Raw genomic sequence first — 108,147 nt, 5'->3', positions numbered from 1 at the left:
ATAGCGTTGGTGCAGGGGCGCCAGATCGCGGCCAAAGAACATCTCCGAAGACAGGATGCAGTGCGCGCCCTCGTGCGCCGCGACCTCCGACGCCATCGCCTCGGCATCCCCCTCGGGTTGGCCATGCCAGGCCCTGCTCATGGCAACGGCCAGCGCGTTGTGACAGATCAGCCGCCCCGTCCCGCTGCCCCGGTCGCGGCCGGTGGCAAGATAGCGGACACCATGGTCGCGCAGAAAATCAGCATGGGAATGGAGCCAGCCCTGCAAGGCCGTCGTGCCCGTCTTGGGCATCCCGATATGAAGCCACAGCATCGCCCGCCCCCGTTTTCCACAGGTCTAGGCCAAGCGGGGCGTGGCCGCAATCGTTCAGGCGCGATGCGAGATCCGGCTCGAAAGAAGTTCGCCGGTCTCGGTCAGGATCGGGTAGGCCACCATGGTAAAGGCGGTGTTGACCTGCTTGAGCGCGCGCAGCGTCTCCTGATGGATGTTGCTCGTCTCGATGCTTTCGGTCAGCCCCTCGCGCAGTCGCCCCAGATGGGCGCGTTGCAGGCGTTGCTCGATGTCGCGGATCGTGTCCTTTTCGGCGACCAGATCGCGCGCCTCGTCCGGGTGCTGCGTCATCATCACATTGAGCGATTGCTGCGCATTGACCAGCACCCGGTCATGGAAATCACATATTTCCTCCCAGCCGGGGCGCGAGAACTGCACCCCCTCCTGGCTGAGCCGTCGCGCCAGCCCAAGCATGGTGGTCGCGATCGTGTCGCTGGCCGCCTCGAAATTGGCGGCGATCGTCGAAAGATCCATCGCGCGCTGGCTGCGCTCCTCGTCGAGGCCCGCGCGGGTGAGTTGTGCCAGATAGAGCTTGGTATCGAAATGGCGCTTGCGCACGGTCTTGTCACTGTCCAGCAGCTCCTCTGCCGCCACTTCGTCCCACTGCTCATAGAACCTCGGCACCGGGCGCAGCATCGCCTCGACCGTCTCACCGATGCGGATCACCTCGCGCGCAGCGCAGGACAGCGCGCGGTCGGGGTTGGTCAGTGCCGCCGGGTCAAGCGCGGTGATATGCGCCAGCGGCGAGGGCGCGCCCTCTGGCCCCATCAGCCCCTTCACCGCACGGTCCACCAGCCCGACAAGCGGCAGCGCAAGCAGCACGAGGCCAAGGTTGAACAGGATATGCAGGTGGATCGCCTGCGCCGCCGGGCTTGCGCCCAGCCAGCCAAGCGGCGGCTGGAAAGCGGTCAGCGCCGCAAGCGCCAGGCCCGCGCCGCCGCCGCGCAGCAGCAGGTTGGCAAGCACCACGCGCCGCGCCTCGGCGCGGGCGGCAAGGGTGAGGATCAGCGCGATCACCGCCCCGCCCAGATTGGCCCCGAGGATGAGCGCCACGGCCGCCGCGAACGGCATAACCCCCTGGGCCACCAGCGTCACAAAGAGCAGCACAGCGGCCACCGAGGAATGCACCACCCACGCGAACACCGCCCCGATCACGAAAGCGGTAAGCGTGTCGCGCGCGAGATACGCCATCGCCGCCGTCGCGCCGGGACTGTCGATAAGCGGCGCGGTCGCCGCGCGCAGCAGATCGAGCGATATGAAGATAAGCGCCAGTCCGATCAGGATTCGCCCACCCTGCCGGACCCGTCTCTGATGGCCGCGCAGGAACATCACCACACCGATGAGCAATAGTGCCGCCACCAGCCAGGACTGGCGCACCAGCAGGAGCTTGGCCACCAGCGCCGAGCCGAGATCGGCCCCGAGCAGCATGGCCAGCCCCGCCGCCGCCGGGATCGCCCCGGTGGCCACGAAATTCGCCACCATAACCGCCACCGCCGTCGAGCTTTGCAACGCCATGGCGCTGCCGGTGCCGGTCAGCACGGCGAGCATCCGGCTCTGCCCAGAGCGGCGCAGCCAGAGGCGCAACGGCGCCGAGAACGCCCGTTCCACCCCCGTGCGCACCAGCCGCACCGACCAGATCAACAGCGCCGCCGCACCAGCGATCTGAAGAAAGAATACCGTGAGGTTCGGGCTGTCCAATCATTCCTCCGTCGGGGATCATGGGTCGCAAGGGCCGAGCCTCGCGCCGCGCGCCACGCAACGCAAGCGGTCGTCGTCGCATCGCGCTATTTGTAACAGTTATGTGACGAATTTATGACAATTGCCAGCCTCGGCCGCACCATGGCGCGCCACGCGGGCGCGCGCTATGCTGCGGCGAACCGGCCACAGGACAGCCCATGACCCCGCTCAACCTTGCGCATCTGGAGACGTTTCTGGCGGTCGTGCGCACCGGCGGGGTGCGCCGCGCGGCGGCGAGCCTCAACCTGACCCAGCCGGCCGTCACCGCGCGCATCCGCAATCTGGAAGATGTGCTCCGTTGCACGCTTTTCGCGCGCGGCCCGCACGGCATGACGTTGACGCGCGAGGGTGAGCGGCTGCTGCGCCATGCCGAGAGTTTCGCCCATCTGGCCGAGCGGCTGACGCAGGATCTGATCGCGCCCGGCGCGCTTGAGCGGCATCTGCGCATCGGCGTGTCGGAGACCATCGCGCAATGCTGGTTGCCCGATCTGGTCGCGCGGCTTCATGCCACCTATCCGCAGGTCGAGATCGAGCTGACCGTGGATGTCTCGCGCGATCTGCGCGACCGGCTTCTGGCGCGCGAGATCGACCTGGCGATCCTGCTCGGGCCGGTGTCGGACTATACCGTGGACAATCTCGACCTGCCGGGATTTGACCTTGCTTGGTATGTGGCCGCCGACGATAGCGCCGACCCGGAGACCTGCCTGCGCCGCCCGGTTCTGAGCTATGCGCGCACCACCCGGCCCTATCGGGAATTGAAAGCTCTGCTGATGGAACATGTCGGGCCGGAGGCGCGCATCTTTCCTTCCTCCTCGCTTTCTGCGGCGTTCCGGCTGGTTGAGGCGCGGCTTGGCGTGGCGGCGCTGCCGCGCGCGCTCGGGGCGGCGCATGTGGCGGCAGGGCGGCTGAGAGAATTCGATCCGGGCTGGGTGCCGGGGCCCTTGCGCTTTACCGCCTCCTGGCTGGGTGAGCCCGGCAATCACCTGGCCGAACACGCTGCCCGCACCGCCCGCGATGTTGCGAAAAACTGGGATAGAGATAATAATATTTTATAGATAGCGAGAAAAATTTTCGATTTGATTCTATTGCCCGCTGCTGCGAGCGTGACGATTAAAGGAGAGACCGCCCATGAGCGCCAGATTCGACACCCTGCGCACCACGCCCCTGCCCGCGCTGCGTGCCCAGATCCGCGCCGGGCGCTACAGCGGCCATACCGCCGGGCTTGGCACGGGTCATCTTCAGGCCAATATCGTCATCCTGCCCGCCCCGGAGGCGCTGGATTTCATGCGCTTCTGCCAGCGCAACCCGAAGCCTTGCCCGCTGGTGGGCATGTCGGACACAGGTGACGCGATGATGCACACGCTGGGGCGCGACATCGACATCCGCAGCGATGTGCCCGCCTACAACATCTATCGCCACGGGCGGCTGGACGGCTCTGTGACCGACATAACCGATCTCTGGACGCCCGACATGGTCGCCTTCGCGCTTGGCTGCTCGTTCACATTCGAGCACGCGCTGATCCGGGCCGGCATCCCGCTCTGGCATGTGACCCATGACACCACCGTGCCGATGTTCCGCACCGCCATTCCCTGCGTGCCCGCAGGCCCGTTCCGGTCGCACATGGTCGTCAGCATGCGCGCGATCGACCCCGAGCGCGTGCAGGAGGCGGTTGCGCTTTCGCGGTGCTATCCACTGGCGCATGGCGCGCCCGTCCATGTGGGCGACCCGGCGGCCATCGGCATCAAGGATATCACCCGGCCCGACTGGGGCGATCCCGCGCCGGTGACGGGCGATCAGGTGCCGGTATTCTGGGCCTGCGGCGTCACCCCGCAAGTGGCGCTCGAGGCCGCCGCGCCCGCGCTGTGCATCACACACAAGCCGGGCCACATGCTGATAACCGATATTCCCGAAGAAGCGGAAACCCCGGTGCTGGCGCCGGAAACCGCCTGAACCCGTCCCGACAAGGAGAGACTGAATGACCCGTATCACCTCTATCCTCGCCGCAACCACGATGCTTGCCGCGCCCGCCATGGCGCAGGAACTGTCCGTTGTCGGAAGCTGGTCGAGCCTGCCGCTCCACAAGCAATACGAGGCTCCGTTCTGGTCCGAGGCGCTGCCCGAGGCCTCGGGCGGCAAGATCAGCGTGAACCTGACCACCCACAACCAGATGAACCTAGGCGTGGCTGACGTGTTTCGCCTTCTGGGGGACGGGGTCTATGACGTCGGCATGACCGTGGCCGATTACGCCGTGGCCGATGCGCCTGAACTGGAGGGGCTGGACGTGCCGCTTCTGGCCCTGACAGCAGACGAGGCGCGGGCGATGGTCGATGCGGCGCGCCCGATGGTGGCCGATATCTTCAGGAGCCGGTTCAATTCCCATGTCCTCGCCATCGCGCCCTACCCGCCGCAGGTGGTGTTCTGCAACGCGCCGGTCACCGAACTGGCCGACCTCAAAGGGCTCAAGGTCCGCGCCTCGGGGCGCATGACCGCGCAATTCCTCGAAGCCCTCGGCGCAGAGGGTGTGAACGTGAGCTTTGGCGAGGTGCCTGGCGCGCTTCAGAACGGCGTCGTCAACTGCGCCGTGACCGGGGCCGGCTCGGGCTATAGCGCCGGCTGGTGGGAGGTCTCGACGCATCTCTTGCCGATCCCGCTGGGTGGCTGGGACAGCGTGGTGACGGCGATGAACCTGGACCGCTGGAACAGCCTCGACGCCGATACGCAGGCGCTCATCACCTCGGAGGTGCGCGCGAATTTCGAAGACCCCGCCTGGGCCGCCGCGCAGGATTCGCTTGTGAACGATATCGCCTGCCTCACCGGCAATGGCGAATGCCCGGCGGGCGAGGCGCGCGGCATGACCCTGGTCGAGGTCTCGGATGCCGATTTCGAGCAGGCGCGCGAAGTGCTGGTCTCCAAGGTGCTGCCCGACTGGGCCGCGCGCGCGGGCAATGACTGGGCGAAGCGCTGGAACGAAACCGTGGGCGCCACGGTGGGCGTCACCATCGCCGGGGTGAACTGAGCATGACCGGCGCAGTTGCACGGGCCGAGGCGCTTCTCGCCGCGCTGCGCCGGATCAACCGCGTGGTGGCACTCGGGGTGGGGGCGCTGCTTCTGGGCTGCGCCGCGTTGGTTCTGGCCGACGTGGTACTGCGTCGCCTGGCCCATTCCTTTGGCGGCACCGACGAGATCAGCGGCTATGTCATGGCCATCGCCACCGCCTGGGGCATGGGATACGCGCTGATGGAACTGGGTCATGTGCGTATCGACTTTCTGCGCGCGCGTGGCGGCGCGGCGGTTCGCGCCGCCTTTGACCTTTTCGCTCTGCTGACACTTGCCGGGACAGTCAGCGTGATCGGCTGGCGCGCCTGGCCTGTGGTGGAACGTTCGCTTGCCAATGGCTCACGCGCCAACACGCCGCTCGAAACGCCGCTGGCACTGGTGCAGATGCCGTGGTTCGCAGGTTGGGTCTGGTTCGCGCTGATGGCCTGGCTCACCTTTCTCGCGGCGCTGGTGCTGGTGCTCAACCGCGAGTTCGGCGCGGCGGACCGTGCCATCGGCGCACTTGGCGAGGCGGAGGCACAGAAATGATCTCTTATGCAACCTTCGGCCTTCTCGCCCTTCTGAGCCTCTCGATCCCTGTGGGCATCGTGCTGTTCCTGCTGGGCTTCGGGCTTGACATGTTCTTCAGCCCCTTCCCGCTGATCCGGGGGCTTGGCAACCTGGTCTGGTCCACCTCGGATCATGCCACGCTCATCGCCATTCCCTTCTTCGTGCTTCTGGGCGAGGTCCTCGTGCGCTCCGGCATCGCCACGCGGACCTATGCCGCGCTCGACCGCTGGGTCAGCTGGCTGCCGGGCGGCCTTGTCCATGCCAATGTGGCGACCGCGACGATGTTCTCGGCCACCTCCGGCTCTTCGGTGGCCACCGCCGCGACCGTGGCCACCGTCGCCATGCCTCAGGCCGAAAAGCTGGGTTACGACCCGAAGCTGTTTTCGGGCGCGATCGCCGCAGGCGGCACGCTTGGCATCATGATTCCGCCCTCGATCAACCTTATCGTATACGGGTTTCTCACCCAAAGCTCGATCCCAAAGCTGTTTCTCGCGGGTCTCATTCCCGGGTTGGCACTGGCGCTGGCCTTCATGGCGGTGACGGTGCTGATCTGCCTTGTCCGGCCCGACCTGGGCGGCACGCGGCGGGTGTTTCCGTTTGTCCAGATGCTGCGTGCGCTGGTGCAGCTTATCCCGATCATCCTGCTTTTCGCGGTCATCATCGGCTCGATCTACAAAGGCTGGGCGACGCCGACCGAGGCCGCCTCGGTGGGCGTCGCCGGGGCCTTTGTCATCGCGGCACTGTTCGGCAGCATCAACGCCGAGGTGCTGAGCAAGAGCCTTCTGGGCACGGTCAAGATCACGGCGATGATCATGCTGGTGGTGATCGGCGCCTCCTTCCTCAACTTCACGCTCGCCGCCGCCGGTCTCGGACGGGAGTTGCAGGCCATGCTGGGGGGGATGGGCCTGTCGCCGCTTGGCACGATCCTCGTGATCGTCGGCATCTACATCGTGCTCGGCTTCTTCATCGAGACGCTGTCGCTCATGGTGGTGACCATTCCCATCGTGGTGCCGCTTGTCGTGGCGCAGGGCTATGATCCGATCTGGTTCGGCATCCTGATGATCGTGCTGATCGAAATGGCGCTCATCACCCCGCCCGTGGGCCTCAACCTCTATGTGGTGCAGGGCGCGCGGCAGGGTGGGCGCATGTCAGAGGTGATGCTGGGGGCCGCGCCCTATGCGGCGACCATGCTGGCGATGGCGGGCTTGCTCATCGCCTTTCCGCAGATCGCCCTGTTTTTGCCGAACGCGGTGCAGTAGACCATTGAGCGGCAAGGCAAGGACGCAAGCAACGTGACCGACAGGAGTTCCCAAGGTGCTTTCCCCCGGCTCGGGCGGGTGGGGCTTGACGGTCTGCTCGTCTCCTTCGGCGACCGGTTGAGCGAGGCAGGCAACCGCGCGGCTCTCGCCTTTCGCGCGGCCGTCGAGCGCGCGAGTCCTGAGGGCGTCGAGGAGACCTCAACCTCTCTCGTCTCCACCTTCCTGCGCATCGACGCGCTGCGCACCGATCCGGATGCGGTGGCGAGCGCGCTGCAAACGCTGCTCGACAGCCGCGACTGGTATGCCGAACCGCTGCCCGAGGGCCGCCGCCTCTGGCGCATTCCAACCGTCTATGGCACCGATCTTGCCCCGCAGCTGGACGAGGCCGCAAGCGAGGCAGGGCTTTCGCCCGAGGCCGCCGCCTCGGAAATTTCCAGCACCCGCGTGCGTGTGCAGACCATCGGTTTCGCTCCCGGTCAGCCCTATCTGGGCGAGTTGCCCGCGCATTGGGACATCCCCCGCCAGCAGGCGCTGACCGACCGTGTTCCGGTCGGCGCGCTGGTGGTGGCGATCCGGCAACTGGTGCTCTTTTCGGTCTCGACGCCGACCGGATGGCGCCATATCGGCCAGACCCCGTTCCGCCTGTTCCGACCCGAGTCCGAGACGCCCTTTGTGCTGCGCCCCGGTGATGAGGTTGTTTTCGAGGCGGTGGAGCGCGGAGCCTATGAGCGGCTGAGCGAAAGCGGCCCGGACGGCGGCGCAACCTGCGAGGCGATCCGATGAGCCGGGCGCTGATCGTGCATCAGGCGGGGCCGGGCGTCAGCGTGCAGGATCTCGGGCGGCCCGGTTATCTGGCTTTCGGCCTGTCGCGCAGCGGCGCATCGGACCGGTTGGCGCTACACGAGGGCGCGGCGCTGCTAGGGCAGGCACCGGCGCTGGCGGCGTTGGAAATGGCCGGGACGGGCGGCACGTTCGAAACGACCGAGACCACGCGCATCGCCCTCACCGGCGCCCCCATGCGCGCACAACTCGACGGCGCGACGCTGGCGTGGAACGCCTCGCATCTGGTGCCTGCGGGCGCAAAGCTGGTGATCGGTCCGACGCTGGCGGGGGTCTATGGCTATCTCCACCTGGGCGGAGGGATCGCCACGCCCGAACGGCTCGGCGCGCGCTCGGCGCATCTGGCGGCAGGGTTGGGCGAGGTGGTCACCGCGGGCGCCCGGTTGCCCGTGGGCGCGGACCGGCGTGCGGCCGAGACTGGGCTGAAGCTCGATCCCGAAGAACGGTTCACGGGCGGCACGGTGCGGATCGTGGTGGGCTATCAGACTGGGCTTTTCGCCCCCGCCGAGGTGGCACGATTCGAAGAGACGGTGTTCACCCGCGACGCGCGCGGCAACCGGATGGGCGTGCGGCTTATCCCCGATGGCGAGGGATTCGCAAGCAAGGACGGCCTCTCGGTGCTCTCCGAGGCGATCGTTCCCGGCGATATCCAGATCACCGGCGACGGCACGCCATTTGTGCTCATGGCCGAGAGCCAGACAACCGGCGGCTATCCCCGCATCGGCGCGGTGCTGCCCTGCGATCTGGCGCGAGTGGCGCAGGCGGCACCGGGCACCAAGCTGCGCTTGCGCTTTGTGCCCCTCGACGAGGGGCTTGCCGCAGAGCGCCGAGCAGCCGAGGCGTGCGCCACCTTGCGCCGCCGCCTGAGCCGTCTGGTGCGCGATCCGCACGACATCCGCGATCTTCTGTCGTATCAACTCATCAGCGGCGCAATCGCCGGGAACGAGGAGGAGTGAGTCATGCAACGATCTGTCGATCTCAATGCCGATATGGGCGAGAGCTTTGGCCCCTGGAAGATGGGCGATGATGCTGCGCTGCTCGACGTGGTAAGTTCGGCCAACATCGCCTGCGGCTTTCACGCAGGCGACGCGGACGTGATGGCGGCGACGATGGCGCGCGCGGTGGCGCGCGGCGTGGGCATCGGCGCGCATCCCGGCCTCAACGATCTTCAGGGCTTTGGCCGCAACCGCATGGACGTGCCCCATGCCACGCTTGCCAATCAGGTGCGCTATCAGCTTGGCGCGGCGCAAGGGATGGCGCGAGCGGCGGGTGGGGCCGTGCGGCATCTCAAGCTGCACGGCGCGCTGGCCAACATGGCGTCCGAGGATGAGGCGCTCGCGCGCGCGTGCTATGAGGCCGCGCTCTCGGTCGAGCCCGAGATCATCGTCATGGTGCTGGCGGGCACGGCGCAGGAGGCGGCGGCGCGCGGCCTTGGCGCGCGCATGGCCTGCGAGATATTCGCCGACCGCGCCTATAACGCCGACTGCACGCTGGTGGACCGGCGCAAGCCCGGCGCGGTGATCCATGACGCAAGCCACGCGGCGGAGCGTATCCTTGGGATGCTGCGCGCGGGCGCGATCATCGCCGAGGACGGCACGCATATACCGACCCGGATCGACACGATCTGCCTGCATGGCGACACGCCCGAGGCAGTGGACATCGCCCGCTCCTTGCGTGCAGGGCTGGAGGCAGCAGGCGTGAATGTAGCGCAGTTCGACGGCGCGCGGCGTTAGCCGCGCAGGTCCTCAAGCCGCGCACCGGGGAATTGCGCCAGCATCGCACCAAGCGCGGCGCGGTCCGGCATGAGACAGGCAGCGGTCGAGAGCCCGTCGGCCACCGCCGCGCGCGGGGCCGAGATCGAGACCCGTTGCCAGGGCACCGCATCACCGAACGGCGACAGGATATGCCCCTGCCGCCCGCCCGCATCGAGAACCGTGCCGAACAGCCCCGAGGTGGCCAGCGCCCGGTCGCTCAGGCGCAGGCGCGGGCCACCCGAGATACGCACCGGCCAGTCCTGCCCGATGGCGGATATCTCGCCGGTATCGATCAACCCCACCTTCAGCCCCCCGGCGCGCAACAGCGCCGCCACCCGGTCGGCCACATAGCCCTGCGCGACGCCATTCAGCGTCAGCGCCATGCCGGGACGCGCCAGCGTCACGGCCGCGCGGTCAAAACGTACCCCCTCCCAGCCAATGAGCGCGCGCGCCCGCGCGATCCCGTCCGTCACCTCGCCCTGCGCCAACGCCGCCCAGAGCGGCTGCACCGTCGGGTCGAACCGCCCGCCGCTGGCATGATGCACCGCGTGGCACAGGCTCAGCAGGTCGAGCATCTCGGGCGGCGGCGTATCCAGCCGCCCCGAGGCATTGAGCCGCATCAGCGCCGAGTCGGCCTGATAAAGGCTGAAGATACGTTCAAGCCGCGCGATCTCGGCCAGTGCCAGATCGGCAAGCCGGGCACCCTCGGGATGGCGCAGGTGCAGCGTGATGGCGGCCCCCATGGCCTGCCCGCGATAAATACTCGCCGGTTCTGCCCCGGCACGGCCAGAGGCAAGCGCCACCGGCAGGGCAGCGCAGATGGTCAGGAACCGGCGGCGAGTTTGCATCGGGGTCATCCTTCGGTCGGGGACAGGGCCTTGAGGCGGCGACGGAACTCGTCGGTATCGCCGGGGGCATCATGCGCCCCCGCCACCGGGGCCAAAAGCGCAGCGTCGGGAATATCGGCCAGCTCTAGCACGTCGCCCCCGTGGCGCGCGGCAAAGCCTTCGGCCTCAGCGCGGCTGGCAAATGGCACCGCTTCGGGCGCGCCCATGCCCCCTGCGCGGTCCGAACCGATCACATAATGCGCGGCCCCGGCGGCGATCCAGTTCGCCGCGCCCATCTCCTCCCAACTCGGGGCCGCGCCCAGATCGTTGACATAGATCGCCGCGATGATGTGGCTCTGTTCCGGCATCCGCGCATAGGCCAGCGCATCGCGCACCTGGCTGAAGAAAAGCGGAAAGGGCAGCCCGTCAAGATGCACCTGCGCCTTGGGGCCGGGATGCTCGATCAGGTTCATCTGGCAGAAATAGCCGGTCGCCTCGGTGGTCAGTTCCACCGGCGACGGGGCCTCGGCGCGGTCCTCCTTGCAGGCGGCGAGCGCGAGAAGGGCGAGAAGAATGAGACGAATCATGGGGTCACCTTCCGGAACGCGACAAGCGCAAGGCCAAGCGCGGCGAGCGGCCACAGGAGCAGCGAGGCCAGCGCCGCGCCGGGCGGGATCGCGTTGGCGGCCCCGGCAAGACCGGCTGCGACCGCCCCCGCCTCGGAGGCGGCGAGATTGTAGAGACGGAAGGCATCCGCCGGGTTGGCCAGCAGCGCCACGGGAAAGACATCGGTGGTGAACCAGCCGCCATTGTCGGCCACAAGCGCCGCCAGAAGCCCCAGATCCCACAGCACGATCACCCCAAGCCACAGCCCGATCGCCAACCCCGCCGCCCCCGAGGGCCGCCGCGCCAGCGCCGAGAGCGCGTAGCCCGCACCCAGAAACACCGCGCCAAGCACCACCGAGGACCATGTCAGCCGCCAGAGCGCAGGCAGCCCCGCCACCGCGCGCGCATCCCAAACCCAGATCGCCAGCGCGGCAAGGCCATAGCCCGCCCCCACCGCCAGCGCGAGCACCGCCAAATGCGCAATGAGCTTACCCAGAAGCACCTCGGCGCGGCTGAGCGGATAGGTGAGCAGGAGCGGCAGCGTACCGCGCTCGGTCTCGCCCGCGATGGCGTCGAAACTCATCAAAAGCGCCACCAACGGTACCAGATAGACCCCGAGCGAGGTCAGCGAGGCCACCGTCACCGAGAGCCGGTCCACCCCCACGGTGCCCGAAGGGGCAGAACCCGCGGCGGCAAGTACGATGGAAAACACCGCCATCATTGCCACCGACACCGCCACCCAGCGGTTGCGCAGGCTGATGCGAAACTCGGTCTGCGCCATGGAGAGAATTCGGATCATCGCACGGCCCCTTTGCTGAAATGGCTGTAGAGGTCTTCAAGGCTGGGCGGGTGCATCTCGATATCCTCAAGGCTTTCGCTTTGCGCGCTGAGGCGGCGCAAAAGGCCCATCTTCTCGTCCTGCCGACAGCGATAGGTGATGCGGTTGCCGCACAATTCTCCCCCCGGCACGGCATCGAGGATCGAGGCGCGCGCGCCGTTGACGGCCGTTAGCTCCACCGTCACCGGCAGGTCGGCGGCCTGGCGCAGGGCGCTCAGGCTGCCCTCAGCCATGAGCCGCCCATGGGCGAGGATCACCATGCGGTCGGTGCGCGCCTCCACCTCGGTCAGGGCGTGGCTCGAGAGCAGGATCGCCGCGCCCTCGGCGGCCAGATCCTCCAGAATCGTGTAGAAGTCACGCCGCGACACCGGATCAAGCCCCGATGTCGGCTCGTCCAGAACCATCAGGCGCGGACGCCCGATGAGGGCCTGCGCCAGCCCGACGCGCTGCCGCATCCCCTTGGAATAGGTGCCGATGCGCCGGTCGGCGGCGTCCGACAGGCCCACGCGATCCAGCAGCGCACCCGCAAGCGCCGCCGGTTGCCCGCGCAGGCGCAGATAATGGGCGATGGTTTCCCGCCCCGTGAGCGCCGGGTGAAAGGCCGCGCTTTCGGGCAGATAGGCCACGCCCGCGCGCGCCGTGCCCGATCCGGGCCGCGCGCCCAGAACCTCGACCGTGCCGCCGTCATGGGGGATCAGGCCCAGCACGATCTTCATCAGCGTGGACTTGCCCGCGCCGTTATGGCCCAGAAGCGCCACGCGCTCGCCCGGGGCCACGCTGAGCGAGACATCGTCGAGCGCGGTCGCGCCGTCAAAACGCTTAGTGAGATGCGAGAGCGTCAGCATCGTCTCTCCTTCGGTTACGGGCCTGCGCCACGGCGCGGGCCTCCTCGGGCAAGAGCGCCTCGGGGACGGGGATTTCCACGGGGGCCATGAGCGGGTGGCTGTCCACAACACCCCCCGGAAGCACCGCCGGAAACGCCGCCTGCGACCAGCGCAGAAGCTGCACCACCGGCGCGCCCAGAAGCAGCTTGGCGGCGGGTTGCGACCACAGGATATGGTCCATCAGGTCGTTGGGCCGGAACGCGCCATCGGCGAGGCCGTCGCCGTCAAGATCGAAGGCGGGATGATCCGACCAGTAATTGCCGCGCCCGTCAAGGCTCCATTCCACGTCACGGGTGCCGACATACTTGACCTGCGTGCGGTTGCCGACAAAGGCGTTGCCGGTGATGGCGTTGCGCTCTGACCCGGCAGTGAAGTGAATCCCGATCTCGCAGCCCTCGAACCGGTTGCCCGCGATCAGGTTCTTGTGGGCGTTGTAGATGAAGGTGCATTTCTCATGCGTGCCGCCGCGAACCAGATTGCCGGTGACATCGGCGCTATTGGCATAGTTGAGCATAAGTCCATGGGTGCGGTCGCCAAGCGAGAGATTGCCGCGCACCGTGATCCGGTCCGAGAACATCAGCGCATATCCCAGCGTGTTGCCGATGCTGATATTGCCGCTGATCTCGGTGTCGTTGGTATACATGAAATGGATGGCAAAGCGCAGATCGCGGAAGATGTTGTCGCGAAACACGTTACGGCGCGAGGCGTTGGAAAAGATGCCGTCGCGCCCGAGACGGATGTCGTTGCCGATCACCACCGCGCCGGGGGCGTTCCAGACATAAATGCCGTTGCCCCGGTCGTTGACGCGGTGAAAATCACTGCCGATCACGGTGTTGCCGCGCACCACCGCGTCGCGCGCGCCGTGAATGTCGATGCCGTGCAGGTTGCCGGTCAGATGGTTGCCCTCGACCAAAGCCCGCTCTGCCCCCTTGAGCAGGCGGATGCCGGAATCAATCGCCGCGCCGTCCTGCCCGGAGCCGGAAATCGCCAGCCCCCGGAGGATCACATCCGGCGCGGTCACGGTGATCACAGAGCCTTGGCCGTTGCCGACGATCGAAGCACCGCTCTCGCCCTCAAGCGTCACGGGCCGGTCGAGGATCACCGGGCCGTCATGGCGGCCCGGCGCAAGGATCAGATGCGCGCCGGGTTCGGCGCGCTCAAGCATGTCCTGCAACGCCCCCACCGGCACGCGCTCCTGCGCCGCCACCCAGAGAGGCAGCACCGCGAGAAACAGCAGGGTGAGGGCGCGCAGGATCATGCTCAGGCGCCTTTCGGCTCGACGAACATCCGGCCGCGCATCTCCATGTGGAGCGCGTGGCAGAACCACTGGCAATAGTACCAGTAAACGCCCGGTTTCGCCGCCTTGAACGTGATCGAGGCGGTCTGGTTCGGGCTGATCTCCATGGCGACGCCGTGATCGCCCATGGTAAAGCCGTGGGCGAGGTCCTCGATATCGTCAAGGTTGGTGATGATCACCGTCACCTCGTCATCCTGCCGGACGGTGAAGCTCTCCATCGAGAAGTTGGGCGCCTGGCTCGACATGTAGACGCGCACCTTGTCGCCGTCGCGGATCACCTCGGCCATGTAATCGTCGATATCGACGCCATCGGCCTCGGCCTGTGCGCGCGTCGCGGCCCAGGTCGGGTCGTTGCGGTCATAGACGTGCAGCGGATTGACCACCGAGCGGTGCACGATGATCGAATCGTGCGGCTCTGCGAAGGTGGGGCCGTCATGGGCCAGATCCAGCTTGTCGCCATTGATGACGAAAAGCTGCTCGTTCTCGGGCTTGAGCGGGCCGACGTTGAGAAAGCGGTCCTTGGAGAACTTGTTCATCGAGATGAAGAACTTGCCATCCGCCTCCAGCGTCTCGCCCATCGAGGTCGAGTTGTGGCCCGGCTGGTAATGCACGTCCGTCTTGGAGATGATCGGGCTCACGTTCTCGCCATTATAGGCGCGGATCGCGCGCTCTATGTTCCAGAACACGATCTGGCTGTCGAGAAAGAGCGTGGTGTAGCAGTTGCCCTTGCCGTCAAACGCGGTGTGAAGCGGCCCGAGGCCCAGTTCCGGCTCGGCCACCACGGCGCTGCGCGGGTCGATATCGCTCTCGAAGAGCGCATCGAGCTTGCGCACGTCGATCACCGACACCGTGGGCGAAAGCTTGCCGCCGATGCACAGGTGGATCTTGTCAGGTGCCATGTTGCAGCCATGCGGGTTGTTGGGGATCGGGATGTAGCGGGTGTAATTCTTGTTCCGCTCCTTGCGTCCGTCGATCACCTTGACGCCGTTCTTTTCCTCGAAATCGCCGGCGGCGATACCCTTTTCGATCTCGGCGATGTTGAAGATAACGACGTGATCCATATCGGATTCGGTCATCTCGCCAAGGTTCATCCCCATCTCCGAGTTGTAGGAGGTGGAGAAGGCCCATTTGCCCTCGTAATCGGCATCGGTGTTGTCGAGGTTGCCCGACACCATCACCTGCCAGGCCACCTCCATCGTGTCGGCATCGACGGCGGTGAAATAATTCACATACTGCGACGGATCGTCGAGGATCTTGCCGTCATTGACGATGGGCGTCTCATCCTCGCCATTAGCAAAGACATAGTTGGTGCGCGGCCATTTCTGCGGACGCAACCCGTGGATCGCCTTGGCATTGGGAATCTCGGTGATCTTGTCGCATTTCATGATGTCGCAGCGCACACGCGCGACGCGGGTATTGGCCTTGTCGTTCATGAACAGGAAGCGCCCGTCATACTTGCCCTCGGTAAAGGACATGTGGACGTGGTGCAGGTCGCCGTTGTCGTGCACCTGCTTTCCGTTGGCAGCAAGGAACGCCTTGGTCTGGTCGGTCATCCGCTCGCGGTGGATGGCGACGGACTCGTTGGTTGCCCCCCAGCCGGTGGCCGAGCAGCGGTTAAACACCGGGATACGCATGAATTCGCGCATCGAGGGCACGCCGAGGATACGCACCTCGCCGGTCTGGCCCGAGGACCAGAAGCCGTAATATTCGTCAAGCTCGCCGGGGGCGACGGTCGCCGCACCGGCGGCGGCGCGCACGGGGCTTGCCCCACCAAGCAGGGCCGCGCCCCCCATGGTGCCAAGCGCGGCGGTGCCCGCTGTGGCCCCAAGGAGGCCCCGGCGGCTGATGCCGGATTTCAGGGGTGTGTCAGACATGGTCCGTTCCTTTCTTCAGGTTTGGATGGTTCGGGTGATTGGTCAGCACCCGGTCAAGTCCTGCCGCGCCCTCGGAGGCGGCGGCGCGGCGTTTGAGCCGCTTGATGACGACCGGGCATCTGTCTTCGGACTGATACAGCACCTGGCAATGCAGGCAGTTCAGGCATTCGTTGGGGTTGATCTCGCCGGTGGGGTGGATCGCCTGCACGAAACATTCGTTGGCGCAGGTCTGGCACGGGTTGCCGCACTCGCGATAGCGCCGCAGCCAGTCGAACATGCGCATCCGCGCGGGGATCGCCAGCGCGCCACCAAGCGGGCAGAGATAGCGGCAATAGAACCGTTCGACGAAAAGACCCGCGCCAAGCAGCACCAGCGCATAAAGGACGAAGGGCCAGGCGCGGTCGAACTTGAGCACGATGGCGGTCTTGAACGGCTCCACCTCGGCCAGCGTCTCGGCCTGTTCGATTGAGGCGAGCGAGACGCCGAAAAGACCCAGGAAGAGGATGTATTTCACCGCCCAGAGCCGCTCGTGCAGGCCCCAGGGCAGGGTCCATTGCGGCACGCGAAACCGCCGCGCGATCTGGTTGGTCAGTTCCTGCAACGCGCCGAACGGGCACAGCCAGCCGCAATAGGCCCCGCGCCCCCAGAAGATCAGCGAGGCCGCGACCGAGAACCACAGGATGAAGGTCAGCGGATCGAGCAGGAAGGCCGACCAGGTGAACCCTTCCTTGAGCGAAGCGGCCAGCGCCATGATGTTCACGACCGACAGTTGCGCATTGGCATACCAGCCGAGAAACACCAGCGTGAGCCCGAGAAACCCCATGCGGAACCAGGTGAAAGCGCGCTCCGACACGGTGGCATAGGTCTGGAAGAAGAACGCGCCGGTGAGCACCACAAGCATCGCGCCGAGACCGGCGATTTCAACCGTCTTGTCGCGCCAGATGCGTTGCCAGAGCGCGGTCATGGCGGCGCTCTCGTTCTCCTCGATGACCAGGGGCGCGGGCGCCTCGGGTGCCGGCAGGTCGCGCAGAAGGTGCGTGGGCGGCTGCCAGCCGCTCTCAAAGGTGGTATAGACCCGTTCCAATGCGCCCACCTCACGGCCCACCAGCAGTTGCAGCCGCCACGGCTGGGCCGGATCAAAGCCGCTGTCGGCGGGGATGCGGAACATGTCCTGTTCGCGAAAGCGCGGCGCGCCGGGGGCGGTCAGATCGCCCACGCGCCGGTGATCGCGGTCGCGAAAGCGCAGCGCCATATCACCCTGGATAAGCTGGATACGGTCGAAAAGACCGCCACGCACATAGCCCGACCCCTTGAAGGAATAGCGCCCCAGCCCCATCACCATCAGCACATGGTCGCCCTCGCCCGCCCAGTCCCGCATAGTGTCGTATTCGCGGTCCAGCAGCAGCGCGCGCCCGATGGCGGGGATGCTGGGCAGGGTGGTGTAAAGCTCTATGAAATTGTCCGTGTCCGGCCCCTCCTCGGGGGTGCCGAGCGCGCGCGGATCGCCCAGCCCGGCAAAGGCGTCGTTGACCTCGGCCACGCTCAGCGCCATGCGTCGCACAGTGCCGTCGCCCACAAGCGTCTCCCAGTCGCCCGCCACCCCGGCCTCGGGGTCGATCTCGACACGGGGGGCCTCGGGCGCGACCGTCTGCCCCAGCCCGCCCAGATCGAGCGCCCGCGCGACCCGAAGCGACGAGCGCAGGATCGAATCGTCGATCACCATGATGGTGACAGTCACGCCCGAGATGATTTCCAGCGCATGTTCCGTCTCGCCGCGCGCTTCGGCGGCGATGTCGCGGCCCTTGAACTCGGCGGTGAGTTTGGCGATCCGCGCTTCGGGGATGCCGATAAGGACGATCGGCTCGGAATGCTGCACCAGCCGCACGCCCTGAACCACGGCCTGCGGGTCGAGCGCGATCAGGATATGGATGGGCTTGCCGGAATAGCCCGTGGTGCCCACAAAATCGGAATTGACGAAGGCGTAACCTACCGTCTCGCCGCCCCTGAGCACCGGGGCTACGGCCAGATCCGGCAGCGGCACACCATAGCCGTCGGCGCCTTCGAAAAGCTCGGAGGCAGGCACTTCGGCCAGAAAGCGGGTGAGAAGCCGGTGATCGGTCTGCGCCAGCGCGGCACGCGGCAGGGCCAGCCCGATCAGCACAAGAAAGAGGAGGGCAAGTCGGTGCATCGTCAGAGGATCCGTGCCGGGGGGCCGCGCGGGGCCGGAAAAAGGGCGGCGCGTGCCGGCAGAACGGCAGTGCGCGCGGACATGGTTGCGCCGACCGCGCGCAAGGCGGGGCGGGCAAGGGTGATCATGCAGGGCAAGAGCGCCGGGGCGGGGCCGCAGGCGGCACAGCAGAGCGCACAATCCTCTTCAATTTCAATTGGTTGACCATCAAGTCCCACGCGGATCACATGCTCGGTCCCGTCGGCGCAGATCACCATCTCCAACCCCAAAGCCTGACCGGGCAGGGGCAGGATGCCGGTCGCCAGACCGGGCAGAAGGCAGAGCAGCCAGAGGAATCGCAGCAGCGGTTTCATGGGGTCAGTATCGAGGCGCCTCTCTCGCCCAGCCTTGATATTAATCAAACACGATTCATGATTTTGCGGAGGCTCCTTTCGGCCCTGCCGCCGCCTCGTCCAGAAGCCCGCGCACCCAGCGGCCGCAAAGCCAGGCCGCAGGCACGCCCAAAGGCACCGACAGCCACAGTGCCAGCACCGGCGGCAGTGCGACAAACCCCGTCTTGTGCGCGATCAGCCCCGCCAGAAAGAGGTTGATCGCCACGGCGGGGGCCGCGAACGGGTAGAGCAGCAGCGCGAGCCTCCACACCGGCCATCGGCCCGGCTCAGTGTGATGTGCCCTCGGCAAAGGTGATCTTGTTCCAGACATTGTATTTCCCTGAAGGCTTGCGCATCGGCAGCCGTGTCACCTCGGTCAGCGTCTCGGCGTCGTAGACGATCACCGCGCCGTCATCCTCCCAGATCGACACCAGCGCGTGCCGCCCGTCGCGGGTGAATTCGGTATGGGCCACGGTCTGCCCCGGCGCGGGGCGCAGCGTGCGCACGATTTCCAGCGTCTCCTTGTCGATGACGTGCATCGCGTCCTTGTTGGGGCCAAAGAACACATCCGCCCAGACATAGCGGCTGTTCTCATGGGAACGCATGAAAAAGCCCGGCCCCTCGGTCCTGATCCGCTTGACGGTCTGCCATGTGGCCATGTCGATGAAAGAGATCATCCCCTCCTTGAGATGCGGCGTCGCCATGATCCTTGTGCCGCCCCACGCCCATGTGATCCCGGATCCCAGATGCGGCATTCCGGGCAGGTCGATCTCGGCGACCTTGTGACCATAGTCGAGGTCGATCACCAGCGCCTGTTCGGTCGCGCGCGAGGCACCGATCACATGCTCGTAATTCTGGTCGAAGAAGAAATCATCGAGGATCTGCTCGACGCCCATCTTACGCACCGGAAAGCGGCGGGCGATCTCGGGCGGGCCTTCGACGCGGGTATCGTGGACCCAGCCGGTATGGGGCGGATTGTCAGAGGTGGAGATTTCCCAGACCTCCGGAATATCCTTGAGCGCCAGCACGAAGCTGTCGCGCGGGGGGGCCTGATAGACCGCCGAGACGCGGCTTGGTGTGCCGTCGCGGCCCCTGATCTCGATGACCTTTTCGGGCATGAGCGTCTCCGCGTCGAGAATGGTCAGCGTCATCGGCAGGTAATTGGCCACGGCAAGCCATTTGCCATCGGCGCTGATCGCGATGTTGCGGGCGTTGAGACCGGCGCGGATGCGGCCCATCTCGGTCAGGCCCCAGAGGTCGTATTTCTGAACCCAGCCATCGCGCGACACCACATAGACCAGCCGCCCATCGGGGCTGAATTTCGGCCCGCCATGAACGGCAAAGGGGGTCTCGAACCGCGCCAGAACCGCGAACGTGTCGCCGTCGAGCACCGAGATTTGGCTGTCGGCGATCTCGACCGCGAGGGTCACGTTCATCGGATCGGCGGTGAAAACCGGCGTGGTGGCGGGGGCGTGGGCCTCGTCAAAGCTGCGCGTTTCCAGCATCTCGGCCACGCCCCAATGCGGCGTTTCGGTCAGCGGCTGCTTGAGATGGGCGGCGATGGCGGCGATCTCATCGAGACTCAGCACCTCGGCGAAACCCGGCATCTGCGAGGCGGCGCGGCCATGGGCAATCACCGCCTCAAGCTCTGGCCCGCCGATGCGGCCCAACGTCTGCGGGATGAGCGCGGGGCCGGTGCCGCCAAGCCGCGTCTCGGCGTGGCAGGCAGCGCAATGCGCGGCATAGAGCGCGGCCCCGTCCGGGGCGGCACTTGCGGGTGACGCAATGAGAAGGGCGGCGGCGAGCGCCGCGCACTCAGAAGAAACGATGCGCCGGATCATGGCTTTTCCCCCGGAATGGCGTGACGGTCAGGCGGGTGGCGTCGGCACTCAGGCCGATTTCCTCCGCGTCCAGATAACAGGCCGGATCCTCGGCCCAGGGGTCGCCCGAGACCTGAAGCGCGCGGATGCGCGTATTTCCCCCGCAGATATCCTTGTGTGCGCAGGCCCCGCAACGGCCCTTGAGCGGGCGCGGGCGGGTGCGCAGCGCAGCGAGCATCGGGTCATCCCCGGTCCATATCTCGGAAAAGGGGCGCTCCTTGACCGATCCCACGGTGTAATCCGACCAGTAGGTATCGGGATGCACGCGGCCTTGCGTGTCGATATTGGCAACGCCCAGACCGCTGGAATTCCCGCCCCACGCGGTGAGGTGCGCGCGCAGATGCGCCAGTTTGGCGGCATCGAAATGCCGCTCGGCCCAGTGCAGGAAATAAACCGCATCGGCGTCATTGTTGCCGGTCACGATCTCAAGCGGTTGATCCTCGGCCACCGCTACCCATGCCCGGTCAATCAGGTGATCGAGCGCCACGCGGGTATGGCGATGCTGCGCATCCTCGCCGCGATGCTTGTCGCCGCGCCCCGCATAGACGAGATGCGACAGGTAGAACTTGTCCACCCCTTCGGCGTCGCACAGATCGAGCATGTCGGGCAGGGTATGGGCATTGTCGCGCGTGAGCGTAAAGCGCAGCCCCACCTTGACGCCGCGCGCCTTGCATGCCCGCACCCCGGCAAGGGCAGCCTCGAAAGCGCCATCGACACCGCGAAACCAGTCATTCACCCCGCCGATACCATCAAGCGAAATGCCCACATAGTCGAAATCGAGTGTGGTGATGCGGTCAATATTCTCGGCCAGCCGCGTACCATTGGTCGAAAGCGCCAGATACCGGAAATCCAGCGCGCGGGCGCGTTCGGCCAGGTCGAAGAAATCAAAGCGCGACAGCGGCTCGCCCCCCGAGAGGATCAGCGCGGGCACCTTGAAGGCGGCCAGATCGTCAAGAACGTCCATCGCCTCGCCATGACTCAACTCACCGGGAAAGGAGATGTCGGCGGAGGTGGTATAGCAATGCCGGCACCGCAGGTTACAGCGGCGGGTAAGGTTCCAGATCACCACCGGGCGCATCGTGTCCATACGGTCTCGAATGGTCGTCGGGTTCACAAGCTCCCGCATGTATTGGGTCAGACGAAACATGGCTCAGCCCTCCGGCCTGAGGCGCATCCCGGTCTTTTTCAGGATGCGGGTTGAATAGAGAATGTCGTGGCGCGCGCAGGCATCGCCGAGAATGTCCGCCACCTCGGCGCGATGCGCCTCGACGGTGGCGCGGTCCGGCCCGTGCAGCATGGCGAAAAGGTTGTAAGGCCAGAGCGGCAGGGCGCGCGGGCGCAGGTAGCAATGCGACACGAACGAAAGCGCGCCGACCGCTTCGCCAAGCGCCTCGGCGCGGTCGTCCGCCACATCCCAGACGCTCATCCCGTTGGCCTGCATTCCCAAGGCATAGTGATTGGGCGCAAGAGCCACACGCCGCACGATGCCCGCGTCTTGCATGGCCGTCAGCCGCGCGATCACCTCGGCCTCGGACAGGCCAAGCCAGCCCGCCACCTCGGCATAGGGTTCAGCCACCAACGGCAGGCCCGCTTGCGTGGCGGCGATGATCCGGCGGTCGGTGGCGTCGCGTGTCATGCCTCTACCCTGAAGCCGATGAAGAACTCCCGCAGCTTGGGAAACCGCAGGACGCAAAGCCCGGTCTCGCGCTCGATCCGCGCGGCCACCCGCTCAATCCCCTCTGGGGTTTCGCAGGCGAGCACGAACCACATGTTGAGCCGGTGCGCGCGTTCATAATTATGCGCCACCTCCGGATGGGCATTGACCAAAGTCACGACCTCCTCGAAACGCGCCTCCGGCACATCCATCGCGCAAAGGCAGAACGCACCGCCCATGGCCTCGGCGTCGAAGAAGGGGCCAAAGCGGGTGATCGCGCCGATATCGCGCAGATGCGCCAGCCGCGCGGTCAGCGCCTCGCCGCTCAGGCCAAGGGGGGCGGCGGCCTGCGTGAACGGGTCATGGGCGATCGGAAAGCCGTCCTGGAGCGCGTTGAGGATCGCGCGGTCGGTGGCGTCGAGCGCCTCGGGGGGAAGCGCCGCGCGTCTCATGCCGCCTCGGACGGCAGAAGCCGCGCGCCGGTCTGCTTGAAGCAGCGTTGCGAAAACAGCACCTGATGGGCGGCACCGCGCAATTCGGGCAAGGCGCGGGCAACGTCGAGCGTGGCCAGCGCCTCGGCACGGCTGCGCCCGTGGATCATGCAGAACAGGCCATAGGGCCAGACCCCCGGCACGGTGCGGCGCTGGTAACAAAGCGTCACGCCGGGATGCGCGGCAAGCGCGCGGCCCGCCGCCTCCATCCGGTCCTCGGGCAGATCGAAGGTGACCATGGCATTGGCAGCCCAGCCAAGCGAACGGTGGCGCACGATTACGCCCAGCCGGGTAAGGATACCCGCCTTCAGAAGCGCGCCGATGCGGGCGATGACCGCCGCCTCGCTCATCCCCAGATCGCGGGCGGCGGCGGTGTAGGGCACAGGCACCAGCGGCAGGCCCTGCGAGAGCAGGTGCAAAAGCGGGCGGTCGCCGTCGCAGAGCGCCGCGCGGTCCACCGGGGCATCGCGCCGCGGGACGGGACGCACGCCCTGCAACGGAAAGCCGAGGTCGATGTTGAACGCCCGCACAAGCCGCAGGTCCAGCACCTCGCGCCCGGTGCGCGCGGCGATGCGGTCCAGCGTGGCCTGCAACTCGGCCCCGTCCGCCGCCGTCGCCACGAACCACAGGTTCCACGCATGGTCGCGCTGATAGCTGTGATTGACGCCCGGTTCCTGCCCGACGATTTCGGCCACCTCCTCCAGCCGCTGCGCCGCCACGCCCAGCGCCGCGAGCGTCGAGGCCCCGGCGGTGTTGGGCCGAACGGTGGCACCGACACGCGCGATCTTGCCCTCGGCGGAGAGGCGGGCGAGGCGCTCGATCACCTCGGCCTCCGTCAGCCCAAGCGCCCCGGCCATTACCGCAAACGGGCGCGATACCAGCGGCAGATCACGTTGAAAACGGTCGAGAAGGGCGGTGTCGCGGGGATCGAGACGGGCGGGCATGACCTATAGCCCCGTGCGATGCGCGCGCGCGGTGAAGAAGATGCCAGAGGGGCTTTGCGCCTCCAGTTCGGCCTTCACCGTGCGGCTGTGGGTATCATAGACAAAGACCCGGTTGCCATCGCGCGAACTGACCCAAAGCTCATGCCCGCGCGGGCTGAACTCCATATGCAGCACGGCGGCGCCGGGGGTGAGGGTCGCCACCACCTCATGGGTGCGGCTGTCGAGCACCTGAAGCGTGTCGTTATGCGGCAGGGCGAAATTCACCCAGACATAGGGGCTGCCAGGTTGCGCCACGGCAAAGATCGGCTGGCCATGCAGCGCCGTGCGACCGGCCTGCGCAAGGGTCGCGCGCTCCACCCAGAGAAGCGCGTGCTGCCCCACGGCAGGCAGGGCAAACTGCCCCTCGGTCAGCGCCCAGCCTTGCAGGTGGGGCATCTTGTAGACCGGCATTTCCGCGTCCTCGCGTCCGTAATCGCTGAGAAAACGCACCGGCTCGGGCGCGTCCTGCCACATGTCGAACAGCGTCAGGCCCTTTTCGCCGAACAGCCCGACGATGTAATGCCGCCCGTCGCCCGACAGCACCGCATCATAAGGGTTGAGGCCCGCCTGTCCCAGATCGGTGATGACCGGCACTTCCCCCGACAGATCGGCCAGCCAGACCGTTCCCGTCTCCCAGACCGTCCAGGCAAAGCGGCGGTTCGGCAGATCGACAAGGCCCACGGTCTTGCCGCCCGAGGGGATATCGGCCACCATCTCCAGCGTTTCGGCGTCGAACACGCGCACGCCGCCCGGCTCGTAATTCGAGACAGCCACCAGCGCGCCATCGTCCGAGATCGCACCGCCGATGGCGTTGCCGCCCTGAAGGACGCGGGCGGTGATCGCGCCCGTCAGCATGTCAACCTGCGTCAGCCCGCCGTCGCGGCCAAAGACATAGGCCAGCCGCTCGTCTGGCGAGAAGGTCACCGAGGCGTGGCTCAGATCGCCCAGGCCCTCGATGCGCGAGATGACCTCATGCGCGATCCGGTCCACCAGCAGGACCGAGCCGGTGGCGCGCTCGATCACAAGGCCAAGCCCGCCGGTGGCACGGGGGGCGGTCTCGGCCCCGGCCGGGGCTGCAAGAAGGCTGGCTGAAAGGGCGAGGGTGGCGAGAAACCGTCTCATTCACGTGGCTCCATCAGAAGGTGGTGCGCCATCCAGAGCGCCTCGGCCTCGGTCAGAAGCGCGCGCCAGGGCGGCATGGCGGTGCCGGGGATGCCGTCGAGGATGATCGCGGCCAGCCCCTCGGGCGCGGCATGGGCAAGCGCGTCTCGGGTGAGCGGGCTGCCAAGCCCGCCCTTGCGCACCAGCCCGTGACAAGAGCCACAATCCTGCACCAGCATGTGCTCGAGCCGTTCCACCCGCTCGGCGCTGATCTCGGCGGCGGCGGGAACGGGGGCGAACCCGGCCAGGGTCGCGGCAAGGCAGAGGGCAGGCGCGTTACGCATAGACCCTCACCTCGGCATCACGCAGCGGCAGGGCGGCATTGCCCTCATAAAGCCGCACCACATGGCCGATGACAAAAAGCACCGGCGCGGCAAGGTGGGCCTCCGCGATCTCGGGCGCGATGCGGTCCAGCGACGAGACCAGCCGCGCCTCGCGCGGGGTCGTCACGCTTGCCACCGCCATCACCGGCAGGTCGGCGGGCAGGCCGTGGGCCATCAGTTCCGCCGCTATCTGCGCGATATTGGCCACGCCCATATAGACGACAAGCGTGGTCTCCTCGCTCGCCAGCGATGCCCAGTCGAGATCGAGACTGCCGTCCTTCGCCCGATGCCCGGTGACATAGCGCACGCCCGTGGCCAGCCCCCGATGCGTCAGCGGCACGCCGGTCGAGGCGGCCATGCCCTGCGCGGCGGTGATGCCGGGCACATAATCGACGGTAATTCCGGCAGCGCGCAACACCTCGGCCTCTTCGCTGCCGCGTCCGAAAATCAGCGGGTCGCCACCCTTCAGGCGCACCACACGCAGCCCCTGCCGCGCGAGATCGACCAGAAGCGCGTTGATCCCCTCCTGCGGCACGGGATGGCATTTGGGCATCTTGCCCACGTCGATGCGCCGCACGCGGGCAGGCACGAGCGCAAGGATCTCGGGGCTGACCAACCGGTCGAACACCAGAACATCGGCCTCTTGCAGGCATCGAAGCGCCTTGCAGGTCAGAAGGTCGGGATCGCCCGGACCGGAACCAACAAGCGAAACATGGCCTTGGCTAGGGTATGACATGCGACTCTCCGGGCTTGGCTTTGATCCCAGACTGGCCGATTGCCCGCGCGCGAACCTTGACTTTCGTTAAGGCCGCGCCGCTTGCGTCGCCGCTTCGCGTGTCGCCTCGACAAGATACGCAATCACCTTGTCGCGGTCCTCGGTGCGGCGGCGGAAGCCGCCGAAATTCATCTCGGTGCCGGGGACAAGCTCATCGGGTTTGGTCAGCCATGCCGTGAGGGTCTCAACCGTCCAGGTGCCGCCCCAGGCGCGCATCGCCTCGGAATAGGGGAAATCGGGCACCGATGCCGCAGGCCGCCCGATCAACCCGTTGAGCCAGGGCGCCTTGTAGATCACGCCATCAAGCCCGTGGCACTGGCTGCACCGCCGCTCGAAGATCGCCGCGCCCTCGGCCAGGGCCTCGGGGTCGGTAGGCAGGTCGCCCGCAAGCGCGGGCAGGGGCAGGGGCAGGAGCGCAAACAGGCTGGCGAGGGTGCGGATAGGGGGCATGGCTCTCTCTCCTGTGAAAGGGGTTGGGAAACAGCAACCCCGGCCCGTCTCGGGCCGGGGCCGCCCGCGCCCGCCCTCAGTGCGCGATCGCGTTCAGTTCGACCGACGCATCGTCAAGCGCCAGCCGCAGATCGAGCGAGACGTGGTGGAACCGTGCCGCCGCGTGATCGTCATGCAGCGCGAAGCCCACCGTATAGACCTTGCCCGGCTCGATGGCGATCTGCCCTGGCGCGTTTGCCGCCAGCGGACGCACCAGAACGGCGGTCCAGGTATCGCCCTCAAGCACCATGGAGCCTTCGACCGGATGGCCCGCATCCTCGTGCCGCCGCTCCAGCAGATAGCCGCGCCGGGCAGTGCCGGAGGCATCCAGCCGGGTGAAGTCCATGAAGGTGCCATTCTCCAGAAAGGCAGCCAGTTCACCCTCGTCGCGCAAGAGGTCCCAGCCGCCCATCGGGCGCTCACGGCCCTTGAACTCGATCTCGGTGCGGCTGTCGGGGATGTATTTCTGCACATAGCCATGCCCGCCAAGCGCCGCGTCAAGATCGCCAAGGTCATCGGGTGCATTGGGCATGCTCCGGCTGTCCATGTGGCAGCTTGACCAGCAGCCCGCCTGTTCGGCCTTTTCCACACCCTCGCCCACGATCATCATCGCGAGCTTGACAGGGTTCTCGGGGTCCATCCTGCCGCCCTCGACAAAGGGCACGGGGGCGTGGCCACCCTCCTTCCAGCGCAGGCGCAAATAGAGGTTGTCGGCATCATGGGCGGCCTGAATGGCCACGTTGACCGCCCCCCGCTTGCCCGGAATGGGCGTGGGTTCGGCCTTTTCGCCGCTTACAAGCTTGGCGCCCATGGCGTCGGTCTCCTTGGCGTGGCAGACCGAGCATTGGTCGCCGCCCCTGGTAAATGCGCGCGCACCACCATGTTCCTTGCCGTTGAGCACCCATTCCCAGGGTGTCTGGCCGGGATAGAACAGGCCCACGGTCACAGGCGGGATGGCCGACCAGTCGATCGCGGCGCCCGCGCCCGATGGCGCCGCTGCGTCGTCGCTCGCGCTCAGCGCCGTTTCGACAGCTGCGGCAATCCGTGCCTCGACTGCCGCCTCGGCCGCCTGTGCCGCCTCGATAGCGGCGGCGGCCTCTTCGGCCTCGACGCGCGCGATATAGTCCAGCCCGTCAAGGAAGCTTTGCGGCACCGTCTTGATATGCCGGGGATTCGGCGCCTCGAGCGCTTCCAGCAACTCCTCGGGCGCACGGTCACGCACATCGGAATGCGCGATCCCCTTGTGACAGTCGATGCAGGTCTGTCCGGTCTCCATCGCCGTCAGGTGCTGCTGGCGTGCGCGGGGTTTCTGGAAACGGGGGTTCATGCTGACGATGGTGTGACAGTTCCGGCATTCGCGCGAATCGGTCTTCTTCATCGCGGTCCAGACATTGGTGGCCAGCCGCAGGCGTTCCTCCTCGAATTTCTCAGGTGTGCTGATCGAGCCCATGACCTTGCCATACAGTTCGCGCGTGGCCTGCACCTTGCGCACCATCTTGTGCACCCAGGGGTCCGGGACGTGGCAATCCGAACAGGTCGCCTGCACGCCAGAGCGGTTCTCGTGGTGGATGGTGTGTTCGTATTCCTTGAACACGTTCTCGCGCATCTCGTGGCAGGAGACGCAGAATTCCATCGTGTTGGTGGCTTCCATGGCGGTGTTGAACCCGCCCCAGAAGATGATCCCGGCGGCAAAGGCAGCGGCGGCGCCGCCAACAGGCACGCCATACCAGACCCAGCGCCGCCAGAGACGGCCGGTTTTCGGGGTTTCATCTGTCATCTGATCCGCGCTCCGTCAGGTCTGCGGGTGTCTGTGGGCAAAGGCGAAAGCCGGAGGGCATCGCTGCCCCCCGGCGCTGCCACGCTCAGGTCTTGTGGTTCGAGCGGTTGAAGACGTTGAACTTGCCGGTGGGGGCGAACAGGCCCTTGATCCGGGCCTTTTCCTCAAGCGTCTCGGCGTCGAAGACCACGATCTCTCCATTGTCGGTCTTGGAATCCTTGCGGTTCCAGACCGAGGCCCAGACCTCGGTGCCGTCCTGGTTGAACTCGAAGTGGACGGCGACATAGCCCTCGACTTCGGTCAACTGGATGGTCTTGACGATCTCGCCGGTGGCCTTGTCGATCACCTGCACCGATTGCTGGATCTCGGGTTCGGGATGCAGCGTCTGGTCCGCCCAGACATATTTGCTGGTCGGGTGGGTGCGGATGAACAGGCCCGGCCCGTCGGTTTCGACCTCGTAGCAGATCTTCCAGGCGTTATCCGGATGATCTGCGGGATCGTTGCCCCAGACCGTCACATGGCCGGTGCCGAGGTGCGTGGTGCCGCCCACGGGGCCACAATTCGGATCAACCCAGTTGGCACCGGGGCCGGGGTGGGGTTTCGACTTGGTGTCGATGATCGCCTCCAGCTTGCGGGTCTTGGAATCGACCACCACCATCTGATCCGAGGCGTTTGCCGCGATCTGGAAATAGCGGCCCGTCGGGTCGAAGAACCCGTCATGCAGGAACTTGGAATTGTCGATCTTGTCGATACGCAAGTTGTCGATGTCGGTGTAATCAACCTGCCAGATCTGGCCCAGTTCCTTAACTGCCACAAGCCATGTGGGTTCGTGCGGGGTCGTGTAGATCGCCGCCACGCGGCTCTCCTCGACATATTCGCCATCGACGTTGACGCCGCGGGTCGAGACGACCTTTTTCGGCTCCATCGTCAGCGCATCGACAATGGCGAAATGCGGTGGCCAGTAGCCCCCGCCAATGACATACTTGCCGTCGCCGGACACGGCCACGTCGCGGGCGTCATAGGCGATCTTGACCTCAGCCACGAGCATGTTCTCGGGGTTTTGCCACAGGTCGATCTTGGTCATCTTGCCGTCGCGACCCATCGTGTACCAGAACCGGCCCGGATTTTCCGGCTCGTCGATGCTGTGATGTTCCGACGCCTTGAGCACGTGCACCGCATAGCCGGTGGGGATATGCGCGAGCACCTCCTTGGTATCGCCGTCGATCACCGCGACCTTGCCCACGTCGCGTTCGATCACGACAAAGAAGTTCTCCCAGTTGCGGCCATGCAGCGGCTCTGTCGGATAGTCTTCCGGTTCGATATAGACCTTGCGGGTCTGAATCATCTGGGCCAGCGACATTTCCGGCGGCTTGGGCGGGTCGATCTGGATGTAGGTGGCCAGATCGGCGATCTGCTCTGACGTCAGGATGCCGTCAAAGTTGTTCATGCCCCCTTCGGTGCCGAAGGAGATGATCCGCTCCAGCCGGTCCTGGCCAAGCTTGAGCGTGCCTGTCACCGTCTCGGTGCCGTCGGCAGCCTTGGTCTTGAGTTCGGGCAAGAGGTGCTTGCCGGTCGCGCCCTTTCGCAACACGCCATGGCAGCCGGCGCATTGCTCGAAATAGGTCTGCTTGGCGGCTTCAAAGGCCTCCGGGTTCATGGTCGGCTGTTCCTGGGCAAGCGCGGGAAACGCCGCCGTCGAGAGCAGGAAAGACAGACCGGCGCCGAGCACGCGCCCTGGCGTCCTCGGTGTCCTCGCGGCTGGGGTTGTCATGTCAGAATCTCCGTTGCGCTGGTGAGGCATCCCTTTTCTGACCGATCACCGGGGCGTGATCCTTGACTTTCGTTAAGGTGGTCCGGGCCTTTCGGCGCGACCTTCAGCGTCAGGTTTTCCAAGCGCGGGGCACGGATATGTCACAAGACACCACGGGCGCGGTCGCGCGCTTCTTCTCCGAGGGCTGGCGCGTGTTCTTCACCGCCGCCGCCCTTTACGCGATCTTCTCGCTGATCGTCTGGACCGGATGGCTCGGTATTCACGCAGCGGGGGGCATGGTCAGCGCCCTGCCCTTCGCCCCGCCGCCACATCTGTGGCACGCGCATGAGATGGTGTTCGGCTATCCGGCGGCGGCGATGGGGGGGTTCTTCCTGACCGCCGTGCCGAACTGGACCGGCACGCCCGCGGCGCGACGCGGCTTTATCATGCTCGTAGCCGGACTGTGGCTGGCGGCGCGGGTTGGCATCTGGTTCTCGGGCAGCCTGCCAATGGCGTTGGTGGCGACGCTCGACCTGGCCTTCCTGCCGGTTCTGGGGACCAAGATCCTTGGCCATCTCCTCAAGCGGCCCAAGCCGCAGAACATGATGTTCCTGGGCGTGCTCGCGCTCATCTGGGCGGGGAACCTGATGGTGCATCTGGACTGGACCGGGGTGACGGCGACCGGAGCCGCAGGGCTGCAGCTGGGACTTTTTGCCACCTGCGGGCTGATCGTGATGCTGGGCGGGCGGGTGACGCCCGCCTTTACCCGCAACGCGATGACCCGCGCCGGGATCGAGCACCGCCTGCCGCAAAGCCACCTGCCGCTCGACATGGTGGTGCTCGGGCTCACGCTGCTTACCGCGCTGGCGGCGGGGCTGGCATTGCCTGGACCGGTTTTTGCCGCGCTGGCGATTGCGGCAGGCGCGGCGCAACTCTTGCGCGGCGCGCGCTGGAGACCGCTCTGGACATGGAACCAGCCGATCCTCTGGGTGCTGCATCTGGGCATGGCGATGCTCGGGCTGGGGCTGGTTCTGTCAGGGCTGGCGGCGCTCGGGCTGGGCTCGGAAGTGGCCGCGCTGCACCTTCTGGGAATCGGCGCGGTGGGGGTGATGACGCTGGCGGTGATGTCGCGCGCGGCGCTTGGCCATGGCGGGCACGCGCTGATTGCCCCTGGTCCGGTGGCACTGGCCTACGGGCTTCTGGTTCTGTCGGCGCTGACAAGATGGGCAGGATCAAGCCTCGGTATCAGTCACTATTACACCGGCGTTCTCGGCTCGGGGCTTCTCTGGGTGCTGGCCTTCACGCTCGCTGCCGCGGCGCTCTGGCCCGTGCTGACAGGGCCGCGTGCCGGGCACGATTGACTTTCGTTAAGGAAAGCGAGGCCACCGACCGTCAAGGTAACCCCATCGTCAACCGCTCCGAAAAGGAGACTGCGCCATGCGCGAAGTCCTGACCAAGACGATGGCCCGCAACATTTTCTACGGCGGATCATTGTTCTTCATCCTCATCTTCGTGGGCCTGACCGCCCATTCCCACCGATACATCGTGACCAAATCGACCGACCGCGGCGGCCTTACCGAGAGCGTCGCCGCAGGCAAGCACGTCTGGGAGAAACACTCCTGCGTCAACTGTCACTCGATTCTTGGCGAAGGCGCCTATTACGCCCCCGAACTGGGCAATGTGATGGCGCGCTGGGGTGTGCAGGACGACCCCGAGGGCGCGCTGGACATGCTCAAGGGCTGGATGGACGCCATGCCAACCGGCATCCAGGGCCGCCGCCAGATGCCGAATTTCGGCCTGAGCGACGAAGAGTATCGCAACCTTGCGGATTTCCTTCTGTGGACGGGCCGCATCAACACGCAGAACTGGCCACCGAACGACGCCGGTTGAGGAGCGAGAGCCATGAAATATCAAACCCAGAAAATCGCCCTGGCCTATTTCGCCGTGGCCCTTGCGCTCTTTGCGGTGCAGGTGACCATCGGCCTTGTCATGGGCTTTGTCTACGTGGTGCCGACCTTCCTGTCGGAGCTGGTGCCGTTCAACATCCTCCGGATGCTCCATTCCAACAGTCTCATCGTTTGGCTGCTTCTGGGCTTCTTCGGGGCGGCCTATTACCTTTTGCCCGAGGAATCCGAGCGTGAGATCCACTCCGAAAAGCTCGCATGGCTGCAACTGGGCATTCTCGTGCTCGGCACGCTTGGCGTGGTGGTTACCTATCTGTTCAACATCTTCGAGGGCAATTGGCTCTTGGGCAAGGAAGGGCGCGAGTTCCTTGAGCAGCCCAAATGGGTCAAGGTCGGCATTGTCGTCGCCGCGCTGATCTTTCTTTACAACGTGTCGATGACGGTGCTTGCGGGGCGCAAGACGGCGATCACGAACATCCTGCTTCTGGGCCTCTGGGGTCTGGCGCTTCTGTTCCTCTTCGCCTTCTACAACCCCTCGAACCTCGCGCTCGACAAGATGTACTGGTGGTATGTGGTCCATCTCTGGGTGGAAGGCACATGGGAGCTGGTGATGGCCTCGATCCTCGCCTTCCTGATGCTCAAGCTGACGGGCGTTGACCGCGAGGTGGTGGAGAAATGGCTTTATGTCATCGTCGCCGCCGCGCTCTTCTCGGGCATCCTCGGGACCGGGCACCATTATTACTGGATCGGAACGCCGGGATACTGGCAGTGGATCGGCTCGATCTTCTCCTCGCTGGAAGTGATCCCGTTCTTCGCCATGATGGCCTTTGCCTTCGTCATGGTCTGGAAGGGTCGCCGCGACCACCCCAACAAGGCCGCGCTTCTCTGGGCGCTCGGCTGTGCCACGCTCGCCTTCTTCGGCGCGGGAGTCTGGGGCTTCCTGCACACGCTGCATGGCGTCAACTACTACACCCATGGCACGCAGATCACCGCCGCCCATGGCCACCTTGCGTTCTACGGGGCCTATGTAGCGCTGAATCTCGCGATCATCACCTATGCCATGCCGCACCTTCTTGGGCGCGATCCCTATAACCAGGTGCTCAACATGGCATCCTTCTGGCTGATGTCCTCGGGCGTGGTGTTCATGACCTTTGTGCTGACCTTTGCCGGCACGGTGCAGACCCACCTGCAACGGGTCATGGGCGAGGATTACATGAGCGTGCAGGATCAGCTTGCGGTGTTCTACTGGATGCGCTTCGGCGCGGGCATCGCAGTGGTGCTTGGCGCGCTTCTCTTCATCTACGCCGTGTTCGTGCCGCGCCGCGAGGTCATCGAGCCCGGCATCAGCCAGCCGGCGGAGTGATGGAGATGGATGGATCCCACCCCAACCTGAAGGGGGCGGCTGACGCCCCCTTCTACCTGCCGCAGGGCGACGAGATCGCGCTTGTCACGGCGGCGCATGAGAACCGCCTGCCGGTCCTGCTCAAGGGGCCGACGGGCTGCGGCAAGACACGGTTCGTGGCGCATATGGCCGCGCGCCTTGGCCGCCCGCTCTATACGGTGGCCTGCCATGACGATCTGTCTGCGGCGGACCTGATCGGGCGTTACCTGCTCAAGGGCGGCGAGACGGTCTGGGCCGATGGCCCGCTCACCCGGGCCGTACGCGAGGGCGCGATCTGCTATCTCGACGAGGTGGTGGAGGCACGCAAGGATGTGACCGTGGTCCTGCACCCGCTGACCGATGACCGCCGCATCCTGCCCATCGAGCGCACCGGCGAAGAACTGGCGGCGCCCGAGGGTTTCATGCTCGTGGCCTCCTACAACCCCGGCTATCAGAACATCCTCAAGACGCTCAAGCCCTCGACGCGGCAACGCTTTGTCTCGGTCGAGTTCGACTTTCCCCGCCCCGAGCGGGAAATCCCCGTGGTCGCACGCGAATCCGGTCTGTCGGAGGAACGCGTCAAGCCGCTGGTGCGGCTTGCCAACCGGCTGCGCGATCTCAAGGGGCAGGATCTGGAGGAAGGGGTGTCCACCCGCCTCGTGGTCTATGCCGCCATCCTCATCCGTCAGGGCATGCCGGTCGAGCGCGCCATTCTGGCCGCGATGATAGAACCGCTCACGGATGACCGCGACACGAAACGCGGGCTCCTCGATCTTGTCACCGCCGTTTTCGGGTGAGGCCGGTGATGGGCAGGATCGACGTCGACCCATGGGAACCCGAAGAAACCATCGGGAAACTGTGGCACGCCTATGCCAGCCGTCTCGACGCCCCGGGCGTGCATGACGGAGCCCGTGTTGACCTCTCTGAGGTCGCGGGGCGGCTGGCAGTCCTTTTCCGGGGCCTCGGCGGCGATCCGTCCGTCGAGGTCAAGGCCGTGGCGGAGGAGACGAGCCATCACCGCCTCTCCTTTCTGCGCCGCCTTGGCACGCCCGCCGAGGTGCTGCCACGCGCCAGTTTCGACGGCGCGGCGTTGCGCCTGCCCGCGTCGCTGGCGGTCTTTCCCGCGCCCGAGGCCAATGGCGCGCTGTATCTGTGGCTTGCCGCCTGCGCGGCCCATGCGCCGACTGCCCCCGATCACGATGATCCGCTGTCCGCCGATCTGGCCGCGATTGCCGCCGCGCAAGACATGGTCGCCGCCACGCTTCAGGCCGCGCCGGGCTTTCGCGCGCTTTATGCCGATCTGTGTGGCGGGTTGCTGGCGTTGCGCCCCCGCCCCGCGCTTCCCGCCCTGGAATCGGCGGTCGAGGCGCTTATCCGTCACCATCTGGGCGATCCCGCGCCGCTGCCCGCGCGCGCCGAGGTGCTGGCCGGGGCAGACCCGGACAGCTTGCGCGCCCCGCGCGGCTATCGCCCGTTCCGGCCGGTGCCGCTCTGGCCCGATCTGCGCAGACCGAGGCGCAGCCACGCCGATCAGGTCGAGGACCGCGAGACCGAGGGCGCGCCCGAGACGTCCCAAGGCGAGGAGAAGACCCGCCGCGCGCGCCGCCGCAAATCCGACCTCATCGACCGCAAGGACAGCTTTATCCTGCACAAGTTCGAGGCGATCCTTGCCTGGGCCGAGTTCATCAACCTCAACCGCCGCGTCGAGGACGATGACGAGGACAGCGCGAAAAAGGCCGCCGACGATCAGGAGGAAATCGGGCTGGGGCAAATCTCTCAGGCCCCGGCGACGCGGCTCAAGCTGCATCTCGATCTCGCCCCTGAAGACGTGGACCGGGAGGCGCTGTCGGACGTGCTGACCTACCCGGAATGGGATGTGCGCACGGGGCGCTACATGCCCGATCATGTGCGCATCCTTGCCAGCGATCTACGCCCCGAGACGGGCGCGCTTGCCGCGCGAGATCCGCGCGCGACGCGCCGCATCCGGGCGGTGAAACGGCAGTTCGAGGCGCTGAGACCCGGCCGCGTCTCGACCCCCGGCCACCCCGACGGCGATGAGCTTGACACCGAACGCGCGGTGCGCGCGCGGGTGGATTTCATCGCCACCGGCGAGAGCGATGACCGCATCTGGCGGCAGACGCGCCCGCTTGCGCGCGATCTGGCGGTGTCGATCCTGCTTGATGTCTCGCGGTCTACCGAAGGCACGGTGACGGGGCACGACGGCGGGTCGCGTTCGGTCATCGAGATCGAGCGCGAGGCGCTGGCGGCGCTCTCCTGGGGCCTCAACGCCTGTGGTGACAGCTTTGCCATCAACGCCTTTTCCTCGCTCAAGCGGCACCGGGTCTGGCTGCACCGGCTCAAGCGGTTCGACGAACCGATGAGCGCAGCCATCGAGGCGCGCATCGCCGCCCTCAAGCCCGGCCATTACACCCGCCTTGGCGCCGCGATCCGTCACGCGAGTGCGGAGTTGGCGCGCGAGACGCGCAAGCGGCGGCTGCTCCTGGTCATCACCGACGGCAAGCCCAACGATCTCGACCATTACGAAGGCCGCCATGGCATCGAAGACAGCCACATGGCGATCCGCGAGGCACGGCGCGCGGGCCATTCGGTCTTTGGCATCACCGTGGACCGCGATGGCAAGGCGTGGTTTCCGCGCATGTTCGGGCAGGGCGGCTTTGCGCTCATCCCGCATCCCGACCGGCTGACCGCCGCATTGCCGCAGATTTACCGGCAACTGGTCGGGGCATGACCGACCTTATTGACGAATTGCCCGGCGAGCCGATGATGTGGGTTCTGATCGTGTCGGAACTACTGGTGTTCGGCGCGGGGCTGGCGGCGCTGAGTGCCATGCGCCTCACCGACCCGGCAGGTTTTGCAGAGGCGCAGGCGCATCTTGATCGGGCGGGGGCCGCGCTCAATACCGTGGTGCTGGTCACATCAGGTTTTCTCGCCGTGCTGGCCGTGCGCGCCGCCGAGGCGGAGCGGGAGGCGCGCAAGCGCGCATGTCTCGCGGCGGCGATGGCGCTTGGCGTGGTGTTTCTGGTCATCAAGGGGCAGGAATACGCCGCCAAATCCGCGCAGGGAATCGACTGGGAAACCCACGCCTTTTTTACCTTCTACTACCTGCTGACCGGCTTTCACGCCGCGCATGTGGTGGCGGGCATCGTGCTTCTGGGGCTGGTGGCGGTGTTGCGCGATCCGCGCGCGACCGAGACCGGCGCGGCCTTCTGGCACATGGTCGATCTTGTCTGGGTGTTGCTTTTCCCGGTGGTCTACCTGATCCGATGACGCGCGATCCGCTCTTGATGGCCTGGGCCGCCCTCGTGACGCTGAGCCTTGCCGGCGCTGGTCTGAGCCTTGTGCCTGCGGGGTCGGTGGTTTCGCTGCTGGCGCTCTCGCTGGCCTTGCTCAAGGGGCGGATCATCCTGCATCGCTACCTTGGCCTTGCCCACGCCCCGCGCTGGCGGCGCGGTTTTGACATGGTGCTGGCGGGGTTCTGCGCCGGGCTTGCGGGGCTTGCTCTGTTGATTTAGCGATCCCGGCTCCACGCCTCGGCCGGATCGGCCAGTGCATAGTCCTGCAACCGCTCCAGATCGGCGATTTCGGCCATGTTCTGCCGGATGCTGACACCATGGTCGCGCAGCTTGGCGAAGGCGCGGCTGAGGCTCTCGGGCTTCATCCCCAGACGACCGGCAATCAGCGCCTTGTCATAGGGCAGGACCACCTCGCATTTGCCCTGCGCGCAGGTAGCGAGATCAAGCAGGAATTCGGCCACCCTCTGTGCTGCCGTCTGTGCCTTGAGCGCCTCGACCTGCCCCACCAGCGCCTGAAGATGGGCGAAGGTGGAGGCAAGGATCGCGATGGCCACCTCGGGCACATCGCGGATCTCGCGCAGGAGGGCCGCTGCTTCCACCTGAATCAGAGTGCAATCGGTCACTGCCTCAGCGGCGACGGGATAGGCGGCATGGCGCAGCGCCACCGCCTCGCCGAAACTGCGGCCACGGGTAAAGACCCCCACCACCGCCTCGGCACCATTGGGGGCGATGCGGTAGAGCTTCACCCAGCCCTCGGCCACGATATAGATCGAGCGCGCGGGCTCTCCCTGCAAGAAAATCGTTGCTCCGCGGTCAAACCGGCGCACATGCGAGGCGACGATCAGCTTGTCCGCCACCTCCTCGGGGACCGAGGCAAAGAGCAGGGATTGCCGCGCAATTTCGACGAATTCGGCTTTCATTCTGCCCGTCCCCAGTGTCCTGCGCCCACTCGTGCGCGGCCAAGCCATGCCACCATCACGCGCACAAGCCTTGACCTTCGTCAAGTTTCGCTGCCCCGACATGTGTATGCTGGCCCAACATCGAACAGGAGAGACCGCGCGAATGGGCCTGACCTTTCTGGCATTTTTCTGGGTCGCCGGCGTCACCATCGCTGTGGCGCTCGGCATGGGGCTGGGCGGGCGGCGGGGCCCGCTCCTGGGGGTCGCGATCGCCGGGGTGGCGCTGTTGGCGATACTCGTGCTCTTTGCCACTGTCGGTTGGGTTTGCGAGGGTACCGATTGCGGCGGGCTGAGCGCGCTGATGGGGCGGTTGCGGCTGCTGATGGGGGCGCTGACCGCTGCGGGGCTTGGCCTTGGGCTGTGGCTGGGTGCTCGGGTGCGTGTGCACAACGCACCGCAACACGCCGGGCGATAACCTATCCGCCTGCTCAGGCTGGACATGAGGGTGAACCCGCGCCCACCCTTGGAACTGCTCAGCCACCAAACTTGCCTTCGTAGATCGGCTCGAGCGAATCGGCCTCGAACAGCGACGAGACGCTGGTGCCGTTCCAGATGTTGAGGATCGCCTGGGCAAAGATCGGCGCCGTCGGGATGATGCGGATATTGGGCGTGGCCTTGACCGCCTCGGTCGGTTGGATCGTGTCGGAGATGACCATCGATTTCAGCACGGAATTGGTGATCCGTTCCACCGCCGGGCCGGACATGACGCCATGGGTGGTATAGGCGTGGACCTCGCGTGCGCCATTCTCGAGCAGCACCTCGGCGGCCTTGCACATGGTGCCGGCCGTGTCGCACATATCATCGACGATGATGCAGATCTTGTCAGTCACCTCGCCGATCACTGTCATTTCGGCTACTTCGCCCGGTTTCTCGCGGCGCTTGTCCACGATCGAGAGGGGCGCGTTGATCCGCTTGGCAAGCTCGCGCGCGCGCGCCACGCCGCCTACATCGGGCGAGACGATCATCACGTCGCCGATGACCGCGCCGAACTGCGCCTTGATGTCGAGCGCGAAGATCGGCGAGGCATAAAGGTTGTCCACCGGAATATCGAAGAAACCCTGAATCTGCGCGGCGTGCAGGTCCATGGTCAGCACCCGCTCGATCCCCGCCTCGACGATCATGTTGGCGACAAGCTTGGCCGAAATGGGCGTGCGCGCCTTGGTGCGGCGGTCCTGACGGGCATAGCCGAAATAGGGAATCACGGCAGTGATGCGCCGCGCCGAGGAACGGCGCAGCGTGTCGGCCATGATCAGAAGTTCCATCAGGTTGTCATTGGCGGGCTTCGACGTGGGCTGGATGATGAACATGTCCTCGCCGCGCACATTCTCGAATATCTCGACAAAGATCTCCTGATCGTTGAACCGCTCGATACGGGCATCGACAAGCCCCACGCTCACGCCGCGATGCACCGACATGCGCCGGGCGATGGCCTTGGAAAGCGGCATGTTGGCATTGCCCGAAATCAGCTTCGGTTCGTCATTGGCGGCCATGTCAGTATCCCCGGATGTCTCTATGACAGATTCGTGATGTTGCGCCCCGCTTAGCACGGCCCTACGGTCAGGCAAACCTCCAAGGGAGCATGCCGCGATGGCCCATATCGACTATTACTTCTCGACCCTCTCGCCCTTTGCCTATCTCGCCGGGGACGGGCTGGAACGAATCGCCGCGAAACACGGTGCGAGTGTGGCCTACAAGCCCCTCGACATCATTGCGCTTTTCGCCCGCACCGGCGGCACCGCCCCCGCCGAGCGCCACCCCTCGCGCAGCGCCTATCGCGCGCAGGAACTGCCGCGTCAGGCGAAGAAGCGCGGCCTGCCGCTCAATCTCAAACCCACCCATTGGCCGACCAATCCGGCGCCCTCCTCCTATGCCATCATCGCCGCGCAAAAGGCGGGCGGCGGCGATATCGGCGCGCTGGTGCAGAGCATTCTGCGCGCCTGCTGGGCCGAGGAGCGCGACATCGCCGGGGATGACGTGGTGCGCGATTGCCTGACGCGGGCAGGGTTCGATCCGGCGCTTGCCGATAGCGGGCTTCTGTCGGGAGCAGAGACCTATGCCGCCAACCTTGAGGATGCGGTGGCGGCGGGCGTCTTCGGCGCGCCATTTTACGTTGTGGACAGCGGGCAGGCGTTCTGGGGCCAGGACCGGCTTGAGGATCTCGACCTACACCTCGCGGGCATGCTCTGAGGCGATGCCGCGCGGGCTGCGGGGCGGGTTCGAGACCCACTGGCAGGTGATGGGGCAAGGCCCGCGCGCGGCACTGGCCATCCATTGCTCGCTGGCGCATTCCGGGGCCTGGGCGGGGGTGGCGCGGGCGCTTGGACGGCATCTGACGGTGACGGCCTTCGATCTGCCGGGGCACGGAAACAGCAGCGCCTGGGAGGGCAAGGGCGAGATTCAGGCCGTGAGCACCGCTATGGCCGCCAATTTTCTCGACGGCCCCACCGATATCATCGGCCATTCCTTCGGCGCGACCGTGGCGCTGCGACTGGCGGTCGCGCATCCGCACCTCGTGCGTTCGCTCAGCCTGTACGAGCCGGTATTCTTCGCCGTGGCGCTGGCCGACCGGCCCGGAATGCGCGCGGGCCACGAGGCGGAGATGGCTGACTATCGGGCCGGTGTCGCGGCGGGCGACATGGCACGGGCGGCGCGCGGTTTCCTGCGGGTCTGGGGCGATGGCGAGGGCTGGGATGCCCTCCCAGAGGCAACGCGCGCCCGCATCGCCGCGCAGATGCCGCTGATCGAGGCGGCCGCGCCCGCGCTTTATGGTGATGCGGGCGGGATGCTGGCCTCGGGGGCGCTCCACCATATCGCCGCGCCTGTGCTAATGATGCAGGGTGCGCGCTCTCCGGCGATCATCGCTGCGATCAACGCGGGACTGGCCGCGCGCCTGCCCGACGCGCGGCGCGTGACGATCCCCGGCGCAGGCCACATGGGCCCGATCACCCGCCCGCAGACTGTGGCCGAGGCGATCGCCACCTTCCTCGGTATCGGGTCTTGACCGCGCCCACGCCCCGCCGCAAGGTCGCGCCGCCTGAAGGAGAGCCGTGATGACCCCCGACGACATCGCCCGCCTGCCCTATCGCCGCTGCGTCGGCGTGATGCTCGCCAACCCGGCCGGTCATGTCTTTGTCGGCCAGCGAATCGACAATGACGCGCCCGCCTGGCAAATGCCACAGGGCGGCATCGACGAAGGCGAGAGCGTGCGCGAGGCGGCGTTGCGCGAATTGTGGGAAGAAACCGGCGTCACCCCCGACAAGGTGCGGATCGAGGCGGAAACGCCAGACTGGCTGCCGTATGACCTGCCACACGAGATCGTGCCGCGCATCTGGAAAGGACAGTATCGCGGACAGGAGCAGAAATGGGTGCTCATGCGCTTTCTCGGGCAGGACTCGGATGTCAGGATCGACACCGCACACCCGGAATTCTCGGAATGGCGCTGGCTGCCGCCAGAGGATCTTGTGGCGCAGATCGTGCCGTTCAAGCGCGCGGTCTATGCCCGCGTGCTCGACGCCTTTCGAGACATGCTCTAACTTATTGATTTCGCATGTTCGAGAAGCTCAAAACCGGTTCCCGCTTTTGAGCAACATGCTCTAGTCGAAAAACGGCGTCATCTGCGCCACGATCACGGAATTCTCGTCAAGCGCACGCTGCATCAGCGCGCGTTCCTCGGCGCTGATCTCATGGCCCTCGGCCTCGCGTTCGGCCAATGTGCCATAGCCTGTCACGTCGAGCGGCGCACAATCAGCCTGCTTGAGGATGGCCACAGATTCGCGCACCGCCTCGGCCTCGTCCACGCCCGAGGCATAAACCATCAGCGCCGCCCCGGTAGCCCCTTTGGGAAGCCCGTCGCCCGCCTTGCGTCCGATTTCCACCAGCAGGGTATAGACCTGCTGGCGGCTTGGTTTGTCGCTCATGCGCGCGCCCTCCCGGTTCGATGCACCCCTGAGCGAGGGCGCACAAGAAGTCAAGCGCCGCTCAGCCCCGGTTGAAATGATCCCGCAGATCCTCGGCCCCGCCGATATGGACCCCGTCGATGAAGATCTGCGGGATGGATTTCTCGCGCGGCAGGCGCGCGGCATAGTCGGCGCGCACATCCGGGTCGGTCATGTCATGCGCCTCATAGGCAAGGCCGCGCGCATCAAGCAGCGCCTTGGCCGCCTCGCAATAGGAACAGCCCGGCCCGGTGAATATCTCGATCCGCATGATGTGCCCTCAGTGGTTGATGGTGAGTTTCGGCTTGAACCCGTCGAACATCGGTTCCAGCGCCACGCCAAGCGCGTCGCCGAATTTCGACACCGCGATATAGGTGGTAATGACGAAGGCCGCATCGACGATCTGCGGCTCGCTCCAATGGGCGTGCAGGCGCTCCCACAACTCCTTTGGCACGCGGTTGGCGTCCTCGCCGATCTGGATGCAGAAATCCAGAAGCGCCACCTCGCCGGGGGTGAAATGCGGGCTGGTGCGGTATTTGACACCGTCGATATCGGCCACCTTCTCGGAGGGGATGCCCAGCATGTCGCACAGCCGCTCGTGCTGAACCACGCAATACTGGCAATCATTGCCCTGCGTGGCCTTGAGGATCAGCAACTCCTTGGTGTTCCAGTCAAGCACCCCGTCCTTGAGAATCGCCATGATGGTCGAGGTAAAGACCTCGCCATATTCGGGCTGGTGGCCGAACACCTTGAAGATGTTGAGCAGCGCCTGAAACCGCTCCTCCGCCCGGTCGTAGAAGGCAAGCGTCTCGGGGTTGGCCTGTTCGCGTTCGACATAGGATACAGTCATGGTGGGTCTCCCTTTATGGAATGATCGTTCTAGTGCGGGCAAAAAATTTTCACACCAGAAGTGCCCGCGCTTGCGATGTGATGGCGGCGGGGGCGGCGTCCGAGGGGATGCCCGCACGCATCAGCACGCGCAGCCCCATGAAAAGCCCCAGAAGGGTTTGCGCCGTGCGCGCGGCATCGATGCCTTGCGGTATCGCGCCGGTGGCTTGCCCGGCCTCGATCCGGCCGCGAAAGAACGCCTGGACGCCCGCAAAAGCGTCCTGGACCAGATCGCGGATCTCGGCATCATGCGGGGCCAGTTCCAGCGCGGTATTGACCAGAAGGCAGCCGCCCGGCTGGCCCGGTGCGGGCGGGGTGGCGGCGGCGTCGAAGGCGGCAAGGATCGCGTCGCGCGGCGGCAGATCGCGCGCTAGCCGCTCCAGAAAGCCGCGCCTCTGGCGGTCGTCATAGCGGGTGATGCTGGCCAGAAACAGCCCGCGCTTGTCCTCGAACCCGGCATAAAGGCTGGCGCGGTTCACGCCCGTGGCCGCAACCAGATCGTTGATCGACGTGGCCTCGAACCCGCGCGCCCAGAAGGCGGCGATGGCGCTGTCCACCACCTTGTCGGGTTCATATATGCGTTGGCGTCCCATGGCCGTCTCTTAGATCGTATTGGAACGATCGGTCAAGAAAAATCGACGCCGCCCTGCGCGCCCGGCGTTCTCAGTCCCTCAACAACTCGTTGATCCCGGTCTTGGACCGCGTCTGCGCGTCCACCCGCTTCACGATCACCGCGCAATAGAGGTTGATCCCCCCCTTCGACGGCATCGAACCTGCCACCACCACCGAATAGGGCGGCACCTCGCCATAGGTGACCGCGCCGGTCTCGCGGTCGACGATCTTGGTGGATTTCCCGATGAAAACCCCCATCCCAAGAACCGAGCCTTCACGCACGATACAGCCCTCGACCACCTCGGAGCGCGCGCCGATGAAACAGTTGTCCTCGATGATCGTCGGCCCCGCCTGCATCGGTTCCAGCACCCCGCCGATGCCCACACCGCCCGACAGATGCACGCCCTTGCCGATCTGCGCGCAGGAGCCGACCGTGGCCCAGGTGTCCACCATCGTGCCCTCGCCCACATAGGCCCCGAGATTGACGAAGGACGGCATCAGCACCACGCCCGGCGCGATATAGGCCGATTTGCGCACGACACAGTTGGGGACCGCACGAAAGCCTGCGGCGCGCCATTCGGTCTCGCCCCAGCCCTTGAACTTGCTGTCCACCTTGTCCCACCAGCCGCCGCCTTGCGGGCCATTGTCATGGATTTCCATATCCTTGATGCGGAACCCCAGAAGCACCGCCTTCTTGGCCCATTGGTTGACGCGCCAGTCGCCGTTCTCCTGTCGTTCGGCCACGCGCAGCGTGCCATGGTCAAGCGCGTCGAGCGTTTCCTCGATCGCCTCGCGAGTCTCGCCCCCGGTGGCCGGGGTGATCGTGTCGCGTGCCTCCCAGGCGGCTTCGATGGCGGTTTCCAGTTGGGCGTTGGACATGGCGTTTCCTTCCTGCGTCGCTTGGCGTCGCATGGCCTATAGGGCGAGACGGTGAAAGGATCAATGCGACGCAATGCGGGGCGCGCGCACCCTCAGCCCGTCGCGCCCTGTCACCCTCTGGCTTGACCAGAGGATCTCTGCGCCTCGGGAGATCCCCGCGTTCGCGGGGATGACATTGCAAGAGGCGGAGAGGGCGCGCGCCCTCAGCCCCTCATCCGCTCCGAGGCCGGATCATAGAGCGGCCTGAGGCTCGCCTCGGCCCGCACCCGGCTGCCCGCCACGTCGATCTCGTAGCGTGAGGCCAGCACCTGCTCGGCACTCTCGCCCGGACACGGCACATAGCCCATGCCGATGGCCGCGCCCAGATGATGCCCGTAGGCCCCCGAGGTGAGATGCCCCACGATCTCGCCATCCCTGAGCACCGGCTCGTTGTGATAGAGCATCGGTTCGGGCTCGGTCAGACGGAACTGCACAAGGCGGCGCTCAAGGCCAGTCTCGCGCTTGCGCAGAACCGCGTCGCGGCCGATGAAGGCGGGCTTGGCGGTTTTCACGGCAAAGCCCAATCCTGCCTCCAGCACATGATCCTCGCAGGTGATATCATGGCCAAAATGGCGAAACGCCTTCTCGATGCGGCAACTGTCCATCGCGTGCATCCCGCAGAGCTTTAGCCCATGCTCCGCCCCCGCCTCCATCAGCGCCTCAAACACATGACCGCACATCTCGGCGCTCACATAGATTTCCCATCCCAACTCGCCCACATAGGACACGCGATGCGCCCGCGCCACGCCCATGCCGATCTCGATCTGCCGGGCCTGACCAAAGGGATGCGCCGCGTTCGAGAAATCATCGGGCGAGACCGCGCGCAAGAGGCCGCGCGCCCGTGGGCCCATCACCGCCAGCACCCCCTCCGCTGCGGTCAGATCGGTGATCACGACCATCCGCCCGCCCACATGCCGCCGCAGCCATGTTTCATCCGCCAGCCGCGTCGCGGCGGGGGTGACCACCAGATAGGCACTCTCGCTCAGCCGCGTCACCGTCACATCGGCCTCGATGCCGCCACGCGCGTTGAGGAATTGCGTATAGACAATCCGCCCCGGCGCCACAGACATATCCGCCCCGCAGACATGGTTGAGAAACGCCTCGGCATCCGGCCCCTCGACCCGCAGCTTGCCGAAGCTCGACATGTCATACATGCCCACGGCCCCGCGAATGGCGCGCGCCTCGGCCCCGGCATTGTCAAACCAGTTCTGCCGCTTCCACGAATATTGATACGCCCGCTCCTGCCCCGGCGCGGCATACCAATTGGCCCGCTCCCAGCCCGCCAATTCGCCCATGACAGCACCTTGGGCCAGGAGTTGCGCATGAAACGGCGTGCGCCGCACACCGCGCGCCGTGGCCTTTTGCCGATACGGATAGTGATCGGCATAAAGCAGGCCCAGCGTCTCCGTGGAGCGATCAAAGAGATACTGCCGATTGCCCTGAAACAGCTGCATCCGTGCAATATCCACATCACCCAGATCAAACGGTCGTTCTCCTTCCTCCATCCAGAGCGACAGCGCATGCCCCGCCCCCCCGGCCGACTGGATGCCGATGGAGTTGAACCCGGCGGCCACCCAGACATTGTCCATCTCGGGGCAAAGCCCCAGATGATAGGCATCATCGGGGGTAAAACTTTCCGGACCGTTAAAGAACGTGTGAATTCCCGCCTCCGCCAGCATCGGCATCCGGTTCACCGCCGCCTCCAGGATCGGCTCGAAATGGTCGAAATCCTCGGGCAACTGGTCAAATTCAAAACTCTCGGGGATGCCATTCATCCCCCAGGGTTTTGACACCGGCTCGAACGCGCCCAGCATGATCTTGCCTGCATCCTCCTTGTAATAGGCACATTCATCCGGCACCCGCAGCACCGGCAATTGCGTGAGGCCCGCGATCGGCTCGGACACGATATAGAAATGCTCGCAGGCATGCAGCGGCACATTGGTGCCCGCCATGCGCCCCACCTCATGCCCCCACATGCCCGCGCAATTGACGATCATGTCGCAGGCGATATGGCCCGCGCTGCCATCCTCGCCTTGCCAGTCAACCCCCGTCACGCGACGCCCCGCGCGGGCGATCCCCGTGACCTTGACCCTCTCCTGCACCCGCGCGCCGCGCATCCGCGCGCCCCTGGCCAGCGCCAGCGCAATATTGGCGGGATCCGCCTGCCCATCGGTGGGCAGCCAGACACCGCCCGTCACCCCCGCGAGGTTAAGATGCGGATAGCGCGCGCCGATCTCTGTGGGCGAAAGCTCTTCCACCGGCACGCCGAAGGCGCGCGCCATGGCGGCGCTACGCTTCAACTCCTCGAGCCGCTCCGCCGTCAGCGCCGCCGAGATCGAGCCCACCTGGCGAAACCCCGTGGCCACGCCCGTCTCAGCCTCGAGCCCGGTATAAAGCTCTGCCGAATAGCGCGCGAGGCGGGTCATGTTGGCGGAGGCGCGCAACTGCCCGATCAACCCCGCCGCGTGCCATGTGGTACCGGAGGTGAGCGCCTTGCGTTCCAGCAGAACCACATCGGACCAGCCCAGTTTGGTCAGGTGCCAGGCCACCGAACAGCCCACCACGCCACCGCCGATGATGACCACGCGGGCCTGTTTGGGAAGATCGCTCATCGTTTCGCTCCTGTCAGGCGGCGGAGCGAGGGGCCAGCCCCTCGCGCTCCCCGGAGTATTTGTGGAACAGTGAAAAACTCAGACAATCTCATGGCCAGCCTCGCGGATGCGGCGCGCCAATTCGGCAATGTGCTCGGGGCCGACCTCGCAGCAGCCGCCGACGATGGTGGCCCCTTGGCCTATCCAGCCCATCGTGTGTTCGGCATAGGCGGCGGGCGATAGATCGCGGCGCGCCTGAAGCGCATCGACCGTGGGCGCATCGGTCAGGAAACCCTCGGTGATGCGGGTAAAGCCGTTGGCATAGGCCCCGAATGGCAGGCCAAAACCCCGGAGGGTGCCCAGCGCCGGGGCGACCGATTCGGGGCGTGTGCAGTTGACGAGGAGCGCGTCGGGCCGGTGTTCGGCCAGCAGGGGGGCGAGCGCCCCCACCGGTTCGCCCGAGCGCAGGCGCGTGCCGTCCTCGTCCATCACCGTGACCGCGAGCCATACGGGGCAAGGCGCGTTTGCGGCTGCCAGAAGTGCGCCGCGCGCCTGATCGACCGAGGACATGGTCTCGAAGAGCAGCAGATCGACATGGGGCGAAAGGAGCGCGACCGGCCCGGCATAGATTCGCGCGGCCTCCGCCGCAGGCGGGCAGAGATCGGGGCGGTAGGACGCCACAAGCGGCCCGATCGTCCCTGCCACAAGACCCGCGCCATGAGCGTCGCGCGCGTCGCGGGCGGCGGTGACGGCCGTTTCTGTCAGTTCAGCCAGACGATCCGCGATCCCGGCGCGCATCAGCCGGTCGGGCAGCACCGCATAGGTGTTGGTCGAGGCCACCGTGGCGCCAGCGGCGAAATAGGCGTCATGCACCTGGCGCAGGAGGTCCGGCCGGTCGATCATCGCCTGCGTGGACCAGAGCGGCGTGGGCCGGTCGCCCGCGCGGCGCACCAGTTCCTGCCCGATGGAGCCGTCGAGAAGGGTGATGGCGCTCATGCCCGCAACCGCGCGTTTTCCGGGTCCCAAAGCGGGCCGTCGGGCTGCACCACGGCGCGACAGCGTTCGCCGTAAATCTCGACCTCGATTTCGGTCCCCGACACCGCAAGATCGGCGCGCAGCATGCCCAGCGCGACAGACGCGCCCACCCGGTAGCCCCAGGCGCCCGACGTGGTCTCGCCCACGATTTCGCCCTCGTGCCAGAGGGTGGACATATAGGGCGCGTCCGCCGCCCCCGCCTCTACGGTCAGCGTGACAAAGCGTTTGCTCACGCCCCGCTGCCGCTCGGCCAGAAGTGCGGCCTTGCCGGGAAAGTCCTGCGGCTTGTCGAATTTCACGAACCGCTCCAGCCCGCCCTCCAGCATGGAGTAGTCGGTGGAAAGATCTCCCTTCCACGCGCGATAGCCCTTTTCGATGCGCAAGCTGTTGAGCGCCCACATGCCGAAGGGCCGCAGCCCATGCGCCTGCCCCGCCTGCCAGACGGCATCGAAAACGGCGGCGGTGTCGGGGGTCTTCGTGTGGATTTCCCAGCCCAGTTCGCCGGTAAAAGAGACCCGCACCAGCCGCGCCCAATGTCCGGCGATTTCCGTCGCCTGATGGGTGAGCCAGGGCTGGCTCAGGTCCGCATCGCAGATATCGGACAGCAGCGCGCGCGAGGCAGGCCCCGCAAGGATCTGCGTCATGTATTCACGGGTGCGATTGGTGAGGTTGATCCCCTTGGCCCCTTCCAGCCGCCGCGCCAGCAATTCGTAATCGTGCCATTCGGCGGCGGCGGCGGTGATCAGCGTCATCAGGTCGTCGCGGTGGCGCACTACCGACATCTCTGTGAGGATACGGCCCCGGTCATCGGCGAAATAGACCAGCCCGATGCGCCCCACGCGCGGCACCACGCCGGTGATCTGCGCGGCAAGCCACTCGGCGGCCCCCGCCCCTTCGATGTTGAAGCGCGAGAAGCCCGGTAGATCGAGGATACCGCAGGCATCGCGCACGGCCTCGCATTCCTCCCTGATGCGCGCCTCCCACGGCCCGGCGCGATCCCAGGTCTGCGTCGCCGCCTCGGATGTGTCGTCGCCCGGCTGCGCGAACCAGTTGGCGCGCTCCCAGCCGTTATAGGCCCCCATCTGCCCGCCCAGCGCCTTGATCCGGTCATGCAGGGGCGAAAGCTTGCGGTCGGGGGCGGCGGGCCAGCGGTGCCAGGGGAAATGCATGGCGTATTCGTGGCCGTAAACCTCCATCCCCTTCTGAACGCAATAGTCGGGATCGGTGTAATCGGTGTAGCGGCGCGGATCGCACGACCACATGTCCCACTCGGTCGCGCCCTCCGTCACCCATTCCGCCAGCACCTTGCCCGCGCCACCGCCCTGCGCGATGCCGAAGGTAAAGACACAGGCCTCGAATGCATTTGGCACACCGGGCATGGGGCCAAGCAAAGGCATCCCGTCCGGCGCATAGGGGATGGGGCCGTTGATGATCTTGCTGATGCCGGCGGTGCCCAGAAGCGGCACGCGCGCCATGGCATCGGTCACGATCTCCTCGATCCGGTCTATATCCTCTTGCCAGAGCTGAAAGCTGAAATCGTCGGGCATGGGATCGGAGGGGTCGATCCAGTGGGCGCGGCAGCGCGGCTCATAGGGGCCGAGGTTGAAGCCGTGCTTTTCCTGCCGCAGGTAATAGGACACGTCCACATCGCGCAACAGCGGCAGCTTGTGGCCCACCTCGCGGGACCAGGCCTCGATCTCGGGGATTTCCTCGGACAGCAGGTATTGATGGCTCATCACCATCATCGGCACGGTGCGCCCGCCATAGGGCTTGAACCATTCGCCGACACGCTGCGCATAATACCCGGCGGCGTTCACTACGATCTCGCAGCGAATCTCGCCCTTTTCGGTCTCGACGATCCATTCACCGTTTTCCCGCCGCACGCCCGTGGCAGGGCAGAAGCGGAGCACTTTCGCCCCCATCTCGCGGGCGCCCTTGGCCAGCGCCTGGGTCAGTTGCGCGGGGTCGATATCGCCGTCGTTCGGATCATAGAGCGCGCCGGCAAGGTCATGCGTTTCGATGAAGGGATAGCGCGTCTTGATCTCCTCCACGCCGAGGATCTCCAGATCCATGCCCTGATAGCGCCCCATCCCCTTGGCGCGCTCGAATTCCTGCATCCGCTCGCGGCTATGCGCGAGGCGGATCGAGCCGGTCTGATGATAATTCATCGGGTAATCGACCTCGGCGCCCAGCCGCGCGTAAAGCTCGGTCGAATAGCGCTGCATGTTCATCACCGACCAGCTTGTCGAGAACGTCGGCACATTGCCCGCCGCGTGCCAGGTGCTGCCCGCGGTCAGCTCGTTCTTCTCCAGAAGAACGCAATCCGTCCAGCCTGCCTTGGCCAGATGATAAAGGCAGGACGCGCCGACCGCGCCGCCACCGATGATCACCACGCGGGCCGTTCCGGGTATGTCTGCCATGGATGCCTCCCTGTCCTGTCGATACTAGCGCCCCGGCATGGCGGCACTGCCGAGCACCACGCCGTAGCCGATGAATAGCGCGGCCATGATCCGCCGCAGCCAGACGTTGAACACCGCCCCGAGCGCCGCGCGCCCCAGCCCCGCGCCAAGGGCGGTAAAGCCGGTATAGCTGAGCGCGGTGATGGTAAGGGCGGTGGGAAAGATTACCCCCATCTGATCCCAGATCGGCACGCCCGGCTGCACGAACTGGCTGAAGGCTGCGAGATAGCCCGCGACGCTCTTGGGGTTGATGGTGGCGATGAGGAAAGCACGCCAGAAGACCGAACCGCCGGGGCGCGCAGCGGCCTGCACAGGGTGCCTCGCCATGATCCAGCCGCGCAGACCGAGCCATATCAGCACCCCCGCACCGAGCAGTTTCGCCACCTCGAAGGCCATGGGCGCAGCGGCGATGAGGGCGGTGATCCCCGCCGCCGAAAGAGTAAGAAACAGCGTCGCCTGCGTCAGGATCGCCGCCACCGCCCAGAGGCCACGGCGAAAGCCCACACTCATGCCGGTCTGAATGCAATTGACATGGTTCGGCCCCGGCGTGGTGACGAACACCGCCCAGAAGAGCGCAAAGACGGTCCATGCCTCAAAGCTCATGCGCGCGGCCTCAATAAACCGGCGGGGCGATCACCCAGATCGCCACGCACGGCATGTCATAGGGATTTGCCCAGGCGTAAGGCTCGCCACGAAAGCGGAAACTGTCGCCGGGACCAACGGTAAAGCGCCGCGCGCCGATGGTCAGGTCAAGCCGCCCCGAGACGATATAGCCCACCTCCTGCGTCGGGCGCTGCGCCGGGCGCTGCATTTGTGACCGGGGCAGGAAGGTGGAGTGGATCACTTCGAAATCGTCGGTGAGATCGGGCGAGAGCAATTCCTCGATCAACCCCTCCTCGCCCGATCCCATGGCGCGGCGCGCGCCCGCGCGCACCACATAGCCCTTTTCCTCGGCCAGCCCGCCCGCGTGACCGAACAGAAGCGACATCGGCACGCCGAGGATTTCCGCCACCTGCCGCAAATCGCTGATCGAGGGCTGCGACAGGTCGCGCTCCACCTGAGACAGCCAGCCCACCGACCGCCCGAGCCGCGCCGCAAGATCGGCAAGCGTCAGCCCGCGCGCCTTGCGCAGCGCGCGCAGGTCGGCGCCAAGGCTGCCGGCGTTCTCGATGCGGTGCTCGTCCATGCGCCCCCAGTGAAAAAATTGATAATTTTTTCATGCTGCCCCGAGCGTCGTGAAAACGCAAGCGGTTTTCGCGGTTTCCCGGATGACGGCCCGCGCGCATCGTGCTAGGGGCGGGACATGAGCCAGTTGCCCTCCAAGGCGGAGATCCTGCAATGGATTTCCGACCACCCGACCCTCACCTCGAAACGTGACATAGCCAAGGCTTTTGGCATCAAGGGCGCGTCGCGGATCGACCTCAAGCGCGTGCTGCGCGAGCTCGAATCCGAGGGCCATCTGGAAAAGCGCAAGAAAACATACCGCGATCCCGAACGCCTGCCGCCGGTGAGCGTGCTGCAGATCTCTGGCCAAACCCCCGATGGCGAGTTGCTGGCGCGCCCGCTTGAATGGCATGGCGAGGGGGTGGAGCCGGTCGTTCTGATGCTGCCGCGCGCCGCCGATCCGGCCATCGCGACAGGCGACCGCATCCTGGCAAAATTGCAGGAGGTGCGCGGTGAACCGCATCATTACGAAGCGCGCCTGATCCGGCGCATCGGCACCAACCCCCGGAGGGTGCTGGGTATTTTCCGCAAGAGCGCCGAGGGCGGGCGCATCCTGCCCATCGACAAGGGTGAAGGGCGCGAATGGCTGGTCGCCGCCGAGGCGACGGGGGGCGCGCAGGATGGCGAACTGGTCGAGGGCGAGCAGGCTGGGCCCGCAGGTCGGCTGGGCCTTCCGCGCGCGCGGGTGCTCGACCGGCTGGGCAATCCTTCCGCACCCAAGGCCGTCTCGCTCATCGCCATCCATCAGCATGGCATCCCCGACCAGTTTCCCGACGCGGTGATCGCCGAGGCCGACGCGATGAAGCCTGCCGGATTGAAGGGCCGCGAGGATTTGCGCGACCTGCCGCTCATCACCATCGACCCCTGGGATGCGCGCGACCACGACGACGCGGTTTACGCCCATGCCGATGACGACCCCGCTAATCCCGGCGGCCATGTGATCTGGGTGGCCATCGCCGATGTGGCGCATTACGTGCGCCCCGGCGCGGCGCTCGATACCGAGGCGAGGAAGCGCGGCAATTCCAGCTATTTCCCCGACCGGGTGGTGCCGATGCTGCCCGACCGGCTGTCGGGCGATCTGTGCTCGCTGCATGAGGGCGTGCCGCGCCCCTGTCTTGCGATGCGCATGACCATTGACGCCGAGGGCACCAAGACCGGGCATCGTTTTGTGCGCGGCCTCATGCGATCGGCGGCGTCGCTGACCTATGAGCAGGTTCAGGCGGCGATGGACGGTGCGCCCTGCGACAAGGCCGGGCCGCTGGTTGAGACGGTGATTCGTCCGCTCTACGCCGCCCATGCCGCGCTTGTCGCGGCGCGCAAGCGCCGTCAGCCGCTCGATCTGGATTTGCCCGAACGCAAGGTGGTCCTCAGCGAAGCAGGCGAAGTGATCTCGGTGCGTTATGCCGAGCGATTCGAGGCGCACCGCCTGATCGAGGAATGCATGGTCCTCGCCAATGTCGCCGCCGCCGAAACGTTGATCGCGAAGAAAATGCCGCTGCTGTTCCGGGTGCATGAGGAGCCAAGCCCCGAAAAGCTCGACGCGCTGCGCGAGGTGGCGCAGGCGGCGGGGCTGACGCTGGCCAAGGGGCAGGTGCTGCGCACCGCGCATCTCAACGCACTTTTGCACGCCGCGCGCGGCACCGATCACGCCGAGATCATCAACATGTCCACCCTGCGCTCGATGACGCAGGCCTATTACGCGCCGCAGAATTTGGGCCATTTCGGCCTTGCGCTGCGGGCCTATGCGCATTTCACCTCGCCCATCCGGCGCTACGCGGATCTGGTGGTGCATCGCGCACTCATCGCGGCGCATGGCTGTGGCAAGGACGGGCTGAGCGCCGAGGAGGTGGAACGGCTGGAGCACACCGCGCAACACATCTCCGACACCGAACGCCGCTCGATGATGGCCGAGCGCGACACCAATGACCGCTATCTCGCCGCCTTCCTTGCGGAGCGTCTGGGCGAGGATTTCACCGGGCGGATCAGCGGCATCGCGCGCTTTGGCGTCTTCGTGAAGCTGGACGAGACCGGGGCGGACGGCCTCATCCCGATGCGCGCCCTGGGGCACGAATATTTCCATTTCGACCCCGGCAATGGCACCCTCATGGGGGCCGAGACGGGCCGGGTGATCGCGCTTGGCCAGCGGGCGACGGTGCGCCTTGCCGAGGCCGCGCCGGTCTCGGGCGGGCTGACCTTTGACCTGATCGAGCTTGAGGGCGTGCATGTCCCGCGCGGCCCGTCTAAAGCGCGCGGCAAACCGCCCCGCCGCAAGCTTGCTGCCGCCCGCGCCAAGGCCGCCAAGCTCAAGCGCAAGGCGGCCCGCAAGCGGGTGTGACGCCTACACCGCCGCCAGCAGCACCGCCATATAGACCAGATAGGCCAGCATCATCGCTGCGCCCTCGCGCCGGGCGGCCCCGGTTCAAGTGTGCGGCAAAGATAATTTCGGCAAAGGCGGGATTGCTTTCGGAACGGAAACAATCGCGCTATCATGGGGCCAACGACCAGCAGGCGGAGGCAGGGCAATGCGGGCAGGACTGATCGGGCTTTCGGGGCTCATTCTCATCATCGGCGGCGTGGCGCAGGCCGCGGTGACGGAATCTCTGCGGCCGCAGGTGCGGCCCGGCGCGGGACTGGAACCGGTGGCCGCGGTCATGTCGGTGGATGTTCCTGTGCGCAGCCTGCGCCCGCAGGCCCGCCCCGAGGGCGCGGCGCGGGTGGTTCTGGCCAGCGGGCACGCGGGCTTTGACCGCTGGATCGCCGGTTTCCGGGGCCGCGCGCTCTCTCAGGGGATCAGCGCGCGCGTCTTCGACCGCGCCTTTCAGGGCGTGCGCTATGACCCCGAGGTAGTGGCCAAGGACCGCAACCAATCCGAATTTCGCCGCGAGATCTGGGACTATCTCGACAGTGCCGTCTCACCCGTCCGGGTCGAGAACGGGCAAAACGCGCTGCGACGGCACCGCCGCACGCTTGAGCGGATCGAGGCGCATTACGGCGTTGAAAAAGAAGTCGTCACCGCCGTCTGGGGCCTTGAAAGCACCTATGGCGAGCGTCTGGGCGACCTTTCGCTCATCCAGTCCATGGCGACGCTGGCCTTTGACGGGCGGCGCGGGGCGTTCTTTGAAAAGCAACTGATCGCCGCGCTGCAAATCCTGCAATCGGGCGATGTGACGCCCGAGAACATGAAAGGGTCCTGGGCCGGGGCCATGGGGCATACCCAGTTCATGCCAACATCATATCTGGCCTATGCGGTGGATTTCACCGGCGACGGCAAGCGTGACATCTGGTCGGACAATCCCACCGACGCGCTCGCCTCCACCGCCGCCTATCTCAAGCGGTTCGGCTGGAAAAAGGGGATGCCCTGGGGGATCGAGGTGCGGGTGCCGCGCGGCGCATCCTTTGGCGATACCAAGCGGATGCCCTCTGACTGGGCGGCGCAGGGCGTCGTCGGACTCGACGGACGGGCGGTGCGCGACTTTGGTTCCGCGCGCATTTTTCAGCCCGCAGGCGCGGCGGGGCCGTCCTTCATGGTCTTTGCCAATTTCGACGTGATCAAGCGTTACAACAACTCCAATGCCTATGCGCTCGGGGTGGGGCATCTTGCCGACCGGATCGGCGGCGGAGCCGAGATTCAGGCGGCTTGGCCACGCGGCTACGATGCGCTCAGCTTTGACGAGCGCAAGGAGATGCAGCGCCACCTTCAGGCCAAAGGCTATGGGATCGAAAAGATCGACGGCATCGTGGGGCCGAACACGGTGAACGCCATCCGCTCGTTTCAGGCTTCGGTCGGCGTAGCGCAGGATGGGCTACCCTCGCAGCAACTTCTGGCGCTGTTGCGGCGGTCCTGAGCGCGCTCACTCGACCTCGGGCCAGTCATCGTCATGATGCGCCGCACCAATCGCCATCCAGCGCACGCGCACGCGCGCCACGCGGGTATCGCCCCAGGTTCGAAACACCACGTCAAAACCCTCGGTCGTCACGTTTTCGGCGCTGATATCCATGCGCGCATTGGTGCCACTGTCGGTATCCCAGAGAGAAAGCGCCACATGCACCATGGGTGCGGCGCGAAAGGCGGCGCGAAAGGCGATATGCTTGCGCCGTTCGCGCGCGCCAGCGCCCGTCCACATCTTGCCGCCATGGGCATAGTCGGTGAACAGAACCTCGTCACCCTGCGCGACGCCGATGGCCTCTCGGAGAAATACCTGCATGACGGCCTCACTTGAATTCCAAGCCCCTGTAATAGGGATTCCCGACAAATTTATGAAAGAAAAAAGTAAAAGGGCCGCACCGGGCGGCCCTTTGATCTTTCGTTGTGCAGGGCTCAGCGCGCCGAGAGGCCGATTTCGTCGCCAATGGCGACCATGTCGGCCAGAAGCTTCGCGGCATCATCCACGACGCCCGCCTCACCGGAGCGGCTCTCCTGTGCGTGCGCCAGACGGTCGGTCGCCTCATCCACCAGGGCCTTGAACGTCTCTGTGGTCATGTCCTCACGCGCTATGGCGCGTTCGGCCAGAACCGACACGCTGTCACCGCTGATTTCGGCAAAGCCGCCGGTAACGACGAATTCACGCGCGCCCTCGGCGTCCGTAACCCGGACGATGCCGGGGCGCAGCGTGGTGATGAGCGGGGCGTGATCGGCCATGGCCGTCAGATCGCCCTCGGCCCCCGGAATCTGCACCTCGCGCGCGGCGACAGAGGCGAGACGACGCTCGGGGCTCACCAGATCGAATTGCACTGTCTCAGCCATTACGGCCTCCTTTCGGGGTGTGGGGCGGGCCTGGGGCCCGCCTCAAGGCTCAGGCGGCAGCGGCAGCCATGCGCTCGGCCTTGGCGATCACGTCGTCGATCCCGCCGACCATGTAGAATGCCCCTTCGGGCAGGTGGTCGTATTCACCGGCGACAACCGCCTTGAACGAGCGGATGGTTTCCTCAAGCGGCACCTGAATGCCGTCCGAGCCGGTAAACACCTTGGCCACGTCGAAGGGCTGCGACAGGAATCGCTGGATTTTCCGGGCGCGGGCCACGGTCAGCTTGTCCTCTTCCGAAAGCTCGTCCATCCCGAGAATGGCGATGATGTCCTGAAGCGACTTGTAGCGCTGAAGGATCCCCTGCACGTCGCGCGCCACCTTGTAGTGTTCCTCGCCCACGATCTGCGGGTCCATCAGGCGCGAGTTGGAATCGAGCGGGTCCACGGCGGGGTAGATGCCAAGCTCGGAAATCGCACGCGACAGAACGGTCGTGGCGTCAAGGTGGGCGAAGGTGGTGGCCGGGGCCGGGTCGGTCAGGTCGTCCGCAGGCACATAGACGGCCTGAATGGAGGTGATCGAGCCCTGCTTGGTCGAGGTGATACGTTCCTGCATCGCGCCCATGTCGGTGGCCAGCGTCGGCTGATAGCCCACGGCCGAAGGGATGCGGCCCAGAAGCGCCGACACCTCGGAACCCGCCTGGGTAAAGCGGAAGATGTTGTCCACGAAGAACAGAACGTCCGTGCCCGACTGGTCGCGGAATTGCTCGGCCAGCGTGAGGCCGGTCAGGGCCACACGGGCACGCGCGCCCGGCGGCTCGTTCATCTGGCCGTAAACGAGGGCCACCTGGCTCTCCGCAAGGTTGTCGGGCTTGATCACGTTGGATTCGATCATCTCGTGATAGAGGTCGTTGCCCTCACGGGTCCGCTCGCCCACACCGGCGAAGACAGAATAACCCGAGTGCACCTTGGCGATGTTGTTGATCAGTTCCATGATGAGAACCGTCTTGCCCACACCCGCGCCGCCGAAGAGGCCGATCTTGCCGCCCTTGGCGTAAGGCGCGAGCAGGTCCACCACCTTGATGCCGGTTTCGAGGATCTCGGACTCGGTTGACTGCTCGCTGAACTCCGGCGCGGGCTGGTGGATCGAGCGGTATTCCTTGGCTTCGATCGGGCCGCCCTCGTCCACCGGCTCGCCGATGACGTTGAGGATGCGGCCAAGCGTGGCGTCACCCACCGGCACCGAGATCGGGCCGTCGGTGTCGCGCACTTCCTGACCGCGCACGAGACCTTCGGTCGCGTCCATGGCGATGGTGCGCACGGTGTTCTCGCCGAGGTGCTGCGCCACTTCAAGCACGAGACGCTTGCCGTTGTTGTCGGTTTCCAGTGCGTTCAGGATCGCGGGCAGGTGATCGCCGAACTGCACGTCCACCACGGCGCCGATGACCTGGGTCACTTTGCCTTTTGCTTTTGCCATTTTTCGTCTCCGGTTTTCTTACAGCGCCTCGGCGCCGGAAATGATTTCAATCAGCTCGTTGGTGATCACGGCCTGACGCGAGCGGTTGTATTCGATGGTCAGCTTGTCGATCATCTCGCCGGCGTTGCGGGTGGCGTTGTCCATGGCGGACATGCGCGCGCCCTGCTCGGAGGCCCCGTTCTCCAGCAGCGCGCTGAAGATCTGCGTGGCCACGCCGCGCGGCAGAAGATCGGCAAGGATCGCCTGCTCGTCGGGCTCGTAATCGTAGAAGCTGCCTGTATCCACCGCTTCGGCCTCGCCCACATCGGCGGGTATGACCTGCTGCATCGTCGGGATCTGGCTTACCACGTTTTCGAAGCGGGCGTAGAAGATTCTCGCCACGTCGAACTCTCCGGCGTCGAACCGCTTGAGCACCTTGGCTGCGACCGCCTGCGCCTCGGCATAGCCGATGCGCTTGACCTCCGAGAGGTCCACATGCTCGATGAAATACGCGCCGAAATCGCGCCTCATCGCGTCGCGGCCCTTCTTGCCGACGGTCAGGATCTTCACGGATTTGCCCTGGCCCAGCAGGTTCGCTGCCTCGGCCTTGGCAAGCTTGGCGATGTTGGCGTTGAAGCCACCGCAAAGCCCACGCTCGGCGGTCATCACCACCAGAAGATGCACCTTGTCCGAACCCGTGCCGGCCAGAAGGCGCGGCGCGTTCGCGGCGTCACCCACCGAGGCGGCAAGCTTGGCCATCACGGCGTTGAAGCGTTCGGTGTAAGGCCGCGACATTTCCGCGGCCTCCTGAGCGCGGCGAAGCTTCGCCGCGGCGACCATCTGCATGGCCTTGGTGATCTTGCGGGTCGATTTGACCGACTCGATCCTGTTCTTGAGGTCCTTGAGAGAGGGCATTGCCTGATCTCCCCGTTACGCGAAGTCGGCGGCGAATTCGTCCAGCGCAGCCTTGATCTTGTCTTCGGCCTCACCCTTGATCTTCGGATCCTCTGTGGTGATGTAGTCGAGAAGGTCCTGGTGCTTGCCGCGCAGGTGCTTGATGAGGCCCTGCTCGAAGCGCCCCACGTCGCCGACGCCGATCTTGTCGAGATAGCCATTGGTGCCCGCATAGATCACGCAGACGATCTCGGCATTGGTCAGCGGCGAATACTGCGGCTGCTTCATCAGTTCTGTCAGGCGCGCGCCACGGTTCAAAAGCTGCTGCGTCGCCGCGTCGAGATCCGAGCCGAACTGTGCAAAGGCCGCCATCTCGCGGTATTGCGCCAGTTCCAGCTTGACCGGGCCGGCAACCGATTTCATCGCGTTGGTCTGCGCCGACGAGCCCACGCGCGACACCGAAAGACCCGTGTTCACGGCGGGGCGGATGCCCTGATAGAACAGTTCGGTTTCAAGGAAGATCTGCCCGTCGGTGATCGAGATCACGTTGGTCGGAATAAAGGCCGACACGTCGCCGCCCTGCGTCTCGATGATCGGCAGCGCGGTGAGCGAGCCGGAGCCGTTTTCTTCGTTGAGCTTGGCCGAGCGTTCCAGCAAACGGGAGTGGAGGTAGAACACGTCGCCCGGATAGGCTTCGCGGCCCGGCGGGCGGCGCAGCAGCAACGACATCTGGCGATAGGCCACGGCCTGCTTGGACAGGTCATCGTAGATGATGAGCGCGTGACGGCCATTGTCGCGGAAATGCTCGGCCATGGCGGTGGCGGAGTAGGGCGCGAGATATTGCATCGGCGCGGGGTCCGAGGCGGTAGCGGCAACCACGATGGAATAGGCCATCGCGCCCGATTCCTCAAGCTTCTTCACAAGTTGCGCCACGGTCGAACGCTTCTGACCGATGGCGACATAGACGCAATAGAGCTTCTTGCTCTCGTCGTCGCCAGCGGCCTCGTTATAAACCTTCTGGTTGAGGATCGTGTCGAGCGCAACGGCGGTCTTGCCGGTCTGGCGGTCGCCGATGATCAGTTCCCGCTGGCCACGCCCGATCGGGATCATGGCGTCCACCGACTTGAGGCCGGTCGCCATCGGCTCGTGCACCGATTTGCGCGGGATGATGCCGGGGGCCTTCACGTCAGCCAGACCGCGCGTCTTGGTGTCGATCGGACCCTTGCCGTCAAGCGGGTTGCCGAGGCCGTCCACGACCCGGCCAAGCAGTTCGTCGCCAACCGGCACGTCCACGATGGACTTGGTGCGCTTGACGGTGTCGCCTTCCTTGATGTCGCGGTCCGAGCCGAAGATAACGACACCGACATTGTCGCTCTCGAGGTTGAGCGCCATGCCCATGATCTTGCCCGGGAACTCCACAAGTTCGCCGGCCTGCACGTTGTCAAGCCCATGGACACGCGCGATCCCGTCCCCGACCGAGAGCACCCGACCGATCTCGGCCACCTGGGCCTCCTGGCCGAAATTCTTGATCTGGTCCTTCAGGATCGCAGAAATCTCTGCTGCTTGGATACCCATTTATCCGACCTCTTTCATTGCATTCTGGAGGGAATCGAGCCGCGAGCGGATCGAGGTGTCGATCATCTTCGAGCCCACTTTGACAACAAGACCGCCGATGAGGCTTTCATCGACGGTCGTTTTCAGTTTGACATCGCGCCCGATGCGCGCCTTGAGCGTCTTGGCAAGCTTGTCGGCCTGTGCCTTCGAGAGCACCTTGGCGGTTGTGACCTCGGCGCTGACCTCGCCCTTGTCCTCGGCGATCATGTCACCCAGAAGCGCGACAAGCTGCGGCATCACGAACAGCCGGCGATTGGCCGCCATAAGGGCAAGGCCGTTCTTCAACGCGGCCACAAGCTTCATCCTGTCGGCGATGGCGGCGATGGCCGCGCCCTGCTCGTCCCGGCTCAGCACCGGCGAGGCGATGAGCGCGCGCAGATCGGCGCTTGCCTCAAGGACTGCGGAAAGGTCGTCGAGATTGCTTTCGAGCTTGGCGAGCGATTTGCTCTCACGGGCAAGCTCGAAGATGGCCGTGGCATAGCGCGCGGCAATGCCGGAAGAAATCGAAGCTGGTTCGGACACGTCCACCCTTCCGCTTTTGTGGCCCCGGTTTGCTCTCGTGACGCCACGTCACGACCGGGGGCGTTGTGATGTGATGCAACTTGCGAAACATCCAAATTCGGCTGCGGTGTAGCAGAGGCTTTGCTGTCGGGCAAGCAGGTTGGAAGTGATTGTATACCATTGAATACCACACTATTTCAATGACTTGATACAAGTGCGACCGAATGCGCGTCCGGGCCTTGCGAAAAAAGATGAGTTTTGCGCACCTCGACCCGCGGAAATCCCCCGCAGATTCCCCCCGTAACGGCATCTGGCGTTCAAATCAGGGGCAACCCTTCGCGCCACGAAGGCGCGCTGTTGCGTGCCATGTTGCCCTGTCGCACGTTCCGCGTCATGATGCGCCGTCGCAAGGAGACACGATCATGCGCAAGTTTCTCGTGGTGCTCGATGACAGCCGCGAATGTCTCAACGCCATGCGCTTTGCCGCCATGCGCGCCGCCCATACCGGGGGCGGGGTGGCAATCCTGTCAGTGATCGCGCCCGAGGAGTTCAACCACTGGATCGGCGTGGGCGATCTCATGCGCGAGGAAGCGCGCGAGCGCGTCGAGGCGCATTTCGAGGTTTTCGCCAAATGGATGCGCGACAAGCAGGGCATCGACCCCGAACTTGTCATCCGCGAGGGCGAGGCCGTGACCGAGATCATCGACCATGTGCAGCAGGACCCCGAAATCGGAGTGCTCGTCCTTGGCGCGGCGTCGAGCAAGAAGGGGCCGGGACCGCTCGTGACCCAACTCACGCGCAACGCGGGCACCCTGCCCATTCCAATCACCATCGTACCCGGCGACCTGAGCAAGGAGAGGCTCGAGGCGATCACCTGAATGGGCGCAGTTTAGAATTGTTCCAAACCTTGACTCGCAGCCCCGCGGCGCGCATATCTGACAAGGCGAACAGAAAGGGGCGTTGCCATGTTCATCCAGACCGAATCCACCCCCAACCCGGCCACGCTCAAGTTCCTGCCCGGTCAGGCGGTCCTTGGCACGGGCACCGCCGATTTCCCGAGCGCCGATGGGGCCGATGCCTCGCCGCTTGCTGCGCGCATCTTCAAGGTGCCGGGCGTCACGGGCGTGTTCCTCGGCAACGATTTCGTTACCGTGACCAAGGGCGATGGCACCGAATGGGACCATGTAAAGCCCGCCATCCTCGGCGCGATCATGGAGCATTACCAGTCCGGCCAGGCGGTGATGACCGGCGAAGGCGGGGCCTCTGGCCATGCCGCCCACAGCGGCGAGGATTCAGATATTGTCAATCAGATCAAGGAATTGCTTGATACTCGCGTGCGTCCAGCCGTGGCGCAGGACGGCGGCGACATCACCTTTCACGGGTTCGAGCGCGGCGTTGTCTACCTGCACATGCAGGGTGCTTGCGCAGGCTGCCCCTCGTCCACCATCACCCTGAAGATGGGGATCGAGAACCTCTTGCGGCATTACATCCCCGAAGTAACCGAGGTGCGCCCGGTTGGCCTCTGACGATCTCGTTCTGGGCTTTGACACATCGGCCGCGCATTGCGCGGCCGCTTTGCTTGCGGGCGACCGGGTGCTGGCATGGCGTGCCGAAGAGATGGGGCGCGGGCAGGCGGAACGCCTGATGCCGCTGCTGGGGGCGGTGCTGGCCGAGGGTGGTGCCACATGGCGTGACCTTGCCCGGATCGGCGTAGGCATCGGCCCCGGCAACTTTACCGGTATCCGCATTGCCGTGGCCGCCGCGCGCGGCCTCGCCCTCTCACTCGAGATTCCCGCCATCGGGGTAAGCACCTTCGACGCAATCCGCGCTTCTGGCGGCACCGGAACACCTGCTGTCCCTGCCCCGCGCGGCATGGTCCATGTTGCCACCCCGGCGCTTGTCCCCGCCGAAAGCGTGGCCGATCCGCTCGGACCGCCCACCCCGGCGTGTCTTGCACAACTCATCGCGAAGCTTGCACAAGTCGCGCCCGAGGGCGGCCCGCCGCCCGCACCACTCTATCTGCGCCCCGCCGATGCCGCGCCCGCCCGCGACGCGCCGCCGGTGATCCTCGATGACGCCTGAGGCATTCGCCACGGCCCATGCCCGCGCCTTTGCCGAAGAGGGGCGCGCGTGGTCGGCAGACGAGTTCACGGCGCTTCTCGCCTCGCCTCTCAATTTCGTCACCGGCGACGCGCACGGCTTTGCCCTTGGGCGCGTGATCGCCGATGAGGCGGAACTTCTCACTCTCGCCACCGATCCCGACTGCCGCCGTCAGGGCCGCGCCCGCGCCTGCCTATCAGCCTTTGCCGCAGAGGCCCGCGCGCGCGGCGCGGTCACGGCGTTTCTGGAAGTGGCCGAGGACAACACGGCAGCGCTGGCGCTCTATAAAGGTGCCGGGTTCACGGAAATCGCCCGCCGGGCGGGCTATTATCCGGGTGGGCGCGCGGCGGTGGTGATGCGCAAGAGCCTGTGATCTTCGATACCGCGCGCGCCCATTCGTTCACCAATCACGAAATCTGAATCCTGATAACAAGAATTGATCGACCGCCAGGCGGCGCGCTTGCCGCGCCCGCTTGCATGGCCAATGCAGATAAGGCTATGGATACCCATGCAGATCTACCTCCCCATAGCCGAGGTTTCGGTCAACGCCTTCCTGCTTCTGGGGCTGGGCGGGATCGTGGGTATCCTGTCGGGCATGTTCGGCGTGGGTGGCGGGTTCCTGATGACGCCCTTGCTGTTCTTCATCGGCATTCCACCCGCCGTCGCCGTGGCGACCGAGGCCAATCAGATCGTTGCCTCGTCCTTTTCCGGGGTTCTCGCCCATCTCAGGCGAAAGACCGTGGATCTCAGGATGGGAACGGTGCTGCTCGTCGGCGGCCTGATCGGGGCGGCGATCGGCGTGGTGATCTTCAACTATCTGAAATCGCTGGGACAAGTCGATCTTCTGGTGAAGCTCTGCTATGTCGTCTTTCTCGGCGTGATCGGCGGGATGATGTTCGTCGAAAGCCTGCGTGCGATTCGCCGCACCCGGCGGGGCGCGCCGCCCGCTCGCAAGAAGCACGGCTGGGTGCACGGGCTGCCCTTCAAGATGCGGTTTCGCACCTCGGGGCTTTACATCTCGGTCATTCCGCCGGTTCTGGTGGGGGTGAGCGTCGGCATCCTCGCCGCGATCATGGGGGTCGGCGGTGGCTTCATCATGGTGCCGGCGATGATCTACCTTCTGGGCATGCCGACCAAGGTGGTCGTGGGGACCTCGCTTTTCCAGATCATCTTCGTGACCGCCTTCACCACGCTTCTGCACGCCACCACCAACTACACCGTTGATGTGGCGCTGGCGGTGCTTCTGCTTGTCGGCGGGGTGATCGGGGCGCAGATCGGGGCGATGATCGGAACGCGGATGAAGGCCGAACAACTGCGCATTCTTCTGGCCATCATGGTGCTGGCGGTCTGCTCGAAGCTGGCGCTCGATCTGCTGCTGACACCCTCGGAGCTGTATTCCATCGCCTCCGGCGCGGGGGGACACTGATGCTGCGTCTGGCCATTCTCCTGAGCCTTCTGGCCCTGCCTTTGAAGGCCGAGGAGGTCGTGCTGGGGCTGTCGAGGGACAAGGTGGCAATCACCGCCACGTTCGAAGGCTCGGAGATCCTGATATTCGGCGCCGTCAAGCGCGAGGCACCCATTCCCGATATTCCGCTTGATGTGGTGATCACCGTCGCCGGCCCGTCACTGCCCGTGACCGTCCGGCGCAAGGACCGCCGCTTCGGTATCTGGGTCAACACCGATACCGTGCGACTCGACGCGGCGCCCACATTCTATGCCGTCGCCACCACCGGGCCGCTCGACATGGTCCTGAGCGCCACCGAGGATCTGCGCCACCGCGTCTCGATCCCGCGTGCGATCCGCTCGGTTGGCGCGGCAAGCATGGCCGAGGATGCCGAGCGCTTTACCGAGGCGCTGATCCGCATCCGCCGCGAACAGGACGCCTATCAACTTCGGGAAAACACTGTCTCGTTTGACGAACAGACGCTGTTTCGCACCGCGATCAGCCTGCCTGCGAACCTGACCGAAGGCACCTATCCCGCCCGCATCTTCCTGACGCGCGAGGGGCGTGTTGTATCGCGGTTGGAGACAGTGATCGACGTGCACAAGGTAGGGCTGGAACGCTGGCTATTCACCCTCTCGCGTGAAAAGCCGCTGCTTTATGGCCTGATGTCGCTGGCCATTGCCATCGCGGCGGGCTGGGGGGCATCGGCGGCATTTCAGGTGCTGCGACGCGGCTGATCGCGACGGTTCAAGTCGCCACTTCAAGCCATTGCCGGACCATCTCGGCGGGATCGCCATCCTCGGGCGCAAACCCGTGAAGCCTGGCCAGCCGCGTGCAATCAAGCGTGATGCGCTGATGCGCCGCCTCTGGCGCGGGACGGGGCTGGATCGCGGCCCCCGCCGCCAACGCCAGAGACGCCATGCTCACAGGCTGCGGCGCAGCAAGATTGAGAACGGGCGGCAGCAGGCCGTCATGCCCGCACAGCGTGTCAATCGCCTCGGCCATGGTGCGCGGCCCTATATAAGAGCGCAGCGGCCCCTCGCCATCGGCAAAGACATCAAGCGTGATCGCCCCCTCGCCCCGCCCCACGTTCAGAAGCAGTGCATCCGCCCCTGCCACATTCCCGATCCGTAATGCGCAGACCTCAAGCCCCCGATCACGCCACGCCCTGCCCGCCGCTTCCATATCGAGCTTGGCCGCGCCATAGGCATTGGCGGGCGCACAGGGGGCTTCCTCGGCAAGGTGCTCGCCCGGCCCGTAAACCGCCGAGGACGAGGCGAGCAGCACCCGCGTGATGCCCGCGCGGTCAGCCGCCTCAAGCATCGCCTCGGCAAGCATCCGGTTCTGCGCCAGATCCCGGCCCTCGCCCGGCACCACCCCCGCCAGCATCACCAGCGCCCGGAACGATGCGCCGCTCTGCGCCTGATGATCGAGAAGCGCGCGCGGCCCCTTCAGCGGATCCCAGAGCAGTGCCCCCTCGGGTGCCGCCGCGCGATGCTGCGCCACCACCGCAGCGCGCCCACCCGGCCAGTGCCGCAGCACCATCCGCCCGACCCGCCCCGAGGCGCCGGTCAGAAGAACCCGTGCGCGCGCCTTGTCCGTCATGCTCTACCTTCTTTCCAGGGACCTGAGCCGCCCCGGCCTCTTGCGGTCTATCAATCAATGGTGCTTCTCGACAAGAGACAGACCGACGAGCCACCGCCGCTTTCCCTTGAACCGGGGAGAGCGGTGATCTAACGTCAGCCTTGCAGGGGAGTCCCGCCTTGGGGACTGAGAGGCTGACAGGCGGCAACGCCGGTGACGCGACCCTTTGAACCTGATCCAGTTGATACTGGCGTAGGAAGCTGACGACGGGTGCGCGCATTGTGCGCCTTCGTCCGAAAACGGGACGCGGCCCTGTGCCCCCCTACCTTCCCGGCCACGGCTCATCTGGTCTCTTTGAAACCGTGTCTCGAGGAGCACCAAATTGAACGTTCCGAACAATGTCATCGCCCCGCGCGTGACCACCGGCCCCCTGCCCGCGTCGCGCAAGATCTATGTCGCCGGCACACTACACCCCGATATCCGCGTGCCAATGCGCGAGATTTCCACCCATCCCACTGCGGGTGAGGCCCCCCTGCCCGTCTATGACAGTTCCGGGCCATATACGGACCCAGAGGCCGCTACCGACATCGCCCGTGGCCTGCCACCCCTGCGCCGTGACTGGATCATGGCGCGCGGCGATGTGGAATTGTATCAAGGGCGCGATGTGAAGCCCGAGGATAACGGATTTGTCAGCGGTGACCGGCTCGTGCCGGAGTTCCCGATGCGGCCCCGCCCCCTGCGCGGCAAGGGCTGCGCGGCACCGACGCAACTGGCCTATGCGCGCGCCGGGATCATCACGCCCGAGATGGAATTCGTGGCCATCCGCGAAAACCAGTTGCGCGAACTGACCCCCTGTCACCGCGACGGCAACGACTGGGGCGCGAACATCCCCGATTATGTGACGCCCGAATTCGTGCGCTCCGAGATTGCCGCAGGCCGCGCCATCATCCCGGCCAATATCAACCACCCGGAACTGGAACCGATGATCATCGGTCGCAATTTTCTGGTCAAGATCAACGCCAATATGGGCACCTCTGCCGTCACCTCGTCAATGGAGGAGGAGGTGGAAAAGCTGGTCTGGGCGATCCGCTGGGGTGCTGATACGGTGATGGACCTCTCGACCGGGCGCAATATCCACAACACCCGCGAATGGATCATCCGCAATTCCCCCGTGCCCATCGGCACGGTGCCGATCTATCAGGCGCTGGAAAAGGTCAATGGCGTGGCCGAAGACCTGACATGGGAGGTGTTCCGCGACACGCTGATCGAACAGGCCGAACAGGGCGTGGATTACTTCACCATCCACGCGGGCGTGCGTCTGCATATGGTGCCGATGACGGTGGACCGGGTGACGGGGATCGTGTCGCGCGGCGGGTCGATCATGGCGAAATGGTGCCTGCATCACCACCGCGAGAGCTTTCTCTATGAGCATTTCGAGGAAATCTGCGACATCTGCCGCCAATATGACGTGAGCTTTTCACTGGGCGACGGGCTGCGCCCCGGTTCCATCGCCGATGCCAATGACGCGGCGCAATTCGCGGAACTGGAGACACTGGGGCAACTGACCAAGATCGCATGGGCCAAGGACTGTCAGGTGATGATCGAAGGGCCGGGCCATGTCGCCATGCACAAGATCAAGGAGAACATGGAAAAACAGCTTGAATGCTGTCACGAGGCGCCGTTCTACACGCTCGGGCCGCTCACCACCGACATTGCGCCGGGTTATGACCATATCACCTCTGGCATCGGGGCGGCGATGATCGGCTGGTTCGGCTGCGCGATGCTGTGTTATGTCACGCCCAAGGAACATCTGGGCCTGCCCGACCGCGACGATGTGAAAACCGGCGTCATCACCTACAAGATCGCGGCCCATGCCGCCGACCTCGCCAAGGGCTTGCCGGGGGCGCAGCGGCGCGACGATGCCCTTTCCCGCGCGCGGTTCGAATTCCGCTGGGAGGATCAGTTCAACCTCTCGCTTGATCCCGACACCGCCCGCGATTTCCACGATCAGACCCTGCCGAAAGAGGCGCATAAGGTGGCGCATTTCTGCTCGATGTGCGGGCCGAAATTCTGCTCGATGAAGATCAGCCACGACATCCGCGCCGAGGCACAGAAAGAGGGCATGGCGGCGATGGCCGAAAAATTCCGCGAAGGCGGCGATCTTTATGTGCCGCTTGCCTCTGGCGATGATGCGTGAAACGAAAATCGCCGCCCGGCTCTGACGCCGGGCGGCGGTCTCAAGTCCCTCGTTCGTGTCTTTGTTCAGGCAGCGAGCGCCTGCTTGGCCTGATCGACGATAGCGCCGAATGCCGCCGGTTCGTGCACCGCTAGATCGGCCAGAACCTTGCGGTCCACCTCGACCCCGGCAAGAGCCAGGCCGTTGATGAAGCGCGAATAGGTCAGCCCCTCGTCATGGGCACGCACGGCGGCGTTGATCCGCTGGATCCAGAGCGCGCGGAAATTCCGCTTGCGCACCTTGCGGTCGCGCGTAGCGTATTGATTGGCCTTGTCCACCGCCTGGGCGGCCACCTTGAAGGTGTTCTTGCGACGGCCGTAATAGCCTTTTGCCGCCTTGAGGACTTTCTTGTGACGGGCGTGGGTAACGGTCCCACCTTTGACGCGTGACATGTTTCAAATCCTCCTTAGCGCGCGTAGGGCATCATCGGCTTGATGATCTGCTCATCAGCCTTGCTGAGCGTGGTGGTGCCACGCGCGTTGCGGATGAATTTGTTGGTCCGCTTGATCATGCCGTGCCGCTTACCGGCCTGAGCGGTTATGATCTTTCCGGTAGCGGACACCTTGAACCGCTTCTTGCAACTCGATTTGGTCTTCATCTTGGGCATTTCCGGCTCCTCTTTCGGTCGGTAGATTCGCCAGCCTCGGCATGCCACTACTGGCCGGACCGGCGGAATGAGCGTGGGCTATACGCGCTCGACCTGAAGAATGCAAGAGGCTGCGCGCGGGGTTATCCACCGACCGGCGGATTGCGCCAGCGCGACGGGGCAAAGGGGGCGGCAAGCGCGCGCTCTAACATTTCCAGCCGGTCCTGCCCGTAGAACGGATCGCCCGCCACGACATAAGTGGGCGAGCCGAAGACCGGCAGGGCGATGGCCTCGGCCGTATTCGATCAGTATATTGTCTGTATGGCATCGGTGCACGCGGCGCTCAGAATCGTGTCGGGATCCAGGCCGCACCCGGCGATGAGCGGGGCCAAAGCCGCAGGATCAGAGATGTCAGCATCATCGCGCCAATGCGCCTGAAGGATGGCATAGGAAAGCGCATCGGCCCCCTCCTCGGCGGCGATGATCGCGCCGCTGGCTAGCGCGAGCGGCGCGTCGTGATAGGTGGGGCGGTGGCGGATAATCTCGACATCGCGCAGTTCGGACCAGCGTTCGATCTCGCGCCCGAAGAAGTAATCCACATGCGCCTGCGTTCGCGCGGCGAAAGGCCGCCCGCCCGCCGCCTCGATCACCGGAGACAGCTCGATCGGCTTGTGAACAAGCCGCACGCCATGGGCGTCGCAGATCTCGTAGAGCCGCCGCGCCCCGAGCCAGGCATAGGCGGAATGGGCCGAGTAATAATAGTCGATCACGGTCATGGGCAGAGTCTATGGCGCGGGGCAGCGGGGGGCAAGCGCGCCTCTCGCGTCGCCGCCCGACGGGCTGCACCTCACGCGGGTTTGATCTGGACCGGGCAGGCGCGGGGTTTACATTAACGGCACCCGGAGGAGACCCGATGCGCGCGCTGCCCCTTGCCCTTGGCCTGATGGCCGCCCTGCCCTCTGATGTCGCCTCGGCGGGATGCACGCGCGATGCGATGCTGGTCTTTGACGGTTCGGCCTCGATGGGCGAGCTTGGCCATGATCCGACCGCACCCACACGGATCGTCGAGGCGCGCCAGGCGGTGCACCGCGCCCTGCCCGGGATTGAACCGCTGCGCCGGATCGGCCTTCTGACCTACGGGCCGGAGGGTGCGGATGGTTGTTCGGGCGTCACGCTGCACTTTGCGCCCATGGCCGATGCCGGGGCGGCGGTGGCCGATGGGATCGATGCGCTCTCGCCCGGCGGGCTGACACCGCTGGCGGGTTCAGTGGCGGCGGCGATTGAGGTGCTGGGGCCGGAAGGTATCGTGGTGCTGGTCACCGATGGCAACGAAACCTGCGGCGGCACACCCTGCGCGCTTGGCGCCCGGCTAGCGGCGGAGCGGCCCGGCCTCACCGTGCATGTAATCGGCTTTCGCGTGGTGCATGATCCGTTCTCGTGGAACAGCCCCGAGGCCACCCTTTTTGACGGGCAGACGGTGGCCAAATGTCTATCGGATGCCACCGGCGGGCTTTACGTGGCGACCGAGACGGTGGGGGAACTGGTCGTTGCGCTGCGCGAGACACTCGGATGCGCGCTCATCGGGCAGATGTGGCTTATGCCGGGCCACAACCCGGCATAAGCCATCTTGCAATCACACCGGTTCGGGCCAGGTGAAATCCGGGCGCAACCCCTCGTAGACGGGTCGCCCGTCATTCGGGCGCGGCACGCCGCTCGCGGGGTCGTAGAAAGCGTGATAAGGAGCGGGCGCGATCTGGTCGCCATAGCCCATGAGGTTGGGCACGATGACACGGATTCGCCGCTGCTTGTCGTCGAGCATGATCGGTGCGCCACATTCACCGCAGGTGCAGAGCTCAAGCGGGCCGTCGGGGTTCTTGGCGTTGAAGGGCTGGCGCTTGAGTCCGGCCTCGTTATCGACCACCACATCGCCGTGGCGGAAGAACACGACATGGGTGGTGTCCTGCCCGGTCACGCCCTTGCAGACCGAACAGTGACAGGTGTGGTTGTCGACCGGTTCGTGATCGACATGGGTGTGGATATGGCTGCATCCACCAGCATAATGAGTCATCGAGGCTCCTCCCTGAGCGGGCGCGGCTTGCCGCGCGAACGCGCCGACGGCACGCCAGCGCCCGGACGCAACGGGAAAGTAGCACGCTCAAGGGCGACGCGGGCAGCGCGACAAAGGAATCGCGTAATGGTATAACGTAAGGCGCCCCGGCCTTTGGGGCCGGGGCGCCTTTTCAGGATGGTTCACCCAACCTTACTCTTTTTCTTCGATGATCTGAACGAGATGCGGGATCTTGTTGACCATGCCGCGCACCGAGGGGGTATCCTCAAGCTCGCGGGTCTTGTGCATCTTGTTGAGCCCCAGCCCGATCAGCGTGCGGCGCTGAATGTCCGGGCGGCGGATCGGCGAGCCGATCTGCTTGACGACGATGGTTTTTGCCATGTTCCGGTCTCCTTACGCGTCTGCCGCTTCGGCAACCGGGGCGTCATCCTTGCGCAGGATATCGGCCACCTTCTTGCCACGGCGCTGCGCCACCATGCGCGGGCTGGTCTCCTTGCGGAGACCGTCCAGCGTGGCGCGGATCATGTTGTAGGGGTTCTGCGAGCCGGTCGATTTCGCGACCACGTCCTGAACGCCCAACATCTCGAACACGGCGCGCATCGGGCCCCCGGCGATGATGCCGGTCCCGTGCGGCGCGGTGCGCATCACCACGCGGCCCGCGCCATGGCGGCCCTCGATGTCGTGATGCAGCGTCCGGCCCTCGCGCAGCGGAACGCGCATCATGGCGCGCTTGGCCGCTTCGGTGGCCTTGCGGATGGCCTCGGGAACTTCCTTGGCCTTGCCCTTGCCAAAGCCCACGCGGCCCTTCTGATCGCCCACGACCACGAGCGCAGCAAAGCCGAAGCGCTTGCCGCCCTTCACGGTCTTGCTGACGCGGTTGATCGCAACGAGACGATCGGCGAATTCCGGAGCTTCCTCGCGGTCGCGACGGTCGCGGCGGTTGTCTTCTCTTGCCATATCTCTCGTCTCCTCAGATCTTCAGGCCGGCATCGCGCGCGGCATCTGCCACGGCCTTGACCCGGCCATGAAACAGAAAGCCGCCACGGTCGAAATAGGCCTCGGTGACGCCGGCATTCTTCGCCCGTTCGGCGATGAGCTCGCCGACCTTGGCCGCCGCCTCGACCGTGCATTTGCCGACAAGGCCCAGATCCTTCTCGAGGGTCGAGGCCGAAGCCAGCGTCACGCCCTGCACATCGTCGATGAGCTGCGCACTGATGTTCTTGTTGGACCGGTGAACCGAGAGGCGCACGCGCCCCGCATTCACTTTCCGCAGTTTGTTCCGAACGCGCAGGCGGCGTTTCTGGAACAGTTTTCTCTTGCTGTTTGCCATCTGTCGCGTCCTTATTTCTTCTTGCCTTCCTTCTGGAAGATATACTCGTCCTTGTAGCGGATGCCCTTGCCCTTGTAGGGTTCGGGACGGCGCCAGTCGCGGATATTGGCCGCGACCTGACCGACGAGCTGCTTATCGGTGCCTTCCACGACCAGTTCGGTCTGCTTGGGCGCCGTCACGGTCACACCGTCGGGGATCGTGAAATCCACGTCATGCGAGTAACCGAGATTGAGCTTGAGCACATTGCCCTGAATCGCAGCACGGTAGCCCACGCCGCGAATTTCCAGCTCTTTCTTGAACACGTCCTTGGCACCGTGCACCATGTTGGCGATGACCGTGCGGGTCATGCCCCATTGCTGGCGCGCGCGCTTGGACTTGCCGCGCGGCGTCACCGCGATCTGGCCATCGGCGATGGTGATCGTGACGTCGTCGGTGGCAGTAAAGGTCTTGGTGCCCTTGGGGCCCTTCACCTCGATGATCTGCCCCGAGAGCGAGGCAGAGACGCCATCGGGCAGGTCCACGGGTTTCTTGCCGATACGAGACATTCGCGCAGCCTCCTCAGAATACCGTGCAGAGCACTTCGCCACCGACATTGGCGGCGCGCGCTGCTGCATCCGACATCACACCCTTGGGGGTGGAGACAATCGACACGCCGAGGCCCTGACGGACCGACGGAATGTCCTTTACGCCCATGTAGACGCGGCGGCCGGGCTTGGAGACCCGCTTCATCTCGCGGATCACCGGGGTGCCCTCGAAATACTTGAGACTGATCTCGATGGCGGCGTGGCCATTGTCATCCGTGCTCATATCATAGCCACGGATATAGCCCTCGGAAGCCAGCACATCGAGCACGCGCACACGCATCTTGGACGCGGGTGTGCGCACTGTGGACTTGCCGCGCATCTGCGCGTTGCGGATACGGGTGAGCATATCGCCGATAGGATCGTTCATATCTCTGCCCTCCTTACCAGCTCGATTTCACGACACCAGGCAGTTGCCCGGCGGAACCCAGCTCGCGCAGCATGATCCGGCTGACCTTGAGCTTGCGATAATAGGCGTGCGGACGCCCCGTGAGCTGGCAGCGGTTGTGAAGCCGCGTGGCCGAGCCGTTGCGCGGCAGTTGCGCAAGCTTGAGGGAGGCGCGGAACCGCTCCTCCATCGGCTTGGACTGATCGCTGATGATCACCTTGAGCGCGGCGCGCTTGGCGGCATCGCGCGCCACCAGTTTCTGGCGCTTCTTCTCGCGCTCGACCATGGATTTCTTAGCCATTAATCTATCCTCCCCCGGCTCAGCTGTTGAAGGGCATGTTGAAATGCTTCAACAGCGCCTTGGCTTCAGCGTCGGTCTGCGCCGTGGTTGTGATGATGATGTCCATCCCCCAAACTTCGTCGACCTTGTCGAAGTTGATTTCGGGGAAAACGATATGTTCCTTGAGGCCCATGGCATAGTTGCCACGCCCGTCGAAGGACTTGCCCGACACGCCACGGAAGTCGCGGACGCGTGGCATGGCCACGGTGATCAGGCGATCGAGGAAGTCATACATCCGGTCGCCGCGCAGCGTGACCTTGGCCCCCATCGGCATCCCCTCGCGGACACGGAACCCGGCGATCGAGTTGCGCGCAAGCGTGGTCACGGCCTTCTGGCCAGCGATGGTGCTGAGGTCTTCCTGCGCCGACTTGGCCTTTTTCGAGTCGCGCACCGCCTCGGCACCGCAGCCGATGTTGAGCACGATCTTGTCCAGACGCGGGATCTGCATGTCGTTCTTGTAGCCGAACTCTTCTTTCAGAGCAGGCTTGATGACCTCGCGGAAGTGCGCCTTGAGGCGCGGGGTATAGGTTGCGGTATCAAGCATCGATCACGTCCCCCGTGGTCTTGGCGAAACGCACCTTCTTGTCGCCGTCGATCTTGAAACCGACGCGGGTGGGTTTGCCATTCTTGTCGAGCATGGCGAGATTGCTCAGGTCGATCGGCATCGCCTTGGGGATGCGGCCACCCTGGCTCGACTGGCTCTGGCGGGTGTGGCGGATCGCCATGTTCACGCCTTCGACAACGGCCTTGCCAGCCTTGGGGTCGACGCTGAGGATGGTGCCCTGCTGGCCCTTGTCCTTACCGGCGAGCACGACAACCTTGTCGCCCTTTTTCAGTTTAGCGGCCATCTTACAGCACCTCCGGGGCGAGCGAGATGATCTTCATGAAGTTCTTGGCGCGCAATTCGCGCACGACCGGCCCGAAGATACGGGTGCCGATGGGCTCGCCCGCATTGTTGAGGATCACGGCGGCGTTGCGGTCGAACTTGATGGCGGTGCCGTCTTCACGACGGACTTCCTTGGCGGTGCGCACGACGACGGCCTTGCGCACGTCGCCTTTCTTCACGCGACCGCGCGGAATGGCCTCTTTCACCGACACCACGATGATGTCGCCGACCGAGGCATAACGGCGGTGAGAGCCGCCGAGGACCTTGATGCACTGAACCCGGCGTGCGCCGGAGTTGTCAGCAACATCCAGATTGGTCTGCATCTGGATCATTGGGTTTCTCCCGACCTGTGGGGGCTGTTCTTGTTCATTCCCCCAGGGTTTCGATCAAACCGGATGGTGCGAAGGATCAGGCCTCCAGCACCTCCCAGCGTTTCGTCTTGGATTTCGGCGCACATTCGATGATTCGAACCGCGTCACCCTTCTTGAAGGTGTTGTTCTCGTCGTGGGCCCGGTATTTCTTGGACTTGCGGATGGTCTTCTGAAGCACGGGGTGCTTGAAGCGGCGCTCGACCGAGACGGTCACGGTCTGGGCATTGGCGTCCGAGGTTACGGTGCCTTGCAGGATACGTTTGGGCATGGGTCAGGCTCCCTGCTCGGCGGCCGCGGTGCGGGCCTTTTCATTGAGGATCGTCTTGACACGCGCGGCCTCGCGGCGGGCACGGCGCATCTGCGCGGGGTTCTCAAGCTGGCCGGTAGCCGCCTGGAAGCGCAGGTTGAATTGCTCTTTCTTGAGCCGGACAAGCTCTTCCCGGAGCTGGTCCGGGGTCTTGTCACGCAGTTCGCTGGCGTTCATCGCCTCTTCCTTTCTCAATACACCGGCTGGCCCCTGACATTTGGCTCAGGGTCACCCGTTCCCCGGTGGATGGGATTGCAACACGCGAATCCCCCGCCAGGCGGGGGAACGCGGATTGCGGTTCTATAAGAGAGGGGCGCGCAAAGGGCAAGGAAAGATTTGACCTTGGCGTGCGACGGGCCGCCCGGCGCGCCGGGCGGCGCGCATGCTCAGCCGTTGACGCTGTCCTTGAGCGCCTTGGCGATGGTCATCTTGACCTGCTTGTCGGCGGGCTTTTTCATTTGTTCTCCGGTGGCCGGATTGCGCACCATGCGCTCGGCGCGTTCGCGGCAATAGATCTTGCCCACGCCGGGCAGGGTCACGGCGCCGCCACCCGACACTTCGCGCGTGATTACCGAGATCAGCGCGTCGAGCGCGCCGCCGGCGGTTTTCTTGTCACTGCCCATTTCCTCGGCCAGAGCGGCCACAAGCTGGGTCTTTGTCATCGGTTTCGCCATTTTCAGGTCTCCTTCGTATCACTGCCCGTACCTGGGGCCTCGCACCCGCAATTAAACGTGATGATGTGGTCAAACACAACGTATTGGGGGCAAAAGCAAGGGGTTTTCACTTATTTTGTGCGGATTTTCGCGTTTTCAGAGAAAGGCTGTCTCTTCAAAGCTGCGCAATTTGCGGCTGTGGATGCGTTCGAGCGGCATCCGGCGCAGCGATTCCATCGCGCGAATCCCGATCATCAGGTGACGTCCGACCTGGCTCTGGTAGAATTCCGAGGCCATGCCCGGCAGCTTCAACTCGCCCTGCAACGGCTTGTCCGAGACGCAAAGCAGCGTGCCATAGGGCACCCGGAAGCGAAACCCGTTGGCCGCGATCGTGGCGCTTTCCATGTCGAGCGCGATGGCGCGGGACTGGCTGAGGCGCTGCACCGGACCGGACTGATCGCGCAGTTCCCAGTTGCGATTGTCCACGCTGGCCACGGTGCCGGTGCGCATGATCCGCTTGAGGTCGAACCCCTCAAGCTGCGTTTCGGCTGCCACCGCCTCCTGCAACGCGATCTGGATCTCGGCGAGCGCCGGGATCGGCACCCAGGCGGGAAGATCGGCGTCAAGCACGCGGTCCTCGCGCAGGTAGGCATGGGCCAGAACGAAATCGCCCAAGGATTGCGAATTGCGCAGCCCCGCGCAATGACCCACCATCACCCAGGCATGGGGTCGCAGCACCGCGACATGATCGGTCGCGGTCTTGGCGTTCGACGGCCCCACCCCGATATTCACCAGGGTGATCCCGGACCCATCCGCGCGCTTGAGGTGATAGGCGGGCATCTGCGGCAGGCGCTCTGGCACGGGCAGGGTTCCGTCGGGCGTTGTGATCTCGGCATTGCCGGTGCTTACGAAGGCGGTATAGCCGCTGTCGGGGTCAGCCAGGGCAAGGCGGGCGAAGGCCTCGAATTCCGAGACATAGAACTGATAGTTGGTGAACAGCACGTAATTCTGGAAATGCGCCGGATCGGTAGCCGTGTAATGCGCGAGTCGCGCCAGCGAATAATCCACCCGCTGCGCGGTGAAAGGCGCAAGCGGGCGCGCGCCCGTCCCCGCCCATGTGCCGTTGACGATATGATCGTTGATTGCCGCAAGGTCGGGCACGTCGAAGATGTCGCGCAGCGGAAATTCCGCCGCCCCCTCCTGTGGCACGCCCGGCCCCTGCCCGGCGGCGACGGCGAAATGCACTGGCATGGCCGTGTCCGAGAACCCCACCGTCACCGGCACGCCGTGATTGTCGAGCAAAAGCGCCACCTGCTGTTCGAGATAGCCACGAAACAGGTCCGGCCGCGTGATCGTCGCCGCATAGGTGCCGGGATTGGGCACATGGCCAAAGCTGAGCCGGCTGTCGATCTTGGCATGGCTCGTGGTGACAAGCCGGATTTCGGGATAGAAGGCGCGCACGCGGGCGGCGGACAGCCTGCCCCGCAACGCCTCGTCAAAGCGCGCGGTCAGAAACGCCGTGGCCTCCCCGTAGAGGGCGCAGAGCATATCCACCGCCGGGCGCGCCTCGGTAAAGGCAAGCGGTGCCCGCGCGGGCGGGCTGAGCATCGGGGTGGTCATGGGGCGGTCCTTCCAGAAGGGGTCGGCGCACAGGTTGACACGGGCCACAGGCGCAATCAAGCTGCCGAGCCATGGACTGTGACACGATCACACCGGCCGATTTCGGCAGCCGCCCGCGCGGGCTTGGCCTCAACCTCCTGGTGCGGGACGTGCCTGCTGAACGACAATGAGGAGCCTGACATGACCGTGACCAGCCTGCGCCCCAACATGGATCACTGGCAGGAGCGGGTGGACCTTGCCGCCGCCTTTCGCTGGACCGCGCGGCTCAATATGCACGAGGCAGTGGCCAATCATTTCAGCCTGTCGGTCAACGACGATGGCACGCGATTCCTGATGAACCCCAACCAGATGCATTTCGCCCGCATCCGCGCGAGCGACCTGATCCTCGTCGATGCCAATGACCCCGACACGCTAGAGGGGCCCGACGCGCCGGATCCAACCGCCTGGGGGCTGCATGGCGGGCTGCATCGGCATTGCCCGCACGCCCGCTGCGCCATGCATGTGCATTCCATTCACGCCACGGTCCTGGCAAGCCTCGCCGACAGCCGCCTGCCGCCCATCGACCAGAACTGTGCGACCTTCTTCAACCGGCATGTGATCGACGAGGGATATGGCGGGCTTGCCTTCGAGGATGAGGGCGCGCGCTGTGCGCGGCTTTTCCACGACCCGAAACAGACCGTGATGATCATGGGCAATCACGGGGTCATGGTGATCGGCGACACGGTGGCCGAGACCTTCAACCGGCTCTATTATTTCGAGCGCGCCGCCGAGACCTATATCCGTGCGCTCCAGACCGGGCAGCCCCTGCGCGTGCTCTCCGACGAGGTGGCCGAAAAGACCGCGCGCGAGCTTGAGGACTATCCCGGTCAGGCCGAGCGCCACCTGGCCGAGTTGAAGGCCCTTCTCGACGCCGAGGGGTCGGACTACGCGAGTTGAAGCGCGCGCCAGCCGATGTCACGGCGGCAAAAGCCCTGCGCCCAGTCGATCCGGTCCACCATGCCATAGGCACGGTCGGCGGCCTCGCGCAGGTTTGCCCCGCGCGCGGTCACCCCCAGAACCCGTCCGCCATTCGCCACGAATTGACCGTCCTTGCGCGCGGTGCCTGCATGGAACACCTGGTGAAAGCTGTCCTCCGGGCAGTCCTCGACACCGCCGATGACGCTTCCCTTCTCATAATCACCCGGATAGCCCGTGGCCGCCATCACCACGCAGATCGCATGATCCTCGGCCCAGTTGACTGTCATTTCCGCCAGCCGCCCCTCGGCTGTGGCCTGCATCAGGTCGAGCGCCTGCCCGCCAAGCCGCATCATCAGCGCCTGACATTCCGGATCACCGAAACGCACGTTGAACTCGACCAGCCTGGGCGCGCCGTCCGCGATCATCAGACCGACGAACAGAACCCCCGAATAGGGCGTGCCGCGCCGTGCCATCTCGGCCAGAACCGGGCGCACGATCTCGTCGAGTGCACGCCTCGTGACCTCTGGCGTCATCACGGGAGCGGGCGAATAGGCCCCCATGCCGCCGGTATTCGGCCCCGTATCGCCCTCGCCCACGCGCTTGTGGTCCTGTGCCGTGCCGATGGTCAGCGCCGTTTCGCCGTGGCAAAGCACGAAGAACGACGCCTCCTCGCCTGCCATGAACTCCTCGATCACCACCTCGGCCCCCGCCGCGCCAAAGCTGCCGCCGAACATATCGTCAAGCGCGGCAAGCGCCTGTCCTTCGGTCTCGGCCACGATCACGCCCTTGCCGGCGGCCAGCCCGTCGGCCTTGACCACGATCGGCGCGCCCTGGGCCTGCACATAGTCTCGCGCCGCTTGCACGTCGGTGAAATGGCGATACGCCGCTGTCGGCGCGCCCGCCGCGTCGCAGATCGCCTTGGTAAAGCTCTTGGATGCCTCCAGCCGCGCCGCCGCCTGAGAGGGGCCGAAAACCAGCACGCCCGCCTCGCGCAGCCGGTCCGCCACGCCCGCAGCCAATGGTGCCTCGGGTCCGACGATGACGAAATCCACCGCCTCTTCCTCGCAGAAGGCCGCGACCGCGCCGCCGTCAAGGATGTCGAGCGTGGCGCATTCGGCGATCTGCGCAATTCCCGCATTGCCCGGCGCGACAATCAGCCGGTCGCATTTGGGATTCTGCAACACGGCCCAGGCGAGCGCGTGCTCGCGCCCCCCCCCGCCCAGAATGAGGATGTTCATGGCACACGCTCCCTTGGCCTCGGCTGTGCTGCGTTCTAGGGTCAGGCGGCACGGGACACAAGACGGGGAAGCGCACATGTCCGATCTGATCGAGGAAAGCGGCACGGGCGGTAATGCACCCGCATTTTCTGTGTCCGAGATTTCCGGCGCGGTCAAACGCGTGATCGAGGGCGAGTTCGCCCATGTTCGCGTGCGCGGCGAGTTGGGGCGCATCTCTCGCCCGCGCTCGGGCCATGTCTATCTCGACCTCAAGGATGACCGCGCGGTGCTGTCCGCTATCATCTGGAAAGGCGTGGCCGCGCGCCTGACCGTTGAGCCGGAAGAGGGTATGGAGGTGATCGCCACCGGACGCCTGACCACCTTCCCCGGCCAGTCGCGCTATCAACTCATCATCGAGGACATGGTGCCCGCAGGTGCCGGCGCGCTCATGGCGATGCTGGAAAAGCGCAAGGCGATGCTGGCCGCCGAGGGGTTGTTTGACGCATCCCGAAAGAAGCCGCTGCCCTACCTGCCCGAGGTGATCGGTGTGGTGACTTCGCCCTCTGGCGCGGTGATCCGCGACATCCTGCACCGGCTGCGCGAGCGGTTTCCGCGCAAGGTGCTGGTGTGGCCGGTGGCTGTGCAGGGGCAGAATTGCGCAGCGGAGGTGGCGCGCGCGATCCGCGGTTTCAACGCGCTGGTGCCGGGCGGGACGCTGCCGCGTCCCGACCTGTTGATCGTGGCGCGCGGGGGCGGCTCGGTCGAGGATCTCTGGGGCTTCAACGAGGAGATCGTCGTACGCGCCGCCGCCGAGAGCACGATTCCTCTGATCTCCGCCGTGGGGCACGAGACCGACACCACGCTTATCGACCATGCCGCCGACAAGCGTGCGCCGACGCCGACGGCGGCGGCAGAACTGGCGGTGCCGGTGCGGCTTGAGTTGCTGACATGGCTCGAGGGGCAGGGCGCGCGGCTGACGCACGCGCAGGGACAGGCCATCGCGCTGCGCGGTCAGCGGCTGCGCGATCTCTCGCGCGCCCTGCCACGCCCCGAGACGTTGCTGGATGGCGCGCGTCAGCGGCTCGACACCTGGGGCGAGCGCCTGCCCGCCGCGCTCATCCGTTCGGTGCAGATGCGGCGCGTGCGGCTGTCTGAAAGCGCGGGTGCGCTGCGGCCCGCGCTTTTGCGGCGCGCAGTAGAGGCGGACCGCCGCCGCCTGATGGCGACGGCGGCACGGCTCAATATCCACGCTCTCGGACGAGACATCGTGCAAAAGGGGCGCGACCTCGACCGGCTCTCGCAACGTTTTGCCGAGGCCGCGCGGCGTGATCTGGGCACGCGGCGTGACCGCCTTGCAGCACTCGACCGGCTGCGCGAAACCCTGGGATATCGCGCCACTCTGGCGCGCGGCTATGCGGTGGTTCGCGGTGATGGTGCGCTGGTGACGACGCGCAAGGCGGCGGAAGCGGCCAAGGCGCTGGAAATCGAGTTCAGCGACGGCAAGCTGGCGCTTGCGACGGGCAAATCAGCACCAAGACAGAAAGAGCCGCCACCCGATCAGGGGAGCCTTTTCTAGCGTGTTGGGTTGAACTTCCCCTCCCTCTGACAAGACCGGGGCGTGTGTTCGGGTTCGGGCGCGACGCGCCACGAATCTTACATTGTGTCGAGGCAATGCCGCCGGAAGGCGCGCTTGAGAAGATCCAGTTCTTCGCGCAAAAGCGCCATCTCGGCGCGGATGTCGTAGCTGAGCGCATCGCCAGCAAGCAACGTGAAACTGTCGAGCACCTGCCCGCTGCGGCGATCGCGGATGACAAAGCTCTGCACGCCGTCGGCGATCCTTTCGGCCGGCACCGGCACGCGCACCACCCAATCCCCTTCGGGGCGTGCGATCACCTCGACCCCCGGCACCGGTTCTTGCAGATGCGTGACCTCGATCTCGGGCAGGCCCTCGGTTTCGCCCGAGAGCACGCCCTCCCACAGGCCCTCGAAGAGCCGGGTCTTGACCAGCTTCAACTCGCTCATACCATCTCTCCTCAAAGTGCCGCGCGCGGGCGGCGGCCCAGGGTCACATCGCGCAGGATCACCTCGCTCATCTGCGGATTCTCGAAGATCAGGTCAATCCAGGCCCGCTCGATCCGCTTTTCGTTGAGGTTGGAATAGGCGAGATCGAATTCCACCATGATCTCCTCTTCCTTCAGCGGCAATTCGCGGACGATCTGCTCGGTATTGGGGCCATGACGGATGTTGAGCCGGGCAAAGATTTCCAGCGGCTTTTCCATCTCGACAATGGTATCGAGGCGAATCAGGTGCCGCCTTGTCAGCCCCTCGGTCGCCTCTTGCGGCAGGTCCACGACCAGAGACAGGAACGAGCCGTCAAAGGCAAAGACATCCATCCTGAGGCCATAGGGCGCAAGATCCGCCGCGCGCCTGTTGCGCACCTGCCGCAGCGACAGCTCGGACCGGGTGCAATCATGAAACACAGTCACCTCACGCCCAAGCATGGATTTCGACGGAACAGAAGCCTTGCCCGGACAGGGCAAAGGCAGCCGCCAGACTTCGGGCCGCCAGGCCCAGTCGGTGCCGTGAGGGCGTGGAAAGGCGTTGGAACCGACCAGTGGCAGGGCCAGCCGACTGTCGGCCACGGCCAGCGTCTCGTTGATGTAATGGCCGAGTTTGCGTCCCTGCGCCCGCACTTGCCGCAACTCACCCAGAGTCATGGCCGGGGCCTGGATCGCCGCCCGACGCCAGGTGCGCATAACGCGCCGATGCAGGAACATGTCGAGAATTTTCATGCAGAGCGGATCCTTGCCGGGTTTCCCGCAGGCGGGCACCGGACTGTTACCATGTCAGGTCTTGGCATAGCATTAATCCGAAACGGGAAACAATCCGACGAATGGCCTTTGCTATCGGATGGCGGGCACGATGGCGCGCGCACTCAACCCCGCGGCAAGGTCGCGCAGCAAGCCGCGCCCGTCAGGGCCGGTGAGCGAACTGCCCTCGGGCGCATAGACCGCAAGCCCGGCCAGATGCCCCGCGACGATCCGCGCGCCTCGCCAGTGGCGCGGATCTCCCCCCGGCAAGACCGCCTCGCCGCCCTCGAGGATCTGCACATAGACAAGACCGTCTTGCGTCCCGCTGGCCCCGATCCGTGCCGGAGCCAGCGGGCGGGCAAGGCTTTCGGGGGTAGGCGCCGCGGCGGCATGGGGCAGAACCGACACGGTCATCACCGCCGGTGCGACCACGATACCCGGCACGCCCGTCAAACTCACGCAAGAGGCCAGAAGCGCCACGCGACCGGAGCTTTGGCGCAGGCTGTCGGGGTCGATGCAATATCCGCGCGGGGCGTCAAGCACCACTGCGCCGCCCCCAAGAGCCACCGCCCGCACCGCCGGTTTCTGCGTCTCGCCCGTCTCCAGACAGGCGGACAGAAGCAGCAAACCGGCAAGTGCGCGCGCGGCCTTTGCCTCAGAGGTCCATATAGACATGCCGCTCGTGTTTGGCGCCCGGATGGGTGACCGCGCCCTCATGGGTCGGACCGACAAGCTGCGCGTATTTCCACAGCGCGCCCGAAGCGTAAAGCGTCTCGCGCGGGCCTGTCCATTCGGCCTTGCGTTTCGTCAGATCCTCGTCGCTGAGGTCCACCGACAATGTGCCGGTGATCGCGTTGATCGTGATCATGTCGCCGGTCCTGATGAGCGCGATCGGCCCGCCCTGCGCCGCCTCCGGCCCGACATGACCGACGCAGAAACCACGCGTCGCCCCCGAGAAACGGCCATCCGTGATCAGCGCGACCTTTTTGCCCATGCCCTGCCCCGACAGTGCCGCCGTGGTCGCGAGCATCTCGCGCATCCCCGGCCCGCCGGCAGGCCCCTCGTTGCGGATGACGATCACCTCGCCCTCCTCGTATTGCCGGGCCTTGACCGCCTCGAAGGCGTCTTCTTCACATTCGAACACCCGCGCGGGGCCGGTAAAGACCTGATGTTCTTCGGCGATCCCCGCCACCTTCACGATGGCACCATCGGGGGCGAGATTGCCCTTGAGGCCGACGACACCACCGGTTCTCGTGATCGGCGTTTCGATGGGATAGATCACCCGGCCATCGGCCTCACGCTCGATCAGGTCCAACTCCTCGCCGATGGCGCGGCCCGTGGCGGTCATGCAATCCTCGTGGATGAGGCCCGCCTTGCGCAGTTCCTTCATCACCACCGGAATACCACCCGCGTCGTAGAGATCCTTGGCGACGAACTGCCCGCCCGGTTTGAGATCGACGAAATAGGGCGTGTCGCGGAAGATCTCGCAGACGTCATCAAGGAAGAAGTCGATCCCCGCCTCATGGGCAATCGCCGGCAGGTGCAGCCCGGCATTGGTGCTGCCGCCGGTGCAGGCCACGACGCGCGCGGCGTTCTGCAGGGATTTGAGCGTGACGATGTCACGGGCGCGGATGTTCTTTTCCAGAAGCGCCATGACCGCCTGACCCGACGCCTCGGCATATTGGTCGCGGCTTTCATAAGGGGCGGGCATGCCGCTCGAATTCATCAGTGCAAGGCCGATCGCCTCTGAGACGCAGGCCATGGTGTTGGCGGTGAACTGGCCGCCGCAGGCACCCGCAGAGGGGCAGGCCACACGCTCGAGCATCTCCAGCGCCTTGTCCGACAGCGTGCCGTTCTGATGTCGGCCGACGGCCTCGAACATGTCCTGCACGGTCAGGTCGCGGGTGCGGAAGTCCTCGGGGATCTCGGGCAGTTGCGGTGCCTTTCCGGGCAGGATCGAGCCGCCATAGATGAATACCGAGGGCACGTTGAGCCGCACCATCGCCATCATCATGCCGGGCAGCGACTTGTCACAGCCCGCCAGCCCCACGAGCGCGTCATAGCAATGCCCGCGCATGGTCAGTTCCACAGAATCCGCAATCACCTCGCGCGAGGCGAGGCTGGAGCGCATGCCCTCATGACCCATGGCGATGCCGTCGGTCACGGTGATCGTGGTGAACTCGCGCGGGGTGCCGCGGGCCTGCTTCACACCCATCTTGACCGCCTGCGCCTGACGGTTGAGCGAAATGTTGCAGGGCGCGGCCTCGTTCCAGCAGGTGGCGACGCCAACGAGGGGCTGGTGGATCTCGTCCTCGGTCATGCCCATGGCGTAATAATAGGACCTGTGGGGCGCGCGGGCTGGGCCTTCGGTCACATAGCGGCTGGGCAGTCTGGATTTGTCGATCCTGGTCATCTGGGGCCTCCCGGTAATAGCTCGATTTCGGTCTAGGCCAGAGCCGCAGGCGGGGCAAGCCGATTGCATCGCCGCGCGCCGCCCGCTAGCGTCGCGGCCATGCGGTACGCGGCTCATGAAACCCTTGTTGCCCCGGCGCGGCCCTCGGCTGGGCTTGGGCGGCTGATGGCGGGCATCGCCGTGACGGTAGTGCTGTTCCTGATCCTGAGCGTCATCTATTCGCTGGCCTTGCCCGTGCTGTTCGGGGCCGAGGTCTGGGCGCGGATCGCCCCCGGTGTCGAGCGCGCGACAACCCCCGCGGGGGTGTTGGTCAACCTGTTCATCTTCGCCCTCCTGATCGCCGCGCTGGCCATCAGCCTCTGGCGCGTGCACCGGCGCAGCCTGCCAAGCGTCATCGGCCCGGTCGCGCCCGCGCTCTGGCAATTCCGCCGCGCCCTTGTGGCGCTCGTGATGCTTTACACGGTGATCATCGTCGTTCCCCTGCCCGAGAACATGGACCTTGCACCCAACCTGGCGCTGTCCACCTGGATCAGGTTCCTGCCGCTGGCACTGCTGGCGCTGTTTCTTCAGGTGCTGGCCGAAGAGGTGGTCTTTCGCGGGTATCTCCAAAGTCAGTTGGCCGCGCGCTTCGCCTCGCCCATCGTCTGGCTGGCGCTGCCGTCGATCGTCTTCGGCATGCTGCATTTCGATCCGGCAAGCCACGGCGCAACATCGTGGCTGGTGGCGGGCTGGGCGACTGTCTTTGCTCTGGCCGCAGGCGACCTGACGGCAAGGTTCGGCACGCTTGCCCCCGCCGTGGCCCTGCATCTGGTCAACAATGTCAGTGCGATCCTTGTCGCCGCGCCACAGGGCCGCTTTGACGGGCTTGCCCTTTATGCCTATCCGTTCTCGCTGAAGGAAAGCGAGGCAGTGTTGGCGCTCATGCCGCTGGATTTCCTGATCCTGCTGTGCAGTTGGCTGGCCATAAGGCTTGCGCTGCGCGGCTGATTGCATTTGCGGCGCGCCCCGCTTAAGTGACACTCTAAGACCAAATGACAGGGACCGGCCCGCGATGAACTGGATCACTAATTATGTGCGCCCGCGCATCAACTCGATCTTCTCGCGCCGCGAGATCCCCGAGAACCTATGGTCCAAATGCGACGCTTGCGGCACAATGCTGTTCCACCGCGAGTTGAAGGACAATCTCAACGTCTGCACCCAGTGCGGGCATCACATGGTGATCTCACCCCGCGACCGCTTTGCCGCGCTTTTCGACGGCGGCGTGTTCTCGGAGATCGAGGTGCCCGCGCCTACGACCGACCCGCTGCATTTCCGCGACCAGAAGAAATACCCCGACCGTCTGCGCGCCGCGCAGAAGGAGACCGGCGAGAAAGAGGCGATGCTGGTGGCCCTGGGCGAGATGGGGCGCACCCCCATTGTCGCCGCGGCACAGGATTTCAGCTTCATGGCCGGCTCCATGGGCATGTATGTGGGCAATGCGATCATCGCCGCCGCCGAAGCGGCGGTGACGCACAAGCGCCCTCTGATCCTGTTTTCCGCCGCCGGCGGCGCGCGGATGCAGGAGGGGATCCTGTCGCTCATGCAGATGCCGCGCACCACCGTCGCTGTGCAGATGCTGCGCGAGGCGGGGCTGCCCTATATCGCGGTGCTGACCCATCCCACCACCGGCGGCGTCACCGCGTCCTATGCGATGCTGGGCGATGTCCAGATTGCCGAACCGGGCGCGCTGATCTGCTTTGCCGGGCCGCGCGTCATCGAACAGACCATCCGCGAGAAGCTGCCCGAGGGATTCCAGCGCGCCGAATATTTGCTGGAGCACGGAATGCTCGACCGGGTGACGCCGCGCACGGCGCTGCGCGAGGAGCTCATCACCATCACAAGGATGCTCATGGGCCTGCCGCCTGCGGTCAAGGGTGATCTGCCCGCACCCGAGGCGACGCGGCCCGCAAAGGCCGAGAAGCAGGGTTCCGAGCAGAAATGACTGCGCCCGGATCGGACATCATCCTTGCCCGGATGATGGCGCTGCACCCCAAGATCATCGACCTCACGCTTGATCGGGTCTGGCGGCTTCTGGATGCGCTCGGCAATCCGCAGGACGCCCTGCCGCCCGTCATCCATATCGCGGGCACCAATGGCAAGGGCAGCACGCAGGCGATGATCCGCGCAGGGCTGGAGGCCGAGGGCGCGCGCGTCCATGCCTATACCTCGCCGCATCTCGCGCGGTTCCACGAGCGGATCCGGCTGGCGGGGGCGCTCATTTCCGAAGATGACCTGACCGCGCTCCTGGACGAATGCTATGCCGCCAACGGCGGCGAGACGATCACCTATTTCGAGATCACCACCTGCGCGGCCCTTCTGTCCATGTCCCGCGTGCCCGCCGATGTCACCCTGCTGGAGGTGGGGCTTGGCGGGCGGCTTGACGCGACCAACGTCGTCGCCCGCCCCGCGCTTACCGTCATCACGCCGGTGTCGATGGATCATGAGGGCTATCTTGGCGACACATTGGCCAGGATCGCGGGCGAGAAGGCGGGCATCATCAAGCGGTGGGTGCCGTGCATCGTCGGCCCACAGGAGGACGACGCAATGACCGTGATCGAGGCGCAGGCCGCGCGCCTTGGCGCGCCGCTCATCGCCCAAGGCCAGCACTGGCATGTCTGGGAAGAGCGCGGGCGGCTGGTCTTTCAGGACGAGGCCGGGCTGTGCGATCTGCCGCTCCCGAACCTGCCCGGCGCGCATCAGTTGGATAATGCCGGGGCCGCGATAGCCGCGCTGCGCGCGCTCGGGCGCGGCCCGACGGCGTTTGAGGGAGCAGTGACGCGCGCCTTCTGGCCCGCCCGGATGCAGCGCCTTGCCCAAGGCCCGATCCCCGAGGCGGCGCGCGAGGCGGAAATCTGGCTTGACGGTGGCCATAACCCCGCGGCCGGACAGGCGCTGGCGCGGCATCTGGCGACGCTGCCGCCCCGGCACACGCATCTGGTCTGCGGGATGCTCAATACCAAGGATATCGCGGGCTATCTAGGCCCGCTGTCGGCGCAGGCCGCCAGCCTCACCGCCGTTTCCATCCCCGGTGAGGCGGCAACCCTGCCCGCCGAGGCCACGGCCCAGGCCGCGCGTGCCGTGGGGCTGGAGGCGCACACCGCCGAAAGCGCGCTTGCCGCCGTGCAACAGATCGCGGCCACGGAGCCGCGCGCACGCATCCTGATCTGCGGCTCGCTCTACCTCGCAGGCGGCATCCTGCGCGAGAACGGCTAGGATCAGGACGCTGCCTCGACCGCGCCGACGACGCGCCTCATGACACTGTCCAGAACGCCCGCGTCCGTCGCCTCGGCCATCACGCGGATCAGCGGCTCGGTACCAGAGGCGCGGATCAGAAGGCGCCCTTCGCTGCCCAGTTCGGCCTCGGCCTCGGCCACGGCGCTCTGCACCAGGTCGGTGCTGAGCGGGGCCTTGCCCTTGCCATAACGCACATTGACAAGCCGCTGCGGCACCGGCTCGAAGACCTGCGCCAGAGCGCTTGCCCTCTGGCCGGTCTCGACCATCGCGGCAAGAAATTGCAGCGCCCCGATGAGACCGTCGCCGGTGGTGGCGTAATCGGTCATCACGATATGGCCCGACTGCTCGCCGCCCAGGTTGTGCCCGCCCGCGCGCATCGCCTCGACCACATGGCGATCGCCCACCGGCGTGCGCCTGAGCGCGATGCCCTGCGCTGCCAGATGCCGCTCCAGCCCAAGATTGGACATGACCGTGGCCACCAGCGTATCGCCCGCCAGCCGACCCTCGCGCGCCCAGCGCGTGGCAATCAGCGCCATGAACTGATCGCCGTCGGCCACCCGGCCCTTTTCGTCGATGAGCACCACGCGGTCGGCGTCACCATCAAGACAAATGCCAAGATCGGCGCGCGTCTCCAGCACCTTGCGTGCCGCCGCCTCGGGCCGGGTGGAGCCGCAATTGAGGTTGATGTTGTAGCCGTCGGGTTCCACGTTCAGGGCGATCACCTCGGCCCCCAACTCCCACAGAACTTCGGGCGCGGTGCGATAGGCCGCGCCATTGGCGCAATCGACCACGATGCGCAGCCCGTTCAGGCGACGACCACGGGGAAAGGTGGTCTTGGCATATTCCACGTAGCGCCCGCGCGCATCGTCCACGCGCCGCGCCCGACCGATATTGTCAGGCGCGGACGGGCTGACCCCCTTCTCTAGAAGCCGCTCGATGGCGGCCTCGGCCTCGTCGCTCAGCTTGAAGCCGTCAGGGCCGAACAGCTTAATCCCGTTATCGGCGGCGGGGTTGTGGCTTGCCGAGATCATCACCCCAACATCGGCGCGCAAGGCGTGCGTCAGATAGCCGATGGCGGGCGTCGGCACGGGCCCGAGCAGAAACACGTTCATGCCGGTCGAGGTGAAGCCCGCCGTCATCGCATACTCGATCATGTAACCCGAGCGCCGCGTGTCCTTGCCGATCACCACGCGGTGTTCTTTCTTGTCGGTGCGGAAATAGCGCCCAGCCGCCGCGCCCAACCGCAGCGCCATGTCGGCGGTCATCGGCCAGGTGTTCGCCTGACCGCGAATCCCGTCCGTGCCGAAGAGTTTCGTTGCCATGCGCGGGTCTCCTGAAAATCCGACCGTCAAATGCCATCTCCGATGCGCGCGTCATAACGCGGCGCGCGGGGTCTGTCCAATGCCGTGCATGTCTGTCACTTGACCTCAGCCGATGCACGGCCATGATGCGCCGGAATTCGCCGCCAGGAGCCGCGCCATGTCAGAGCACGCCGCACGAACCACCACACGAACCGCCATTGTCACCGGGGCCGCGCGCGGTATCGGGCTGGCGACCACGCGGGCCTTTCTCGATCAGGGCTGGCGCGTGGTGATGATCGACCGCGACGTGCCCGCGCTGACGGAGGCCGCCGTCGGGCTGAGAGGCGTCGATCCGGTGATCTGCGACGTGTCGAAACCTGCCGAGGTGGATCAGATGGCCGCCTATGTGGCCGATACCTGCCAAAGCGTAGATGCGCTGGTGAACAATGCCGGCGTCGCCGATTTCGGCCCCATCGCCGAGACCGACTTCGCCCGTTGGCGCACGGTGATGGAGACCAATCTCGACGGGGTGTTCCTGATGTCACAGGCGCTGCGCGAGGCGCTTTGTGCCGCGAAGGGGGCGATCGTCAATATCGCCTCGATATCGGGCTTGCGCGCCTCGACGCTCAGGGTGGCCTATGGCACCTCAAAGGCGGCGGTGAAGCATCTCACGCTGCAACAGGCGGTGGAACTGGGCGAATATGGCGTGCGCGTCAACTGCGTCTGCCCCGGCCCGGTGGCAACCAAGCTGGCCATGGCCGTCCATACCCCCGACATCATCGCCGCCTATCACGATGCGATCCCGCTCAACCGCTATGGCACCGAGGCGGAACTTGCGGAGGTGATCACCTTTCTATGCTCGGGCCGCGCCAGCTATGTCACCGGCCAGATCATCGCCGTCGATGGCGGGTTCGAGGCAACGGGGATCGGCCTTCCGGCGCTCAGAGGAGCGTGAGTAGCGCCTCGGGCGGGCGGCCGATTACGGCACGGCCCCCGGCAATGGCGATGGGGCGCTCGATCAGGATGGGGTTCGCGGCCATGGCCGCGATCAGCGTCTCCGAATCGCTGTCGCGGGTGAGACCCAAGTCGCGGAACCGTCCCTCTGCGGGGCGCATCATGCCCAAGGGCGCGCAGCCAAGTTGCGCCAGCACCGCGCGCAGTTCAGCGACCGAGGGCGCATTCTCCAGATAGCGCCGCACCTCGACCGTTGCGCCGCGCTCTTGCAAGAGCGCCAGCCCCTGACGTGATTTCGAGCAGCGCGGATTGTGCCAATAGGTGATCACAGCCAGTCCTCCCGTTTGCTGCCCACGGCATCGGCCACGTTGGCAAAGCCGTCACGGGCCAGCAGCGCATCAAGCCCACGCGCAATATCGCCCACCAGCGACAGCCCCTTGTAGACCAGCGCCGAATAAAGCTGCACCGCGCTCGCGCCTGCGCGGATCTTTGCATAGGCGTCCTCGGCCGAACCGACGCCGCCCACGCCGATGAGCGGCAGCTTGCCCTCCGTCAACTTTGACAGCCGCGCCAGAACGCGCGTGGATTTCTCGAACAAGGGCGCGCCTGACAGCCCACCCGCCTGATCCCTCTGCGGGCTTTGCAGCCCGTCCCGGTCCAGCGTCGTGTTGGTGGCGATGATCCCCGACAGTCCGCTCTCGCGCGCCACATCGGCAATTTCCGCAAGCTCCGCGTCGCTCAGATCCGGCGCGATCTTGAGAAACACCGGGATGGGCCACGCCTGCGCGTCGCGCGCGGCCATCACGCCCGCGAGCAGCGCCGAGAGCGCCTCGGCCCCCTGCAAATCGCGCAGACGCTCTGTATTGGGGCTGCTGACGTTGACCGTGGCGAAATCGAGATGTGCGCCGCAATACGCCAGCACGCGCGCGAAATCCCCGGCGCGGTCTGCGCTGTCCTTGTTGGCACCAAGATTGAGGCCGATGATCCCGGCCTTCGGACGCCGTGCCAGCCGCAGGGCCACGGCCTCCATCCCCTCGTTGTTGAAGCCGAAGCGGTTGATCACGCCGCGATCCTCGGTCAGGCGAAAGAGGCGCGGGCGCAGATTGCCCTCCTGCGGGCGGGGCGTCACGGCCCCGACCTCGACAAAGCCGAACCCCGCACGGCAGAGCGGGCCAAGGGCCTCGGCGTTCTTGTCAAAACCGGCGGCAAGGCCCACCGGGTTGGGCAGGGCCAGCCCCGCCAGATCGGTGCGCAAACGCGGGCCTGTCACCGGCCCCGGCTGCGGCGCAAGGCCCAACCTGAGCGCGCGCAACGCCAACCCATGCGCGCGCTCCGGGTCCAGCCGGTGCAGAAGGCCAAGGCCAATCCGCTCCACCGGTCTCATGCCAGCCCCGCCGGGAATTGGTGCGCGCCCTCGACCAGCGGCAAGGGCTGCGCCCAGACCACATCGGAAAGCCGCAATTCGCGGTAGAGATGCGGGAAAAGCGCGCCTCCGCGCGACGGCTCCCACCGAAGCGCCTCGCCAAGCCGGTCAGTGTTCACCGCGAGCAGCGTCAACCCCGCCTCGCCCGCGAAATGTCTTGACGCCGTCTCGGGGGCCTGTTCGGCGGTCGAGAAATGCACGAAGCCATCGGACAAATCGACCGGCGCGCCAAGCGTCTCGCCGTGCGCCCGCAAATCCGCCCATTCAGGCGCACGGAAAATCTTGTAGATCAGCATGGCGCGGTGATGCCCCGCCCGCGCGCGCCCGTCAAGCGATGCTTGAGGGCCGGGCGTGGATCGGCTAGCAAGAGGGTCCACCGAAAGGGCAGACCATGGCATTCACCATCGCTATCGACGGGCCGGCGGCGGCGGGCAAGGGGACGATCGGGCGCGCGCTTGCCGCGCATTTCGGCTTTGCCCATCTCGATACCGGGTTGCTCTATCGCGCGACGGGGCGGCGGATGCTTGACGGGCTTGAGGCGGTGGAGGCCGCGCGCAACCTGCGCGCCGAGGATCTCGACGCCGACGACCTGCGCAGCCCCGAAGTCAGCCAGGCCGCAAGCCGCGTGGCCGCCATCCCCGAGGTACGTCAGGCCCTGCTCGATTTTCAGCGCGCCTTTGCCCGGCGCGCGGGCGGCGCTGTGCTTGACGGGCGTGACATCGGCACGGTGATCTGCCCCGAGGCAGAGGTAAAGCTCTATGTCACAGCCACCGACGCCGAGCGCGCCCGCCGTCGCCATCTGGAACTGACCCAAAAGGGCCATGCCGTGACGCTTGAAGAGGTGGCCGACGACCTGCGCCAGCGCGACGCCCGCGACAGCGCGCGAGCCACCGCGCCGCTCAAACCGGCGGCGGATGCGCTTTTGCTCGATACCTCGGAAATGACGATTGACGAAGCCGTGGCCGCCGCCGTGGCGAAGGTCCGGCGCGTTCTTCCGGCAGGGTGATGCTCAGCCGCCCCGCACCGCGTCGATCATGCGCTGCACATTGTCCGGGTCGGCGTCGGGCGTGATGCCGTGGCCGAGGTTGAAGATATGCGGGCCACCGCTCAGGGCGGTCACGATGCGCCGCGTCTCGGAAATCAGCGCCTCACCCCCCGTCACCATATGCGAGGACTTGAGGTTGCCCTGCACGCAGCCGTCCACCTGAACCTTCGCGGCCACCCATTCCGCGCTCACCGAATCGTCCACCGCCACGCAATCCGCCCCGGTCTGCTTGTGGAAACCGATGTATTTGTCGCCCGCCTCGCGCGGGAAGGCGATGACGGGGATGCCCGGATGCCGCTCTTTCAGCGCCGCGATGATGCGGCGGGCGGGTTCGGTGGCGTAGCGGTCGAAATCCGCGCCCTTGAGCGATCCCGCCCAACTGTCGAACAGCTTGACCACCTCGGCCCCCGCGTTGATCTGTGCCGAGAGGTATTCAACCGTCGCTTCGGTCAAAAGGTCGATAAGCGCCTCGAATACCGGACGGTCCGCCTCTTTCAGCGCGTGCGCCGGGCCCTGGTCGGGCGTGCCGCGCCCGGCGATCATGTAGGTGGCCACGGTCCAGGGGGCCCCGGCAAACCCGATGAGCGCCACCTCCGGTGGCAAAGCCCCCGATAGATTGCGCACGGTCTGATAGACCGGGCCAAGTGTCTCGTGGATCTCCGCCACAGGCCGCAGCCGGTCAAGCCCCGCCCGGTCGGTGATCGTCGAGAGGCGCGGCCCCTCGCCCGTTTCAAACCAAAGATCGGCCCCGAGCGCCTGCGGCAGAAGCAGGATATCGGCAAAGAGGATCGCCGCATCGAACCCGTAGCGCCGGATCGGCTGCAATGTCACTTCGGTCGCCAGATCGCTGTTGTAGCAAAGCGACAGGAAATCGCCCGCTTGCGTACGGGTGGCGCGGTATTCGGGCAGGTAACGCCCCGCCTGCCGCATCATCCAGATGGGGGGCACAGACAGCGTTTCACCGCGGAGCGCACGCAGGATAGGCTTGGTCTCGGGCATGGGATCCTCCGTTTGCCTTGTGGTCCCCCTGACAGCGCGCATTGTCAAGTCGCGGCGCGCTTGCCACGCCTCTTTGTCGCGTCTAAACCGGCAGGCATGACACGCGATATGCCCACCCCGACCCACCCGCTCAAGATCGGCACGCGCGGCTCTCCGCTCGCGCTCGCGCAGGCGCATGAGACGCGTCAGCGCCTGCAGGCAGCGTTCGATCTGCCCGAGGCGGCATTCGAGATATCGGTGATCAAGACCACCGGCGACCGCGTGCTCGACCGCCCGCTCAAGGAGATCGGCGGCAAGGGGCTTTTCACCCGCGAGATCGAGCAGGCGCTTTTGTCGGGGGCCATCGACATTGCGGTGCATTCGATGAAGGACATGCCGGTTCTTCAGCCCGCGGGCCTCACGCTCGACTGTTACCTGCCGCGCGAGGATGTGCGCGATGCCTTCGTGTCGCCCGGCGCGACATGCCTCGCCGATCTGCCCGAAGGCGCGCGCGTCGGCACCTCCTCGCTCAGGCGGCGGGCGCAGGTTCTGGTGGCCTATCCACATCTTGAGGTGGTGGAGTTTCGCGGCAACGTCCAGACCCGGCTGAAGAAGCTCGAAGACGGCGTAGCGGCCTGCACCTTCCTTGCCATGGCGGGTCTCAACCGTCTGGGGCGGGCCGATGTGGCGACCTCAGCGATCGAACCCGAGGTGATGCTGCCCGCAGTTGCGCAAGGCGCAATCGGGATCGAGCGGCGCGCCGACGATCATCGCGCCGCCGACATGCTGGCGGCGATCCATGACGAGCCGACCGGCCAGCGCCTCGCCGCCGAACGCGCCTTTCTCGCCGCGCTTGACGGATCCTGCGAAACGCCGATCGCCGGGCTTGCGGAACTCGACGGCGGCACACTGCGCCTGCGCGGCGAAATCCTGCGCCCCGACGGCGGCGCACGCCACACAGATGACGCAACCGCCCCGATCGCGGACGGCGCGACGCTTGGGCGCGAGATGGCCGCGCGGCTTCTGGAACGAGCGGGATCGGGTTTTTTCGACTGGCGCGCATGACACTCCGGGCAACCGCGCCGGACCGGAAATTTCACCCTTGACGCCTCCGCGCGGCTGGCTTAGCTAGCACGCGGTCCGGCGGAGTAGCTCAGTTGGTTAGAGCAGCGGAATCATAATCCGCGTGTCGGGGGTTCAAGTCCCTCCTCCGCTACCATCAAAACCCGACATTTCGGGTTTTCGCCCAGAATAGCCCCCAGGAATCCTTCGACGACCACGTCGAGTCCTTTTTCCGTGGGCATGACGATCACGGCGCTTACGAGTTCCCGGATGATGGCCACTGCGTCCTAGTCATGCGCGCTGGCCCGGACAGGATGCGACCCGACATGGCGCGGATCGAGGCCGAGATGCGCGCCAATATGGCGAGCAGTCCGACCCTTGCGCAAGATCACCTTCAGGCCAGAGCCAGGCGCTGGAGCGGATGTATCCGATCGTGCTCTTTGACGCGCTCAGGGTCGAAATCCGCGACGCTGACAGCCGGATGGTCAAGAACAAGCCGTTTACGTGACGCTTGGCGTCGCCCGCGACGGGGTGCGCGAGGTTCTCCATATCTGGCCAGCAGAAAGAAAACCATGAAGCCGCCTTCATGGGAATCCTGTATCGGCAAGACCCCAACACGCATTGGTGTCATATGGTAGAAACTTGACGATCTGGCCTTCCGGGCTCTACCAAGCCCACCTGTCAGATCACTCCCGCCCCTTGGGGCGCACCTCGTAGCCGGGCTCTTCGGGTTCGTCATCGACCATCTCGGCCGGGAAACCGGGCGCGGTGATGTCGAGGCCGGTGGCCTCTTCCAGCCGCCTTATGATGTCATCGGACTGCGCCCGTGCGCCGTAACGCGCAGCACCGTCCTTGAATATCTCGATCATCAAGGGCGAGATTTCGAGCGGCACGCCATGGCGCGCGGCGATCGACTGAAACAGGCCGATATCCTTTTGCACAAGGTCCATGGTAAAATTGATATCGCGCGAGCCGTTGAGGATCACCTGGCTCTCGGTCTCGTGGACAAAGGACGTGCCCGAACTGATGCGGATCGCCTCATAGGTCGTGGCCAGATCCATGCCCGCCGCCTTCATCGTCACCAGCGCCTCGCAAAGCGTGAGCAGGTTGGCGGTGGCAAGGTAGTTGGTCATCACCTTCAGCACTGATGCACTACCCAACTCGCCCGTATGCAGGATGCGCCGCCCCATGGTCTTGAGCAGCGGCAGGATGCGCTCGAAGGTCGCACGGTCGCAGCCCGCGAAGATCGAGATATTGCCCGTGTCCGCCCGATGGCACCCGCCCGACACAGGGCAATCCACCGCCGCGCCACCACGCGCGATCACCTCGGCCCCGAGCCTGCGAATCTCCGCCTCATCGGTGGTGGACATCTCCAGCCAGATCTTGCCGGGGCCAATCTCGGGCAGCATCTCATCCATCACGGCCGCACTTGCCGCCGGAGAGGGCAGGCAGGTGATGACCGCATCGCAGGCGCGCATCATTGCGGCAGGGCTGTCCACAACCCCGGCCCCTCGCGCGGCAAAGCGACCGCGCGCCTCGGCGTCGAGGTCATGAACCGTGAGATCATGGCCGTTGCGCAAGAGGCTGCCCGCGAGCTTGCCGCCCACATTTCCAAGCCCGATGAAACCGATCCTCATGTGCGTCCTCCGTGCGCCAATCCTGCGGAAGCCTGAGACGATTCGCGCGTGAAAATCAAAGTCTAAATTTCACGATGCCTGACAAATCGCGGGTTTTCAGGGCTTTCGCAGCGTGTCGCCAAGCGACAGGCGCGGTTCCAGCGCGATGCGCACCGGCTCGCGCGGGGCCTCGGGATGGGCGGCATGGGCGGCGATAATCTCGGCGGCGCGGCGCCCGATCTCCAGTCGGCAAGCGTCCATCGTGGCAAGTCGACGCGGCAACCCCTCCAGCAACTCAACCCCGTTGAACCCTGCAAGCCCGATGCTGCCCGGAATGTCCGCCCCCTGCTCAAGCAGGTAGAGCAATCCCCCTGCCCCTATCATGTCGTTGGAATAATATAGAAAATCCAGATCTGGCGTTCGCGCCAGCATCTCTGCCGTCATCTCGCGGCCCTTGGCAAGCGCCGACCCGCCGGAATAGAACTCCTGATCCGCCACCTCGATCCCGGCCTTGGCCAGCGCCTCGGTGAACCCCTCGAAGCGTTTTCGCGCCCGGTGGTCAAGCGGCATTTTCGTGCCCATGAACCCGATCCGCCGATATCCCGCCCTGATGATCGCCTGTGCCATCTGCTGTCCAGCGCGGCGATGCGAGATGCCCACAACCGAATCCACCGGCGTGCCGTCCACATCCATGATCTCGACCACAGGAATCCCTGACGCGGCCAGCATCGCACGGCTCGCGTCAGAATGTTCCAGCCCCGCGATGATCACCCCCGTGGGCCGCCACGACAGCATCTCGTAGAGCACCTGCTCTTCCTTTTCGGGGCGATAGCCCGTCAGCCCCACCACCGGTTGAAGCCCTGTTTCATCAAGCACCTGACTGATCCCGGTCATCACCTCGGGAAAGACCATGTTGGACATGGACGGGATGATCACCGCCACCAGATTGACCCTCTGGCTGGCCAGCGCACCGGCGATCTTGTTGGGCACGTATCCCAGCAGCCGCGCTGCCTCCAGAACCCGCACGCGTGTGGCTTCGGAGACGTCGCGCTTGTTGCGTAACACCCGGCTCACCGTCATTTCCGACACGCCCGCCGCCTCGGAGACGTCGCGCAGGGTCAGCGGGTGGCGGTCATTGGGTGACAAGGCAGACAATCCAGATGGGAAACCGTCCCTTCGTGGTAGCCAAACCCGTCGCCACGTTCAAGCGCGCGTGTCACTGCCGTCCGTTTCCAGAACGAGCCGCATGATCTGCGCGCCAAGCGCGAGGTCAGATACCTGCCCGAAGTGACGCGCGCGCATCTGCCCCGCGGCATCGAACAAAAGCAACGTCGGCGTGCCCTGAAGCCCCCAGTCGCCCATGGTGCGCGGCACCGGGCCAGGGCCCGGCGCATCCACCGCCACGGGAAAACGGATGCGGTATTCGTGCAGGAATGCCTCAAGTGCGACGGGCGGCATGGCGGCGTGATGCTCGAACACCGTGTGCAGGCCGATCACCGCGACCTGCGCCGGATCGAAGGTGGCGGCGATGCGGGCGGCCTGCGGCAGGCCATGGCCCACACAGCCGGGGCACAGCATCTGGAACGCCTCCACCGCCAGCACCCTGCCCCGAAAATCCCTGATACTCAGGGGCTTGTCGGTGTTGAACCACTGGCTTGCGTGCCATTCGGGCGTGTCGATCATGGCATTCTCCGATCTGGGGCGGCGGGTCGATGACCCGCCGCCATGCGCTCTGTGCTCATTCGCGATAAGCGGAAAAGACAAAGCCGGTCTCCTCCACCGCCGTATGGCAGGCATAGCAGGCCTCCGCCGCCGCCGCGCCCACAACAGGCTGGCTTGGGTCGCCCCCAGCCCAGCCCTCATAGCCCCAGCCGCCGGTCTCGGAATAGGCGGCGCTGTCCCTGACCATCACGCCCAGCACCTTGCGCGCGCCCTCGCTCAGCGTGGCATCGGCACTGACCGCCTCCAAAAGGTCGAAGACGATCACCGACCCCTCGGGAAAACTGCCCGAGCGATACCCCGCCATGGCAGTGTCATTGGCATAAAGGTGATGAATTCCGCCAAAGCTTTCGTAAAGCGGGTGGCCGTCCTCGATCACCATGCTCTTGACATGGGTCCAATCGCGATAGCCGTCGGGATAGGGCACCCCCACCCCGGCGGCGAGGGTGGCCGTGGCCGCGCCAACAAACAGCAGCGCGCCGACATGGCGCATCAGGTCATTACGTGTCATCATGGGTCGCTTCCTTTTCGTTATCAGAGAGGGTTGCATCAAAGGGCATCCGAGCCGCTCCACCGGACCGGATGCCCACCGTCATCCCACGGCCGCCAGACGCGCGGCGATGGCGGCGCGTCTTTCCTCCGTGGTGTCTTCGTGGTCGGCGCAGTCGATGCGCAGCGCCGCATCGCCAAAGGCCGCGTCCACGAAACCGCAATGATGCGGCGCGGCCGCATCGTCATGCCGGTAGGGCTGGAAATACGTGCAGGTCACGCACAGGCGCTGCACCGGGATCGCGCGTGCCTCCTGCAAGGCGCGGATGAGCATTGACAGCGCGCGCAACGCCGCACCCGCCTCGGTCTCGGGCAGATCGTCGAGCGCGCTCAGAAGCGGCGCCGGGGCCTCGGGTAAGGCGGCCTGAAGCGCCGCGCCGGTTTCCGTCAGCGCCACCCGCACCGCGCGCCCGTCCTTCGGGTCGGGGTGGCGCGCGACCAGACCCTTGGCAAGAAGGCTTGCCACCGAATCGCTCAGGCTTGCCGCGCTGACCCCAAGAGCGGCAGCAAGCGATACCTGCCGCGCGGGGCCACGCCGCGCCAGATGGCCAAGGATTTCCGCCTGCGCCGGGTTCAGGCCGCGCTCGGCCACCGTCTGCCAGGATGCAGCGCGCCAGTAGAGCGTGAGCCGTCCGATTGCGGCGGCAATCTGTCGGGATGTGTCGGGCATTTCAACCTCCAATAAATAGGATTCCTAATTATTTCGGAGAGAATGTCAAGACCACCCCGCCAGCACATGCAGCCGCGCGGCGAAAACGCCGATGACAAACGCCGCCAGAGCCGCTAATCAGGCGCCCAGCGGCCCCGTGGCTCAACTGGATAGAGCAGCCCCCTCCTAAGGGGCAGGTTGCAGGTTCGAATCCTGCCGGGGTCACCAAAAACCCGAGTAAAATATGGCGTCTTCTCAGGGCTTGCGAAAGCGGCTGCAGAAACGTCCGTTTGATTTCCGGGAAATCTGGGGCGGCAGACAGGATTTCTGTACAAAACCTGTACAAGTTGAGGCCGGTTTCGGGCATGGCGAGGCCCTGCAATGAGCTGGCGCGTCGCGAACGAATGCGCCGACCGCCGCTTTGGCAGCGCCGCGCTCAAGCGCAGGATCAATCCGACCCGCGTGCCCATTGAGCAAAAGGAAAGCATGCGCTGGCTCGACAATCTGCGCCTGTCGACCGAGTTGGCGGGTGCGCCGGAGCGTTGTGTGCATGTCGGAGACAGGGAGAGCGACATCTACGAGCTGTACTGCCTGGCGGAGGAACTCGGGACTGGCTTCTTGGTCCGGAGCTGCGTCGACCGCCTGGCAGAAGATGGCGGGACGACCATCGCCAAGGTCATGGCGGAGGTGCAGGCCAGCGGCACCCACGAGGTGCGGTTCCGGGATGCGCAGGGCAAGACGCATTGCGCCGTCCTGTCGGTCCGGTATGCCACTATGACGGTTTGTCCGCCGATCGGAAAGCAGCGAAAATACAAGCATCAGGAACTACAGATCATCCATGCCGAGGAACTCAATCCGCCGGAGGATAGGGCGCCCCTATTCTGGAAGTTGATCACGAACCTGCCTGTCGGGTGCCACGCGGAAGCGGTGAACAAGCTCGAATGGTACGCCCTGCGCTGGAAAATCGAGACCTTCTTCCGGACGCTGAAGACCGGCTGCCGGATCGAGGAACTACGCTTGGCCACGGCCGATCGCCTGGCCAACTGCATCGCACTCTGCTGTGTGGTGACATGGCGGGTTACATGGTTGGCAATGCTCAGCCGCAAGACACCCACAGCCGACCCCGCTGCTGTCTTCACGGAAGACGAGCGCCAACTGCTCGACCAAACTACACCGGAACGGAAGCAGCACGCACTTCGCGACCTGGAGTTCTACGTCAGGGCAGTCGCACGACTCGGAGGCTATCTCGACCGCGCTTCCGACGCACCGCCAGGGACGACGGTCATATGGCGCGGCTTCTCACGTCTCGTCGACCTCGTCGAAGGTGCCCGTCTCGCAAGGCCCCCGACTGACACTTATGGGTAACTGCAAGTTCGCCGGCGCCATCTCGCGGATCGCCCAGAACCTCGCGAACCGGCTGATCGAGCAGGCCTTCAAGCCGATCGAGAACGCGTTGCTCAGCGCTTTCTCGGGCATGGGCGGCGGCGGCGGGTTCCTCGCAAGCCTCTTCGGCTTCGCGCGCGGTGGTGTTTTCGCGGGTGGACAGGACCTGACGGCCTTTGCGCGCGGCGGTGTGGTCAACCGTCCCACGGTGTTTCCCTTTGCTCAAGGCATCGGGCTGATGGGCGAGGCCGGGCCCGAGGCGATCCTGCCGCTGCGCCGCGGGCGCGACGGGCGGCTCGGGGTCGAGATGAGCGGCGGGGAAGCGTCACAGCCCGCACAGGACCTATCGACGCGCATCATCAACGTGCTCGACCCGTCAGTGGTGGGCGACTACCTCGCCACACCCTCGGGCGAGCGGGCCATCCTGAATGTCATCCGTCGCAACCGGAATGCGCTGAATGCCTGAAGTCGCAGGTCCTCAGGCATTCTGGCCCTTCCCGGCGGCACAGGAAATCACCGAGGTGCTGGAATGGCGGACCGATGTGCTGCCATCGCGTGCGGGAGAACAGCGCATCGCGCTCCGGCCACGGCCGCGGGAGATCGTCACTTTCCGGCACAGGCTGGATGCGCTTGGCATAGCACGGGCGGCGGAATTGACGCGCGCGGGCTTTGCCGGAGACTGGAACGTGCCGCTCTGGCACATGGCACAGCAGCCCGACGCCGATCTGGTGCAGGGTGACACCCAGATCCTGATCAACACGGGCGCGGCAGATTACCGGGCCGGCGGCCTAGTGGCCATCGCTGTGGACGGCGGGGAGGCAGCGGCAGTGGCCATCGCCAGCGTTCAGGCCGACCGGCTGATCCTGACAGAGCCGCGTGTTTTGCAGCTTCCCGCTGTGGCGGTGGCCGCGCAGCGCATCACGGTCGCGCCGATCCGCGCAGGCGTGCTGACCTCCGCCATCGAGGTCACCCGCCGCAGGCAAAGCGATGGCACGGTCACAGCGAGCTTCCTGCTGCGCGATGCACCGGACATCGCAGCGCCGGTGCTGCCCACCTATCTCGGCCGCCCGGTCCAGACCGACCCGAGCCTTGTGCGCCACCCGCTCACCGCCAGCCTGCGCCGTGCGGTGGAATATGTCGACAACGGCTTCGGCCCGCTCAAAGTCGAACCGCTGCGCGACGTGTTCGAGCGCAGCGAGACGATCACGCTGAAGGCGCAAGGTCCAACGGCGCGCTGGGCGCTGCGCCGCTGGCTCTGGTCGCTTCGCGGACGGCAGGCCAGCTTCTGGCTGCCGAGCTGGGGCCACGAGCTGCAACTGCGCAGCCCCATGAGCTCGGGCTCGGTGCTGATGCGCGTGGCGCCGGTCGCGACGCTGGACGCCTATGTCGGCCGCCGGATCATGCTGGAAATGCCGGGCGCGCTACGGTTTCGGACAATCACCGCCGCGATCGAGGACGGCGGGGACCACCGGCTGACGCTCTCGTCGAATCTCGGAGAGATGGTGCCCGTGGGGACGAAGGTGCATTTCCTGACCGCGATGCGCGCGGATGCCGACCGCGTCGAGATCCAGCACGGGGCTGTGGCAAGCGAGGTGACTCTGCCCGTCATCGAGGTGCCCGAATGACCTATTCCAGCATCGAGTCCTCAACCGCCGACGGCCGCCCCTATTACCTCTACCAGTTCGTGGAAGGCGAACAGGTCTGGCGCTTCACCAGCCGGGCGGCGGCCTGGACCAGCGCGGGGGGCGGCGGGACGGAGATCATCTGGGAGCCTGCCGCCGTGGCCCATGGTGATGTGGTACAGACCAGCGAGATCGAGCGGGGGCGGCTGGAACTGACCTGGCCGCTCTCGCATCCTTTCGCACGGCGATTCCTCGCGCCCCAGGGCAACATGCCGGTGACGCTGACCATCTTCCGCGGGCATGAGCAGGTGCCGGGCGAGACGGTGGCGCATTGGAAGGGCCGCGTGATGGGTGCCGAGGTCGAGGGGCAGCGGATCATTCTGCAGGCGGAGTCGATCTTCAGCACGCTGCGCCGCGCGGGCGTGCGGGCGAAGTACCAGCGGCTTTGTCGCCATGCGCATTACGGGCGCGGCTGCACGCTGGATATCGCGCTATTCTGGCTGACCGGGGCGGTGACGGCGGTCGCGGGGGGGCTCGTGACCATCCCCGAGGCTGCGGAGTATCCGGACGGCTGGTTCCGGGCCGGCGTGCTGCGGTTCGGGCCAGAACTCGGCTTCATCACGGGCCATGCGGGCGCTGTGGTGATGCTCTCGCGCCCGTTCTCGGCGCTGGCAGCGGCGCTCGCCGCGCCGGAGATCGACCCGGAGACGGGCGACCCAATGCCCGTGCTTGTCGACATTGCCCCAGGCTGCGATCTGCGCGCCGCCACCTGCGTGAACAAGTTTGCCAATCTCCGGAACTTCGGGGGCTTCCCCGAGATCCCCGGCCGCAATCCGCTCGGCGGCGGCTCCATCGTCTGACCCGAGCGCTTGCAGGGAAAGTTTCGCGACTTTCCCGCTTCGCAAGCGCGACCACTGAAAGTCGTCCGCAATGGTCTTCAACTTCATCGCGCAACTTGCCATCGGCCTCTTGCTCTCGGCGATTTCCTTCGTCCTGAGCCCGCGCCCCAGGATCGAGAAGCCAACGGCCGCCGGGCTCGACGACTTCTCGCTGCCCACCGCCGAGGAAGGCCGACCGATCCCGGTGGTCTTCGGGACGGTGCTGATCACCGGGCCCAACGTGGTCTGGGCGGGCGATCTCAAGGTCGCTCCCATCCGCAAGAAAGGCGGCAAGAAATGACCCGCGTGACAGTCCAGGACATGCGCACCGTGCGCTACTGCCTCGCCGGCACGCGGCAATGGTTTCGCCGCCAGGGGTTTGAGTGGCAGGCGTTTCTCGATCACGGCATCGCGGCCGAGCGGATGCGCGCCACGGGCGATGCGCTGGTCGGGCCGGTGATTGCCGCCGCCGAGGCGCGCGAGGCGCGGGAACGGGAGGGTGCCGATGGGCGGGCGTAGCAAGAAGCAGACCGTCGGCTTTCGCTATTCGCTGGGGATGCATCTGGCGCTCTGCCACGGCCCCGTCGATGCCATCCGCGAGATCCTTGTCGACAGCCGCACCGCCTGGTCGGTCACCGCTGGCGAAAGTGTCTCGGGCGGGGGTGCTGTCGTGGAGACGCCCCTCGGCACGGTGGCGGACATGGCGGCCACGGCTGCGCTGGCGGGCGACACCAGTGCCACGATCACCTTTCCGGGGACGCTTGCAGGCGTGCGTGTGGAGCGCGACTACCGCTTGCTGCTTGCGAATGGCACCAGCCAGACCATCACGCTGCGCAGCGTCACCTTCGACGCCGCCGCCAATGTCACCACCTGGTCCGTCCTGCCGGAGGCGCTGAGTTTTCCGGCGCAAGCGGTCGAGGTCCTCATAGCCACAACAGGAGCAAGCAACGCAGGTGCCGGTGGTGGGCGCATCCGCATCAACAAGCCCGATCTCTTCGGCGGCGAGAAGCGCGAGGGCGGGATCAGAGGCGATGTCGATGTGCTGATGGGCGGGCCGGGCCAGGGGCAGAACGATTACCTCGCAGCAGCCATGAACGGCGACGTTCCCGGCTATCGCGGGCTTTGCAGCCTGGTGCTGCGGCAGGTCTATCTCGGCGTCAATCCGTATCTCAAGCCCTGGGCGGTGCGCGTCACGCGCGTGCAGACCGGCGAGGCGGGTGCTGCACAATGGTATCCCGAGAAGGCGCCCATCGTGCCCGAGGCCAATATCTCGGACGCCGCGATCCATATCGCGCTTGACGTCTCAGGCTCTATGTCGGGCACGCGCATGGCCGCCCAGAAGGCGGGTGTGGCGGCGCTGATCCGCGAGATCGGCGCCAGCGTCGATCCTGATCGCCCCAACGACATCCGTATCGTGCTCTGGAACACCGCCGTCGCGGACGCGATCGAGCGGCGCGACATGGACGCGCAGGATTACGCCGATCTGGAAGACTGGATGCTGGGGCTGTCGAACAGCACTGCGGGCGGCACCAGTTTTGATGCGGCCTTCGCTGATGCCCGCGCCTTCTTCGTCGCTAGCGGCTCAACTGCCCCACTCTTCCCGTTCCAGAATGCCCCGCGCAGGGAGGACAAACGCCGGATCGTGATCTTCGTGACCGATGGCGTACCTGAGCCAGTTTCCTCGGTCGATGCGGCCGAGGCCACGATCGCCACCCTGCCTCCCACAGACATCTTCGGCTTCAACATCGCGCTCTCTGACACGAGTCATACCGCGCGGATCGACAACACGCCTGGGGACGGCGTGCCGGTGATCCCGCCCGACGACAGCCAGATGATGCTCGCCTCCCTGCGCGGTGCCTTCGGCAACGGCCCCGACATGAACCCGACCCATATCATCCGGGAGTGTCTGACCAACCGCGACTGGGGTCTGGGATATTCCGCCTTCGAGATCGGGGCGAGCTTCACTACCGCGGCGGACACACTCTTTGCCGAAGGCTTCGGCCTGTCGCTGATCTGGCAGCAGGACAGCTCGATCGAGGCGTTCATCGCCAGCGTGCTCGACCATATCGACGCGACGCTCTTCATCGACCGCAGGACCGGGCTCTGGGAGATCAGGCTGATCCGGGCCGACTACACAGCCGCAACGCTGCCTCTGTTCGACGAGACCAATGTCGTGGATTGGGGGCGGCTGGCGCGGCGCGCGCCGTCAGACCTGGTCAACAGTGTCACCGTGAGGTTCAGCGACACCGGGACCGACGAGACCGGGGCGGTCAGCGTGATCGACACCGCGCGCGTGCAGTCCATGGGCGAGGAGGCCCCATACTGGCTGCTGGTCCGCGAACTGGGCCACTCTGAGGCCGACGGTGCTGCTGGCGGCAGACATCTCGGACCATCCGGAGGCGCGCGTCCTCACCGTCACCGGCTGGCGCGACATCGGCGAGATCGGGATCGGCACGCTGGCGAGCCTTGGTGGCGAGTTGGTCCGTGTGGATGGGATTTCCCCCGAAAGTCTCACAGTTGGCCGGGGATCCCTCGATACGGTGCCGCGCGCGCATGTGGCGGGAACGCCGGTGATCTTCTTCGATGACGCCGCGCGGATCACCGAGGACTCCTGGGCGGCGGGCGAGACGCTGGCGGTCCGGCTGCTGCCCGAGACCGGTCGCGGCACGCTTTCCTTTGCGCTCGCGCCCGAGGACATCGTCACACTGGACCGCCGCGCCATCCGGCCCCTGCCGCCCGGTCGGGTGCAGGTCGATGGCAGCTATGCACCGGACGTCGATGCGCTGGTCGTGGGCGATGTTGAGCTGACCTGGTCCCATCGCGACCGGCTGACCCAAGCCAGCCCCGTGATCGTCGATCATACCGGCGCCTCCATCGGGCCGGAGCCGGGCGTCAGCTATGCGATCGAGGTGCGCTGGATCGATCCCGACACCGGCGTGGCGCTCATGCCGCCCGGTATCACCATCGACGCAGGCAGCGGCACAAGCTGGATCCTCGCGCCCGAGGACGTGCCCGAGAGTGGCGCACCCGAACGTGCCGCCGAGATCGACATCGCCGTCCGGGCGCGTCGGCAGGTCGGAGACATCTTTCTCACAGACCGGGAAGCCCGCCGGTTCCGCCTCACGGCCCCCTTCGCCGCCGGATGGGATCGCGGCTGGGGCTTCCTCTGGGGCAGCTGATCCCCGCCACAACCATCACCACCACAAGCGAGGACGAGCATGCCGGGGCTGGGCGTGTCCGACTCCGCCGATCCGCTGGTCGAGGTTATGAACCGCAAGCTTACGCTGATGCGCCGCAAGCATGCTCAGACCCGCGAATACATGGAGATGAACGCGCTGCGCGGCATCGTGAAGGATGGCGCCGGCACCACCCTCTACAACTACTTCACCGAGTTCGGGCTCGAGCAGATCTCGGTCGACTTCGTCTTCGGCACCGCCGGCACCAACATCCAGGGCAAGGCCCGCACCACGCTGCGCGCGATCGAGGACAACCTGCTCGGCGAGACGATGACCACCGCCCATGCGCTGGTCAGCTCCGAGTTCTTCGACAAGCTGATCAGTCACCCGAAGACCGAGGAGGCCTACAAGTTCTTTTCCGCCACTGGCGGCCAGCCCTTGCGCGAGGACATGCGCCGCGCCTTCCCCTTCGCCGGGATCCTCTTCGAGGAATATACGGGCTCCGCGACCCTCTCGGGGGGTGGAACAGAGCGCTTCATCCCGGCAGGCGAGGGTATCGCCTTCCCGCTCGGCACGTTCGACACCTTCACCACCTATGGCGGGCCTGCCAATCTGCTCGAGGCCGCCAACACCGTCGGCCTGGCGCTCTACGCCCGCCAGCACCTCGACGAGAAGGGCCGCTGGATTGATCTCATGACCGAGGCCTCGATCCTGCCGGTGAACAAGCGGCCGCGCCTCGCGATCCGCCTGCACAGCTCGAACTGATGCCGATGTCGGTCTTTGCAGCCGCCATCGACAACCTCTTCGCCGATCCGAACATCGCCTTTGAGGCCACATACATCGCCGACGGTGGCGCCCCCCAACTCATCCGCGTGGTCACGCGCCGCGCGGATGAGATCACGGGCTTCGGCGAGGCGCGGCTCTGGTCGGAGACCACCCGCATCGACCTGCGCGTGGCCGAGGTGCCCGAGCCCCGCCCCGGCGACCGGGTCGAGATCGAGGGCGATGCCTTTCTCGTCCAGGGCGAGCCTGTCCGCGACCGCGAGCGGCTCATCTGGACCGTAAATCTGAGGCCGGCATGAAGTTGCAACTGGATATCACCCCCAATCTGGTCGCCTTGATGGCCGCCGAGATCAAGGCGGGCGAGAGGGCCGTCAGCCAGGCTGTCAGCGAGGCGGGCAATGGCGTAAAATCCGCCTGGCGCGGGCAGATCACCGGCGCGGGTCTCGGTCAGCGCCTCGCCAATACCATCCGATCCGAGCAGTTCCCGAAAGGTCGACCCAGCCTCAGCGCAGCCGCCGTGATCTGGTCCAAGGCCCCGGTCATCATCGGCGCGCATGACAGCGGCCCGCTGATCCGCTCGCGCAACGGATTTTGGCTGGCGATCCCCACGCCTGCCGCAGGCAAGTCCTCCCGTGGCGGCCGGATTACCCCCGGCGAATGGGAGCGCCGCTCGGGCCTGCGCCTGCGTTTCGTCTATCGGCGAACGGGCCCCAGCCTGCTGGTGGCGGAGGGGCGGCTCAATGCACGCGAGCGCGCCGTGGCGAGCAGATCGAGGACAGGCCGAGGCGTGACCACGGTCCCGATATTCCTGCTGGTCCCACAGGTCCAACTGCGCAAGCGGCTGGACATCGCCCGCGATGCAGCCCGGGCGCGTGACGCGTTGCCGGGGCTGATTGTGGCGAAGTGGGTGGAGGAACGTTAATGACTGGCGAACACTTTTCCAGAACGCTCAACGCCAGATCAAATGGTCAATGTTACCGCCGACCCAGCTTGCCGAATTCGCTTTCCAGCAGGGAACGGATCTTCTTTCCCGCGCCGCGCAAGGCTGCATCCACATTGGCGTCATTGTGGGTGACTGTCTGCGGCTGCATCCCCTCGGGTCGCGCCTCGACGGTGCAGCGAATATCGTCATTACCGCCCTTGGCACCGTTCACATCGACCAGATGCACCTCGATCCGTGTGAGACGGTCGCTCAGATGCCCGAGCGCCGACGTGACAAGCGTTTCGGCCACTTCGGCCAGTCGGTCATCGCCTTGGATATTGGCATCGGTATTCAGTTGGAACTGCATATCGGTTCTCCTCTGTGTAATCACCTACCATGAAAACCCATGAAGATGACTGTTCCTGCGCGATCAGTAAAGTTCAAGCGCTGTAATAGCTTGAGTGAGTACTGAATGCCAGGCTCGGCAGGCGTCGACAGCGCAACGGTGATGTCGGCGCTGGTCTTTCAGCTGACCAGCAGGCCTCTGGCCGGGGGTCCGGTCACGACGATCCTGCGCAGGAACTGGTTGTCTCATGCATCGCCGTCACGGATCGCTTGCACACCCAGCAGATGCCGACGCGCCAGCCAGATCACGACCGGCGGGATCACGATCCATTGCGAAAGCGGGCTCAACCCCGTTCCGAACGGTGGCACCAGCGGCATCGCCTCTGCATAACTCCAGCGCAGGCTGACAGTGGTGTGGTAATATTCCAGCCCCACCGTCAGGATCACGCCCACGGCCA

121 protein-coding genes, 2 tRNA genes, 3 pseudogenes and 1 riboswitch (1 of these 127 only partly in view) are annotated in these 108,147 nt (G+C 65.7%); of the genes and pseudogenes, 51 read left to right on the top strand and 75 right to left on the bottom strand.

Features of this window, described 5'->3' with window-relative positions:
- Positions 1-312: the start of a hypothetical protein gene (locus KAK09_RS05140; RefSeq protein ID WP_210877852.1), read on the bottom strand. Its footprint begins 675 nt before the window's first position; 312 of the gene's 987 nt are visible here — the first part of the coding sequence; the start codon lies at positions 310-312; its stop codon lies off the left edge, out of view.
- Between the two features lie 54 nt (positions 313-366).
- Positions 367-2,028 carry a Na/Pi cotransporter family protein gene (locus tag KAK09_RS05135; protein WP_210877851.1) on the bottom strand — a complete coding sequence of 554 codons (1,662 nt, stop codon included), beginning with the start codon at positions 2,026-2,028 and terminating at the stop codon, positions 367-369.
- Positions 2,029-2,225: 197 nt separating this feature from the next.
- Here KAK09_RS05135 and KAK09_RS05130 point away from each other — a divergent pair, with 197 nt between their 5' ends.
- The 8 genes from KAK09_RS05130 (at position 2,226) to KAK09_RS05095 (ending at position 9,505) form a co-directional block, all read left to right on the top strand.
- The gene (locus KAK09_RS05130) at positions 2,226-3,122 is read left to right on the top strand and encodes a LysR family transcriptional regulator (protein WP_210877850.1); all 897 of its coding nucleotides are present in this window, start codon (positions 2,226-2,228) and stop codon (positions 3,120-3,122) included.
- A 73-nt stretch (positions 3,123-3,195) separates the two neighbouring features.
- Positions 3,196-4,017 (top strand): putative hydro-lyase, encoded by an 822-nt coding sequence (locus tag KAK09_RS05125; protein WP_210877849.1) that lies wholly within the window; start codon positions 3,196-3,198, stop codon positions 4,015-4,017.
- A 25-nt stretch (positions 4,018-4,042) separates the two neighbouring features.
- The gene (locus tag KAK09_RS05120; RefSeq protein WP_210877848.1) at positions 4,043-5,083 is read left to right on the top strand and encodes a TRAP transporter substrate-binding protein; all 1,041 of its coding nucleotides are present in this window, start codon (positions 4,043-4,045) and stop codon (positions 5,081-5,083) included.
- Between the two features lie 2 nt (positions 5,084-5,085).
- Positions 5,086-5,652, top strand: a complete 567-nt coding sequence (locus KAK09_RS05115) for a TRAP transporter small permease subunit (protein ID WP_210877847.1) — start codon at positions 5,086-5,088, stop codon at positions 5,650-5,652.
- A complete protein-coding gene (locus tag KAK09_RS05110; RefSeq protein WP_210877846.1) occupies positions 5,649-6,932 on the top strand; it encodes a TRAP transporter large permease in 1,284 nt (427 codons plus the stop codon). The genes KAK09_RS05115 and KAK09_RS05110 overlap by 4 nt, the downstream gene beginning before the upstream one ends.
- Positions 6,933-6,965: 33 nt before the next feature.
- Positions 6,966-7,715, top strand: a complete 750-nt coding sequence (locus KAK09_RS05105; protein ID WP_210877845.1) for a carboxyltransferase domain-containing protein — start codon at positions 6,966-6,968, stop codon at positions 7,713-7,715.
- Entirely contained in the window at positions 7,712-8,728 is a 1,017-nt protein-coding gene (locus KAK09_RS05100; protein ID WP_210877844.1) for a 5-oxoprolinase subunit C family protein, read from the top strand. Before KAK09_RS05105 ends, KAK09_RS05100 begins: the two co-directional genes overlap by 4 nt.
- A gap of 3 nt (positions 8,729-8,731) precedes the next feature.
- Positions 8,732-9,505: a LamB/YcsF family protein gene (locus KAK09_RS05095; RefSeq protein WP_210877843.1), complete on the top strand. Its 774-nt coding sequence runs from the start codon at positions 8,732-8,734 to the stop codon at positions 9,503-9,505.
- On the opposite strand, the gene KAK09_RS05090 is transcribed toward KAK09_RS05095, so the two are convergent.
- From KAK09_RS05090 to KAK09_RS04995, 20 genes are all read right to left on the bottom strand, one after another.
- Positions 9,502-10,374 carry an FAD:protein FMN transferase gene (locus KAK09_RS05090; RefSeq protein ID WP_336244424.1) on the bottom strand — a complete coding sequence of 291 codons (873 nt, stop codon included), beginning with the start codon at positions 10,372-10,374 and terminating at the stop codon, positions 9,502-9,504. The two genes, KAK09_RS05095 and KAK09_RS05090, sit on opposite strands and share 4 nt — an antisense overlap.
- A 5-nt stretch (positions 10,375-10,379) precedes the next feature.
- Positions 10,380-10,940, bottom strand: a complete 561-nt coding sequence (locus KAK09_RS05085) for a nitrous oxide reductase accessory protein NosL (protein WP_210877841.1) — start codon at positions 10,938-10,940, stop codon at positions 10,380-10,382.
- Entirely contained in the window at positions 10,937-11,758 is an 822-nt protein-coding gene (locus KAK09_RS05080; protein ID WP_210877840.1) for an ABC transporter permease, read from the bottom strand. Before KAK09_RS05080 ends, KAK09_RS05085 begins: the two co-directional genes overlap by 4 nt.
- Positions 11,755-12,642, bottom strand: a complete 888-nt coding sequence (locus tag KAK09_RS05075) for an ABC transporter ATP-binding protein (protein WP_210877839.1) — start codon at positions 12,640-12,642, stop codon at positions 11,755-11,757. The genes KAK09_RS05080 and KAK09_RS05075 overlap by 4 nt, the downstream gene beginning before the upstream one ends.
- Positions 12,617-13,936 (bottom strand): nitrous oxide reductase family maturation protein NosD, encoded by a 1,320-nt coding sequence (locus tag KAK09_RS05070; protein WP_418895516.1) that lies wholly within the window; start codon positions 13,934-13,936, stop codon positions 12,617-12,619. The genes KAK09_RS05075 and KAK09_RS05070 overlap by 26 nt, the downstream gene beginning before the upstream one ends.
- Before the next feature lie 5 nt (positions 13,937-13,941).
- Positions 13,942-15,852, bottom strand: coding sequence for a TAT-dependent nitrous-oxide reductase (gene nosZ / locus KAK09_RS05065; RefSeq protein ID WP_210877837.1), 1,911 nt, complete (start codon positions 15,850-15,852; stop codon positions 13,942-13,944).
- Complete coding sequence (locus tag KAK09_RS05060) at positions 15,845-18,040, bottom strand: 4Fe-4S binding protein (protein WP_210877834.1); 2,196 nt, start codon at positions 18,038-18,040, stop codon at positions 15,845-15,847. Before KAK09_RS05060 ends, nosZ begins: the two co-directional genes overlap by 8 nt.
- 2 nt (positions 18,041-18,042) lie before the next feature.
- Positions 18,043-18,393 carry a hypothetical protein gene (locus KAK09_RS05055; protein ID WP_210877831.1) on the bottom strand — a complete coding sequence of 117 codons (351 nt, stop codon included), beginning with the start codon at positions 18,391-18,393 and terminating at the stop codon, positions 18,043-18,045.
- A 55-nt stretch (positions 18,394-18,448) separates the two neighbouring features.
- On the bottom strand, positions 18,449-18,682 hold the full coding sequence (locus tag KAK09_RS05050) for a hypothetical protein (protein ID WP_336244423.1): 234 nt from the start codon (positions 18,680-18,682) through the stop codon (positions 18,449-18,451).
- A gap of 16 nt (positions 18,683-18,698) precedes the next feature.
- Positions 18,699-20,252, bottom strand: coding sequence for a cytochrome D1 domain-containing protein (locus KAK09_RS05045; RefSeq protein ID WP_210877825.1), 1,554 nt, complete (start codon positions 20,250-20,252; stop codon positions 18,699-18,701).
- Positions 20,227-21,438, bottom strand: coding sequence for a heme d1 biosynthesis radical SAM protein NirJ (nirJ, locus tag KAK09_RS05040; RefSeq protein WP_210877822.1), 1,212 nt, complete (start codon positions 21,436-21,438; stop codon positions 20,227-20,229). Before nirJ ends, KAK09_RS05045 begins: the two co-directional genes overlap by 26 nt.
- A 3-nt stretch (positions 21,439-21,441) precedes the next feature.
- Entirely contained in the window at positions 21,442-21,927 is a 486-nt protein-coding gene (gene ahbB, locus KAK09_RS05035; protein WP_210877819.1) for a siroheme decarboxylase subunit beta, read from the bottom strand.
- Positions 21,924-22,397: an Lrp/AsnC family transcriptional regulator gene (locus KAK09_RS05030; protein WP_210877817.1), complete on the bottom strand. Its 474-nt coding sequence runs from the start codon at positions 22,395-22,397 to the stop codon at positions 21,924-21,926. Before KAK09_RS05030 ends, ahbB (KAK09_RS05035) begins: the two co-directional genes overlap by 4 nt.
- Positions 22,394-23,380 (bottom strand): siroheme decarboxylase subunit beta, encoded by a 987-nt coding sequence (gene ahbB / locus KAK09_RS05025; protein WP_210877813.1) that lies wholly within the window; start codon positions 23,378-23,380, stop codon positions 22,394-22,396. The genes KAK09_RS05030 and ahbB (KAK09_RS05025) overlap by 4 nt, the downstream gene beginning before the upstream one ends.
- 3 nt (positions 23,381-23,383) lie before the next feature.
- The gene (locus tag KAK09_RS05020; protein WP_210877810.1) at positions 23,384-24,541 is read right to left on the bottom strand and encodes a cytochrome D1 domain-containing protein; all 1,158 of its coding nucleotides are present in this window, start codon (positions 24,539-24,541) and stop codon (positions 23,384-23,386) included.
- On the bottom strand, positions 24,538-24,864 hold the full coding sequence (locus KAK09_RS05015) for a c-type cytochrome (RefSeq protein WP_210877807.1): 327 nt from the start codon (positions 24,862-24,864) through the stop codon (positions 24,538-24,540). The genes KAK09_RS05020 and KAK09_RS05015 overlap by 4 nt, the downstream gene beginning before the upstream one ends.
- Positions 24,857-25,639, bottom strand: a complete 783-nt coding sequence (gene cobA, locus KAK09_RS05010; protein ID WP_210877805.1) for a uroporphyrinogen-III C-methyltransferase — start codon at positions 25,637-25,639, stop codon at positions 24,857-24,859. The genes KAK09_RS05015 and cobA overlap by 8 nt, the downstream gene beginning before the upstream one ends.
- Before the next feature lie 66 nt (positions 25,640-25,705).
- Entirely contained in the window at positions 25,706-26,128 is a 423-nt protein-coding gene (locus tag KAK09_RS05005) for a c-type cytochrome (protein WP_210877803.1), read from the bottom strand.
- 76 nt (positions 26,129-26,204) lie between these two features.
- Entirely contained in the window at positions 26,205-27,944 is a 1,740-nt protein-coding gene (locus KAK09_RS05000) for a NapC/NirT family cytochrome c (protein ID WP_210877801.1), read from the bottom strand.
- Positions 27,945-28,029: 85 nt separating this feature from the next.
- Positions 28,030-29,715, bottom strand: coding sequence for a cytochrome D1 domain-containing protein (locus KAK09_RS04995; protein WP_210877792.1), 1,686 nt, complete (start codon positions 29,713-29,715; stop codon positions 28,030-28,032).
- A 137-nt stretch (positions 29,716-29,852) separates the two neighbouring features.
- Here KAK09_RS04995 and KAK09_RS04990 point away from each other — a divergent pair, with 137 nt between their 5' ends.
- The 7 genes from KAK09_RS04990 to KAK09_RS04960 all read left to right on the top strand — a co-directional run bounded on the left by KAK09_RS04990 (position 29,853) and on the right by KAK09_RS04960 (position 36,512).
- Positions 29,853-31,055, top strand: coding sequence for an NnrS family protein (locus tag KAK09_RS04990; RefSeq protein ID WP_210877790.1), 1,203 nt, complete (start codon positions 29,853-29,855; stop codon positions 31,053-31,055).
- 76 nt (positions 31,056-31,131) lie between these two features.
- Complete coding sequence (locus KAK09_RS04985) at positions 31,132-31,584, top strand: c-type cytochrome (protein ID WP_210877788.1); 453 nt, start codon at positions 31,132-31,134, stop codon at positions 31,582-31,584.
- Positions 31,585-31,596: 12 nt separating this feature from the next.
- Entirely contained in the window at positions 31,597-32,961 is a 1,365-nt protein-coding gene (locus tag KAK09_RS04980; RefSeq protein ID WP_210877786.1) for a cbb3-type cytochrome c oxidase subunit I, read from the top strand.
- Positions 32,962-32,966: 5 nt separating this feature from the next.
- Positions 32,967-33,776, top strand: a complete 810-nt coding sequence (locus tag KAK09_RS04975) for a CbbQ/NirQ/NorQ/GpvN family protein (protein ID WP_210877784.1) — start codon at positions 32,967-32,969, stop codon at positions 33,774-33,776.
- Between the two features lie 8 nt (positions 33,777-33,784).
- The gene (locus KAK09_RS04970) at positions 33,785-35,728 is read left to right on the top strand and encodes a nitric oxide reductase activation protein NorD (RefSeq protein WP_210877781.1); all 1,944 of its coding nucleotides are present in this window, start codon (positions 33,785-33,787) and stop codon (positions 35,726-35,728) included.
- On the top strand, positions 35,725-36,267 hold the full coding sequence (locus tag KAK09_RS04965; protein ID WP_210877778.1) for a cytochrome c oxidase subunit 3: 543 nt from the start codon (positions 35,725-35,727) through the stop codon (positions 36,265-36,267). The genes KAK09_RS04970 and KAK09_RS04965 overlap by 4 nt, the downstream gene beginning before the upstream one ends.
- Positions 36,264-36,512, top strand: coding sequence for a nitric oxide reductase F protein (locus KAK09_RS04960; RefSeq protein WP_210877776.1), 249 nt, complete (start codon positions 36,264-36,266; stop codon positions 36,510-36,512). The genes KAK09_RS04965 and KAK09_RS04960 overlap by 4 nt, the downstream gene beginning before the upstream one ends.
- Here the strand turns inward: KAK09_RS04960 and KAK09_RS04955 are convergent.
- Positions 36,509-37,213, bottom strand: a complete 705-nt coding sequence (locus KAK09_RS04955) for a Crp/Fnr family transcriptional regulator (protein ID WP_210877769.1) — start codon at positions 37,211-37,213, stop codon at positions 36,509-36,511. The genes KAK09_RS04960 and KAK09_RS04955 overlap by 4 nt on opposite strands.
- Before the next feature lie 142 nt (positions 37,214-37,355).
- On the opposite strand from KAK09_RS04955, the gene KAK09_RS04950 reads away from it, so the two are divergent.
- The gene (locus tag KAK09_RS04950) at positions 37,356-37,667 is read left to right on the top strand and encodes a hypothetical protein (protein ID WP_210877767.1); all 312 of its coding nucleotides are present in this window, start codon (positions 37,356-37,358) and stop codon (positions 37,665-37,667) included.
- A 58-nt stretch (positions 37,668-37,725) separates the two neighbouring features.
- On the opposite strand, the gene KAK09_RS04945 is transcribed toward KAK09_RS04950, so the two are convergent.
- The gene (locus KAK09_RS04945; RefSeq protein ID WP_210877765.1) at positions 37,726-38,742 is read right to left on the bottom strand and encodes a ribose-phosphate pyrophosphokinase; all 1,017 of its coding nucleotides are present in this window, start codon (positions 38,740-38,742) and stop codon (positions 37,726-37,728) included.
- 97 nt (positions 38,743-38,839) lie between these two features.
- Between KAK09_RS04945 and KAK09_RS04940 the strand changes: the two genes are divergently transcribed.
- The 3 genes from KAK09_RS04940 to KAK09_RS04930 are packed head-to-tail and all read left to right on the top strand — an operon-like array spanning position 38,840 to position 40,785.
- The gene (locus KAK09_RS04940; RefSeq protein ID WP_210877763.1) at positions 38,840-39,439 is read left to right on the top strand and encodes a 2-hydroxychromene-2-carboxylate isomerase; all 600 of its coding nucleotides are present in this window, start codon (positions 38,840-38,842) and stop codon (positions 39,437-39,439) included.
- Positions 39,402-40,253 (top strand): alpha/beta fold hydrolase, encoded by an 852-nt coding sequence (locus tag KAK09_RS04935; protein ID WP_336244422.1) that lies wholly within the window; start codon positions 39,402-39,404, stop codon positions 40,251-40,253. The genes KAK09_RS04940 and KAK09_RS04935 overlap by 38 nt, the downstream gene beginning before the upstream one ends.
- Before the next feature lie 49 nt (positions 40,254-40,302).
- Complete coding sequence (locus KAK09_RS04930) at positions 40,303-40,785, top strand: RNA pyrophosphohydrolase (RefSeq protein ID WP_210877762.1); 483 nt, start codon at positions 40,303-40,305, stop codon at positions 40,783-40,785.
- A 60-nt stretch (positions 40,786-40,845) separates the two neighbouring features.
- Here the strand turns inward: KAK09_RS04930 and KAK09_RS04925 are convergent, their stop codons facing one another.
- From KAK09_RS04925 to KAK09_RS04880, 10 genes are all read right to left on the bottom strand, one after another.
- Positions 40,846-41,169 (bottom strand): hypothetical protein, encoded by a 324-nt coding sequence (locus KAK09_RS04925; RefSeq protein ID WP_210877760.1) that lies wholly within the window; start codon positions 41,167-41,169, stop codon positions 40,846-40,848.
- A gap of 61 nt (positions 41,170-41,230) precedes the next feature.
- A complete protein-coding gene (locus KAK09_RS04920) occupies positions 41,231-41,458 on the bottom strand; it encodes a glutaredoxin domain-containing protein (protein WP_247651076.1) in 228 nt (75 codons plus the stop codon).
- A 9-nt stretch (positions 41,459-41,467) separates the two neighbouring features.
- Positions 41,468-42,037, bottom strand: coding sequence for a carboxymuconolactone decarboxylase family protein (locus KAK09_RS04915; RefSeq protein WP_210877758.1), 570 nt, complete (start codon positions 42,035-42,037; stop codon positions 41,468-41,470).
- A 49-nt stretch (positions 42,038-42,086) separates the two neighbouring features.
- The gene (locus KAK09_RS04910; RefSeq protein WP_210877756.1) at positions 42,087-42,668 is read right to left on the bottom strand and encodes a TetR/AcrR family transcriptional regulator; all 582 of its coding nucleotides are present in this window, start codon (positions 42,666-42,668) and stop codon (positions 42,087-42,089) included.
- 70 nt (positions 42,669-42,738) lie between these two features.
- Complete coding sequence (dapD, locus tag KAK09_RS04905; RefSeq protein ID WP_210877754.1) at positions 42,739-43,566, bottom strand: 2,3,4,5-tetrahydropyridine-2,6-dicarboxylate N-succinyltransferase; 828 nt, start codon at positions 43,564-43,566, stop codon at positions 42,739-42,741.
- A 203-nt stretch (positions 43,567-43,769) separates the two neighbouring features.
- Complete coding sequence (locus KAK09_RS04900) at positions 43,770-46,217, bottom strand: GcvT family protein (protein ID WP_210877753.1); 2,448 nt, start codon at positions 46,215-46,217, stop codon at positions 43,770-43,772.
- A 78-nt stretch (positions 46,218-46,295) separates the two neighbouring features.
- The gene (locus KAK09_RS04895) at positions 46,296-47,192 is read right to left on the bottom strand and encodes a homocysteine S-methyltransferase family protein (protein ID WP_210877751.1); all 897 of its coding nucleotides are present in this window, start codon (positions 47,190-47,192) and stop codon (positions 46,296-46,298) included.
- Positions 47,189-49,651, bottom strand: coding sequence for a GcvT family protein (locus KAK09_RS04890; protein ID WP_210877749.1), 2,463 nt, complete (start codon positions 49,649-49,651; stop codon positions 47,189-47,191). The genes KAK09_RS04895 and KAK09_RS04890 overlap by 4 nt, the downstream gene beginning before the upstream one ends.
- 24 nt (positions 49,652-49,675) lie before the next feature.
- On the bottom strand, positions 49,676-50,293 hold the full coding sequence (locus KAK09_RS04885) for a LysE family translocator (protein WP_210877748.1): 618 nt from the start codon (positions 50,291-50,293) through the stop codon (positions 49,676-49,678).
- A gap of 10 nt (positions 50,294-50,303) precedes the next feature.
- Positions 50,304-50,876 (bottom strand): helix-turn-helix domain-containing protein, encoded by a 573-nt coding sequence (locus KAK09_RS04880; protein WP_210877746.1) that lies wholly within the window; start codon positions 50,874-50,876, stop codon positions 50,304-50,306.
- A 117-nt stretch (positions 50,877-50,993) separates the two neighbouring features.
- Between KAK09_RS04880 and rnr the strand changes: the two genes are divergently transcribed.
- Both rnr and KAK09_RS04870 read left to right on the top strand, forming a co-directional pair.
- On the top strand, positions 50,994-53,249 hold the full coding sequence (gene rnr, locus KAK09_RS04875; RefSeq protein WP_210877744.1) for a ribonuclease R: 2,256 nt from the start codon (positions 50,994-50,996) through the stop codon (positions 53,247-53,249).
- A gap of 187 nt (positions 53,250-53,436) precedes the next feature.
- Positions 53,437-54,759 (top strand): lytic murein transglycosylase, encoded by a 1,323-nt coding sequence (locus KAK09_RS04870; protein WP_210877742.1) that lies wholly within the window; start codon positions 53,437-53,439, stop codon positions 54,757-54,759.
- Positions 54,760-54,765: 6 nt separating this feature from the next.
- Here the strand turns inward: KAK09_RS04870 and KAK09_RS04865 are convergent, their stop codons facing one another.
- The 6 genes from KAK09_RS04865 to KAK09_RS04840 all read right to left on the bottom strand — a co-directional run bounded on the left by KAK09_RS04865 (position 54,766) and on the right by KAK09_RS04840 (position 60,147).
- Positions 54,766-55,119 (bottom strand): H-type lectin domain-containing protein, encoded by a 354-nt coding sequence (locus tag KAK09_RS04865; protein WP_210877741.1) that lies wholly within the window; start codon positions 55,117-55,119, stop codon positions 54,766-54,768.
- 113 nt (positions 55,120-55,232) lie between these two features.
- Positions 55,233-55,658, bottom strand: a complete 426-nt coding sequence (locus KAK09_RS04860; RefSeq protein ID WP_210877740.1) for a F0F1 ATP synthase subunit epsilon — start codon at positions 55,656-55,658, stop codon at positions 55,233-55,235.
- Positions 55,659-55,707: 49 nt separating this feature from the next.
- On the bottom strand, positions 55,708-57,132 hold the full coding sequence (gene atpD, locus KAK09_RS04855; protein ID WP_210877738.1) for a F0F1 ATP synthase subunit beta: 1,425 nt from the start codon (positions 57,130-57,132) through the stop codon (positions 55,708-55,710).
- Positions 57,133-57,150: 18 nt separating this feature from the next.
- Positions 57,151-58,026 (bottom strand): F0F1 ATP synthase subunit gamma, encoded by an 876-nt coding sequence (locus tag KAK09_RS04850; protein WP_210877736.1) that lies wholly within the window; start codon positions 58,024-58,026, stop codon positions 57,151-57,153.
- Positions 58,027-58,041: 15 nt separating this feature from the next.
- Positions 58,042-59,580 carry a F0F1 ATP synthase subunit alpha gene (atpA, locus tag KAK09_RS04845; RefSeq protein ID WP_210877734.1) on the bottom strand — a complete coding sequence of 513 codons (1,539 nt, stop codon included), beginning with the start codon at positions 59,578-59,580 and terminating at the stop codon, positions 58,042-58,044.
- Entirely contained in the window at positions 59,581-60,147 is a 567-nt protein-coding gene (locus KAK09_RS04840; RefSeq protein ID WP_210877732.1) for a F0F1 ATP synthase subunit delta, read from the bottom strand.
- A gap of 395 nt (positions 60,148-60,542) precedes the next feature.
- Here KAK09_RS04840 and KAK09_RS04835 point away from each other — a divergent pair, with 395 nt between their 5' ends.
- The 6 genes from KAK09_RS04835 (at position 60,543) to KAK09_RS04810 (ending at position 64,401) form a co-directional block, all read left to right on the top strand.
- Positions 60,543-60,998, top strand: a complete 456-nt coding sequence (locus KAK09_RS04835) for a universal stress protein (protein WP_210877730.1) — start codon at positions 60,543-60,545, stop codon at positions 60,996-60,998.
- Between the two features lie 87 nt (positions 60,999-61,085).
- A complete protein-coding gene (locus KAK09_RS04830) occupies positions 61,086-61,646 on the top strand; it encodes a NifU family protein (protein WP_210877728.1) in 561 nt (186 codons plus the stop codon).
- Entirely contained in the window at positions 61,636-62,202 is a 567-nt protein-coding gene (gene tsaB, locus KAK09_RS04825; protein WP_210877727.1) for a tRNA (adenosine(37)-N6)-threonylcarbamoyltransferase complex dimerization subunit type 1 TsaB, read from the top strand. The genes KAK09_RS04830 and tsaB overlap by 11 nt, the downstream gene beginning before the upstream one ends.
- The gene (locus tag KAK09_RS04820) at positions 62,192-62,593 is read left to right on the top strand and encodes a GNAT family N-acetyltransferase (protein WP_210877726.1); all 402 of its coding nucleotides are present in this window, start codon (positions 62,192-62,194) and stop codon (positions 62,591-62,593) included. The genes tsaB and KAK09_RS04820 overlap by 11 nt, the downstream gene beginning before the upstream one ends.
- Positions 62,594-62,728: 135 nt before the next feature.
- Positions 62,729-63,646 carry a sulfite exporter TauE/SafE family protein gene (locus KAK09_RS04815; RefSeq protein WP_210877724.1) on the top strand — a complete coding sequence of 306 codons (918 nt, stop codon included), beginning with the start codon at positions 62,729-62,731 and terminating at the stop codon, positions 63,644-63,646.
- Complete coding sequence (locus KAK09_RS04810) at positions 63,646-64,401, top strand: TIGR02186 family protein (RefSeq protein ID WP_210877723.1); 756 nt, start codon at positions 63,646-63,648, stop codon at positions 64,399-64,401. Before KAK09_RS04815 ends, KAK09_RS04810 begins: the two co-directional genes overlap by 1 nt.
- A 10-nt stretch (positions 64,402-64,411) precedes the next feature.
- On the opposite strand, the gene KAK09_RS04805 is transcribed toward KAK09_RS04810, so the two are convergent.
- Entirely contained in the window at positions 64,412-65,269 is an 858-nt protein-coding gene (locus tag KAK09_RS04805; protein WP_210877721.1) for an NAD-dependent epimerase/dehydratase family protein, read from the bottom strand.
- Between the two features lie 134 nt (positions 65,270-65,403).
- Positions 65,404-65,524, top strand: a riboswitch (TPP riboswitch).
- Between the two features lie 106 nt (positions 65,525-65,630).
- Between KAK09_RS04805 and thiC the strand changes: the two genes are divergently transcribed.
- A complete protein-coding gene (gene thiC / locus KAK09_RS04800; protein WP_210877719.1) occupies positions 65,631-67,445 on the top strand; it encodes a phosphomethylpyrimidine synthase ThiC in 1,815 nt (604 codons plus the stop codon).
- Between the two features lie 65 nt (positions 67,446-67,510).
- On the opposite strand, the gene rplT is transcribed toward thiC, so the two are convergent.
- The 3 genes from rplT to KAK09_RS04785 form a co-directional block, all read right to left on the bottom strand.
- Positions 67,511-67,876 (bottom strand): 50S ribosomal protein L20, encoded by a 366-nt coding sequence (rplT, locus tag KAK09_RS04795; protein WP_210877717.1) that lies wholly within the window; start codon positions 67,874-67,876, stop codon positions 67,511-67,513.
- A 14-nt stretch (positions 67,877-67,890) separates the two neighbouring features.
- The gene (rpmI, locus tag KAK09_RS04790) at positions 67,891-68,091 is read right to left on the bottom strand and encodes a 50S ribosomal protein L35 (RefSeq protein ID WP_210877716.1); all 201 of its coding nucleotides are present in this window, start codon (positions 68,089-68,091) and stop codon (positions 67,891-67,893) included.
- 284 nt (positions 68,092-68,375) lie between these two features.
- Positions 68,376-68,846: a DsbA family protein gene (locus tag KAK09_RS04785; RefSeq protein WP_247651075.1), complete on the bottom strand. Its 471-nt coding sequence runs from the start codon at positions 68,844-68,846 to the stop codon at positions 68,376-68,378.
- A gap of 137 nt (positions 68,847-68,983) precedes the next feature.
- Between KAK09_RS04785 and KAK09_RS04780 the strand changes: the two genes are divergently transcribed.
- Positions 68,984-69,691, top strand: coding sequence for a vWA domain-containing protein (locus KAK09_RS04780; RefSeq protein WP_210877715.1), 708 nt, complete (start codon positions 68,984-68,986; stop codon positions 69,689-69,691).
- 12 nt (positions 69,692-69,703) lie between these two features.
- Here the strand turns inward: KAK09_RS04780 and KAK09_RS04775 are convergent, their stop codons facing one another.
- The 14 genes from KAK09_RS04775 to KAK09_RS04710 all read right to left on the bottom strand — a co-directional run bounded on the left by KAK09_RS04775 (position 69,704) and on the right by KAK09_RS04710 (position 76,614).
- Positions 69,704-70,138 (bottom strand): GFA family protein, encoded by a 435-nt coding sequence (locus KAK09_RS04775; protein WP_210877714.1) that lies wholly within the window; start codon positions 70,136-70,138, stop codon positions 69,704-69,706.
- A gap of 192 nt (positions 70,139-70,330) precedes the next feature.
- Positions 70,331-70,519 (bottom strand): 50S ribosomal protein L30, encoded by a 189-nt coding sequence (gene rpmD / locus KAK09_RS04770; RefSeq protein ID WP_210877713.1) that lies wholly within the window; start codon positions 70,517-70,519, stop codon positions 70,331-70,333.
- Between the two features lie 12 nt (positions 70,520-70,531).
- Positions 70,532-71,095, bottom strand: coding sequence for a 30S ribosomal protein S5 (gene rpsE / locus KAK09_RS04765; RefSeq protein WP_210877712.1), 564 nt, complete (start codon positions 71,093-71,095; stop codon positions 70,532-70,534).
- Between the two features lie 13 nt (positions 71,096-71,108).
- A complete protein-coding gene (gene rplR / locus KAK09_RS04760; RefSeq protein WP_210877711.1) occupies positions 71,109-71,468 on the bottom strand; it encodes a 50S ribosomal protein L18 in 360 nt (119 codons plus the stop codon).
- An 11-nt stretch (positions 71,469-71,479) separates the two neighbouring features.
- Positions 71,480-72,013 carry a 50S ribosomal protein L6 gene (gene rplF / locus KAK09_RS04755; protein WP_210877710.1) on the bottom strand — a complete coding sequence of 178 codons (534 nt, stop codon included), beginning with the start codon at positions 72,011-72,013 and terminating at the stop codon, positions 71,480-71,482.
- 13 nt (positions 72,014-72,026) lie between these two features.
- Entirely contained in the window at positions 72,027-72,419 is a 393-nt protein-coding gene (rpsH, locus tag KAK09_RS04750) for a 30S ribosomal protein S8 (protein WP_210877709.1), read from the bottom strand.
- 13 nt (positions 72,420-72,432) lie between these two features.
- Positions 72,433-72,738, bottom strand: a complete 306-nt coding sequence (gene rpsN, locus KAK09_RS04745; protein WP_210877708.1) for a 30S ribosomal protein S14 — start codon at positions 72,736-72,738, stop codon at positions 72,433-72,435.
- A 19-nt stretch (positions 72,739-72,757) separates the two neighbouring features.
- Positions 72,758-73,321 (bottom strand): 50S ribosomal protein L5, encoded by a 564-nt coding sequence (gene rplE / locus KAK09_RS04740; RefSeq protein ID WP_210877707.1) that lies wholly within the window; start codon positions 73,319-73,321, stop codon positions 72,758-72,760.
- Entirely contained in the window at positions 73,314-73,625 is a 312-nt protein-coding gene (gene rplX, locus KAK09_RS04735) for a 50S ribosomal protein L24 (protein ID WP_210877706.1), read from the bottom strand. The genes rplE and rplX overlap by 8 nt, the downstream gene beginning before the upstream one ends.
- 1 nt (position 73,626) lies before the next feature.
- Positions 73,627-73,995, bottom strand: a complete 369-nt coding sequence (rplN, locus tag KAK09_RS04730) for a 50S ribosomal protein L14 (protein ID WP_210877705.1) — start codon at positions 73,993-73,995, stop codon at positions 73,627-73,629.
- A gap of 76 nt (positions 73,996-74,071) precedes the next feature.
- Positions 74,072-74,302: a 30S ribosomal protein S17 gene (rpsQ, locus tag KAK09_RS04725; protein WP_210877704.1), complete on the bottom strand. Its 231-nt coding sequence runs from the start codon at positions 74,300-74,302 to the stop codon at positions 74,072-74,074.
- Positions 74,303-74,305: 3 nt separating this feature from the next.
- Positions 74,306-74,518: a 50S ribosomal protein L29 gene (rpmC, locus tag KAK09_RS04720; RefSeq protein WP_210877703.1), complete on the bottom strand. Its 213-nt coding sequence runs from the start codon at positions 74,516-74,518 to the stop codon at positions 74,306-74,308.
- 209 nt (positions 74,519-74,727) lie between these two features.
- On the bottom strand, positions 74,728-75,015 hold the full coding sequence (locus KAK09_RS04715) for an HU family DNA-binding protein (protein WP_210877702.1): 288 nt from the start codon (positions 75,013-75,015) through the stop codon (positions 74,728-74,730).
- Between the two features lie 135 nt (positions 75,016-75,150).
- Positions 75,151-76,614 carry an AMP nucleosidase gene (locus tag KAK09_RS04710; RefSeq protein ID WP_210877701.1) on the bottom strand — a complete coding sequence of 488 codons (1,464 nt, stop codon included), beginning with the start codon at positions 76,612-76,614 and terminating at the stop codon, positions 75,151-75,153.
- Between the two features lie 180 nt (positions 76,615-76,794).
- On the opposite strand from KAK09_RS04710, the gene KAK09_RS04705 reads away from it, so the two are divergent.
- The gene (locus KAK09_RS04705; RefSeq protein WP_210877700.1) at positions 76,795-77,550 is read left to right on the top strand and encodes a class II aldolase and adducin N-terminal domain-containing protein; all 756 of its coding nucleotides are present in this window, start codon (positions 76,795-76,797) and stop codon (positions 77,548-77,550) included.
- Here KAK09_RS04705 and purD read toward each other — a convergent pair.
- Positions 77,538-78,809, bottom strand: coding sequence for a phosphoribosylamine--glycine ligase (purD, locus tag KAK09_RS04700; RefSeq protein ID WP_210877699.1), 1,272 nt, complete (start codon positions 78,807-78,809; stop codon positions 77,538-77,540). The two genes, KAK09_RS04705 and purD, sit on opposite strands and share 13 nt — an antisense overlap.
- A gap of 76 nt (positions 78,810-78,885) precedes the next feature.
- Between purD and xseA the strand changes: the two genes are divergently transcribed.
- The gene (xseA, locus tag KAK09_RS04695; protein WP_210877698.1) at positions 78,886-80,364 is read left to right on the top strand and encodes an exodeoxyribonuclease VII large subunit; all 1,479 of its coding nucleotides are present in this window, start codon (positions 78,886-78,888) and stop codon (positions 80,362-80,364) included.
- A 77-nt stretch (positions 80,365-80,441) separates the two neighbouring features.
- Here xseA and KAK09_RS04690 read toward each other — a convergent pair whose 3' ends face one another.
- From KAK09_RS04690 to ilvD, 4 genes are all read right to left on the bottom strand, one after another.
- A complete protein-coding gene (locus KAK09_RS04690; RefSeq protein ID WP_210877697.1) occupies positions 80,442-80,810 on the bottom strand; it encodes a hypothetical protein in 369 nt (122 codons plus the stop codon).
- A gap of 11 nt (positions 80,811-80,821) precedes the next feature.
- Positions 80,822-81,580, bottom strand: a complete 759-nt coding sequence (locus tag KAK09_RS04685) for a DUF6478 family protein (protein WP_210877696.1) — start codon at positions 81,578-81,580, stop codon at positions 80,822-80,824.
- A gap of 111 nt (positions 81,581-81,691) precedes the next feature.
- Positions 81,692-82,273 (bottom strand): hypothetical protein, encoded by a 582-nt coding sequence (locus tag KAK09_RS04680; RefSeq protein WP_210877695.1) that lies wholly within the window; start codon positions 82,271-82,273, stop codon positions 81,692-81,694.
- Positions 82,254-84,011: a dihydroxy-acid dehydratase gene (gene ilvD, locus KAK09_RS04675; RefSeq protein ID WP_210877694.1), complete on the bottom strand. Its 1,758-nt coding sequence runs from the start codon at positions 84,009-84,011 to the stop codon at positions 82,254-82,256. The genes KAK09_RS04680 and ilvD overlap by 20 nt, the downstream gene beginning before the upstream one ends.
- 99 nt (positions 84,012-84,110) lie before the next feature.
- Between ilvD and KAK09_RS04670 the strand changes: the two genes are divergently transcribed.
- From KAK09_RS04670 to KAK09_RS04660, 3 genes are all read left to right on the top strand, one after another.
- Positions 84,111-84,998, top strand: coding sequence for a CPBP family intramembrane glutamic endopeptidase (locus KAK09_RS04670; protein ID WP_210877693.1), 888 nt, complete (start codon positions 84,111-84,113; stop codon positions 84,996-84,998).
- 64 nt (positions 84,999-85,062) lie between these two features.
- The gene (gene accD, locus KAK09_RS04665; RefSeq protein ID WP_210877692.1) at positions 85,063-85,992 is read left to right on the top strand and encodes an acetyl-CoA carboxylase, carboxyltransferase subunit beta; all 930 of its coding nucleotides are present in this window, start codon (positions 85,063-85,065) and stop codon (positions 85,990-85,992) included.
- Positions 85,989-87,263, top strand: a complete 1,275-nt coding sequence (locus tag KAK09_RS04660; protein ID WP_210877691.1) for a bifunctional folylpolyglutamate synthase/dihydrofolate synthase — start codon at positions 85,989-85,991, stop codon at positions 87,261-87,263. Before accD ends, KAK09_RS04660 begins: the two co-directional genes overlap by 4 nt.
- 2 nt (positions 87,264-87,265) lie before the next feature.
- On the opposite strand, the gene glmM is transcribed toward KAK09_RS04660, so the two are convergent.
- Positions 87,266-88,606 carry a phosphoglucosamine mutase gene (glmM, locus tag KAK09_RS04655; RefSeq protein ID WP_210877690.1) on the bottom strand — a complete coding sequence of 447 codons (1,341 nt, stop codon included), beginning with the start codon at positions 88,604-88,606 and terminating at the stop codon, positions 87,266-87,268.
- A gap of 157 nt (positions 88,607-88,763) precedes the next feature.
- Between glmM and KAK09_RS04650 the strand changes: the two genes are divergently transcribed.
- Positions 88,764-89,540, top strand: coding sequence for an SDR family NAD(P)-dependent oxidoreductase (locus KAK09_RS04650; protein ID WP_210877689.1), 777 nt, complete (start codon positions 88,764-88,766; stop codon positions 89,538-89,540).
- On the opposite strand, the gene arsC is transcribed toward KAK09_RS04650, so the two are convergent.
- The 3 genes from arsC to KAK09_RS04635 are packed head-to-tail and all read right to left on the bottom strand — an operon-like array spanning position 89,527 to position 91,258.
- Positions 89,527-89,868: an arsenate reductase (glutaredoxin) gene (gene arsC / locus KAK09_RS04645; RefSeq protein WP_210877688.1), complete on the bottom strand. Its 342-nt coding sequence runs from the start codon at positions 89,866-89,868 to the stop codon at positions 89,527-89,529. The genes KAK09_RS04650 and arsC overlap by 14 nt on opposite strands.
- Positions 89,865-90,923, bottom strand: a complete 1,059-nt coding sequence (locus KAK09_RS04640; protein WP_210877687.1) for a quinone-dependent dihydroorotate dehydrogenase — start codon at positions 90,921-90,923, stop codon at positions 89,865-89,867. Before KAK09_RS04640 ends, arsC begins: the two co-directional genes overlap by 4 nt.
- A complete protein-coding gene (locus KAK09_RS04635) occupies positions 90,920-91,258 on the bottom strand; it encodes a DUF952 domain-containing protein (RefSeq protein WP_210878021.1) in 339 nt (112 codons plus the stop codon). Before KAK09_RS04635 ends, KAK09_RS04640 begins: the two co-directional genes overlap by 4 nt.
- 95 nt (positions 91,259-91,353) lie before the next feature.
- On the opposite strand from KAK09_RS04635, the gene KAK09_RS04630 reads away from it, so the two are divergent.
- Positions 91,354-91,968 (top strand): (d)CMP kinase, encoded by a 615-nt coding sequence (locus tag KAK09_RS04630; protein WP_210877686.1) that lies wholly within the window; start codon positions 91,354-91,356, stop codon positions 91,966-91,968.
- A 3-nt stretch (positions 91,969-91,971) separates the two neighbouring features.
- Here KAK09_RS04630 and hemE read toward each other — a convergent pair whose 3' ends face one another.
- The gene (gene hemE / locus KAK09_RS04625) at positions 91,972-93,006 is read right to left on the bottom strand and encodes a uroporphyrinogen decarboxylase (RefSeq protein ID WP_210877685.1); all 1,035 of its coding nucleotides are present in this window, start codon (positions 93,004-93,006) and stop codon (positions 91,972-91,974) included.
- Between the two features lie 96 nt (positions 93,007-93,102).
- Here hemE and hemC point away from each other — a divergent pair, with 96 nt between their 5' ends.
- From hemC to KAK09_RS19100, 3 genes and pseudogenes are all read left to right on the top strand, one after another.
- Positions 93,103-94,050 carry a hydroxymethylbilane synthase gene (gene hemC, locus KAK09_RS04620; RefSeq protein WP_210877684.1) on the top strand — a complete coding sequence of 316 codons (948 nt, stop codon included), beginning with the start codon at positions 93,103-93,105 and terminating at the stop codon, positions 94,048-94,050.
- A 77-nt stretch (positions 94,051-94,127) separates the two neighbouring features.
- Positions 94,128-94,204: transfer RNA gene (locus KAK09_RS04615), tRNA-Met, on the top strand.
- A gap of 243 nt (positions 94,205-94,447) precedes the next feature.
- A pseudogene (locus KAK09_RS19100) lies at positions 94,448-94,617 on the top strand (transposase); the annotation flags it as partial.
- A gap of 116 nt (positions 94,618-94,733) precedes the next feature.
- Here KAK09_RS19100 and KAK09_RS04610 read toward each other — a convergent pair.
- The 5 genes from KAK09_RS04610 to KAK09_RS04590 all read right to left on the bottom strand — a co-directional run bounded on the left by KAK09_RS04610 (position 94,734) and on the right by KAK09_RS04590 (position 98,601).
- Positions 94,734-95,684, bottom strand: a complete 951-nt coding sequence (locus KAK09_RS04610) for an NAD(P)-dependent oxidoreductase (RefSeq protein ID WP_210877683.1) — start codon at positions 95,682-95,684, stop codon at positions 94,734-94,736.
- 96 nt (positions 95,685-95,780) lie between these two features.
- Positions 95,781-96,809: a LacI family DNA-binding transcriptional regulator gene (locus KAK09_RS04605; protein WP_210877682.1), complete on the bottom strand. Its 1,029-nt coding sequence runs from the start codon at positions 96,807-96,809 to the stop codon at positions 95,781-95,783.
- 57 nt (positions 96,810-96,866) lie between these two features.
- Positions 96,867-97,346, bottom strand: a complete 480-nt coding sequence (locus tag KAK09_RS04600) for a thioredoxin domain-containing protein (protein WP_210877681.1) — start codon at positions 97,344-97,346, stop codon at positions 96,867-96,869.
- Positions 97,347-97,401: 55 nt separating this feature from the next.
- Complete coding sequence (locus KAK09_RS04595) at positions 97,402-97,896, bottom strand: cytochrome P460 family protein (protein WP_210877680.1); 495 nt, start codon at positions 97,894-97,896, stop codon at positions 97,402-97,404.
- Positions 97,897-97,974: 78 nt separating this feature from the next.
- Entirely contained in the window at positions 97,975-98,601 is a 627-nt protein-coding gene (locus tag KAK09_RS04590; RefSeq protein ID WP_210877679.1) for a MarR family winged helix-turn-helix transcriptional regulator, read from the bottom strand.
- A gap of 130 nt (positions 98,602-98,731) precedes the next feature.
- On the opposite strand from KAK09_RS04590, the gene KAK09_RS04585 reads away from it, so the two are divergent.
- The 12 genes and pseudogenes from KAK09_RS04585 (at position 98,732) to KAK09_RS04535 (ending at position 107,344) form a co-directional block, all read left to right on the top strand.
- A tRNA-Arg gene (locus tag KAK09_RS04585) sits at positions 98,732-98,808 on the top strand.
- A gap of 153 nt (positions 98,809-98,961) precedes the next feature.
- Positions 98,962-99,945 carry an IS4 family transposase gene (locus KAK09_RS04580; RefSeq protein WP_247651074.1) on the top strand — a complete coding sequence of 328 codons (984 nt, stop codon included), beginning with the start codon at positions 98,962-98,964 and terminating at the stop codon, positions 99,943-99,945.
- On the top strand, positions 99,938-100,429 hold the full coding sequence (locus tag KAK09_RS04575; RefSeq protein WP_247651073.1) for a phage tail tape measure protein: 492 nt from the start codon (positions 99,938-99,940) through the stop codon (positions 100,427-100,429). Before KAK09_RS04580 ends, KAK09_RS04575 begins: the two co-directional genes overlap by 8 nt.
- The gene (locus KAK09_RS04570) at positions 100,422-101,588 is read left to right on the top strand and encodes a hypothetical protein (RefSeq protein WP_210877678.1); all 1,167 of its coding nucleotides are present in this window, start codon (positions 100,422-100,424) and stop codon (positions 101,586-101,588) included. The genes KAK09_RS04575 and KAK09_RS04570 overlap by 8 nt, the downstream gene beginning before the upstream one ends.
- Entirely contained in the window at positions 101,585-102,445 is an 861-nt protein-coding gene (locus KAK09_RS04565; protein ID WP_210877677.1) for a phage BR0599 family protein, read from the top strand. The genes KAK09_RS04570 and KAK09_RS04565 overlap by 4 nt, the downstream gene beginning before the upstream one ends.
- A gap of 70 nt (positions 102,446-102,515) precedes the next feature.
- Entirely contained in the window at positions 102,516-102,764 is a 249-nt protein-coding gene (locus KAK09_RS04560; protein ID WP_210877676.1) for a hypothetical protein, read from the top strand.
- Positions 102,761-102,982, top strand: coding sequence for a hypothetical protein (locus KAK09_RS04555; RefSeq protein WP_210877675.1), 222 nt, complete (start codon positions 102,761-102,763; stop codon positions 102,980-102,982). The genes KAK09_RS04560 and KAK09_RS04555 overlap by 4 nt, the downstream gene beginning before the upstream one ends.
- A complete protein-coding gene (locus KAK09_RS04550; protein WP_247651072.1) occupies positions 102,969-105,050 on the top strand; it encodes a vWA domain-containing protein in 2,082 nt (693 codons plus the stop codon). The genes KAK09_RS04555 and KAK09_RS04550 overlap by 14 nt, the downstream gene beginning before the upstream one ends.
- On the top strand, positions 105,034-105,642 hold the full coding sequence (locus tag KAK09_RS18665; protein WP_247651071.1) for a hypothetical protein: 609 nt from the start codon (positions 105,034-105,036) through the stop codon (positions 105,640-105,642). The genes KAK09_RS04550 and KAK09_RS18665 overlap by 17 nt, the downstream gene beginning before the upstream one ends.
- Before the next feature lie 42 nt (positions 105,643-105,684).
- Positions 105,685-106,404 (top strand): annotated as a pseudogene (locus KAK09_RS04545) (major capsid protein); the annotation flags it as partial.
- A 5-nt stretch (positions 106,405-106,409) separates the two neighbouring features.
- Positions 106,410-106,721 carry a head-tail joining protein gene (locus tag KAK09_RS04540; protein ID WP_210878020.1) on the top strand — a complete coding sequence of 104 codons (312 nt, stop codon included), beginning with the start codon at positions 106,410-106,412 and terminating at the stop codon, positions 106,719-106,721.
- Positions 106,718-107,344, top strand: a complete 627-nt coding sequence (locus KAK09_RS04535; RefSeq protein WP_210877674.1) for a DUF6441 family protein — start codon at positions 106,718-106,720, stop codon at positions 107,342-107,344. The genes KAK09_RS04540 and KAK09_RS04535 overlap by 4 nt, the downstream gene beginning before the upstream one ends.
- Positions 107,345-107,396: 52 nt before the next feature.
- On the opposite strand, the gene KAK09_RS04530 is transcribed toward KAK09_RS04535, so the two are convergent.
- Complete coding sequence (locus KAK09_RS04530; protein WP_210877673.1) at positions 107,397-107,711, bottom strand: HPF/RaiA family ribosome-associated protein; 315 nt, start codon at positions 107,709-107,711, stop codon at positions 107,397-107,399.
- Between the two features lie 224 nt (positions 107,712-107,935).
- A pseudogene (locus KAK09_RS04525) lies at positions 107,936-108,147 on the bottom strand (hypothetical protein); the annotation flags it as partial.

It is taken from the genome of Roseovarius autotrophicus, assembly GCF_018069895.1.
GTDB lineage: Bacteria > Pseudomonadota > Alphaproteobacteria > Rhodobacterales > Rhodobacteraceae > Roseovarius > Roseovarius autotrophicus.
This window is presented reverse-complemented; position numbering and strand designations above follow the sequence as displayed.

Coding starts and splice junctions, on each gene's coding strand:
- hemC (WP_210877684.1), top strand. CDS start 93,103: ATGACACGCGATATGCCCACCCCGACCCACCCGCTCAAGATCGGCACG.
- KAK09_RS04885 (WP_210877748.1), bottom strand. CDS start 50,293: ATGAGCTTTGAGGCATGGACCGTCTTTGCGCTCTTCTGGGCGGTGTTC.
- KAK09_RS04920 (WP_247651076.1), bottom strand. CDS start 41,458: ATGCGGATCGAGATATTCACCGGGCCGGGCTGTTCCTATTGCGAGGCG.
- KAK09_RS05075 (WP_210877839.1), bottom strand. CDS start 12,642: ATGCTGACGCTCTCGCATCTCACTAAGCGTTTTGACGGCGCGACCGCG.
- hemE (WP_210877685.1), bottom strand. CDS start 93,006: ATGCCCGAGACCAAGCCTATCCTGCGTGCGCTCCGCGGTGAAACGCTG.
- KAK09_RS05055 (WP_210877831.1), bottom strand. CDS start 18,393: ATGAAACCGCTGCTGCGATTCCTCTGGCTGCTCTGCCTTCTGCCCGGT.
- KAK09_RS04600 (WP_210877681.1), bottom strand. CDS start 97,346: ATGATCGACACGCCCGAATGGCACGCAAGCCAGTGGTTCAACACCGAC.
- nirJ (WP_210877822.1), bottom strand. CDS start 21,438: ATGTTTCGTCTGACCCAATACATGCGGGAGCTTGTGAACCCGACGACC.
- rpmI (WP_210877716.1), bottom strand. CDS start 68,091: ATGCCCAAGATGAAGACCAAATCGAGTTGCAAGAAGCGGTTCAAGGTG.
- KAK09_RS04950 (WP_210877767.1), top strand. CDS start 37,356: ATGGGCCTGACCTTTCTGGCATTTTTCTGGGTCGCCGGCGTCACCATC.
- KAK09_RS04940 (WP_210877763.1), top strand. CDS start 38,840: ATGGCCCATATCGACTATTACTTCTCGACCCTCTCGCCCTTTGCCTAT.
- KAK09_RS04560 (WP_210877676.1), top strand. CDS start 102,516: ATGGTCTTCAACTTCATCGCGCAACTTGCCATCGGCCTCTTGCTCTCG.
- atpD (WP_210877738.1), bottom strand. CDS start 57,132: ATGGCAAAAGCAAAAGGCAAAGTGACCCAGGTCATCGGCGCCGTGGTG.
- KAK09_RS05060 (WP_210877834.1), bottom strand. CDS start 18,040: ATGCACCGACTTGCCCTCCTCTTTCTTGTGCTGATCGGGCTGGCCCTG.
- rpmC (WP_210877703.1), bottom strand. CDS start 74,518: ATGAACGCCAGCGAACTGCGTGACAAGACCCCGGACCAGCTCCGGGAA.
- KAK09_RS04535 (WP_210877674.1), top strand. CDS start 106,718: ATGAAGTTGCAACTGGATATCACCCCCAATCTGGTCGCCTTGATGGCC.
- atpA (WP_210877734.1), bottom strand. CDS start 59,580: ATGGGTATCCAAGCAGCAGAGATTTCTGCGATCCTGAAGGACCAGATC.
- KAK09_RS04890 (WP_210877749.1), bottom strand. CDS start 49,651: ATGGCAGACATACCCGGAACGGCCCGCGTGGTGATCATCGGTGGCGGC.
- KAK09_RS04830 (WP_210877728.1), top strand. CDS start 61,086: ATGTTCATCCAGACCGAATCCACCCCCAACCCGGCCACGCTCAAGTTC.
- ilvD (WP_210877694.1), bottom strand. CDS start 84,011: ATGACCAGGATCGACAAATCCAGACTGCCCAGCCGCTATGTGACCGAA.
- KAK09_RS04930 (WP_210877762.1), top strand. CDS start 40,303: ATGACCCCCGACGACATCGCCCGCCTGCCCTATCGCCGCTGCGTCGGC.
- KAK09_RS05085 (WP_210877841.1), bottom strand. CDS start 10,940: ATGATTCGTCTCATTCTTCTCGCCCTTCTCGCGCTCGCCGCCTGCAAG.
- KAK09_RS04945 (WP_210877765.1), bottom strand. CDS start 38,742: ATGGCCGCCAATGACGAACCGAAGCTGATTTCGGGCAATGCCAACATG.
- KAK09_RS04815 (WP_210877724.1), top strand. CDS start 62,729: ATGCAGATCTACCTCCCCATAGCCGAGGTTTCGGTCAACGCCTTCCTG.
- KAK09_RS04575 (WP_247651073.1), top strand. CDS start 99,938: ATGGGTAACTGCAAGTTCGCCGGCGCCATCTCGCGGATCGCCCAGAAC.
- rplT (WP_210877717.1), bottom strand. CDS start 67,876: ATGTCACGCGTCAAAGGTGGGACCGTTACCCACGCCCGTCACAAGAAA.
- xseA (WP_210877698.1), top strand. CDS start 78,886: ATGTCCGATCTGATCGAGGAAAGCGGCACGGGCGGTAATGCACCCGCA.
- ahbB (WP_210877813.1), bottom strand. CDS start 23,380: ATGCCCGCCCGTCTCGATCCCCGCGACACCGCCCTTCTCGACCGTTTT.
- rplR (WP_210877711.1), bottom strand. CDS start 71,468: ATGGCAAACAGCAAGAGAAAACTGTTCCAGAAACGCCGCCTGCGCGTT.
- KAK09_RS04835 (WP_210877730.1), top strand. CDS start 60,543: ATGCGCAAGTTTCTCGTGGTGCTCGATGACAGCCGCGAATGTCTCAAC.
- KAK09_RS05100 (WP_210877844.1), top strand. CDS start 7,712: ATGAGCCGGGCGCTGATCGTGCATCAGGCGGGGCCGGGCGTCAGCGTG.
- KAK09_RS05090 (WP_336244424.1), bottom strand. CDS start 10,374: ATGCAAACTCGCCGCCGGTTCCTGACCATCTGCGCTGCCCTGCCGGTG.
- KAK09_RS04775 (WP_210877714.1), bottom strand. CDS start 70,138: ATGACTCATTATGCTGGTGGATGCAGCCATATCCACACCCATGTCGAT.
- KAK09_RS04595 (WP_210877680.1), bottom strand. CDS start 97,896: ATGATGACACGTAATGACCTGATGCGCCATGTCGGCGCGCTGCTGTTT.
- glmM (WP_210877690.1), bottom strand. CDS start 88,606: ATGGCAACGAAACTCTTCGGCACGGACGGGATTCGCGGTCAGGCGAAC.
- KAK09_RS05015 (WP_210877807.1), bottom strand. CDS start 24,864: ATGCGTAACGCGCCTGCCCTCTGCCTTGCCGCGACCCTGGCCGGGTTC.
- KAK09_RS04955 (WP_210877769.1), bottom strand. CDS start 37,213: ATGAAAGCCGAATTCGTCGAAATTGCGCGGCAATCCCTGCTCTTTGCC.
- KAK09_RS04690 (WP_210877697.1), bottom strand. CDS start 80,810: ATGAGCGAGTTGAAGCTGGTCAAGACCCGGCTCTTCGAGGGCCTGTGG.
- KAK09_RS04785 (WP_247651075.1), bottom strand. CDS start 68,846: ATGACCGTGATCGACTATTATTACTCGGCCCATTCCGCCTATGCCTGG.
- KAK09_RS04895 (WP_210877751.1), bottom strand. CDS start 47,192: ATGAGCGCCATCACCCTTCTCGACGGCTCCATCGGGCAGGAACTGGTG.
- KAK09_RS04540 (WP_210878020.1), top strand. CDS start 106,410: ATGTCGGTCTTTGCAGCCGCCATCGACAACCTCTTCGCCGATCCGAAC.
- rnr (WP_210877744.1), top strand. CDS start 50,994: ATGAGCCAGTTGCCCTCCAAGGCGGAGATCCTGCAATGGATTTCCGAC.
- KAK09_RS04580 (WP_247651074.1), top strand. CDS start 98,962: ATGAGCTGGCGCGTCGCGAACGAATGCGCCGACCGCCGCTTTGGCAGC.
- rplN (WP_210877705.1), bottom strand. CDS start 73,995: ATGATCCAGATGCAGACCAATCTGGATGTTGCTGACAACTCCGGCGCA.
- dapD (WP_210877754.1), bottom strand. CDS start 43,566: ATGTCCAACGCCCAACTGGAAACCGCCATCGAAGCCGCCTGGGAGGCA.
- KAK09_RS04680 (WP_210877695.1), bottom strand. CDS start 82,273: ATGTCTATATGGACCTCTGAGGCAAAGGCCGCGCGCGCACTTGCCGGT.
- KAK09_RS04980 (WP_210877786.1), top strand. CDS start 31,597: ATGAAATATCAAACCCAGAAAATCGCCCTGGCCTATTTCGCCGTGGCC.
- KAK09_RS05005 (WP_210877803.1), bottom strand. CDS start 26,128: ATGCCCCCTATCCGCACCCTCGCCAGCCTGTTTGCGCTCCTGCCCCTG.
- KAK09_RS05130 (WP_210877850.1), top strand. CDS start 2,226: ATGACCCCGCTCAACCTTGCGCATCTGGAGACGTTTCTGGCGGTCGTG.
- nosZ (WP_210877837.1), bottom strand. CDS start 15,852: ATGTCTGACACACCCCTGAAATCCGGCATCAGCCGCCGGGGCCTCCTT.
- KAK09_RS04810 (WP_210877723.1), top strand. CDS start 63,646: ATGCTGCGTCTGGCCATTCTCCTGAGCCTTCTGGCCCTGCCTTTGAAG.
- KAK09_RS04555 (WP_210877675.1), top strand. CDS start 102,761: ATGACCCGCGTGACAGTCCAGGACATGCGCACCGTGCGCTACTGCCTC.
- KAK09_RS04970 (WP_210877781.1), top strand. CDS start 33,785: ATGGGCAGGATCGACGTCGACCCATGGGAACCCGAAGAAACCATCGGG.
- rpsN (WP_210877708.1), bottom strand. CDS start 72,738: ATGGCTAAGAAATCCATGGTCGAGCGCGAGAAGAAGCGCCAGAAACTG.
- rpmD (WP_210877713.1), bottom strand. CDS start 70,519: ATGGCAAAAACCATCGTCGTCAAGCAGATCGGCTCGCCGATCCGCCGC.
- KAK09_RS04635 (WP_210878021.1), bottom strand. CDS start 91,258: ATGCTGATCTACAAGATTTTCCGTGCGCCTGAATGGGCGGATTTGCGG.
- KAK09_RS04865 (WP_210877741.1), bottom strand. CDS start 55,119: ATGCAGGTATTTCTCCGAGAGGCCATCGGCGTCGCGCAGGGTGACGAG.
- KAK09_RS04710 (WP_210877701.1), bottom strand. CDS start 76,614: ATGACCACCCCGATGCTCAGCCCGCCCGCGCGGGCACCGCTTGCCTTT.
- accD (WP_210877692.1), top strand. CDS start 85,063: ATGAACTGGATCACTAATTATGTGCGCCCGCGCATCAACTCGATCTTC.
- KAK09_RS04670 (WP_210877693.1), top strand. CDS start 84,111: ATGCGGTACGCGGCTCATGAAACCCTTGTTGCCCCGGCGCGGCCCTCG.
- KAK09_RS05125 (WP_210877849.1), top strand. CDS start 3,196: ATGAGCGCCAGATTCGACACCCTGCGCACCACGCCCCTGCCCGCGCTG.
- KAK09_RS05095 (WP_210877843.1), top strand. CDS start 8,732: ATGCAACGATCTGTCGATCTCAATGCCGATATGGGCGAGAGCTTTGGC.
- rpsE (WP_210877712.1), bottom strand. CDS start 71,095: ATGGCAAGAGAAGACAACCGCCGCGACCGTCGCGACCGCGAGGAAGCT.
- KAK09_RS04610 (WP_210877683.1), bottom strand. CDS start 95,684: ATGAGGATCGGTTTCATCGGGCTTGGAAATGTGGGCGGCAAGCTCGCG.
- KAK09_RS04780 (WP_210877715.1), top strand. CDS start 68,984: ATGCGCGCGCTGCCCCTTGCCCTTGGCCTGATGGCCGCCCTGCCCTCT.
- KAK09_RS04685 (WP_210877696.1), bottom strand. CDS start 81,580: ATGAAAATTCTCGACATGTTCCTGCATCGGCGCGTTATGCGCACCTGG.
- KAK09_RS04550 (WP_247651072.1), top strand. CDS start 102,969: ATGGGCGGGCGTAGCAAGAAGCAGACCGTCGGCTTTCGCTATTCGCTG.
- KAK09_RS04630 (WP_210877686.1), top strand. CDS start 91,354: ATGGCATTCACCATCGCTATCGACGGGCCGGCGGCGGCGGGCAAGGGG.
- KAK09_RS04965 (WP_210877778.1), top strand. CDS start 35,725: ATGACCGACCTTATTGACGAATTGCCCGGCGAGCCGATGATGTGGGTT.
- ahbB (WP_210877819.1), bottom strand. CDS start 21,927: ATGACACGCGACGCCACCGACCGCCGGATCATCGCCGCCACGCAAGCG.
- cobA (WP_210877805.1), bottom strand. CDS start 25,639: ATGTCATACCCTAGCCAAGGCCATGTTTCGCTTGTTGGTTCCGGTCCG.
- KAK09_RS04925 (WP_210877760.1), bottom strand. CDS start 41,169: ATGAGCGACAAACCAAGCCGCCAGCAGGTCTATACCCTGCTGGTGGAA.
- KAK09_RS04985 (WP_210877788.1), top strand. CDS start 31,132: ATGCGCGAAGTCCTGACCAAGACGATGGCCCGCAACATTTTCTACGGC.
- KAK09_RS04915 (WP_210877758.1), bottom strand. CDS start 42,037: ATGACTGTATCCTATGTCGAACGCGAACAGGCCAACCCCGAGACGCTT.
- KAK09_RS04590 (WP_210877679.1), bottom strand. CDS start 98,601: ATGCCCGACACATCCCGACAGATTGCCGCCGCAATCGGACGGCTCACG.
- KAK09_RS05045 (WP_210877825.1), bottom strand. CDS start 20,252: ATGATCCGGCGCATCGTTTCTTCTGAGTGCGCGGCGCTCGCCGCCGCC.
- KAK09_RS04715 (WP_210877702.1), bottom strand. CDS start 75,015: ATGGCGAAACCGATGACAAAGACCCAGCTTGTGGCCGCTCTGGCCGAG.
- KAK09_RS04570 (WP_210877678.1), top strand. CDS start 100,422: ATGCCTGAAGTCGCAGGTCCTCAGGCATTCTGGCCCTTCCCGGCGGCA.
- rpsH (WP_210877709.1), bottom strand. CDS start 72,419: ATGAACGATCCTATCGGCGATATGCTCACCCGTATCCGCAACGCGCAG.
- KAK09_RS05115 (WP_210877847.1), top strand. CDS start 5,086: ATGACCGGCGCAGTTGCACGGGCCGAGGCGCTTCTCGCCGCGCTGCGC.
- rplF (WP_210877710.1), bottom strand. CDS start 72,013: ATGTCTCGTATCGGCAAGAAACCCGTGGACCTGCCCGATGGCGTCTCT.
- purD (WP_210877699.1), bottom strand. CDS start 78,809: ATGAACATCCTCATTCTGGGCGGGGGGGGGCGCGAGCACGCGCTCGCC.
- rplX (WP_210877706.1), bottom strand. CDS start 73,625: ATGGCCGCTAAACTGAAAAAGGGCGACAAGGTTGTCGTGCTCGCCGGT.
- KAK09_RS04910 (WP_210877756.1), bottom strand. CDS start 42,668: ATGGGACGCCAACGCATATATGAACCCGACAAGGTGGTGGACAGCGCC.
- KAK09_RS05120 (WP_210877848.1), top strand. CDS start 4,043: ATGACCCGTATCACCTCTATCCTCGCCGCAACCACGATGCTTGCCGCG.
- KAK09_RS04995 (WP_210877792.1), bottom strand. CDS start 29,715: ATGACAACCCCAGCCGCGAGGACACCGAGGACGCCAGGGCGCGTGCTC.
- KAK09_RS04820 (WP_210877726.1), top strand. CDS start 62,192: ATGACGCCTGAGGCATTCGCCACGGCCCATGCCCGCGCCTTTGCCGAA.
- KAK09_RS04805 (WP_210877721.1), bottom strand. CDS start 65,269: ATGACGGACAAGGCGCGCGCACGGGTTCTTCTGACCGGCGCCTCGGGG.
- KAK09_RS04530 (WP_210877673.1), bottom strand. CDS start 107,711: ATGCAGTTCCAACTGAATACCGATGCCAATATCCAAGGCGATGACCGA.
- KAK09_RS04900 (WP_210877753.1), bottom strand. CDS start 46,217: ATGAGCGATCTTCCCAAACAGGCCCGCGTGGTCATCATCGGCGGTGGC.
- KAK09_RS04850 (WP_210877736.1), bottom strand. CDS start 58,026: ATGCCCTCTCTCAAGGACCTCAAGAACAGGATCGAGTCGGTCAAATCG.
- rpsQ (WP_210877704.1), bottom strand. CDS start 74,302: ATGCCCAAACGTATCCTGCAAGGCACCGTAACCTCGGACGCCAATGCC.
- KAK09_RS04660 (WP_210877691.1), top strand. CDS start 85,989: ATGACTGCGCCCGGATCGGACATCATCCTTGCCCGGATGATGGCGCTG.
- KAK09_RS04960 (WP_210877776.1), top strand. CDS start 36,264: ATGACGCGCGATCCGCTCTTGATGGCCTGGGCCGCCCTCGTGACGCTG.
- KAK09_RS04650 (WP_210877689.1), top strand. CDS start 88,764: ATGTCAGAGCACGCCGCACGAACCACCACACGAACCGCCATTGTCACC.
- KAK09_RS05080 (WP_210877840.1), bottom strand. CDS start 11,758: ATGATCCGAATTCTCTCCATGGCGCAGACCGAGTTTCGCATCAGCCTG.
- KAK09_RS04870 (WP_210877742.1), top strand. CDS start 53,437: ATGCGGGCAGGACTGATCGGGCTTTCGGGGCTCATTCTCATCATCGGC.
- KAK09_RS04880 (WP_210877746.1), bottom strand. CDS start 50,876: ATGGACGAGCACCGCATCGAGAACGCCGGCAGCCTTGGCGCCGACCTG.
- KAK09_RS04975 (WP_210877784.1), top strand. CDS start 32,967: ATGGATGGATCCCACCCCAACCTGAAGGGGGCGGCTGACGCCCCCTTC.
- KAK09_RS04990 (WP_210877790.1), top strand. CDS start 29,853: ATGTCACAAGACACCACGGGCGCGGTCGCGCGCTTCTTCTCCGAGGGC.
- KAK09_RS05030 (WP_210877817.1), bottom strand. CDS start 22,397: ATGAGACGCGCGGCGCTTCCCCCCGAGGCGCTCGACGCCACCGACCGC.
- KAK09_RS04565 (WP_210877677.1), top strand. CDS start 101,585: ATGACCTATTCCAGCATCGAGTCCTCAACCGCCGACGGCCGCCCCTAT.
- rplE (WP_210877707.1), bottom strand. CDS start 73,321: ATGCTTGATACCGCAACCTATACCCCGCGCCTCAAGGCGCACTTCCGC.
- KAK09_RS05110 (WP_210877846.1), top strand. CDS start 5,649: ATGATCTCTTATGCAACCTTCGGCCTTCTCGCCCTTCTGAGCCTCTCG.
- KAK09_RS05000 (WP_210877801.1), bottom strand. CDS start 27,944: ATGACAGATGAAACCCCGAAAACCGGCCGTCTCTGGCGGCGCTGGGTC.
- KAK09_RS05020 (WP_210877810.1), bottom strand. CDS start 24,541: ATGAGACGGTTTCTCGCCACCCTCGCCCTTTCAGCCAGCCTTCTTGCA.
- KAK09_RS04705 (WP_210877700.1), top strand. CDS start 76,795: ATGACCGTGACCAGCCTGCGCCCCAACATGGATCACTGGCAGGAGCGG.
- KAK09_RS04640 (WP_210877687.1), bottom strand. CDS start 90,923: ATGAGACCGGTGGAGCGGATTGGCCTTGGCCTTCTGCACCGGCTGGAC.
- KAK09_RS04860 (WP_210877740.1), bottom strand. CDS start 55,658: ATGGCTGAGACAGTGCAATTCGATCTGGTGAGCCCCGAGCGTCGTCTC.